We start from the raw sequence: 115,343 nt of genomic DNA, 5'->3' as shown, positions 1-115,343 counted from the left end.
TTTCAACAAAAAGCCCCGCATAAAGCGGGGCTTTTATAAAATCTATGAACTATTGCTTATTAAGCAACAATGCTCACAAATTTACGATTTTTTGGACCTTTCACTTCAAACTGAACTTTACCATCAGATAAAGCAAATAAAGTATGGTCTTTACCGATACCCATGTTGTCTCCAGCGTGGAATTTAGTACCACGTTGACGAACAATAATGTTACCAGCTAGAACTGATTCACCACCGTAACGCTTAACACCTAGGCGTTTACTTTCTGAATCACGGCCGTTGTTAGTACTACCACCAGCTTTTTTATGTGCCATTTGTAACTACTCCTATTAAGCGCTAATACCAGTGATTTTCACTTCTGTGAACCACTGACGATGACCCATTTGGGTACGTGAATGTTTACGACGACGGAACTTAACGATTTTAACTTTATCGCCACGTCCATGCGTTACAACTTCAGCTGTAACTTTGCTACCACTTACAAAAGGGGTACCAATTTTAATATCATCACCATTGCTAACCATTAAGATGTCATCAAATTCTATTGACTCACCTGGAGCCACTTCGATTTTTTCTAGGCGAAGGGTTTGACCTTCAGCCACACGGTGTTGTTTGCCACCACTTTGGAAAACCGCGTACATAATTAAACTCCGCACTGTGTCACTTGACACTTATATTCATAAAACAGGCGGCGGATTGTACGTGAACACATACCACCGATCAAGCACATTCCTGAATTAATTTGGTTAAATATCAAACGTTTTAGTTTCGTCCTAAATTTTTCGCTCTACAGGGCCAAAGTGACACTGGATACCCCCATAAATATCTGTAAAATCCACGTGCTGAACAACATCACATAACTGAATTCGATTTAGAAATAGGTAATCACGGCAGTATGAAATTAGAAACAATTAATCAACTAGCTCATGACGATATGCTGGCAGTTAACGGCCTCATTCAACAACAAGTTGATTCAGATGTATCCTTAATTAATCAATTAGGTTTTTATATTGTCAATAGTGGCGGCAAACGTTTAAGGCCTCTGTTAACTGTACTCGCAGCTAGAGCGCTTAACATTAAAACAACTCAGCATCATACTCTTGCCGCTATAATCGAATTTATTCATACCGCTACCCTACTCCATGACGATGTAGTTGACGAGTCAACTATGCGTCGCGGTAAAGAAACCGCCAACGCAGTATTTGGTAATCAAGCCAGCGTTTTGGTGGGTGACTTTCTTTACACACGTTCATTTCAAATGATGGTGAGTTTGCAACGCATGCGTGTCATGGAAATATTATCGAACGCGACTAATGTCATTGCTGAGGGTGAGGTTCTGCAATTAATGAACTGTAACGACCCTGATACCAGCGAAGAAAGTTATATGCAGGTAATTTATAGTAAAACTGCTCGCCTATTTGAAGCCGCCACTTTACTCGCGGCTGTGCTTACTGAACAAGATGAAAAAATTGAACTTGCCATGCAAGCCTATGGCAAATATTTAGGTACTGCATTTCAGTTAGTAGATGACATCCTCGACTACGCAGCGGACCCAGAAGAAATGGGAAAAAACGTTGGTGATGATTTAGCCGAAGGTAAACCCACGCTGCCACTACTGTATGCGATGTGGCGTGGCACTGAGCAGCAACAAGCGTTGATAAAAGAGGCAATAGAAACAGGAAATGGCTTAGAACACTTTACTGAGATAATGACGGCCATGGAACAAACCGGCGCACTAAATTACACCAAAAAACTTGCGATCGAAGCGTCAGAGAAAGCCATTAAGTCTTTAGGTGCTGTGCCAGACTCTGACTATAAAACTGCACTAATTGGGTTGGCACAAATTGCTGTTGAGCGTGCGGCTTAAATTATTTAATTCTAACACCCCGAACAATACTCATTGATTACGCTACAGTTCGAATTGGGATAAACCCAATTCGAACTGTATTCATAAAAGATTACTTTTTATCTAATTTTACTCTGCCACTTACAGTAGATACATTCACTTTAGCGCTACCACCATTCAAAGAAAACTTTAACCAACGATTCGGTCCATATTTAGCCTTTTGAATTTTGTCGTCAGATAAATTGTTAGTAATACGTCCACCTGCATGGCCTTCAATATCAAACCTTGCAGAAACATCGCGCTGTAGATACAAATAAATCGAACCACCCACAGACGAGGCTTCAATCTCGCCATTTTTAAGCAATTCAAGTTTTGCCTCTATCGAACCATTAACCGTATCCATATCTAACTGATTAACCTGTCCAAGATCCAACTCAATGTCACCGTTAACGGTTTCTACCTTAATATCTCCACTTTCGCTAGTTACTTCTATATCGCCATTTACAGACTCATAAGAGTCTTCTTTTCCTTTAGAACTTCGAGAATCGATCGCGCCGTTTACAGTGTTTATTTTAACATCCCCTTCTAAACTATCGGCAGAGATTCGACCATTGACTGATTCTAAACGGATGCGACCCGCTAACTTTTTCGCCTCTATTGCACCATTAACTGTCTCTACCACGGCGCCACCAAGCACTTCCTCTATTTCAACGTCGGCGTTAACCGCGCTGTAATACACTTTACTTTGACGGGGCACGAATATTTCTAATTCGTCACCATCATCTGCTCCCCAATTACCCCAACCTTTATTATTTTTAATTTTGACTTTAATAAGCACTTCGTTATCGTCTTGCTCAAAGATGAACTTCTCGGTTCTATCACTTAAAGTACCCTTAACTTTCACCTCGGATTTGTCCCAAGAAATCACTTTAGCAGAACCATTTACATGTTCGATTTGCACATAAGGTTTTGTTGACACCTCCAATGAACGGTCAATCTTTTCTTCAGCTAGTACAGCCCAACTCAAACCTAACAACCCAGCAAAAACCCATAACTTTTTCATTCTATTACTCCTAAAAATTCAGCACTTAAATTTGCGACATCTGTTGCCATTTCGGTGAATGCACGCGCTCAATTAAATTAATTTGTTGTTGATGTACACTTTGCAGCATCTTTAATAACGCCATGTTGTTTGGCTCATTTTCCAACGCCATTTTTATCGCTTCTGCCGCTGCATCTAATTCTGTGAGTTGTGTCTGCCAATTCTGAGTCAGTGCGGGTTGGTCTTGAAACCTAACCAAAAGTGCATTTTTTTGTTCTTGATGCTGCGCACTAAGTGACGCAACCAACTCGTTACCGGTTAACGAAACCTGCTGCTGATTAACTGATAACCAGCCAATTAAACCAAAAACTGCAACCGTTGCTGCAACCAAGTACATTTTTTTACCCACCACCACATGAGACGACTCTGATGCGTCACTCGACAGTGCCAACTCTATGCCAGGCCATAAGTCTCTATCCGGTTGTTGATCTTTTTCTAAGTCGGCTAGTTGCTCCGCTAGCGCCCTATCAAAATTAGCATCACTCATATCCCATCCACTCCTTCAACAACTGTTTGGCGCGGTGAAATTGCGCTTTACTCGATCCCACAGCCATATCCGTCATCGACGCAATTTCTTCATGTCGATATCCTTCAATTGCATGTAACACAAACACAATTCTCGCTCTTTCTGGCAGTCTTACGACATAACTCTCAATATCAACACTACTGCTTGACACTTCTGCCTCTGTATTCATGGCCACAGAGTCCTCAATATTAAACATCTTCTGTAACCAGCCTTTTTGCTTGCGTATGTAAGAAATAGTGATATTTGATGTCACCGTATGTAGCCAAGTTGAAAATTTACTGTCGCCTTTAAAATTACCGATTTTTCGCCACAACTGAATAAACACTTCCTGTGTTGCATCTTCTGCTAGCGTTTTTTCACCCGTTAGCCGAAAACAGAGTCCATACACTTGCCCTATATATTCTTGATACAATCGGTTATAAGCTTGTTTGTCTCCGCCCTGCACCGCTTTTATTAAGTCCCACTCACTTTGAGAGGCAAACTTATGTTGGGCAGCAACGACATTTCCTTGTGTAGTCAATCTAACGTCTTATTCTTGTTGTGTTAAAAGATTAGTCGCAGAGTAAATCACAAAGGTTTAAAGCACAAAAATAAAAAATATAATTAGTGAGAATAGTTATGAAGATCATTGGGTTATATGCAGGAAAATTAAATCACATAGGTGAAAAACGCAGTGCAACTGGTATTTACAAACAATCAGTTAACCAAGTAACTGTAGATGAATTAGGTATTCAAGGCGATATTCAGGCTGACAAGCGTTTTCATGGTGGGCCAGAGAAAGCGCTGCATCAATATGCCTTAAGAAGTTATGAAAAGATCATCAAACGATATCCACTTTTACATCGTAAAGCTAAACCTGGAATGATAGGCGAAAATATCAGTGCCCAAGATATGAATGAACACAACGTATGTATCGGCGATATCTACAACTTAGGCACAGCCATACTACAAGTGAGTTCACCGCGAATACCCTGTTGGAAAATAGACGCAAGATTCAATCAACCCGATTTAAACCGCTTTATCAGCGAACAAAGACTAAATGGCTGGTACTACCGAGTATTACAAGGTGGTGACATTGCCATCCAAGATGAATTCCAATTACAACAACGACCTAACCCACATATTACGGTAGATACTATGCTTAAAGTTATTCATGGGTTGGCTGATGACCCAACAATTGAATTGGCAACTCATGCAGTTGGACTTGACCCACAATGGCAAAGTCGACTACAAAACAAATACCATTTGGCTTAATAAAGAGAGACAAATAATGGAACAAAATTTACTAGAAAAAACCGGTAAAACACTCGAGCAATGGAAACAGTTACTGGCACAACAGACTTTTAGTAAACATGGTGAATATATGTCTTTTCTTAAAAAAGATCATGGCATTACCCATGGATTCGCAAATTTCATTACCTTGAAATTTCGTGAAGCCGATGCCGCGTCATTTGACGCGGATGATTTGGTTGTTAACCAATATAAAGGTAAAGAAAACCTTAAACCTATATTTGATAAGTTACTGGCAGCCATCACTCAATTGGGAGCAGATATCGAAGTCGCCCCGAAAAAATCGGCAGTAAGCTTGAGGGTTAAAAGGCAATTCGCACTAATTCAACCATCAACTAAAAAACGTATCGATTTAGGTTTGAAACTAAATGACACACCTTTTACCGATAAGCTTGAATCATCTGGTCCGTTTGGGACTATGTGCAGCCATAGAGTACAAATTACCGAAATAGATCAAATCGACGATGAATTGTTGCAGTGGCTGAAAGTTGCTTATGAACAAGCAAAGTAGCGAAATTACGATAACAACAGACATAAAAAAACACCGCTAAAATAGCGGTGTTTTTAAATTGATACTCAAAAGGCGATTAAGCTTCTTGAATGATAATCAACTTGATAGTGGTAGTCACTTCTGAGTGAATTTGCAAATCGATATCGAATTCGCCAGTTTCACGTAAAGTACCAACAGGTAATTTAACTTCAGATTTAGAAACTTCAACACCAGCAGCAGTAATTGCAGCAGCTATGTCGCGAGTACCGACAGAACCAAACAACTTACCTTCATCACCAGCTGGAGAAGCGATAGTCACTTCACCTAAACCAGCAATCTTATCTGCACGAGCCTGTGCTGCAGCTAGTTGGTCAGCAATTTTTGCTTCCAACTCAGCACGGCGCTGTTCAAATTTTTCAACGTTTACTTTAGTAGCGGGAACTGCTTTACCTTGTGGGAACAAGAAGTTACGCGCGTAACCTGATTTTACAGTGACTTTGTCACCCAAGCCGCCTAGGTTTGCGATCTTGTCTAATAGTATGATTTCCATCTTTGCTACCTATCGATTACTTGTGAGAATCAGTATATGGAAGCAACGCCAAGAAGCGCGCACGCTTAATTGCAGTTGACAACTGACGCTGATATTTCGCGCTAGTTCCAGTGATACGGCTAGGTACAATTTTACCACTTTCAGTGATGTAGTTTTTCAACATTGCGATGTCTTTGTAATCAATCTCAGCAACACCTTCAGCAGAAAAACGACAGAACTTACGACGTCTGAAAAAACGAGCCATTATTCGCCTCCTTCTTGTGCGTCTGCAGCTTCAGCTGGTGCTTCTGTAGCAGGAGCAGCGGCTGGCTTGTCATATGATTTTTCTTCACGTTTTTCACGACGTTCTTCTTTAGCCATTGGAGACTGTTCAGTCACAGCAGCTTTAGTACGCATAACTAGGTTACGCAAAACAACATCATTAAAACGGAAAGCAGTTTCTAGTTCTTCAACAGCGTCAGCAGTCGCTTCAGCGTTAATTAAAACATAGTGTGCTTTATGAAGTTTATCGATTGGGTAAGCCAATTGACGACGGCCCCAATCTTCCAAGCGGTGAATAACCCCGCCTTCTTGGGTAAGAATTCCAGTATAACGCTCGATCATACCTGGAACTTGTTCACTCTGGTCAGGGTGAACCATAAATACGATTTCATAATGACGCATATATGTTGCTCCTCACGGTTGTAGCCTCGACAGCACAGTCAAACTGTATAGAGACAAGGAACTAAAAGTAGTGACTGATTTAAGCGGCGCGGATTGTATATAAACTGGACTTTTTGTACAAGTTTTATTTAGCTTTTAGCCACTAAAAAGGCAATTTTTCAAGGATTTAAGCGTAATTTACTTGTGAGCCACGTAAAAACACAAGTTTCACAGAATAGATAATACTGCTAAAGCGTCACTATCTGTTGAAACATCACTATTGTCGAAGCCTCGTCATTTACAAAACGCCATACCATTTGCAAAACGTCATCCCATTTACAAAACGTCATTCCATTTACAAAACGTCATTCCGGCAGTCTTTCGAGCCGGAATCTGGTGGGTTTACCTCAAAAGAATTCATATATTGAACAAACCCAAAACTTGCGCAAACGCTTACCCGCCTCCATGCGATTTTTGACTCACCTACCCTTTGAACCAGTTACTTTTCTAGCGCAGTTCAGCAAAGACTTCCGGATGCTGCTCTGCAATTCTAAGAAATGCTATTACTGGACCTTGAGGGCTTCTGCGTCCTCGCTCCCAATCCTGAATTGTCTGTATGCTCACACCAAGCAACACAGCAAAAGCAGATTGTGATAATTTTAATTTTGACCTGATTATTTTAGGTTTAGATCGTTCAGACAATTCAGTTATTTTGACTTAGGCATCGCCATTTTTGAGTTGTTTAATCTCATTTAATCCTGCAAGAATTTCTAATCCAAAGTCACGATCATTCATGGCCGATTGCCTCCGCTATTTGTTTTAATACGTTAATAGAAATTATTGAATTCAGAACAATTATCAACCCCCCTTAATAATTTCTTAGTAACGAAGCCTTACTAAACTCTCTATCGGCAAAACCGATGCTTTTTTCCTGAGTGGTTTCGCCACCAGTCCCGCCTATAAAGTTGCAGCACAAAAGGGCTTATCTGAGCGAAAGTTGTAGGGAGCATTTGTAGCGACCCTAAAATAAGTCTTTTTGCGCGGTTAAGAACTTTAGTAGCGCCGGCATTTTCTGGATACTGTTTTTGCTGTTGTAAAAGAGTATCTGGCTCGAATGAATTCGAGTCAAAAACTGGCATGACGCCAGTAAGCGAGAGCGATTGCCTTTATTCCTAAGCCAAAGAGTTATTAATAAAGAACTATTTAGACACCCTTGATAATTTAGCGGCCAAAACCGATTGAAATTAGCAAAGCTAAACAGTTGTTAAATAAGGGGAATTGGTGCGCCCAGAGAGATTCGAACTCCCGACCAACTGGTTCGAAGCCAGTTACTCTATCCAGCTGAGCTATAGGCGCTACGCAGATGAGCGAAGGATATTAGCATAACTTTAGCCTTGTTCCAGCACTATTCCTTAATCAAAATAAAATTAAACAAATTCGTTAGTTTTTTAGACAAAACCATGGCAAACATTAGGTTATTACTTTTGGATGTTTTTTGAACTGCTGCTAATTATGAAATGTACTTCCGTGCTTTTGATCAGAAATAGCAGCCAATAACCATCCCATAGTTTGAACCAGATCTCTAAGCTAGAACCGCTGGCGAGTCCCCAGTTAGCATAAGCACATGCATTGAAACAACTGAGCGGCAGCGAGTTGCATTTGTTTACAATAGGTATCAAATCGCAGCAGAAATGCCGAGTTAGGGTGATTACTATCTGGGTCACTACTTTTTACCCAATAGGAAAACTAATGGCAAAACAATCTGTATTTTCTGCACTATCTGCATTAACCGCCGCATTTATGTGTGCAAGTTTAACTGGCTGTAACGACAACATATTTCTTCTGAACGGCGAACATCATGTGCTCGTATTTCAAGACGATCAAGCCATTAGCTGCGAAGATAACAGCGCAATCCCTGTAAAAACCCACGGAAAATTGCTGATTGATGAAAACATCGAATTGCACTGCGCCCAAAAAGGTAGTGATGGTATAAGCTATATTCAGTCGTGCGGGGCGCAAACGGGCTCTATAAATATCTTTACCATTCATTTTAAGGATTTATCCTCGGCAGAATCGCTAGGTTTTTCAAGATTATCTACACTGCCAGACGCGCAATTTGACGAGCATTGCGAATACAATGTGATTTCAGATTCGAGAAAAAATGGACTACTTAAGCAACTCGATGAACAATCGGCTATTTGGCAAGCTAATAAAACAGCAAGTTATCAATTTCGATTTCATATGAATTTTAGTGACTGCCCGACTTTTGTCCCAACTCCGACTGTTACTATTAAGGTAGTAGATGACGTAATCAATTCGGTATACGATTTAGATAACGAAACTTTTTTAAGCAACATTGCAGATTATCAAACCCTAGATGAACTGTTCGCTGACTTGCAGTTAAGGCTAAAACTCATGCCTATGGCAGCGGGCTTAAGTAGCAGCGAACCCACAAAATTACCAAGCTTCTATGCTACTGGAATGTTTCAACAATACTTTATAGACACCGCTACTAACGCATGTGATGCGGCAAACTATAGATTGAGTGATCTTGAGTTACTTTAAGACAAAGTAAATTTAACTCAAATTATTTAGAGTGAGGCATATTGAAAACCTTAATACGCCTCACCTTAGTTATCTACCCGACACCTTCTCTTCACTTTCTAACAATCTCCACACCAAACCAACCCCCACTGAATAAGTGTTTTTATCCAAAAATAGAGGACTATCTTCATTCGCGGCTCCCGTATGCATTGATGTACTGGCACCAACAAACATCCTAATGTTTTCTGTGGCATTGAAAGAGACACTGAGCAATAGACGAGTGCCTAAGTAGCCACCTTTTGCATCATAGGCTGGGCGTTGCTCTGTCGCAAACTCTTGGTCAACTTGATAAAAATAGTCATGTAATTTTTCGCTGGCCCAAGTAGGTGATAATCCAATAGATAACGCGGTTTTTTCGCTTAACCAGCCTTTTTGGCGATAAATAAACTCTGGCTGAAACACATAGCCTCTTTTATTAATGCTAGAAAAGTCAGTTGAAAACGCGGCTCGAGTTTGCAGATTAACAAATAACTCTCCACGACCATGCTCCGCAAATTCAAACTTGGACAGTCGCATTTTAAGCTGCGGCCCAAGTTCAAAAATAAAATCTAAATCTGGCATGCCGCTTCGCGCTACGTTTTCATCTGAGTCAGAGCCAAATGACGCAGACAATGATAAATCCAATTCATACCAACTTTTATCAACGGCCACAGCCCGAACAATAGAACCATCACCAATACGCAAGGTTTTACCTCGGTATACAAAATATGGAGAGGGAATCACGTTAGTTTGATTTTTATCCGCAGCCGGGTATTCTGGCGCATTGAACGCTGCAGCAAATATACCTGCTTCCCAAACAGGGCGCATATCATCTTCTAGAGAAATTTCCTGTTGTGCTTTGACATTGTCACTTAAAGTAACGATTAATAATACAAACCAATATTTCACTAAATAAAGTCGACCATGTTCTGCTACCAAAATTACCCCTTAAAATTAAGTTCTATGAATAGTAAACGGATAGGCTGTCTATCCTATGTCAAATTTATGCTAGAAAACATCGCATTTATTTCACTTTTTTATAAAAAAAGCCTTGAGATCACTTCTGCTAACCCCATCTCTGGACGCAGAACAAAGTTCTATTACAACAGAATTCTAAGCAGGCGATGAGTCTTCTGCTTAATTAGCGCCTTTAAATAGAAGGCATAAAATATCATTAACATTGGAATTTTCAGGAGATTTGAAAATGGCAATTCGTCCTTTAAACGATCGCGTTATCGTTAAGCGTCACGAACAAGAAAGCAAATCTGCAGGTGGCATAGTATTGACAGGCTCTGCAGCAGAAAAATCAACTCGCGGTGAAGTTATCGCTGTGGGTAATGGTCGTGTACTAGACAACGGCGACGTTAAAGCCGTCGACGTAAAAATTGGCGACATCGTAATCTTTAACGATGGATATGGCGTGAAAACTGAAAAGTTAGACGGCGAAGAAGTGCTTATCCTTAGCGAAAGCGACATTCTAGCAGTAGTTGAATAACTCCATCCATTAACAGAATTTTAGAGGAATAATTATCATGGCAGCTAAAGAAGTACGTTTTTCTGATGACGCTCGCGTAAAAATGCTAGCAGGCGTTAACGTTCTTGCTAACGCAGTAAAAGTAACCTTAGGTCCTAAAGGCCGTAACGTAGTATTAGACAAATCATTTGGTGCCCCAACTATCACTAAAGATGGTGTATCAGTAGCCAAAGAAATCGAATTAGAAGATAAATTCGAAAACATGGGTGCACAAATGGTTAAAGAAGTGGCGTCTAAAGCAAATGACGAAGCCGGTGACGGTACCACTACTGCAACTGTACTAGCTCAAGCCATTGTTGCTGAAGGTTTAAAATCAGTTGCTGCGGGCATGAACCCAATGGATCTTAAGCGCGGTATCGACAAAGCAGTTACTGTTGCAGTTGAAGAACTAAAAGCCCTTTCTGTACCTTGTGCCGACAGCAAAGCTATCGCTCAAGTAGGGACTATCTCTGCTAACTCTGATTCAGAAGTAGGCGACCTAATCGCTGAAGCAATGGACAAAGTAGGCAAAGAAGGTGTTATCACTGTTGAAGAAGGTCAATCTCTACAAAACGAATTAGACGTTGTAGAAGGTATGCAATTCGACCGTGGTTACTTATCACCGTACTTCATGAACAACCAAGAAAACGGTACGGTTGAACTAGACAACCCTTTCATGCTTTTAGTTGACAAAAAAGTCTCTAATATTCGTGAATTGTTGCCAACTCTTGAAGCGGTAGCAAAAGCCTCTAAGCCTTTGTTAATTATTGCTGAAGATGTTGAAGGCGAAGCCCTAGCAACACTAGTAGTAAACAACATGCGTGGCATTGTTAAAGTTGCTGCTGTTAAAGCCCCTGGTTTTGGTGACCGTCGTAAAGCGATGCTTCAAGACATTGCTACTCTAACCGGTGGTACTGTGATTTCTGAAGAAATCGGTCTAGAGCTTGAAAAAGTCACCCTAGAAGACCTAGGTACAGCTAAACGTGTTGTTATCAACAAAGACAACACTACTGTAGTTGACGGTGCTGGCGACGAAGACGCAATCAAAGGTCGCGTTGCACAAATTCGCGCTCAAATCGAAGAATCAACGTCTGACTACGACAAAGAAAAACTTCAAGAACGTTTGGCTAAACTAGCTGGCGGTGTAGCAGTAATTAAAGTAGGTGCTGCCACTGAAGTTGAAATGAAAGAGAAAAAAGACCGTGTTGAAGATGCGCTTCACGCAACTCGTGCTGCCGTTGAAGAAGGCGTAGTAGCAGGTGGTGGCGTAGCATTGGTTCGCGCCGCTGCTAAAGTTGGCGATCTAGAAGGTGACAACGAAGATCAAACTCATGGTATCAAATTAGCACTACGTGCGATGGAAGCACCGCTTCGTCAAATCGCAGCTAACGCTGGTGCAGAAGCATCTGTCGTGACTAACGCTGTTAAAAATGGCGAAGGTAACTTCGGTTACAATGCCGGTAACGACACTTACGGCGACATGTTAGAAATGGGTATTCTTGACCCAACTAAAGTGACTCGCTCTGCACTTCAGTTTGCCGCATCAATCGCAAGCTTGATGATCACCACTGAAGCTATGATTGCTGACGCACCTAAAGATGAAGCTGCAGCACCTGCAATGCCTGATATGGGCGGCATGGGTGGTATGGGCGGAATGGGCGGAATGATGTAATTTTACTGGTCTAAAATGTTGATCACGGCGTTGTTGTTTCGCTCACGTACAAACAAAACGTACGTTACGCTCATAACGCCTTGTACTAAACGTTTTATTCTGCGTAAAACATAACGCTTATTTAGCTATGTAAAAACGAAAGCCCGAATAGCAATATTCGGGCTATTTATTATTTTTATCTCGGGTCTTAACGAATATCTCCAAGCCCTACCGATTAAGTTTTAACTATTTAAACACCAAGGGATACCAACTTCCCAGTGTTATACCAAACAAACCAATTAAGAATATTGCCGTAAATAACAAGAGTAAACTAGTAGTGGTATAAATAAGCCAAGGCTGTTTACTCTTACGAGCATGCCTAATCAATTCAGCAAATAGCAAAGGGAATACGTAAGATAATATAGTTACAACCACAACTGTAGGCCCGGTAAAATCCTTGGTGTTTACACCTAATGGTCCAAATACCATAAACCATGCATATATCATTAATCGAAAAAACAACACGCCATTAGCCGCCAAAAATAAACGTATGGCCCAAATTTGATGTAAGGCTATGTTGCGACGGCGGGCAGCCAACACAGCAAAAGTACTACTCACTAACACCACAGCCCCACTGAAAACTGTTAGTGTGTGCATAAAGGCATTACCAACTGTACCTCTAACAAATATCAAATACATACCCGCTATAGAAATAGTACAAGCTAATAGGACAAAAAGTCGGCCATTGTAACGATGAAATGTCTTAAAGTGAGTTCGCTGGCCAGAAATCAATTGCAAGCTCCCCCCTAAAATCATAATGATTGCTAACAAAACATGTAAGGCATACATAGAATTACCCACTGAATCGCCAGTTACGTGTGCCGAGTTATTAAAACGATTCATTTCAGACAGCTCACCAGAAAAGCTTGTTATCCCGTAACCCAAGCTTAAATATGCAACAAAAACAACTTGTGCAAGAATTAAACTAATAAACCAGGCTTTTTGACTAAAGGCTAAAATTTTAAGTGATTGGGGTGTGCCTTGAAAAGTTGACATCCTCTTTCCTTTCTAACGAATAATGTGTTCAAGAATAGGGAAATGAATAATGGATTCTTATCAAATTCAGAATTTGAGCAATTAAAATTGCACGAAAGACACATTCTTTAACAAAGGCTTTTTGCCAAGTCTACATATTCTTCGTAGACTCAAAAACTAGGTTAATTTATACGTCCTGATGTGATGGTCTCCTCACTCCATACGCATCAATGTGTCATGATTGAATTTGGGAGGAGACCATCACATCAGGTTAAAAGGTTATGAGGACTTAAAGAATGCAAAGTGTTTTTCCTTACTACATTCTAGTCATTTGTTGTATTGGAATTGTCGTTAAGCATGCTTTGCAAAAAGAGAAACAACTCATCAATTATTTGTTTATTATTTTTTGCGCATCATTATGCATGGTAGGTGCACAAAATATAAGTGCACCTAGTTTAGGCGCATATCAATACTTAATTGGCTTAGCCACTTGTGCAACTTGTAACGTGGTTTGGTTAATTGCCAGAGTTTTATTTAGAAAAACCAACCCAATTAGCCGCAGGCATGTAGCCCTAGCTATGACAATCGCAGGCCTAATTGCACTTAATCAAATATGGCATTTACTTATTGCCATTGATATCCAACATATCTTGTCTACTGAAAGTATGCTGCGCATAAAAGCTGGGATGAACGAAATCACGACTCTGCTTTCTTCAAGTATCCTTGTTCTTTCGTTTTGGGAAGCATTACGGGGGTATAGTAGTAAAAATAACACGCAAAAAAATCAATCCATTATTTTTGCATCTGCTTTCATTATCGCTTTACTAAACTCCAGCGTATTGCCAAAATTTTTATTTATACAAGCAGAAATCGACCAGTATTATCCTTGGATAATGACATCGTCAGCTTTGTTAGTTGTTGCTGCAATCCAGTACGTTATTTACTTACAAACCAAAGTCCAACAAGCCACGCCTACCTCAGGCACTGGTACAAAAAAATCTGATGATAATCAAATTGACTCGTCATTAGTTAATGGCATTACTAGGCTCATCAATCACCAACAAATATATTTAAAACCCAATCTAAAAATAGCCGACTTCGCACAAGCCCTAGAAGAGCCAGAATATAAAATCAGTAAAGCTATACGCGTTTATTTTAAATCAGCTAACTTTAATCTTTTTGTGAATCAGTATCGGGTACAACACGCACAACAATTGCTGCTTAGCGAACATGCCAAACACTGGACAATTTTAGTGATTGCATTAGAAAGTGGGTTTTCTTCTTTAGCAACATTCAATCGGGTATTTAAAGCTATATCTGGAGATATGCCAAATGAATATCGAAAACAAGCTGGCGTTAACAATCTTGAACTGTCATCTGTAACCAAACCGCATAATGCACAACTAGCTCAGTTGGACACCATCAACTTGAACTGACATATAATCAAAGCCGGCCGCAGCGGGTTTTAATTATATGTTAGCAGGGCTATTTCATCTATCCAGCTAATGGAAATTTGCTAGTATAATTTTCTAGTTGTTGCAAATAGCCATTCTTTGTTTCGTCATCTAACCAAGCGACCTTGAAGGCGTTTTCTACCATTGTGGTAATCTGAGCCTGACTAAACTGACCTTCTTTTTGCAATTCGAGGAAGTTTTCGTTTAGGTATGCCCTAAAATAGGCTGGGTCATCTGAGTTGATCGTCACTAACATTTCTTTTTCAAGCATGCTGTGTATTTCATCAGAGGTGAGAGATTGCACCACAAATCGGTTTGAAACCGGACAAACGGTTAGCCCTAGCTTTTTTTCTTTTATTAGCTGACACAGCTCGTCACTTTCGAGCGAATTAATGCCATGATCAATGCGATCAACCTCAATAGTATTTAAACACTGCTCAATATGTGTCTGGGTATTGAGCTGATTAACATCACAATGCATGGTTAATTTTAAGCCCATTGTTTTGGCTTTAGCAAAAACCTCTGCAAATTTTATAGGAGGATGATTCCTCTCATCAGAATCAAGACCCACCCCCACTAACCAGTCTAAATAGGGTTCGGCTAACACGAGATGTTGCATCGCCGACTCTGCACTCATGTCCCGCAAAAAACACAAAATCAGCTGACTTTTAATGCCTAAGTTTTTTTCAGCAGCAAGTTGCGCTTTATGAATACCGGTAATTACGGTTTGAAAGTCAACGCCTCGGGTTGTATGGGCTTGAGGGTCAAAGAATAGTTCTGCATATACAATTTCTTGGCTACGGGCTTTACTTAAATAAGCATAAGTTAATTGGTAAAAATCATCCTCGTCCACCAGTACGCTCATACCCGCATAATAAATGGACAAAAACGAAGGTAAATCATGAAAATCGTAGGCTGCAACTAGCGCTTCGGGTGTATCGTAAGCTAACGCCACCCCATTTTTTTTAGCCAATGCAAAACTCAACTCTGGTTCAAGTGTCCCTTCAAGGTGAACGTGTAACTCTGCTTTGGGAATATTTTTAATAAAAGTTTGCATACTAACTCTCTGAGTTTTTATTTATGTTTTTTGTACAAAGCAAATTTGATACCCATTGCTCCCCCCTTGTTTTCCACTACCTGATGAGAGCCCTAAATACGTAGTGCACACATAACGCTAAATAATTGGCGACGATTGCACTAACTCTGTGCAGATAGCCTATCAAACGCGTAATTTCTCTATTGAAAAATGGTTATATCAGAATGTCAGATCGACCATTTATATTTCTGACTGAACCGTTATTTATATCTAACAAAGGCTTTACTGTATACCGTTGAATATTTCGTTGTAGCGGTCAATTAAAAGGCATTGTCTTCAAATTCATTTGTTTGTCAGCCCTTAATATTAAAGCGCTAGTCAGCTCAGGTGTCGTAAAGGTCACCCAATAAGTTGTATTTATGGGTTATTTTGGATTCTCGCTACTGCACATAAGTGGCTGTTGTATATATTAAATTTATAGTTTATTTTGTTTATAAATTAAGCGTTAACGTTGAAATAATTTTGAATAATGATAACTGGCCAACTATTGAGGAATACTTCCACAAAGCTCTGGAGTTGCCAGTCGATTCTAGATTTGAATTTATCACCCAAGAATTTGCAGACGAACCCGACATTCAACAAGCGATTATTAGCCTACTCAAACATACCCAAGAAACCCAAGCAATTAGCCATATAGTAGGCAAAGCCACCCATAGTATTTTTGACTCGCAGCAAGATTTGAGCGGCACTATGGCTGGAACTTACAAACTGATAAAGTGCATCCAAACTGGGGGAATGGGGGCTATTTATATTGGAGAAAGAGCAGACAAGCAATATGAAAAAAAGGTGGCTGTTAAGCTTATAAAGTCGATGAGCACCAGTGAGTACTTATTGGTCAGATTTAGGGAAGAGCGACAAATACTCGCTAATCTGGAACACAATAATATAACGCGCCTAATAGATGGCGGCACAACAGAAGGAGGGATCCCTTTTTTAGTTATGGAGTATGTCGAAGGCATACCTATTGACCAATATTGTGAAAAGCATCAACTGACTTTAAAGCAACGCCTAAATCTTTTCGTAAAGGTGTGTGACGCGATTCAATATGCCCATCAAAACTTGGTCGTACATTGTGATCTAAAGCCCGAAAACATATTAGTCAACCAGGACGGCGAACCAAAAGTCATGGACTTTGGTATTTCCCATTTATTAAACAAAACAGAATTAAGTTCTGATGCCCCCCGCTTACTCACAATACAATATGCTAGCCCCGAACAAATATCAGGAAGCACCATAAGTGTATCTTCAGATATATACTCCTTAGGCGCAGTTTTATATAAGATGCTAACAGGCAGTATTACCTTTCCTGTTGATGCAACAACTAAAGAAAAAGTGCTCGATTACATTTCACAGCAACAAGTTACACTCCCAAGTGAAAAGGCCGGCAATAACCCAGATTCGTATTATAAAAGTTCCGCACAATTAATTGATGCTGACCTTGACGCAATAGTTACAAAAGCCATAAAAGCTAAAAATAACGAAAGATACAGTTCGGCAGCTGATTTTGCAGAAGATATAACCCGTAAGTTAGAGCAACACCCTGTACTTGCTCGTACAACAAGTTGGCATCATCGCAGTTATCTATTTTTTAAAAGAAATGCATTGTCGTCAATTATGGGCTTAATACTTTGTCTGTCAGTAATCAGTGCAAGCGCTGCTATTTGGTATCAATCAACACAAGTAGAACTGCAACGAGATATTGCTCAGCAGGAGCGAGATACAGCGCTGACAGAGCAGCAAAAAGCCAAGGCCGTCACTAAATTTATTACGAACATGTTCGATAGTATCGATCCCGATAAAACACAAGGTAACGAAATAACGGTACTTAACGTGCTCGAGTCAGCCACCGAAAAGCTCAACGATCCTGAACAATCAGAACTGGCACAACAACCCATGGTGTTGGCTGAAATACGCCGAACGATTGGCAACATATATATGTATATTGGCAGGCTTCAGGCATCCCTAGAGCAATTAGAATTGGCTAACACCCTTTACGAAAAGTATCCAGAACAAGATATAGAAGCACATATCAGTACCCTAAATGCACTAAGTAATGCTTATAGCCGAGCAGACCGGCACAGTGATAGGCGCATTATATTAGAAACCATTGTTACACAAGCAAAAGAAATATTCGGAGAACAGGATGAACGCACTATTGGTTATACCCTCAACTTAGGAGGATATTATAATAATTCCGAACAACATCAAAAAGCCATTAATACCCATCTAAAAGTGCTTGAAAGCGCCAAAAAATACTTAGGCGAAAAAAGCCAGATGACGGTACTTGCACTGGCAAGTTTAGGTAATGATTATCTACAATTTGGTGATGTCGAATCGTCAATAAGCTACTTTAATCGAGCCTTGTCGTTGGCAAAAGAAACCTTAGGTAACAAGCATACATTAGTTATTTATATACTCGAAAGGTTAGTCACTATCCATCATGAACGCGATGAATTTGCTATGAGTAAACCTTTCACAGAAGAATTAGTGTCACTTACTGACTCAATGCTAGGACCAGATCACCAAGACAGCCATAGAGCTAGGTTTCTCTACGCTAAAATATTAAACTCAGAAAAACGTTATTCAGAATGTTTAGCAATCCTTAATCAATCACTGCAAAGCCTACCTGAAATAATTGGTAAAACTCATTTTCATGTCATTAATACAAAAACATTTAAAGCTAAGACATTATCAAAATTATCTTTGCACGATGAAGCCATTTTATTATTACTTGGCGTCATTGAAGATATAACCTCTAAATATGGCGAACTCGATGAGGATACGCTTGTTAAGTATCATATCTTAGGGAAGTTTTACAAAGCTTCTGGTGATTTAGATAAAGCTAAAGAAGTTTATACCTCAGTACTTCAAAAATGGCAGCGTTTTACAAAAAGTTCCCCGTCGGATATTAAAGACAAATCCCAATCACTGTACTTTTTGTATACAGAGTTATCGGATCTTGATTTAACCAGCAACCAGCCATTGAGTGCCATAAAATTTCTTAAACAGGCCATTGAAGTCACCGAAATAAACACCGAACAGGACTACCCTAACCTAGCCGAAAATATTCAATTACTGAAAAAATTGATGCAACAACATGCCCCGAATGACAGTATTTAGTCCAAATTTAAGTTGTTTCGGGGATATGACTTTTTGAACCTTGTTGTAAGTTATAATTTGCAAGGGTTGTGATTGTTAATAAAGTGACTACGCTGACTCTTCATGTGCCATTTCTCTATACACCCAGGCCTTAGAAAACTTCAAATCTCGTTCGATTGTTCTCACCGACACCTTATATAAATCAGCTATATGCTGAGTACTTAAGCCTGCAAAAGTCTCTAACTCCAAGATTTTAGCCTTACGATCGTCCAACTCGACTAAACGTTCCAATGCATTGTGTAGTGACAAAAACTGCGATAGGTCCATTGCTGAACCACTTAGTTCCGTGTGTAGAGTAATCTTTAATGCATTGGCTCCACGTTTCATTCGGCTAACACCACGGGCATGATCGACCAGGATACGCCGCATGGTTCTACTCGCTAAGGTATAAAAGTGCTGACGATCGACAAAACTCACATCGGCATCAAACAAGTTTAAAAACACTTCATTTACCAGAGCTGAGGTTTCTAAGGTATGACCCGCACGTTCTCGACTCATATGTACTCGTGCTCGTCTTTCTAATTCTGAATAAACGATATTACTAATACTCATCATTGCGGCTTTGTCGCCGTTCTGCCAATGACTCAATAATTCAGTAATATTTTCTTTGCAAATTTTTGCAGTCATTCAAAAAAGCCTATGAGTTGATTGTGTTTAACACGGCTAACTTATTACGTTTATTCGGTTTGTAATTAACGATTAAGTAAGAGTGTAGGTAATCTGACTAAATATACAGCCCAACCTCAGAATAAAGCAAATAACATAGTATTTACAAAGCACTCTAAAAGGTCATTTTAAATTATTTGTAATTTTGTTGTCGTTTTTACATCAAGCCGTCGCTTACTGATATAGCCCATATGAAAAAGCTTCTGAAAACACCGCGGGATGAGTTCAAGAAGCCTTTCGTTAGATTCATTATCATTGAAGGATTAACGTGATGACAACAACAATCGCTCCCAAATACGCTAACGCCCAAGTAGACAAAACCTATGCATTAAACGTATCGCAAAAGGTACAGAGAACGGCACTCAAGTTCTGTTGCAATGCCTTACCAACACTGGGCGTTAAGATTGCACTCTATCACTTTATGCACACTCGTAAGCGTCGGCCTTATCGGATCAATGAACTTCCACATGAGTTTCAAACTGCGAACTTGCCTTATCGAAACGGACATATCGTTACCCACATTTGGGGTAGTGGAGATAAAATTATTTATCTTGTTCATGGCTGGGAAAGTAACTCTATATGGATGAAAGGGTTTATTGCCCCCTTGCTTAAAGATGGATATAAGGTCATTGCCTTTGATATGCCCTCCCATGGCCGTTCTAGCAAACAGGCCACCCATTTAGGTGATTTTGCATCGGCCCTAGAGTTTGTTATATGCGTTTATGGAAAACCATTCGGTATTGTGGCGCACTCTTTTGGGGGTACCGCAACTGTACTGCTACTTAGCCAAAGCCGAGATTTTTTGCCTCAAAGGTTGTGCCTAATTGCCCCCATGAAGTCTCTCGACAGGCACTTTCAAGTATTTAATACAGTCACTGGGCTATCCGAATCTATTATGAATAAGCTCTTTTTAACACTCAAAAAGCGTTATTCCTTAGAAGCAAAAAAGACTGATATAACCCAATTAATCAAAGGCATAAACGTCTCCGGTTTGTTAATTCATGATGAAGACGATCGCTTGATACCCGTTGCTGATGGAAATCATTTGGCAGCTGCATGGAGTGGTGCCCGCTATTTAAAAACCCGTGAACTAGGGCATAGAAAGATTTTACAAGATCCCCAGGTAATTCGAGAAGCGACTAATTATATTCTGGGGCTTGCCTAAGGTCAGCGAGAGTGATTTTGCCACTTTTAGCACAATGCGTTTAAGTGGCCGTTTTTTTTGTTCAACATTTAATTACTCAACACTTTTGTAAATACCGACTTACTTATGATTTTCAATAATTCACAGCTCGCCAAGGAGTAACAATATGAGCAAAGATATGAGTACATACTCTTTTAAAACTCGCTATTTCAAGTGGATTATTCAACGACCTAAGAGGGTGACTTTGGTGTCGTTTATATTAGTTGTGCTATTAGGAATGGGAATAACCAAAGTACACAAAGAATCATCGGTAGATGCCTTTGTTCCACAAAATCACCCCGCCTCGGTAGCAAGAGAACAAGCTGCGAATATTTTTGGATTAGAAGATCCGATAATAGTTGGCCTAGTTGCGCCGAAAAACGAGTCCGTTTTTACACCAGCAAATATCAAAATATTACGCCGAATTGAAGAAAAAATAAGAGCCTTACCTAATGTAAAAAAACAAAACTTTATTAGCATTCTGAACGAAAGTGCTATTCGTGGTGAAAATGGCGATTTAGTTGTTGAGAAGATTGTACCTTCAGGGCCTATTTCCATGCTAGCTGCACAACAAGCATTAGAGCGAGTTAACAGCATGAGCATGATGAGAGGTTTATTGGCGTCACCAAGTGGTGATACATTAACCTTGATTATTCCCGTTGATGATGCCAATCACGCCACCGAAACCTATAGTAAAATATTAGCCATTGCGAATGCCGAGACTACACCTTATTTGACAGTCCATGTTACCGGTGTGGCGTCTATGAACGGTCGATTAGCCCAGATGATTACCCAAGACAGTCGCAAGTTTATCCCTGCCGCGGTATTTACTGCCCTAGTGATAATTTGGTTAGCGTTACGTAATGTGCGTGGCTTGATTGGTCCGTTTTTTATTATTGCTGGTTCAGGTGCAATGACCATCGGCTTAATGGGATGGTTAGGGGCTGAATATTACTTAATCACTACCGCTTTACCTGTCATTATAATGGCCATTGCTATCGCTGACAGTCTGCATATATCAAGCATATTTTTACATAAATGCCGCTCCCAAATGACAAAAACGCGGCAGCAAAATCTGCTCGATGCACTTGAACATACCGCATTACCCGTCACCTTAACTACAGTGACAACTGTCGCTGGATTCACAGGTTTAGCCTTAGGTTCTAGCATACAACCCATTGCTGAATTTGGTTGGTTTGCAGCCATAGGTTCATTCATGGCTTGGTTGCTTAGCTTAACGGCCCTTCCTGCTATTATTATTTTAAGTCAATTACAACCCAGCAATGTGCAATCTAAATCTGAGTTTGTCTTGGTCGACAAATTAATTAAAACAGTCACCCAAAGATCCTATAGCAAACCAGAACTCACCACTGGAATTGCCACTCTATTAATCATTGTTATGACTTATTTTGCGCTTCAAGCTCAATTTAATTATCAAAGACAAAGTTATTTTCAGACTGACGAGCAAGTGCGTATTGCCGACATAACAATGAATGAGCGCTTGCAAGGTCTAAACTTTCTGGATGTAGTGGTATCTGCAAAGCAAGAGGGGGGGTTAATGACCCCTGAAGCAATGGGAGAAATTGCTGCGTTGCAACGTAAACTCAGTTCGCAACCCTTTGTTGCTAAAACCACTTCAATTGTCGACTACATGACGTTAATGCATAGTGTATTAACTGATGAACCACAAGGCAGCCTCCCAACAGCGAATAATGCGCCCACACAATATATGTTTTTGTATGAGTCTTCAGGGGACCCTGGCGACTTTAACGAAGAAATTGATTTTAACTATCAGCACGCGCTAATACGTACCCAACTCATTACTGACAGATATAGCGACATTGAGGCCACTGTTTCTCACTTCAATGGTATTGCAGAAGAATGGTCCCTTGAAACTGGCCTAGAAGCTAAGGTTAGTGGAAGAGTGGCGGTGAATGTGGGCTGGATGAGCCTATTGGCCGAGTCCCACTTTCAAGGTTTAGGCTTAGCAGTATTATTTGTGTTTCTTGCCTCCTTATTAGTTTTTAGATCGGTATTGCAAGCCACTTTGAGTTTAGTGCCCATTGCCACTGGAGTCTTATTTACCTACGCATTTATGGGGCTGTTCAGTATTGACATTGCGCCTGCCACGTCAATGACAGCAGCTATTTCCACGGGGTTAGGTGTCGACTTTGCTATTCATCTCATTTGGAGTATTCAACAAGCTAAACGACAAGGCGCGAGCACTAAAAACGCTTTCTTTGGTGATTATTTAGTGACAGCTCGAGCCTGTGTATTTTCTGCATTGGCTTTAGCCGTAGCACTATGTGTTTTGTGCTTAAGCTCAGCGCCACCGCTGCAATGGTTTGGAGCACTAGTGGCCTCAGCCGCAATAGGTAGTTTGCTAGGCGCAATATTTATCATACCGGCTCTTTACTCTTTAGCTAAGACAGAGCCGTATTTAGTCAATATTAAAGGAACATGCTAATGAAATACGCTTACTTATGGATAAATATCAGCCTATTGTGTCTAATTTTATCAGTCGCAAAGGCTTCTGAATCTGCAACCAGCTTAAGCGCGTTGGATGTCGCCAAAAACATAGTCAACCGCTCAGCTAGTAAAGCGCGTGTAGGGTACATGCATTTTATTATGCGCAATAAATCTGGCTCCGAGCGTAAACGCTCGGCGCTACTAGTTCACTCTCAAGAACCTGCCAAAACTAAAATCGGCATTTACTTTACTAAGCCAGCTGGACTACAAGACACCAGTTTTTTAAGTCACGACAACAGCGATAGTCAGGATCAAAACTGGCTATACCTACCCGCGACTGACAGAGTACGTAAACTCCCCGCATCTAGCAGGGGCGATTACTTTATGGGTACCGACTTAAGTTACGGCGATATTAAAGATAATTTTAAGTTTGCTTTAGAAGACTGGAATTTTAGTTTAGGTGAACAACAAATTCAGAATGGCAAGCGCTACTATATTCTGCAAGGAACGCCCCAAAATGCAGACATTAAACAAGAACTTGGTTACGCAAGTTTCACCTCAAAAATTGACGCCGACACTTGGTTTCCAGTCAACATACGGTATACCGATATTGATAATGTCCCCTTAAAAGAAGTCTCAATTCTGGCGTTAGATAAGATTGCAGGCACTTGGATAGCCACTCATTTCTCTGTTTTCAACTCACAACTGTCACATCAAACCGAAATTGTACTTAGCGACATGCAATACCTAGCTAACTTACCTGGCAATTTACTCACTGCCGATGAGTTAGCTTACGGCGCGCCACTTATGCTGTTGAACGAAGGTGAATGACAATGCAGCTAACTTTGGCGACTATGCTTACAAAGAGAACCAATAAAAATCTACAACACGCAATATTAACAATGCTTTCTTTGTATCTTAGTTTTGCAAATTCAGTTTATGCTGCATCGAATGTGTCGACTATTTGGTCTATCGACTACAGATTTAGCACAAATCTGCGAGACAGTGATGTAGAATTTTCTCGGTTTAGTATCACCTCAGAAACACGGTTTAACTTGAGTCGCAACTGGCGAATCCAACTGGACGCAAGAGCCGAATTCTCCGATGATGATGTGGGGTTAGGTACAATCAATGGTTACTCACCACTCAGTCGTCCTTTAATTGATAACAAGCAAACCCGCCTTGAATTGGACAGAGCATTTATTCAATGGCGTAAACGTGCCCATAGCGTCACATTAGGTAAACAAGTCACTCCTTGGGGAGTGCTAGACGGCGTGCAGATTACCGACCGTTTTGATCCAGTGCGTAGGCGGGATTTTATATTTACTGACGTTAGACCCGAGCGCATCGCTAGGTGGGGTGCACGCTGGCGCAATAAAATTGGTAACTTTAAATTAGACACTTCATTTGCATTCGACGGCACAATCACTCAACAAGCACAACCCGGTGCATTGTTTTTCACTACCTCAACACGTTTTACTGGGGGAGTAGATGTCACCAATACACCAGTGAATTTAAACAGTCAAAACCGCAACAACAGCCTTGCACAATCCACCTTTGGAGCGCGTATTTCTCACCCATTAGGCCAAGGTGATATTTCGTTTTTAGGGTTTAGGGGCCCAGATACAGATCCTATACTCGGCCTAGCAGACCACCAACCTATTGATGAAGCTATAGTTGTACAAACGAACTATCAGCGCCGCACCCTGTATGGCGCTGCCTATGATGTCACTCTAGGTGAAACGGTGTTGCGCACAGAACTAGCCTTTATTCCTGATCAACCCATTAATATTCAATGGGAAACACCGCTGCAATCCGCAGATGTACGTCGCTTGTTAGTCGGCTTTGGCATTGACTGGAGCGCACCAGAGCAATGGTTTATTAACGCACAACTAGCGATTGATCATATCGATGCACAGGAATTCGATATATTACGCCCTGATACAGATACGATAATAACTCTGCGAGCCCAGCGTTTATTCATAAATGGCCGTTTGTTATTTAAAGCAGAATTGCTAGGGACCATCAATCAACGGGATGGTGTGTTACGCCCAGAACTGATTTATGAATACTCCGATAAACTAAAACTACGCAGCGGCATAGACTGGTTGTTTGGCGACAAAAACACCCAATTTGGCCAATTTAAGGACAATTCAAGATTATGGTTTGCAGCCACTTATACCTTTTGAACCATCTGAGTGTCAGCTGTAAGTCGGCTGTAAAAGGTGTAAAAAGATCGGGCGGTGTTTAATGTTAAGGGATAACATTGCGTTGTAAGAATCGAAAGTTTGAAGAACAATAAGTAAAGAGCTGAGTTAAACCGATTTATCAAGGACCCGTTTACTGGTTTGGTTTTCTGTTTGTATGCTCATGCTGATGTTTATTTTCTATATCAGATTGATTATCAGACAACTTCTGAATGGGTTGATTTCTAACACAACTTAGTTTTTCAGGCATGTGCTGACAAGTACCTATATACAAATTGTTATGCCCGCCTTCATAGCGGCACGACTGTGACTTTACTTTATCAACACAGGCTTGGAGCGCTAGTTTATTCAACGGTCCAGAATGGGCTGCGGCATAATCGAGAGAAAACAAACAACCAAAAATTAAGGCCGTTAACTTACACTTTGCTCGACTCATGTTAAAAGACTTAGTGCGCATCTTTACTTTTCGGAGCACCATCCGGACCACCTGGTGGAGGACCGTTTCTACCACCAGGGCCCCCGGGAGGCGGGCCATTTCTTCCATCTGGACCGCCAGAAGGTCGAACACTTTCACCGTGTAAGCAACCAATAAATAGGTTTTCGCTAGGGCTAGCCGCGTGGTAATGATAACCCCGAACATCATCTGTTTGACCCCGACATTCATCTAGACCTGTTGACTCATTACCCTTTGCGTCTTTCATGGCATAAATACCGTACCCGTCTGAGGCATAACCAATCAATGGCGCATGGCCATCGTCTGTGCTGGTAACTAAATCGGTGCAACCTGTGGTTGAATGATAGTGGTATCCTTGGTGCACATTAATATGCCCACCACAATCATCAAACGCAGCAATAGTATAAGCCCCAAGAATCGCATTAATAGGCGCTGGGCCAGATAACTCAGTACCATCTAAGGCAAGACCAACGGTGCGAACTCGGTCTGTTTCTTCAGCGGGGATAGGTGTGGTTGGAATGAGGTAGGTTAACGAAAAATCATCATCGAGATATTCCAATTTACACTCGATACAATTTTGCATGTACTGTTCTTCAACATCTGGTTTAGCCGCCCCTAAACACGCTTCTTTAGTGGCGGTATAACGTACCTTTTGAGTATCGGCATCGTATACCATCCATTTTTCATCACCGTAGTACTCACCAAGCTTTAAAATAAATTCACCGGTAATATCAACCAAATCACCAGAGCCACTTTTATCAAACCAAGCGCCACCTACATCAGCTCCGTCGGTAATAGTTCTTGGGCAAAATGGTCCCGGCTCGCGTCCAGCTGGCGCGCCAGATGTGGTAAACTGATAACAGCTAGTTTGAGTGCCTTGTGCGGTTTCACAATCAACAATTTCGGGTGGGGTTATAAATGCGCCTTCAACAAACTGACTAATATCTATGCCTTGTTGGGTGTTTTTGGAAGCTCTTTTTGTTTCAGACGAACCACCGCAACCAACGAGTGTTAACGCTGTCACTATACTCATTGCCAACATTTTAAAATGAACTAAGCTCATGTTTTTGTCCTTGATTTTCTGTATATGCGTTTTGCACTAATGCATGCTGCATAGAGCGTAGAACTCTTTTATGAACTTAGTGTACTCCATAAATGTGCAAAAATAATGACCCTCAAAAAGTCTCTTTCAGTAAACCCAACATATCCTCAACCGACAACTTAGTAGCGGCTTCGTTGCCTGATAATAGTTTGTCTGCTAAGTCTCGTTTATGTTGATGCAGCGCCACTATTTTTTCTTCAATAGTATTTTGAGTAATCAATCGATAAATGGTCACTGGCCGTTTTTGCCCCATACGGTGGGCACGATCCGAGGCTTGTTCTTCTACAGCAGGGTTCCACCAAGGGTCCATGTGGATCACATAATCAGCCGCAGTGAGGTTTAAACCAGAACCACCAGCTTTTAAGCTAATCAAGAAGATATCCCCCTCGCCACTTTGAAAAGCGTTCACACGTTTTTGCCGCTCTTTTTGTGGAGTAGAACCATCTAAATATTGATAACTAAAACCTTGGCTTTCTAGGTGTTGTTTGATGATTTGTAAATGGCCAACAAATTGGCTAAAAATAAGGGCTTTATGACTGTTGACTTTAAGCTCTTCTAATAGCTCATCAAGGGCAGCGAGTTTGGCGCTGGGTAATGTGCTTTCTGTCATGACTAACTTGGGGTGACAACAAGCCTGGCGCAGTTTCACTAGCTCAGCCAGCATTCTAATACGTTGTTCACCAGCATTGCCTTGTAGACCACTGTGGCTGATATTGTCTATGGCGTTCAATCGTAACGCTTCATAAAAGTCACGCTCTTTGGCGCTCATTTCTACTTGAATATTAATCTCAGTACGGGGCGGTAACTCGGTTAACACTTGGTTTTTCATACGCCGTAAAATAAACGGCTGGATCAGGGATTTTAAGCCTTGTCTGGCTTTGTGGGCCGCAAGTTGGTCTTCTTTGGCATTTTCAATGGGTAGCGAATAGCGTTCATTAAAACGTTTAATGTTGCCTAGCAACCCCGGATTAATAAACCGAAATAAACTCCATAATTCTGTTAGATCGTTTTCTATGGGTGTACCTGTGGTGATCATTTTAAAATCACCTTTTAAGGCATAGGCTGCTTTTGTGCGTTTGGTTAACGGATTTTTAAGCGCCTGCGCTTCATCGGCAACGATTGTGTGCCAGTGGACATTTTTAAGTAGTTCACTTTCTCGCTGCAATAAACCATAACTGATGATCACGCAATCGAAAGGATTTAACTCATTCAACAAATCTTGGCGCTGCAAGGTGCCGCTCGAGTCGGCAAATAATTTGATATTCAGTGTAGGGGTAAATTTTAACGCTTCTTGTTGCCAGTTGAAACATACGGAGGTAGGGGCAACCACTAAACTCGGGCCACCATTGGCTCTTGCTAGCAACACTGCCAGTGCTTGTAAGGTTTTACCTAAGCCCATATCGTCAGCTAAGCACGCGCCTGCGCTCCAATGAGCCAAACGTGATGCCCAGTCAAAACCCACCAGTTGGTAGTCACGTAATTGTGCCTGAAAGGTAGAGGGAATTTTCGGCTCTAAGGCATTGGCTTGGTGCATTCTTTGTGTTTGTTCGTCCCACGCATGAATGGTTTTCATCCGCATGCCTGTGGTGGCTTCTTCTAGCTGTAAACTGGCTAAGGGGTGAAATTTACCGTCGTCTGTGACTTGGTTAATTTGCTCTAGCTTGTGGCGTAAATCTTCAGACAAGGCAAGTATTTGTTCGTTGTCTAATTGAATAAATCGACCATTACTGGTTTTAACCAGTTCCAGTAACTTACGTAGCTCTATTACTTGCTCGTTGTCTACTTGCAAGTCACCGCTAATATCAAACCATTCGCTCTTTTTACCCATTTTCAGTTGTAAATGTTGGCTTTCTAAGGTTTTACTTAAGGTGACTTTTTTGCCTTTTGGCCAGCGCAGTATTAGCTCAAACTTTGCATCGATAACAGCCGCCTCTAATTGCTCTAAAGCCTCCAATGCAACTTGTATATCATCAAGTATTAGGCTGTTATCTGCCATGTTTAAAAACGCAGGACAAGCTTTGTCGAGCTCGTCTAATAAAGTTTCTTCTCGTACTAAATCTCGTTGAGTTGCCACTCGCTTGCCATTTATATCGCTAGTTAAACTGGCATTGCCAATACCCGGCTTAAACGCTGCGCCTTGTTCACCGAAGGGCATCACCACACAGGTAAAGGCCAATCCAGCTTGCACTGGTTCAATGTTAACCACTAAGTTATGGTCACACTCTAAAGTGTCGAGGCCGGTATCAAGCTCTGACATATCAGACTGAATATTTAACAATGGGGCGATTGCGGCGATGCCATCCAGCGCTTTTTGTTTAGCACTAACAGGAATTAACAAACCACTTTCACCAATAATTTGCGCGACTTTAATATGCTCTGGTGAAAACTCAGTGAGTTGCAGTTTAGAGTCAGAAATAGCTCGTAGGTCGTAAACACTTTGCCCTTCAACATCCTCATCAATTTGACCTGACAAGTTAGCAATGCTTAGGCAAAGTTGATCACCTTGCTCACTGACTAATAATTCTGGTTCACACTTAATTAGCTCAATGGATTGGTTTAAGTCGTGGGAGTAATACAAGTTGTCTATGCCTACCGCGGCATTTAGTGCCGGTAAACCTTGCAGCACATATTCAGTTTTTCCGTAGTAGCCCCAAGATTGATAAACTTCTATCGTTTGACAAAGTATTTTGTCGCTGTCAGTTAAATAATCGAAGGTATCGGTTTCTTCTTTTAAGCGTTTTAGTGCAATAGTGCGACCTTTGCCCCAGCCAGTTTTAGTTAGTTTTTGTTCTCGCGCCTTTAAAAAATCGTCGTAGCCTTGTTCAAGCTCCCAAACTAGACGCACTGTCTTCATTACTGCAGGTTTTAGCTCTGTCGTGCTATTTGCTGTTTTTGGGTTTAGGGCAATGAGTTTATCAAGAGCCACATCCCACTGCTCTTTGCTGGTAACCAGAGAACAGATGTCGATTAGCTTTGTGGCGCCAATCTTTTGGCCAGAAGTGAAAGTTTGCTTACCCATTCTGGTTGCTATCTGCCCACATAATTCAGCAAATAAAACATAACCAAGTTCAGTAAAATGAGACTGGTATGTTGTAGCTAAGTCTACAAAATTTTGCTCTTTGGATTGATTACACCACACTTGACCAAGTAAATAAGTGAGATAACAGAGTTGGTGACAAAAGCTGTCAATTCCTCTGTCAACTGCATCGTACTCAATTTGGGCAGTGTATGGTAAGCCCGAGGATAAACTGTGAATAGGCCTTAGCAAAACACGGCCAAGTATATAAAAATCACTGTTTACTTTTCGATCGCTTTCTTCAAAATCTACTTGCTCAGTCGCAGTGGCAAAATAACTGGTATTTTGTCGATTGGCTTCGACCATTAATGCCAACTTGTAGAAGTAACCCAATACTTCGTTCAAATATTGTTTTTTGCGTTTGGTTAGTTTGTTTTTAGCTTTGAGGGCTTGTTCAAAATAGCTCAACGCTTGTTTATTTTCCCCTATCAAAAAATGATAGCTTCCCCACAATTGCAAACCATAACTACTGGTATCTTGTGGATTATGCGAAGCTAGAAAATCGTTAAAACGCAGTTGATATAAGTATTGTTCTGCCAATAAATGTTGGCATTGAATGTTGTACACAGAACTAGTTGGTTCGCGATGCGCCTGACAAACCTGTTCTAACAACTCAATGGGGTAAACACAGCTTTGACCTTCTCTTTGGCACTGCCTAATCAGAGTCGCAAAGGCTTGATATTGAATCATCTTCGGTAGTGTTAAAAACTGCTTAAGGTGAAAGGGTATAAAAAACAGTTCAACTAAAATAAGGTTCTTTTGATGATCGATAATTTGCGGGTTTTTATTAAAGGTTAAACCTTGGTCTATCTCATTGGCAGAATATAAATAATAAAGATCACGAATCACCCGTCGTTCATCGGCTTGTTTATTTTGCCAACTATAAGCATTCACCACAGGCACCACTTCTTCCGCTGCCATGATGATTTCTAATAACTTATCTTTGTCTGATACTGCATTAACCGTAGATAGTTGACCTATTTGCACAACTAATTGGTTAGCCAGCAACCTATTTAGCAGCAAACCTTCCTTGCTCACGTGCAATAGGGACTGCTGCATTATTTGGTCTTTGTTTTGAAGTACCAAGCGATAGTTTTTTTTACTTAAAGGTAAAAAACCTCTATCCACTAATATATCGATTAACAGCCCTAATTTCGTGACGCCAATAGGTTTGTAAATGACAGCCAAAATAATCAGTACACTTTGCTCTGCCTCTTCAAGACTCAAAAAAGTGTGATATAGAGATTCAATTTGTTGTTCGGTTTGTGGATGGACCAGTGAGACACACTTCATTACAGCTAAACTAACAACCATTTATTTTATGTGCACGGAAACTAACAAAATTACGCGTTGTAAACAATTTATAACCACCTTAACCCTGTCTTAACCATGGTGCTGTTAACCTTTACTCAATAGTACGCTTTTACTCTTTAAGTTTTTGTGTCGTCTTTTTGTGTCGTCTACATCAAAAAGGTATTGGCTCGATCTTTTTATCACAGTTTTTAACGAGGAATGTTTTAACATGAAACCTTCAAAATATATCGCAAGCTTACTAGTTACAGCTATTTTACTAAGTAGTTGTCAACCAGATAGTGACCCAGTACAAAGCAAACGCGCCACGGCGGTTTCATATATTGAAGTAGCCTCCAGCGAGCATAATATAGATACACAAATGCAAGGACGAGTTGTTGCGTCACTCAGTGCTGAAGTGCGTCCTCAAGTGGGCGGTATAGTACAAAAACGTTTATTTACTGAAGGCCATTCTGTCGAGCAAGGTGAGTTGCTTTATCAAATTGACCCTGCCACTTATCAAGCTGCATATAATGAAGCGAAAGCCAATTTAAATAGCGCCAAAGCGTCGGTAGCAACGGCTAGATTAAAAGATCAACGCTACGCCGAATTACTGAAATTTGAAGGGGTATCGCAACAAGATGCAGATGACGCCCACGCTGCTTATCTTGAAGCCAAAGCAAATATCGAAAAGTATCAGGCGGCATTAGCTTCTGCTGAAATTAACTTAGAGTACACTGAAATCAAGGCGCCTATCTCTGGACACATTGGTATTTCTAGTATTACTCCAGGCGCCCTAGTGACCGCGCAACAAGCCAGTGCTTTAGCCACAATACGTACTTTAGATCCAATTTACGTCGATATGCAAAAGAGCAGTAAAGAACTATTAAAACTACGTAATTTAATGAGCCAAAATGGCATTTCACGAGGTGATACCCAAGTCACTTTGACCTTGGAAGATGGCACTGAATATAACCACAAAGGCAAGTTAAAAATGCAGGAAGTAGCGGTAGATGCAGCAACAGGCTCGGTAACTTTACGAGCAGAGTTTCCAAATCCAGACGGTATATTGTTGCCCGGTATGTTTGTGCGTACTGAAGTGAACGAAGCGGTCAACAGACACGCAATTTTAGTGCCGCAACAAGGTATTTTTCATTCTGCTACAGGCGAAGCTTACGCCTATATAATCAACGATAACAATCTCGTTGAAAAACGCCAAGTGCAGACAGTTGAACCCTTTGAGGATAAGTGGGTCATCGCTAACGGATTGTCAGTCAATGATAAATTGTTAGTGGAAGGATCAGCAAAAGTGCGCCCTGGCGCCGAAGTTAACCCAGTCGAAGTTGAGATGAATAACAAAGGTTTGATGGTTACGGTCACCAACCCAGAACAAAATTCGTTATCGTCACAAGGGGGCGTGTAATTTATGTTTGCTCGATTCTTTATCGACCGCCCAGTTTTTGCTTGGGTTATCTCAATTATTATTATGCTAACGGGATTAGCGTCGATCTTATCACTACCCATAGCTCAATATCCAAGTATTGCACCACCTGTTATTAGTATTAGCACGACCTATACGGGTGCCGATGCTCAAACTGTTGAAAACAGCGTAACGCAAATACTGGAACAACAATTAACAGGGCTCGATGGACTTTTATACTTTTCGTCTTCTAGTACCTCTGACGGTGGTGCATCAGTTAGCGTGACCTTTGAAGAAGGAACTGATCCAGATTACGCACAAGTACAGGTGCAAAATAAGGTACAACAAGTTAACTCTCGTTTTCCTGAATCAGTACAAGATCAGGGCGTTACCGTAAAAAAATCAAACTCTGACTTTTTATTGGTAACCGCTGTATACGACAGTACCGACCAAGCTACCGCTTATGATATATCTGACTATATTGCGTCTAATATGGAAGACGCCTTAGCTCGAATCGAAGGTGTGGGTGATGTACGTGTATTTGGTTCACAATATGCGATGCGAATTTGGTTAGACCCAACCAAACTTGCCGCTTATGACCTGATGCCTTCTGACATCAGCAGCGCACTTCAAGCACAAAACATCCAAGTGCCTGCAGGTAAAATTGGTGCGCTTCCAGCCATAGATACTCAAGAACTTAATGCGACTGTTACCGCGCAGTCGATGATGTCTACACCAGATGAATTTCGAAACATCATCATAAAATACGATGCCAATGGAGCCAACGTACTACTTGGAGACGTGGCTAAGGTAGAAATTGGCAGTGAAAGTTATGATTCTATCGCGCGCTTAAATGGTCACCCTGCCTCGGGTATTGCCGTTATGCTGTCACCAGGAGCGAACGCACTTGATACAGCGACTAGAGTAAAAGATCGCGTTGCGGAACTGGCACAAAATTTACCTGACGGTTATGAAGTGACTTTCCCTCGAGATAGCACCGACTTTATTAAAATATCCATCAGCGAGGTGGTGAAAACCTTGGTTGAAGCCGTGGTCTTGGTGGTACTGGTGATGTGGTTATTTTTACAAAACTGGCGTGCTACGCTGATCCCCGCTATCGCGGTGCCTATAGTATTATTGGGTACCTTCGGAGTGTTGTCCTTTTTTGGTTTTTCAATTAATACCTTAACTATGTTTGGCATAGTGCTATCCATAGGCCTTTTGGTAGATGATGCCATAGTGGTAGTCGAAAACGTCGAGCGACTAATGCGCGAGAAAAATCTATCTCCTCGTGACGCCACCATAGAATCCATGAACGAAATCAGTACAGCATTAGTCGGTATTGCCGTGGTGTTGTCGGCGGTATTTTTACCTATGGCATTTTTTGGCGGTTCAACTGGGGTAATTTATCAGCAATTCTCAATTGCGATTGTATCTTCTATGACCCTATCAGTGATTGTAGCCTTAACCCTGAGCCCAACCCTCTGCGCCAGTATATTAACTAAAACCGAACATAACGAAACAGGCAAAGGCTTTTTTGCCCGCTTTAACCGTGGTTTTGACAGAATGACCCACTCTTATAGTGGCAAAGTACAAAGTGTTATCAGCCGTAAAGTAAGATGGATATTGGTGTATGGCGTTATTGTGGTTGTGTTAGGTGTATTGATCACCCGTTTGCCCAGTAGTTTCTTACCGCAAGAAGATCAAGGCAGCACTATGTTTCAAATTAGTTTGCCTGAAGGGGCTTCTATCAAACGTACCAGAGCAGTAGCAGAACAAGTCGAGAAATATTTAACCGAAGAAGAGTCAGAAACAGTCGTTCGCAAATTTACTATTTCTGGCTTCAACTTTTCTGGTAGCGGTCAAAATGCCGGAATGGGTTTTGTTTCTTTAAAACCTTGGGATGAGCGCCTAGAAGAAGACCAAAGCGCGGACGCCTTGATAGCTCGCATGAACCAAAACTTAGCCGGAATACGCGACGCCAGCATATTTGCTATGTCGCAACCAGTAATACAAGGTTTAGGGCAAAGCAATGGCTTCACATTTGAACTGCAAGCAGCTTCAGGCACTAGCCGTGCAGAACTCACAGCGCTGAAAAACGAGTTAGTTAGCCGGGCTCAACAAAGTGATGCCTTAGTAGGTATTCGCGAAGGGGCATTAAGCGAAACCCCACAATTAAAAATCAATATTGATAATGGTAAAGCCACGGCACTGGGTTTATCACTGCAAGATGTAGCGAACACATTAACCTATGCTTGGGCAGGATCTTACATCAACGACTTTATTGATGATGGACTAGTGAAAAAAGTGTATATGTCCAGTGATGCAGAATATCGCTCAAAACCAGAAAACTTAGAGGATTGGCATATTAGAGGGCAAAACGCTCAGGGTGAAACTACCATGACCCCATTTTCAGCCTTTAGCACCACATCTTGGTCGAGTGCTCCTCAAAGTTTGTCTCGCTTCAATGGTATAGCTTCATTCCAAATTCAAGGAGCCGGTGCCAATGGAGTCAGCTCTGGTGAGGCAATGGCAGAAATGGAACGTTTAACCGAAGAAGTAGGCCAAGGCAAACTTACCTACTCTTGGAGCGGCTTGTCGTACCAAGAAAAAATATCCAGTGGCCAGTCAACCGCCCTGTATGCCATTTCGATTTTGGTGGTATTTCTCGCGTTAGCGGCATTGTACGAGAGCTGGTCGGTACCTTTGTCGGTTATTACTGTGATTCCTCTGGGTATTATTGGTGCTGCAATGGCCACCACTTTACGAGGACTAGAAAATGATATTTATTTTCAAGTGGCTTTGTTAACCACCATAGGATTAGCGTCTAAGAATGCCATATTGATTGTTGAGTTTGCCGAGGCATCTTATCAACGAGGCATGTCGTTGCTTGACTCAGCCGTGAACGCCGCTAAATTACGTTTACGCCCAATTATCATGACGTCCCTAGCCTTTATGTTTGGCATATTGCCACTTGCCTTGTCTTCTGGAGCTGGCGCCAATAGCCGTATATCCATTGGCACAGGTATTGTTGGCGGCACCCTAACCGCAACAATTCTAGGTATCTTCTTTGTGCCTATGTTCTTCGTGATTATTCGCAGTATATTCCCGAATAAAAAACGATTGGAGAATAGCCATGATTAATATCTCTACTAAAAAAATCCTGGGCGCTAGGTTAGCGCCCATTGTTGGGGCTTTAATATTAGCGGGATGTAGCACCTTAGCTCCTGACTATTCTCGTTCTGAAATAGACATAGTGAATTCCTTAGATAATTCATCTGAAGTACAAAGCCAAGGGTTATCCAACCAGTATGCTAATCAAGTACCTTGGAAAAGTTTTATTCAAGACTCACGTTTGACTCAGATCATAGAGCTGGCGTTAAACAGTAACCGTAGTTTGCGTCAAACCCTGGCCGACGTTGAATCAGCAAGGGCCACTTATCGCATTCAAAAAGCTGATTTATATCCAAAAATTGATGTTGGTTTAAGTGGAAACCGCTCTAAAGCTACTTCGTCAGAGATCACTACTAGCTATCAGGCACAAGCAGGGTTAACCAACTATGAAATTGATTTATTCGGTAAAACTCGTAGCTTGAACACTGTACAAATGGAGGCCTATTTAGCCAGTGAAGAAGCAGCTAAAGCCGCTCAAATTTCACTAATTGGTGAAATAGCCAATGCTTGGTTAACCTTAGCCGCGGATAAAAACCAATTGAGCTTGGCTAAAGAGACCGCTGTTAACGCTGGAAAAGCTATGGCGATTACTAACAAACGTTTGCAACTTGGGGTAGATTCGAGAATAGATGTGGCCAGTGCTGAAACCATCTACCACAGCGCTAGCTCAGATATTGCCAATTTTACGACTCAAGTAGCACAAGACCTTAATGCATTGCAGCTTCTTGTGGGTGAACCCATCCCTGACGACTTATTGCCGCAAGATTTACCTAATAGTGAAAGCTTACTTAGCGATGTGCCTGCTGGATTATCTTCATCGGTATTATTGCAACGCCCCGATGTGCTGGCTGCAGAACATACACTTAAATCTGCCAACGCGAATATTGGTGTAGCGAGAGCGGCATTTTTTCCAAGCTTGTCACTCACTGCGACAGGAGGATTAGCCAGCAATGTGTTAGCCGATATATTCAGTGGTGGTGCAAGTTCAATTTGGACCTTAGCGCCTAGTTTAACCCTGCCCATATTTGATGGCGGCGCTAATGACGCCAATTTAGCGTATAGCGAAGCGCAACAAACGAAATACCTCGCAGCCTACGAATATGCCATTCAAAGTGCATTTTCAGAGGTCGCCGATGCCTTAGCTCGTAGAGCCACTATTCAAGATCAACTCAACGCTGAACAAGCTTTAGTGACAGCGGCTAGCCGCAGTTATGATTTATCTATTGCCCGTTATGAGGGCGGAGTGGATAGTTTTCAAAATGCACTAGAAGCGCAGCGCATTATGTATCAAGCCAAACAGTCTCTTATTTTGACTAAGCAAGCTGACCTCAATAATCGTATTACTCTGTATCGTGTATTAGGAGGAGGCTTGGCCCAGCAAGATTCCAATGCAGTGGGCGGTTAACTCTGTATGTGGCTCGTGCCCTATGTTAGCTTAGATAAGTCGTTATCAAATCCCTTAAATTCAGCATTTAAGGCAGATTTAACACAATAAAATATTTAGGAAAATTGTCTAAATGATGAATGTACTGTTGGTTGAAGATGATATTGATTTGGCAACCACAATAGTTGATTACCTAGAGATTGAGTCAATTGAATGTGACCATGCTAGCAACGGTTTATTGGGCTTAAACTTAATCGAAAATAATCAATACCAAATGATGATACTAGATATCAATATGCCCAAAATGGATGGATTAACGCTCTGCAATACCCTACGAGAACGGGGCATGGACATTCCCATTCTGATGCTCACTGCGCGCGATAGTTTGGAAAATAAATTACAAGGATTTGAAGCCGGTAGTGATGATTATCTAGTGAAACCCTTTGCCATGAAAGAATTAGTCGCCCGAGTGCAAGTACTCGCTAAACGCCGCAGTGGAGAGGCGAAACGTTTAGTACTGGGGGAATTATCAATAGATCTAACGCAAAAAATGGCCGTTATCGGTCAAAGCCCATTAAAACTTTCACCCATTACATTTAAGTTGTTAGAAACCTTAGTAAGAGCCGCACCACAAGCGGTATCAAGGCAAAAAATTATGCAATTAGTTTGGGGCGAAGAACAGCCTGACAGTAACAGCCTAAAAGTACATATTTATCATTTGCGAAAACAACTAGAAGTGGTAGCAACTGATATCGACTTAGTCACAGTTGCAGGTGTAGGTTTTGCCATAAAACAACAAGAAAAAGGAAGCTAATAATGAAAATTATGCCAAGTCTAAGACTTTACTTTTTTATCAGTGTGGTTTTGCTTGGCTCGGCGATGGCAATTGGATTTTCTTTTCTAAGCGCGAATTATTATATTGATGGCTTAGATCGTGGCATAAACAGCACTATGTTTGAATTAGCTAAAAACACCCAGCTAATTCATGGTCAATCCAAAGATTTCGCTAGCTTTAATATTGCCAGCAGTTGGCAAGACACCCCAGACATTATTCAGCAACGTTTTAAAACCCCACCTATGGAAGAAGGACGATTACATAAAATCAAAGACCAAGGTTTGTTTTTCACTATCCCCAAAAATATATTTTTTGTGGTTTTGCATAGAACCGCTGAAGGCGAGCAGAGATTTGTTTCAAAAGTCATACTTGAAAAAGACATCATTGAAATTGCTGAAACTAACCGCCCAACAAATCCATTAATTTGGGCGCTATTAATAGCGATTTTTGCCGTCGCAGTGTTTTCTATTTTTCTGTTCATGATCATGCAAAAAGTTACAAAGCCGGTCGAGTCGTTAAAGGACTGGGCCAAATCTTTAAACCAGGAAACCCTAAAAAACGCCCCTCCCGACTTTAACTACAACGAATTAAATATATTAGCGACTTTAATACAAGACAGTTTACTTTCCGCTCATCAAAGTTTAGAACGAGAACAACGTTTTTTGAGTTATGCTAGCCATGAAATACGCACCCCTATTGCAGTGATTCGCAGCAATGTAGATTTACTACAGCGTCTCAACGAAAAACAACCTGCCAACGATAAACAGCAACTAACGTTACAACGAATTCAACGGGCGGGACTCAACTTAAGCAATTTAACTGACACTTTATTGTGGCTTAGTCGCAATGAAGATATAGCCATTGCCCCTGAACCAGTTGACCTGAGTAAAATAATTCATCAAGCCTGTAACGATTTAGGTTATTTACTGGATGGTAAAAACGTTGATGTAGAAATTGAAGCTGAACAATCCAGTGTCAACGTAGTATCTGTGGCCTGTCAAATAGTGATAAACAATCTCATTCGAAATGCATATCAGCATACCCAAGAAGGATATGTGACTATTAAACAACTTGGCAGCTGCATAACCATAATAAACACTAACGTAACTGAAGATAACGACCAATTTAGCGGGAAATCAGTTAAAAGCCCCATCGCCTTTGGCCATGGCTATGGTTTAGGTTTGCAACTAAGTGAAAAAATTATAACGCATCATAACTGGCAATATTCCAAGCACAGTTCACAAGGCAGCTATCGAGCGACCATCGATTTTGAAAATCGCTGAATCTAGACTTTTAATACACACAAGATAATTACCAGATAACTGTAGACTTTAATGACCAATCATAATCTCAAATGAGCAACAATAATTTTCTACGTTTTGCTAAAGAAATTGCTTATGGTCATCACGAAAAATGGGATGGTAGTGGCTATCCTCAAGGCTTGTCTGGTGATGACATTCCTGTGTCTGCAAGACTAATGGCACTAGCCGATGTGTATGATGCTTTAATTAGTAAAAGGGTATACAAACCTGCCTTCCCTCACGAAAAAGCAGTGGCGATTATTGAGCAAGGAAAAGGCAGCCACTTTGATCCAGAAATGGTTGAAGCTTTTTTACGCATACAAGAATCTTGTTATGCTACCGCGCAAAAATATGCTGACGACTAATAGAGACTTCTTCAAATTAGTGGAAATCAAATTAGAAGTGTCAGAGTTTCAGCCAACTATACATTTTAAGTCTACAACTAAAAAAGCTCGTAGGTTTATATACCTGCGAGCTTTTTTCTAAAATTGAAAGTGAATCTATATCAAGTTATTCACAGCCCATAAAACATCCAATAGGCTGAAGCTGCAAAAAAAATATATAAAACACTATCCACTCACTCTTGTGAATCACAATATTCTTTTAGCTTAGCGTCGGCTTGCTCTGCGAACAGGATTTCGCAGGCTTCTATAATACCTTTTGTGTTGACTATATCTTGTTTTCTTAACACCATTTCTATTTTCGAACGTCTGCGTAAAAAATCCTCTAGTTTGGTTATCATCTCTCGTTTCGCTGCGTAATGTAACTCTGCTCGGATGTATTCTGCGTTTTCAAGCAGTTGTTCGGCTTGACTTGGATCTCTTTGAATTTCATCTAAAATCTGCAACGCGTGCATGTCATATCTGCGCCATAATCTGGTACTTAGCTTTTCAGAAGAATATGCCGGAGTTAGGGTGTCTAAATCCATCAAGTCAGCTCGATGTTCAAATTCTGCTTTCACTTTATTATCGGACTCCCCGTACCAAATACTTGAACGATGCGGTAATGCGATACCCAGATTTTCAATAATCTCGCAAATTTCCTCCCCAACGTTCAAACAATCGGTTAATTTGCCCCCAAATATACTTAAGTATTTATCATCAGTATTAGTATCAATCGCATGTTTACGAGATAACGCGACCCAATCTGGATTGCCACTACTGTCTTTAACCGCCAGCGGTCGTACTCCGCAACGTTCTGAAATAATATCCTCGGCAGTCAGCGGAGTGTCTAAATCAAGCAAAGCGTTGACGTTACTAAGAATAAACTCACGATCCGCAGATGTGACAGTACAATCAGGTTCATCGACTTTCTCATCTGTCGTTCCTATACAAGTTTTTTGTCCCATAGGGATCACAAAGAACAAACGGCCATCGGAGGCGAAAAACGCCAGAACTTTGTCCACTTTAGTAAGCTTATTAACTATTAGATGAATTCCTTTCGAAAACACATGCTGGTGCTGTGTTGTTTGCTGGACTTTATGATTCAGCTCATCCACATAGGGTCCGCAAGCATTAATAATTGCCTTTGAGCGAATAGTAAATGTCTTACCTGTGATGTTGTCTTTCGCTTCAACTAACCAAGAACTTCCTTGCCTTACACAATTTGTGGCCGACACGTAGTTAGCGACATAAGCATTATTATCCATGGCTGTGCGCAAGAAATTGAAAACGAATCGTGCATCATTGTCATGCAAGTAAGCATCTGAGTATTCAAATCCTCCCTGAGCGTTAGCTATGTTAATCGCTGGCTCGGAAACTTTGATTTGCTTGGAGGTCAAAAAAGTAGGGGCCTTTGTGAATAACCGCCCCATAAACCAATAAACCAAAGTACCGATAAATACGAACCAAGCAGGAAAACGAAAGCCCTGTTGAAGAGTGGTTAAAAATCGAATCTCTTGAACAGTAGAAGGATAACTTCGCATCAAATGATTACGACTTTTACACAGCTTATTTACGAGTAAATATTCGTGATTCTCTAAATATTTAATACCTCCCCAAGCAAGATTAGAGGAATTAGATGACGTTTTCCCAGCAAAATCCCCGGCATCAACCAATCCTACTTTTGCTCCTTTTCGTGACAATGCTGCGGCTGAAACGGCGCCATTTATACCACCACCGATGATTAACACATCCAGCTCTCGCTGAGTTAGCTTTTTGAGATTGCTTTGACGAAGATGCACCTTAACCCCACCTTTATTTATCATATAAATACTATAGAATATGAATCTAAACTCTTCAATGACTATTATTTATTCGATTAACAGTAAATGGTTAAACGCCATACCGCCATGAGTATTTAGCTTACTTACAAGCTTAATATTTGAACAAACTGAAAACAAAAATCATCGACAAACACTTTAAATCAGTCTATTTACCGGTTTTTTCCTAGCGAAACCAAACATAGTTATTCGGAAGACCCACCCCATTTACCCATAGAAGACAGTCACTTTGATAAATCACATTATTCACAAGCAGATAAATACTACGATAGTAGTATTTATCATACAATATTAACAACGAAATCAAAAAAGTTAAAAACCCAAACAAACACAGAAATAACTCACTATTTATCATACACTTAAAACAACACCCGTATAACATCTTTGCAACTTAGAACACAAAACAATGTAATATCCAGTCTTTTTTGTTAAATTTTTGTTTGTTTTAGGTTGATCATTTTACTATTTTAAATCTATTATATGATAAATAGGCTTAATACCCTATTTATGAAAAATGACTCGGCGCATAAACACATGCTGCAAATAAATAGTTAATTATTTAATTTGTAAAACTTGAATCGCGCCTGTACACACACGAGAGGGCAAGACATGAGCACACATTCCTTTAAAAAAATAGGCAAATATACAGCAGTGGCTTCAGCCGTGATGGGCGCGTTAATTTCGTCTCATTCGGTTGTAGCGCAACAAGCCGGCGCAAATGAAGATAATATCGAGGTGATTTCAGTAAGTGGTTATCGCAGTAGTTTAAAAGCTTCAATGGACGATAAGAAAAACGCGAGCGTAGTGTCAGACGGCATTAAAGCTGAAGACATAGGGAAGTTTCCAGACTTAAATGTTGCAGAGTCGTTGCAACGTATTACCGGTGTATCTATAGATCGTAATGGCGGTGAAGGACAAGCAGTAACTATTCGAGGGTTTGGTCCTCAGTTCAATACTGTTTTGGTTAATGGACGTCAAATGTCTTCAGAAACGGGAGGCCGCGAGTTTGCGTTTGATTCAGTGTCAGCTAACCAAATCGTCGGTGCCGACGTATATAAAACCACAACGTCTAGCATGCAAGAAGGCGGTATAGGCGGCACGATTAATCTAATCACCGCTCGCCCATTTGATTATGATGGCTTTACCGCGTCAGTTTCAGCAAAGGGAATGTATGAAAGTCTCTCAGAAGAAACCTCGCCTTCCATTTCAGGTTTAGTATCCAACACTTTCAATGATGGCACCATGGGTGTGTTATTTTCGGTTAGCCATGAAAAACGAGATGTTCAAATAAATAGCATACAAACAGCAGGATGGAGACCAGGTCAAACAATCTCTAACTCACGTGATGGTGTGTTATTTACCAACGCTTATATCCCACGAAATTGGGATCAAGTAATAGACAACCAAGAACGAACTAGAACAAACGCGAATCTAGTTCTGCAATATGCGCCGTCAGAAGATATTACTATTACCCTAGATGGCATGGTATCAAAGTTTGAAGTTGACTCTTTGGTTACCGATTTAGCATCTTGGTTTGAGCCTGACCGTGTCGGTTCTGCCACTATCGACCAAGCAACAGGGACACTAACAAGCTTTTCCCAAGATGTCGGGTTATTTGTCAGTTCTGGTAACCCAGCAACTGACTTGGTTTCTCACACCCGTAACTCTCGTGATATTAACAATAGTGCCTTCGGCCTTAACGTTGATTGGTTAATCAATGATGCTCTTTCAGTTGAATTTGACGCCTCTCGTTCGACCGCAGAAAACGACCGTGCCGGTAAAGACCGTTTTAATGTAATTGGTATCATCAACAATTATACCTTCGATGGCACTGGTGCAACACCAACAGTGCAGCACGATGGATTCCAAAACGGTAACTTGCCAGATGCTAATCTAGCTAGGCTGCACTACAACGAAAAAGGTAATCAACCAAGTTTTGAAGATACCATCACTGAATTGAAAGCCGACTTTACCTATGAATCCGGAGGTGATGTTTTCACTGGCGCTAATTTTGGTGTTTACTATCAAGATCGCGAAAAGAAAAACTTCCAAATTTTTGCCAGTCAATGTGCTTTTTGTGGTTACAACGACGCTGCGCCATTGGATCGTGTTGATTTTCGTCCGTACACGGCAAACAATTTCTTTACCGGTTTGATTGACACTTTTTATACCTATGATGGCGACGCATACATAGACTATTTGGCAGAAACGGGCAACCCCATTACTCCAGAACTTTTGAACAATCGTTATACTATTAATGAAGAAATTTCGTCTCTGTACCTTAGCTTTGACTTTAACAGCGACATAGATGACATGCCGGTTTACATCAATATTGGAGCGCGCTATTCAACCACTAATGTTGACGTAGAAGCCGTTCAAAGCTTTATCGCTGATGTTGTACCAACAAGCGACCAAACCTTGTTTTCTAACGTTTTTGGACCTGCAACAGATATTGTGGAAGGCGGTTCATATTCGAGTTTGCTACCTAATATAAATATCAAATTGGAAATACAAGATGACATGGTTCTTCGTTTTGCGGCCTACGATTCTTTAACTCGTCCAACTATGAGCGACTTGTCGCCAGCAACAAATTTTGGTGAACCGCGACGTCAAAACCTAACTGCAAGCGGTGGCAATCCAGCACTTAAACCATTTAGGTCAACCAATTGGGATATCTCATACGAGTGGTATTACGCCGACACTAGCTTATTTTCGTTCGCGCTATTTAGTAAAGAAGTGGAAAATTTCATTACCACTTTGACAGGAGAAGAAACCTTTACCCTAGAAAATCGTGCCGACCAGCCTGACTTTTTGTGCGCCGATCAAGCATGTTCAAATTTAGACGTAAATGCCCCTATCACGGCGCAAGAGTTATACGGATTACAAGAAGTGTATTTGGTGAGCCGTCCGCAAAATGGTGAATCTGCTCGCGTTACAGGTTTCGAAGTAGCACTTACCCACGTATTCGAAAATGGCTTCGGTATAACAGCCAATGCAACTGTGGTAGACAGTTCGGTTGAATTAGGTAGCGATACCTCAACTGCATTTGCGTTAGAAGGCCTGGGAGATTCCCAAAACTTGGTATTATTTTATGAACAAGACAATTGGCAGGCTCGGGTGGCCTACAATAATCGAGAAAGCTTCCTACGTAATATAGATAACGGTTTCAATGGAGAGCCCGTTAATACCGAGACTTTCGGTCAAATCGACATAAGTGCAAGTTATGACATTAGCGAAACAATGACGGTGTTTTTTGAAGGTATTAACATTACTGAAGAAGAGCTAGTGCAAACTGGACGTTTTGCTAATCAGATATATTCTATTGAAGATAATGGTTCACGCTATGCGGTTGGCATACGTGCAACCTTTTAAGTAAAGAGTGTCCTGTTAAAGTGATGGTGGTTTGCTTACACCATCACTTTTTTTACTTTAACGAGCAACCTAAATTGTTTTAGCGAATATATATTATGAGTAAAAACCAATTTGTATCTTTGAAATCGACCTAAGGTAAGGCTAATTATGACTGAGCACGTAAGGAAAATAGCCATAGTTGGCGGTGGAACGGCTGGATGGTTAGCTGCAGCTATCATTGCTTCAAAACACAAAAAAGCAATCATCGCAGGACAAATACAAATTAGCTTAGTGGAAGCATCAGATATACCCACTGTTGGTGTAGGTGAAGGGACTTGGCCTACGATGAAAAATACACTTAAAGACATCGGGATTAAAGAAAGCGACTTCTTTGCTCATTGCAATGCCACATTTAAACAAGGTGGTAAATTTGTCAATTGGGTAAAACAACAAGATGATTTTTACTATCACCCTTTTACAGTGCCACTTGGTTACGGACGTATCGATCTTGCACCTTACGTTGACCGCATCGAAGATTTCGCGATAGAGGCGAATTATCAACATCACCTGTGCGAAGCAAACTTAGCACCGAGAAGCATAAGCGAAGGAGAATATTCGGGCCAGTGTAACTATGCGTATCACTTTGATGCTGGCGCATTCGCGGATTTGCTGAAGCATCATTGTCGCAACACTTTAGGTGTTAAACACATTATTGGCACAGTTAAACAAGTCAAATTAAATGAAAACCAAGATATTAGCAGTATTATCTTGGAGGACCAGCAAGAGCTAGCAGCAGATTTATTCATTGACTGTACTGGGTTTAGTTCATTATTGCTGGGACAAGCTCTAGGAGTCGACTTTATAAGTAAAGAAGAATACTTATTTAACGACACAGCTCTTGCATTACACGTACCTTACCCTAGTGAAGATGCCCCTATCCCATCACACACCATTGCAACTGGTCAAAATGCGGGGTGGATTTGGGATATTGGTTTAGTCACTCGGCGAGGGGTGGGTCATGTTTATGCTAGTCAGTTTTTATCTGATGATGAAGCACTACATAATTTGAAAACCTATCTGGGTCCGCAAGCGAAAAACATTGAGCCGAGAAAAATTTCGTTTAAATGTGGACATAGAGCAAAATTTTGGCACCGTAACTGCGTTGCTATAGGTATGTCAGCTGGGTTTGTAGAGCCTCTCGAAGCCACTGCAATTATGCTAATTGAAATTTCATCGCGGTTTGTGGCTCAAAATTTACCACCACAACGTAAAAACATGACGACTATTGCCAAGCGTTTTAATCAACAAATGGACTACAAATGGTCAAGAATCATCGACTTTTTGAAATTACATTATACCTTAACAAAACGGCCTGAGCCTTATTGGCAGGCTCATACTACGAGTGAAACTATACCTGAGTCTCTAAAAGAAGATTTGTCGGTGTGGGCCTATCGTGGCCCAATACATGCTGATTTTGAAAGTGCGATCGAACTATTTCCAGCAGCCAGTTATCAATACGTAATCTATGGCATGGGTTTTAAACCTGATTTCACCCAGCAACACTACCTATATGACCAAGGCCAACAGGCACTAGTAATCAAGCAGCGAAACCAACAACTCACTCAACAAATGTTGCAGTCTTTACCAGACCATCGAACATTTATTAATACATGGTTAAATACCACGAGCGCAGGTCAACATCTACCCCAAGGAATATAGCAGCATGCCACTATTAACTGAGCTTAGCAGTCAAAATCACCACAATTTAAAAATAATTCCCAGTGGCATAATTGAGCACGCAGCAAAGCAGCACCTTCTTCAGTTGCGAGCCTCTGAAATTGCCAACGCTGCCTGCTCGTTTCCGGTATTTTTAAGTCGTAACAATGTTAACGGCGCTTGGGCGTTTTCAGCCATGTGTGGAATTGAACTTCAACACAACTTATTTGTAATAGATGGACATTGGCAATCAGTGTTCCAACCTTTGAGTGCACAAACCTACCCCTTCTATCTAATGCAATTAGAAAATCAAGAAAAACAATATGGGGTTGGCTTTGATGCACAAAGCGCTGCTTTATCGGAGCAACAAGGTGAAGCTTTATTTAACGCAGACAAACAAGCTAGCCCGCATTTATCTAAGGTAACTCAAGCGTTAGACAGCGAAATAAACAGTCTGTCGCAAACCCATCAATTAACCCAAACACTTGAACAGCTTAGTCTGATCAAAGCCTTAGATTTACATATTGTTTATGGCGACGGTCAAACCAACAGAATTACAGGACTTCATACTATTGACGAAGACCGCTTGAGAAGTCTCCCGGGCGATACTTTAGTAAATTTGAATGACGCAGGTTACCTGACGCCTATTCACGCTATGTTGATGTCTATTTATCAGCTCAACTCTCTGATAAATAGGCATAATGCGCTGCCTGGCAAGGCCTCAATTAGCACAATAAAAATGGAAGTCAGCAAGTCCAACACTCTTGCATAACTTACCTAAAACCTTGATAAGTAGAACAATATGAACGCAGACTTTATACAAATATCGATCTTTTTATTGGTTACAGCCGCAATAGGTTTTTTGACCTATTTGCAATGCAAAGGCAAAGGACACACCAAAACCGATCAAACCAAAGAATACTTCTTAGCAGGTGGAGGATTGGCTTGGTATTACGTTGCGGGTTCCATTACCTTAACGAATTTAAGTACTGACCAACTTGTTGGTATGAACGGTAATCAAATGGCCTTATTGGCGCTATGGGAATTTTCTGCCGTTATTGGATTGTTTATATTGGCCAAAGTATTTTTGCCTATTTACTACCAATACGATTGTACCACCACAACTGAATTACTCGAAAAACGTTACCACAATAAACACATACGCGCGGTAATTAGCCTTCTGTTTTTTCTCGGTTCAGCCTTGATATTTTGTCCCGCGGTTATCTATAGCGGCTCTTTATTTATGCAAAACATGTTTAACATAGATATCCCAATAATGTATATCGCTAGTGTATTCGCCATAGTAGGCGCTTTGTACGCGATTTTTGGTGGGTTACGAGCGGTCGCGGTTTCAGATACTTATTCTGGAGTGATTCTTCTTATCATGGCGGTAGTGGTGGTATTTTTAGCATTAAACGCAATTGACTATAACTTTGAGGGGATCCCCAAAGAGCGTCTCACTTTAATTGGTGACAATGATTCACCCATCCCATGGCATACCCTTTTTACCGGCATGATTTTTATACAAATGTTTTATTGGGGTACCAATCAAGTTATTACACAACGAGCCATGGCGGCACCCAATATAAAAGAAGCGCAAAAGGGTGTCTTTGCCGCTGCTGGAATAAGACTATTAATTGTCCCTACTATTATAGTGGTTCCAGGTATTGTGTCTTTCAAATTATATGGCGATATCGGTGATGCAGCCTATGGGACTATTGTGGGCGATTTGTTACCCAATTACTTAAGTGGTGTATTTGCTGCTGCTATGGCAGCCGCGGTGTTGACAACATTCAACAGTAATCTAAATTCAGCCACTGCCCTGTATGTTTGCGATATCCACGAGGCGTATTTTAATAAAAAACCTAACGTGCAGAAACTATCGGGTTTTGTGACAATTTTGATCACTTTGTTGTCGTTAGCTTTAGTATTAGTTTACCGAGAAGCCGATAGCATCATCAATCTCATTCAGCAACTTTACGGACTTTTGAGTATGCCAATTTTATCGGTGTTTATTTTAGGCCTGGTATTTAAAAATGTGCATGCAGGTGCCGGCCTATTTTCGGTCATTTTTGGTGTAACTTTATACGCTCTGCTTTCATTCGAATTTTCTCCCTTTTTTGCCCCCTTTGATTTGCATTACATCCATTTGATGTTTGTGACTCTGCTTAGCTGCATTGTTTTGTCTTTATTGCTCAACTGGGCGGTTTATAAGCAAAAACCTCAGTTCCAATGGGTTAATAGCTGAGTATCAATAACACTAATGTCTATTGAGGCGGGCTGTGTAGCATCAGCCAACAGCGCGCCTCATTGATTAACAAGTGTTGAATTTATTTGATGAAAATTAGCGCTTTAATATGTCTCTAATAATGGTAATTCTAAAATATATCTCGCAATAAATTACAGAAGATTGACCTGTTCAAGTGACGTGAATGATCGCTCAACTGTAAAGTATGACTCCTTTTAAAGCACACTCTAGCAGCTGGATAAATCGTATTATTGCAACGGATATTCACCGCAATCTTGTATTTAACATATTTATATGATTTATTTACATTCATCGGTATTCAAACTAAAATACCTATAGTTTATTAACACAGTACAGGGCCTCACAGCATGAGCCAAGCGGCGGATTTTATAGATTTACATTCAGATTACATGAGCCTTATTTTCGATTGCCGTCGAGGTACGCCTTGTATCCTTTATTTCGGTAAACGTCTCAACCAGCAAAGTAATCACCGCATGCTAGAAGTTTTGTCTACACGACAAGAACCGAAATGTGCACTGGCTGAAGAAGTACCTATTAGTCTGTCTCCCTGTTTGGGGAACGGTTTTACCGGCTCTCCAGGTATCACTTTAAACAATACCGCCAATGCTTGGTCTGTTGGAGCGAGTCTTGTTGATATTAAACAAACTGCACCGAACGAAGTATGTTTTATTTCTGAGGATAGAGTTCGAGGAATTGAGGTAAATCATCAAATAACTCTCGACCTATCTAGTCATGTAGTCATTGCGAATACTCTAGTTCGCAACCTATCACAACAGCCCCTTACGGTTACCGATTGCGCGGCACCAACATTTGCTATTCCTGATCACGTTACTAAAGTGCTTTCCTTTGAGGGTCGCTGGGCACTTGAGTTTCAGCAAAGCACTATTGACTTATTTTTGGGTGCTTATGTCCGTGAAAATCGTAAAGGAAAGACCTCACACGATAATTTTCCAGGTGTGTTAGTGCATGATGAATTTGCAAATGAAAGCCAAGGCGAATGTTATGGATTTCATCTTGGCTGGAGCGGAAATCATCGCACTCGGGTAGAGCTTTTACCCGAACAGCGCACTTATGTGCAAATGGGAGAGTTACTAGGGGGAGAAGAAATTCAGCTTAAGCAAGGGGAAAGTTACCAGTCTCCAAATCTTTATGTCAGTTATTCGGCAAATGGCTTTGGTGAATTATCCCATCATTTCCATACCTATGTGCGCCAAAACCTTCGCCGCTCTGAATATACAACTAATTCGCGTCCCGTTTTCTACAATACGTGGGAGGGCATTTATTTCGACCACAATTTAGAGACCATGAAACAGTTAGCCGATATCACAGCATCGGTAGGCGCTCAGCGCTTTGTACTTGACGATGGTTGGTTTAAAGGGCGCAACAGTGATACCACTAGTTTGGGAGATTGGACGGTAGATGAAAAAGTTTATCCCCAAGGGCTGAGTCCTATTATTGACTACGTGAAATTACAAGGGATGGAGTTTGGGATTTGGTTTGAACCAGAAATGGTCAACCCTGATAGTGATTTGTATCGAGCGCACCCAGAATGGGTGTTGTCGAGTGAAGGTAATCCACAAATCATGTTTAGAAACCAACTGGTACTCGATTTAACACGCCAAGAGGTAAGCGATTATTTATTTTCAAAAATCAGTGCCGTTTTGAGTGCTTATCCGGATATTGTCTTTATTAAATGGGATATGAACCGCGATATTAATCACACTGGCAATGCTAACGGAAAAAGTGCGATTCACCTGCAAACAAAAGCTGTTTACGCGTTAATTGCCCGAGTTAAAAGCGCACACCCTCATGTTGAGATTGAAAGTTGCTCATCGGGAGGCGGCCGCATCGACTATGGCATATTGGCACATACCGACCGTGTATGGACATCTGACTCAAATGATGCGCTCGACCGTCTAAGTATTCAACGCGGCGCTTCATTTTTCTTTCCTCTTGAACTTTTAGGATCACACGTTGGTCCTCGCGATTGTCATATTACCGGCAGACGGATTAGCATGGACACCCGCATAGCTGTTGCGCTATTTGCTAGTATGGGTATGGAAATGGACCCTCGAGAATTAACATCAGAAGACAAAGATAAATTAAAAGCTGGGGTGGAGCTATACAAAGCGCATAGAGGCTTAATTCATAGTGGTAGACACCATAGGTTAGATTCAAACGAAAATTCAATAGATTATGGCGTGGTCTCTCACTGTAAAACACAAGCATTATTTGCCTATAATCATGTGCTTGAAAGCAGAAGAACCCAGCCTAAACGTTATAGGTTTGTTGGTTTAGTCAAAAACTACGAATACCGCTTCAACTTAGTCTGGCCAACCTCGCTCAAAGAGTATTCACCCTCTATTTTGAGCAAAATAGAAAACCAGACTTTTAGTGGAGAGGTGCTAATGCAGTATGGCATGCAACTGCCAATCACCTTCGTGCAAACTAGTCTCATTTTCAAGCTACACAAGGTGTAGAATTTACCGTACACTGATCGATTGAAGCCGTTTATATGTTATATGCGGCTTAGTATTTTTGAATGGAATTAGTATGTCTCAAAACCGTAATTTAACCCAACAGCTTACTCATACTCTAGGTGTATCAATCGTAAATGGTAAGTATCCCGTCGGCGAGGGCATGCCTTCTGAAGCAATTCTCTGTAAGCAATTCGAGGTCAGTAGAAGCTCCACCCGAGAGGCTGTGAAAATGCTCTCAGCAAAGGGACTTATTTCATCAAGACCCAAAAAAGGTATTAGAGTATTACCTGAAACGGAATGGAATTTGTTCGATAGCGATGTGCTTTCTTGGATATTACAAAGTAAACCTTCTTTGAGTTTATTGAGAGAATTCACACAAGTCAGAGCGGCAATAGAACCCAACGCAATGAAACTTGCGGCACGAAACGCAACGCCCAAACAGCTAAAACAAATTGAAGAAGCTCTGTTTAGAATAGCAGAAGCCGAAGAAGGTTTGGACGATCAACTAGATGCGCATATCTGTTTTCTTAACGCAATTTTACAAGCCAGTGGAAATAGGTTTTTCATTCAATTTACTCAGTTTGTCAAAGCAGCATTAAAAGTAAGTATTCGCTATAACAACCAAACTCTAGGTGTTAAAAACACTGACGTCTCATTTCATGCTGATGTGTTTGATGCAATAAAATCAGGCGATGAAAAACGAGCCTATCAACTAGTCGAAGATATCCTTGCTGATGCTTTAGCCTTGATTGAGTCGCGAATATAAAGCGATACTATTTTTCTATTTTGTAACTCTTGATAAAGCTTGGTGTCAGAATTTTGTTCGCTATTCTATGCATTGCTTTCTTTGAGAATTACGTTGCCTGTACCGGCAGCCAATCTATTTGACTAAAAACGTCTTTCAACTTTACAAGCGACCCAATGCGCAACCCACTGAAAGGCTCGGAGTTTTAAATTAGTGTGATTACCAAGGGGCTCTTTCGCTTTCATTACCGAGCGACTTTGTCGTAAAGAGCATATCATTCAGCAGTCAGTATTGATAACTCAAAAGCAACCCATTCAAGGGCTGTCGCCAACTGATTTAGAATGAAATTTCATTAAAGTAACTCTGACCTCTTTTATTTCGGATTTATATAAAACGACACCTGAATTCTTTGATAGCACTAGGGTAATAAAATCAATCGACTAAAAGAAAATGTCGAGGTGAGCATTGAGTACGATCCTGATTTTGGTTTTCCACCGTGAATTGATTACAACAGGCCAGACTACGCGGAAGCTCATAGCCGAGTTGTTATTTATAAGTTTTATGCTAAATAAACCTAACAAGGAAATTGAAGCCAACATTAGCAAGAACGGTCAACGCCGCTTAATTTGGTGTTAGGCAAATAAAGTAAAAATCAAAGGAGACCCTATCAATGACACTTAAATCTACTTTTTATGAGCTTGTAAAGATCAGGTCAATGAATAGTTGGAAATTGAATACTAAAAATAAACTAGTCAAAGTGGTTACATCTTCTAGTAATGTCGGAAATCGAGTAGGGTATGTAACTCAGGAAAAATACATTGTAGGCTTAACTGCATTGCAAATTGAAAGAGATTTGGGTTTAAAACCAAAGATGCTGGCCGGTGGCGCAAAGATATATGAATTGCTCAAACTTCCTGAATTAGGTGAATTCGAATGTAAGTTAAGCACTTGTTTTCCAGGAGGCAGTGTTTTCGAGTGGAAAGATGTTTCTGATCTGGAATTTGAATCAAGAGATTTCTGGCCACCAGGAAAAGGGTTCCCACAGTGGGACATCACCGTTAGTATTCCTACCCGTCTAATTCGTACATTATTAGCACATGAGCCTTACTAAAACTGCATGCTTAACAAAGCAACTTTGTGGATATCGGCTTTAGGTCGTTTCCCATCCATTAAAACTGATAATCAATATCCGTAATCGGCAAATTGATGACGGCTAGCAAAGCTGCTTGGTGATAATCCTGAGTCTTGAACTAGTCGCTTTCAGTTAAAACATATTTATGTTGTGGCGTAATTAAATTGAGGGTTGTTTTGCCCTCTAACTCTCCAACAATAAACTCCACACCCGAGGTTGCACCATCAGTGATAACTAGGGATATAGTGCCATCTGGGTTAGTTTTAGAACCTAAGGGACCACGCCACACACCAGAGTCGAGAATCACAGAGTCGCCTTCGTTGCGGATTTCCACAGACCCCAATTTAGGACTCGTATAAGTTTTAGCAAGACTCTTGATGATTGTTGCATCGGCTGGAATTGTCAGCTCAGCGCGCTCCTTAGCGAGGTATTGATTCGCACCATCGACTGCTACCGCAACTTGAGCCTCTGCTTTGGGTTCAGCGTCATAAAGTAACTCGACCAGTTTACGTCCGAAAGGAGCTAGAAGTGCGCCTCCCCTATCTGAATTAGTTAAGATGACTGCGCCAATATTTGCCTCTGGAATGATCACCATTTGTGACAAATAACCCGCCATTGAACCACCATGCTCTACTATGGCAATGCCATCAATGTCTTTATTTGACAATCCCATACCGTATGTAGACTCGGCCCCCGTTTCTACAAATGGGGCTCTGCGCTCTAATAATGGGGTTTCAGCAAACAGGCGTTTTCCGTCAGGTGCAATTCCTCCAGACAATTCATTGTAAATATATTTCAGCATATCGGTTGGTGTTGACCAAGCGCCACCAGCTGGGCGGTAAGCTATAACGGTATGATTAAAACCATCACTTGGTGTTTGTTTTATTGCGGTTATTTCGCCATCAAAATTAACTGTATAGGGTTTGGCGATATTGCCACTTAACGCCGTTTTGAAGTCGAAAGTGGTATGACTCATATCTAATCTGTCAAAAATATATTCTTGCATAGCACGATCATAGGCTGCGCCTAGTTCCATATCAGGATAGAGTTTATAAGCGGCGACGTATCCCGCGGCTGCGGCCATCTGATTATTATATTGATAGAGTTCACCAAAGCCACTTGTTGGCTGGGTAGCGGCCAATTCGTCAAACACAGATTGAGCAGGAGTATCTGGACCATTATTAAAAACCCATTCGAAGTCTTTACGGGGTAACCCCGTACAGGCGCATACTAAATGACGTATTAATACACTTTTTGTGGTTTCTTCATCGCCCAATCGGAAATTTGGGTAGTGGCTAATCACTGTATCGTCCCACCCAATCAGGCCCTGCTCCACAAGTTTAGCCAATAACAACGTAGTCATACTTTTGGTGTTAGAGGCAATGATAAATCGCGTGTCTCCGTCAATGGCTTCAGCCGTTTCTATATCTTTGACTCCCACACCACCAGAATAAACCACTTCACCGTTTTGAATTATTCCCACGCCAGCGCCAGGAATTTTAAGCGCTTGAGTAGAGTTTTTTAGAAACTCTAGAAGTTCTGCAACTATTTCTGGCGTAATTGTTTTAGCAGTTTTCCCCTTGAGATCAATTGATTGGTATCCTGCACGAGTCAAACTTTGATACATTTTGCGAACCGCTGCACCGCGCTTTCCCAGCGTACCTAAATTAGCGTCAATTAAAAAAACCGACCACTGATTTTGGTAGTAGTGTGGATAGGCATACACCACTCGTTCTTCTGCGGGAGAGGTTTGATATTCAATTTCTACAATTGCATCCCACCCCCGTGTCGGCGCATTTTCATTTTCGAGTTTTAGCACTCGATTAAAGTTAGGATCTACCTTGCCCCAAGCCAATTTTGCAGCACTTTGCGCATCCGTAGCTTGGGCAATAGAGACTAACATCACTCTCGCATTACCCTCAGGCGCAGTGTAAGTGATTGCTTCCTTACTTTCTGAGCGCAGCCAATCTTTAGGTTCTGAAAACGTTGGCGTGTAAACACTCTGTTTTTTCGCATTATTAGCTGAGGGGGTTACCGTTTCGTTCGAAGAACAGCCCAAAAATAAAACACTGATTACAAAACACAGATGTAGCGAACGTAGAAAAAATTTCATTTGAAGGACCTAGAAAGTTTGTAGACACAAGAAAGCCTAGAACATAGTTTGCTGCAATACAATAGTTCAAAAAACAAACAAAAAGGTTATTTACAAAAATGACCTTATATACATATGAGCACTCGCTAGATTGAAGTTTTCAGGAATTGCTGTTGGTAATTGGATTGCGTTCTTCAATCAAGTTTATTCTTGAAAAAGAAGACTAACTGCAACACAGTAACAAAACGGAAGGGATTTTAGACTGTGTTTTTTGACAACTCTGTAATAAAAGGGGTCACTCTGAACCCATTGATCTTGTTTGAACTTTTTCATCAGTTGGTTTTCTTTATTTTTGAACACTTTACTCAGTCGATATGCTTGATAAGCGTTCACACCTAACTGTACCAGCGCATCGTGTCCGATGTTGATGGTCGAACCAGAAGTTTCGCGATGCGGCTTAAACGTGACCGCAGCACTAAAGTAGTAGTATTCCAATCCGCCAATCCAGAAATTTGGGTCTGTCATTTCGATACTGAATTACTCAAAGACATGTCTACGGTCGCCGTGTCTCGCGACGATGCGCAGCTATTCGACTTACAAGAAGTCTGTGAACGGATCAGCAAAGTACCACAAGCAACTATCGCCAAACTTGAAGGTTTTGCCCGTGGCGGTGGTCACGAACTTGCACTGGCCCTTGATATGCGTTTTGCAGCCCGTGGTAAATATAAATTTATGCAGATGGAAGTTGCCATGGGCATTTTACCTTATGGTGGCGGTGCCTCACGTATGGCTCGACAAACTGGATTAGGAAAAGCCTTAGAAATAATTCTAAGTGCCCGTGATTTTGACGCTGATGAAGCTGAGCAACTCGGCACCATCAACAAAGCACTGGATCCTGAAGAAATCGGAGAATACGTGGATACTCTTGCTAAAAGAATCTCACAGTTCCCAGCTGAGTCTATCAACGCCTGTAAACAAGCCGTTTATGAGTCAATCGACAAACCGATTACAGACGCGTTAAAAGCTGAAGCTTACTGGTTATATCAAGCCACCAGCAAAACGCCTGCAATCAAACGATTCACTCTTGCAGATGAGCAACGCTTGGAAGACGACATTGAAACTCAGCGCAATTGGAATGATGTGGTTATGCAAGTCCAAGATATTAACTAATCATTATATACAAAATCTAAATTCTGATTCCTTATGTTAGAAGTTTATCTACAAGTTAATATGTAATAAATTGCTGTTTTAGGGTGTCACTACAAACACACTCAACTTGAGTGGAGGTAAATTATGTCAATTAATCAATTACAACAGGCCCGTGAGTTAGCTTTACCTTCACGTGAGGCAATGTTGCACCGTGCGCCTTCGGTGCAACAATTTTGGAATGATAATCAACAGTTATTAAGTAATGCTTGGCAAGAGTGGGAGGAAAACGAAAATATTCTTATTCCTTCTCTAGATATTGCGTTGCTTGATGAGCGTTTACGTAATGCAGTAACACAAGCATGGCAAGATCCCAGCAAAGAAAGCGCAGTACAAGATCTGTGGCAAGAAGTAGCGCCTAACGTATTTGAATGCCAATTTTTTAATCCTGAGCGTCTTGCTGAACTACGCGCTTATTTAGAAAACGTATGGGATGCACAAATTCCGCTACGCCCACCTTATGGCATAGTGTTAAATCGTCGTGGCGCGATGCTTGATAGACGTTCCGAAGGTTTTCTTGCGGCGCCGAGTTTTCAGGCGTTTTATCAGGAGCTTATTGATACATATATGCGCCCTATTGCGCGTATGCTATTTCCAGAGATCACCGGTTATGACACTCAAAGTTTTGGGTTTTCTATTCATTATCAACCCTCTACAGATACTTCAATTCGTCCGCATACCGATGCTTCGGCTGTGACTTTAAACATTAACTTAAACTCACCAGAAGAGTCTTATGCGGGTTCAGCATTGAATTTTTATGACCCACAGCACGGATTAACTAGTGAACTAACCTTTAAACCCGGTACCGCCGTGATCCATAGGGGTAATGTTCCCCATGCCGCTCAGTCAATTACCAGTGGTACACGTTCCAATTTTGTACTTTGGCTATTTGGTAACAATGGAGTCATGCCACCACGTGAAGCGAATCAGGTGAGTTTTGATGCAACGCAACGTTGGACCGTTCCTTCAACTAAACAAGATGATTTTGCACCATTTTAGCCTACGCTTAGGTAGGCATTAATCACAACAAGAGGATATGAAATATGTTAGGTGAAAACCACTCTCTGAAAAGCGATTTTCCAGATTTTATTGAACAGATAAAAACTCTGACTGCGAACGACCAAAATTTCGCGACTCAAACCCAAGAGTACGATGCACTAGACAAAGAAATTCGTGGGTTAGAGTTACAAGATTCGCCAATTGACGATGAAACTATGCATGCTAAAAAGTTACGCCGTGCGGCCTTAAAAGACCAGTTGTACCAACAATTGTTGCAAGCTAACAGCTAGCACAGGTTTTAGCTAAAACACTACAAGCCAAAGGGATTTTCAATACTTTGGCTTGGCTGGGTAAACCAACGTGGGCCTTGGTCTGTCATATAGAAATGGTCTTCTAAGCGAATCCCAAACTCATCGGGTATCACTAACATGGGTTCATTACTAAAACACATGCCTGTGGCAAGAGGGGTTTGATTTCCGCCGACTAAATAAGGCCATTCGTGTATGTCTAAACCTATACCATGACCAGTGCGATGCGGGCAGCCAGGGGTTTGATACTCTGGTCCCAAACCTTGTGTAGATAAGTATTGTCGAGCCGCCGCATCTACGGCCTCACAAGGCTCTCCTATTTGAGCGGCATTAAAAGCTGCAAGTTGTGCCGCTTTTTCATTATTCCAAAACTGCTTTTGTCTTGCGGTTGGCTCACCAAACACATAAGTGCGAGTAATATCAGATAAATAGTCGTGCACCTTACAACCTGTATCAATTAATACCATATCACCTGGCCTTAAGGTTTGTGGATCTTTGACGCCATGTGGGAAAGAAGTGGCAACACCAAAGAGAACAATACAAAAATAGCTACCTGGTGCCCCTACTTTTTGGTGTGCCTGTTTAATAAATTCTTCGACCTGTGTGGTGGTTATGCCTGCATACAGCATACTCGCTGTGGCTTGATGCACGGCTAAAGTCATGTCCATTGCGGCTTGCATTAACGCTAGTTCGTTAGCCGATTTATGCATTCTGCATTGGGCGGTCACTGCTTGTGCATTGATTAGTGTCAAGCCAGTTTGTGCCTTATTGATACCATCAAAAATAAAAAACTGAGCACTTTCGTCAATACCAATAGTGGCGGTATCCGCTATCCCCAATTGCTTTAATACCTCAACAAACAAAATGTAGGGATTTTGATGCTCTTGCCAGCCATGTATCGGGCCATCTATGATTTTAAAACCATTTAAACTGCCAATCTCAAAAAATGGCGCTATGTATTGAACCTTCCCTTTTGCCGGTAATATTGCGCCCACCATTCGCTCACTGGCATACCATTTCATACCTGTAAAATAAGTGAGGTTGGTACCAGCATTGAGATAGATTGCATCTATGTTATTAGCTTGCATATAAGACTGCGCCTTAGCAATACGTGCTAACAATTCCTGTGGTTGTATGGGGGTAAGCGTTGTGGTCATATCATTTAATGAGGCTAATGCTTGTTCTGCCGTCTGAGTACCCACACCAATGGTTGTCATATTGTTTCCTTGTTTGATACCCCAAAGTACACTCTGGGAATCACTTTAATTCGATAATAATAGCGATCATATCACCCAGATTCGCAAGATTGTTAATGATACTGTTTAAGTGACCTTATATTCATCATGCTGCTATGATTTAATTCAACAAACACTCAACAATCGCGGAAAATAAGAATGCATAGGCACTTTTACAAACATATCAAACCCTATATTGAACAGGAATTAAGCTTAGCGAAACGCGCCAGAAAACATGGCCATGTTAGAGTGGAATTTACCCATTTAGAAAACGCTCATGTGCTGGGGCAGGCATCAACTTTATTACATACTAAAGTACATGTTTTAATGCTGATTTGGGCAGTGAGGCAAGTCAATGTTAAAGAGGGAGTAGGTCAAGTATTACGTATAGTTGGAGCGGCAACAAAAACGGCAATGGGTTTTATTCCAATCGGCAATACGGGAGGAACCAGCGTAAGCCCTTTTCAAGTATTACCTGTCGATCCTAAACTTGCAGCTATTATTGCTAAGGCCAATAGCAGCAAACCTAATTAACTTAGGGCCAACCATAAACCCACGCCTATCAATAAAGCGCCAGAAATACCGTTCATCCAACGGATATTATTACCTTTGTTAAGTAGCGTTTTTAAACCTTTGCCACCCGTTGCGTAAATCAACAAACAGATAAATTCACTCAACATAATAATGCCTACTAAGACCAACAGTTGAAAGGTAATTTCTCTAGATGCATCAATAAAAGGCGGCAATATAGACAACATAAATGCCCATCCCTTTGGATTGGCGATGGCAGTTACAAAACCCTGTGATATCAAGGCACCACGGCTGATGACTAAAGAGTCGTCAGATCCGAAAGACACCCGCCTGCTGGCCCAAAACATTTTGCAGCCTAGATACATCAAATACAGCCCACCTATCCATTTAAACCACATAAATAAAGTGGGATAGTTCAACATGATGGTTGCGGCTCCCATTACTGATAACACTGCAACTAACGCCACGCCAAATACCTCACCAAGCATCATCCACAAGGTACGACGAAGCCCCACTTTTAACCCCAATGTCATGGCTAGCGTCATACACATACCAGGGGTAATTGATATAAAAAACATGGTAGGAATAAACACGGCTATTGTGGCAAGAGTAGGCATAATTTCAGAGCTTCAACTTAGATTTAAACGGTTTTATTTTTGGATTCAAATTTAAAGGTAGTAAAAGAGAATAAGGTTCGAGACTTATTCGACTAACCGCTTAAGTACTCATCCCATTCTAATGAATGGGGATCAAATGCCTTTATTAGGCTAGGTTTAACTATTTTAAAATAGGGAGACATATCAAAGTCCCTCGGCACATATAAACTGTGATGACGGATTTGTAACACTTCATCGCAATATGCCTTACTTTGTGGTTGTTTAGCTTTTTCGAAAAAAATATTCGGCAGTATCGGATAACGAATTGATTGAAATGTCTGTGCTATGAACGAACTACAAATGGCTCTAGTGGGATCACCGCTACCAAGAACAATCATTTTTCTACGCCAGCGATTAGGTACCGGCGGTGTTTGAACTAAGTAGCGCATCAAGTCAAACACGTTTTTCATATCATACTGATGGCCAATTTTTCCAGTGGCGAAGGAAATGACATTTTCTAGATCTTCGGGATTCAATCCTACAGGCCTACAAATCCTTGTATGTAAGTGCTCATAATGACTCAGAGGTATGGTTCTAATTCCATCCAGTACATCGGCTTCAACTAAAGTCACCTTGCTACAACTAGGCTCAATACTTTCGCTGTCATCGGCAATACATAAAGCAGCATGAGACCAGGTTGATTGAGTGAGGTATTTGATAGCAGTACTGATCCGGCTAGAGCCATCTACCAACAACACATCACCCACTCTAATAGTTGCAGCCAACAACTCTGGTGTGCAGGTTGAAGGCTGAATGCTGCCACTGGGTTTTTCTAGATACGCAGCTAACCAGCGGCCAATTTTATTCATCAAACTCATTCAACACTCAACCCTATGAAAGTCACCACCCGCATTTAACATCAAGTCATTTCTTCAAGAAAACGACTTTAATTGTTAAATACTCACTCGTTTGTAAGGTCGATATTCCGGCATCCAAAAATTTCGTTCAATACGTTCTTGTAATATCTCATCAGATACTTCTAAGGCAAGATTTTGTTGCATCGCTATTTTAGCTACATCAAAAGCAATTTTTTTACTCAGTTGTGCAATTTCGCCCAACGATGGAAGTAAATTGCCTTCTCCTGTTGCTGCAAGTGGTGAGGCTTCTGCCAAAGCTAAACTTGTCGCCATTAACATTTCGTCGCTGATCAAACTGGCTTTGGCTGCAATGACACCTAAACCAATACCAGGAAATATATAACTGTTATTACACTGCGCTATGGGATAAGTCTTGCCTTGATACTCAACGGGTTTGAACGGGCTGCCCGTAGCAATAATAACTTTCCCTTCGGTCCATTCGATAACCTGCTGTGGGGTAGCTTCGACTTGACGAGAAGGATTACTCAACGGAAAAATAATCGGTAGTTCGCAGTGTTTTTTCATATTACGAATAACCTGTTCAGTGAATAATCCTGCTTGCCCTGATACACCAATTAAAATATCAGGTTGAGCGCAATTAATGACGTCAAGCAATGAAGGATATTCGCTGCTAAATGACCACTCTTGGATTGCATCACTTGTTTGCACAAGACGCTGCTGGAAATCTCGAAGATCTTGCATGCCTTGGGTGAGTAAACCGAAGCGATCTACCATAAATACTTGACTGCGGGCTTGGGCATCAGAAATACCTTCTAAGCACATTTGTTGAATAATTTGTTCGGCTATGCCACAACCCGCAGATCCTGCACCGACAAAGGCCACTTTTTGTTGTGACAATTTAACGTTCTTACTTTTACAAGCCGCTAAAATAGTCCCTACCGCAACCGCAGCCGTACCTTGAATATCGTCATTAAAACAGCAAATTTTATCTCTGTAACGTTCCAGCAATGGCATAGCGTTAGGCTGTGCAAAATCTTCGAACTGCAACATCACTTCAGGCCAACGTCTGTATATAGCTTTGATAAACATATCAACAAACTCGTTGTATTCTTCCTGACCAATACGTTTGTGACGCGCGCCCATGTACATAGGATCCGCTAGCAGCTTTTCGTTGTTAGTACCAACATCTAACATTACGGGTAAGGTATAGGCTGGGCTAATTCCACCACAGGCTGTGTATAAAGATAACTTGCCAATTGGAATACCCATGCCACCAATACCTTGGTCACCTAATCCTAAAATGCGCTCTCCGTCAGTAACAACTATGACCTTAACTTTACGCTTAGTGGCGTTTCGTAAAATATCGTCCATTTGATGACGCTCAGAATAAGAAATAAACAATCCTCGAGAACTACGGTAAATATCTGAAAATTGCTCACATGCGTCCCCCACTGTTGGGGTATAGATTATCGGCATCATCTCGTCGATATGTTCTTTAACCAAGCGGTAATACAAAGTTTCATTGTTATCTTGAATGGCCCGCAAGTAGATGTGTTTGTTAATAGGTTCGTCAAAACTGGAATACTGCATATAAGCACGATCGACTTGCTCTTTTATGGTTTCGTAGCGCGGCGGAATAAGGCCAGTTAAATTAAACGTAATACGTTCATCTGAACTAAATGCACTGCCTTTGTTTAACAAAGGGGTTTCTAATAAGGAGGGACCAGAATGAGGAATGTAGAGAGCATTCTTTGTAGCTGGGTTGGCCATTAACGTTTGTCCTGTGGTTTTATATAATTATTTAGTTTTTACTGGCCACTTAGGCCAGTAAAACAGTAAGGTTTTAAAATATGTCTTCTATCTGTTTTTGACTTTGTTCACTTTGGTCGGCAGCCTCAATAATTTGTGCATCTGCAACAAAAGTTTGCGGCTCTGTACCCTGAGTAAAGTATTCAAACATAGATGTTTTGTCGGTTCTATTAGTAAGTTTACCGGTACCTTTATCAATACGTACAGTAAGTAAATCTGTAGGCATGGGAAGCATATGTTCTGGTTTATCGGCCAATGCATATTGCATAAACCTTATCCACGCAGGTTGCGCAGCATGCGCACCTGATTCGCTGCCAACTAGTGCGTTACCGATGTAATTAAATTTTTGCGGATTTTTGTTAACCAAATTTTGATTGCGAGTAGTGCGTCCCAAGCGACGATTGTTGTCATCAAACCCTACCCAAGCGGTGGCGACTAAGTCTGGTGTAAAGCCACTAAACCAAGTATCTCGCACGTCATTGGTGGTACCTGTTTTACCCGCAACATCGCTACGGCGGTTCATCAATAACGCGGTACGCCATCCTGTACCTCGATTATCCCATGAACCATTAATTTGCACCGCTGAACGCATCATTTCTGCGACTAAAAAGGCATTTTCAGCACTGATAACCCGAGGCGCAGATAGAATATCGTTAACCGGTTCTTCCACTTGTTGTGTCAAACCGAATTCGGCGGCTAACAGCGCCTCAATATCTTCAGGGTCGGTTTCAGCTTGTCCAGTTTGACTGGGTGATCCACAAGGATCGCATGCTTGTTTAGGGTTCGCTTCCCATAATATGTCACCCATTTCATTCTCTATACGTTGAATAAAATGAGGTTGAATTAAGAAACCACCATTGGCAATGACCGCCATGGCAGTTGCCACTTCTAGTGGTGTATGAGAGCCAGAGCCCAGCGATAGCGTTTCATCTAAGGGAATGTCATCTTTGTTAAAACCAAAACGAGTCAGGTATTCTGCGACATTATCTAACCCAACAGCTCGCAATAAACGCACCGATACCACATTTTTTGATTTACTTAATGCTACGCGCATACGTATGGGACCATCATATTCAGCAGGAGAGTTCTCTGGACGCCACGCATTACCTGAACCAGATTGCCACTGAGTAATAGGCGCATCATTTATGATACTTGCCAAAGTGTAACCATTTTCAAGAGCGGCTGAATAAATAAAGGGTTTAATATTCGAACCCACTTGCCTTTTGGCTTGAGTCGCGCGATTAAATTGACTTTGGTAGAAACTGTAACCACCTACCACAGCTTGAACTGCACCATTTTTAGGATCCAGTGCTACAAAAGCACCACTAGCTTGTGGGTATTGCGCCAGTTGCCAGTGCTGGTCGTCTTCTCTTTGGCGCGTCAATATCAGCGCACCTTCTTGCAAGATATCTGAAGCAGTTTTGGGATCTGGCCCTTGTTTTGAGTCATTAATATAAGGTCTGGCCCAATCTAATCCGTCCCAATCAATAATATTGTACTTACCTTGCTGGTTATAAATAATGACGTCTTTTTCATTCACTTTGACAACAATAGCAGGATGCATTGATTCAAATGTTTGCACATCTTGTAGGTAAGTTAACATTTGTTCTTCAGACCATGGGGCAGAAGAATCTGGTTGTGATTCTCCTGTCGAAGTGCTCTGGGTATTCTTGTCATCGGTTTTATCTGTCGACCATAACTGTTCGACTGGGCCGTGATAACCATGACGTTCATCGTAGTCGTGTAAATTTCTACGTACTGCATGTTGCGCTGCAGCTTGCATGTCAGACGAAACCGTTGCATAGATTTGATAGCCCCCAGTTTCGGCTTCGTCTTTTCCGTAAAGCTCAATCATCTCACTGTAAATAATGTCTGCTAGGTAAGGGGCATCTAAATTAATTTCAGCGCCATACTTTTTAGCAGTGACAGGAGCGTTTACAGCTTGCTCAAATTGCGCCTGATCAATATATTCTTCGTCTAACATTCGCATTAACACAATGCGTCGTCTGGCCAAAGAACGTGCTGGGCTGCTTATTGGATTGAGTGCAGATGGCGCTTGCGGTAATCCTGCAATAGTAGCAATTTGAGCCAATGTGAGTTCGTCAAGGGACTTACCATAATAAACTTGTGCAGCAGCACCAAAACCGAATGCTCGATGTCCTAATTCTACCTTGTTTAGATACAACTCCAGAATTTCTTGTTTGCTAAGTAGTTGTTCCATATGCCAAGCTAGGATTATTTCCCGTATTTTACGAATGTATTTTTTCTCACGAGTGAGGAAAAAATCTCTCGCCATTTGCATAGTCAGAGTACTACCGCCCTGACCTTTCTCGCCAGTGACGACTAAATTAATAAAAGCGCGCATCATGCCGATAGGATCTATACCAGGATGATCATAAAAGCGACTGTCTTCAGTGGCTATTACAGCTTGTTTTAGTTGTTCTGGAATTTGCTCAAGGGTAAGCGGTATGCGGCGTTTTACTCCATACTGGGAGATTAACTTGCCATCTTGAGTAAAAATGCGCATAGGGGTTTGTAATCGAACATCTTTAAGGACATCGACACTGGGTAGGTCAGATTTGATATAAAAATAGGTACCTAAAAGGATTACAATACCAACAACAAACGTGACAGAGATGGTTATTAATGCGGGTTTAAGTAACTTCACGGATAGATAATACCAAGGCAACTTCTAATAAATGATCTACATTTTATACCTATGTACAGTTATTAGAACCATAAAACACAAAAAATTACGTAATAATGCTGGCGTGGAAATTTTCTCATTCATTTGGATGTCTAACAATTGAAAAATTTATTTGGCCCTAAAGTACAAAAAATGATTGGCCTAGATATAGGAACTCGGTTTATTAAAGCCGTGGTGCTAGAAAAATCAGGTGAAAAATATAGCGTGCAGGCATACGCCTGCGAGCCTATTCAGGGTAATGCTTTTGCAGAGCGAGAGATCAAAGATTTCGAAGCGGTGAGTCATGCACTAAAGAAAGTGAAGCTTGCGTTAAAAAGTAAAAACAAGCTCGTTGCTATAGCCGTGTCGGGCTCTACTGTTTTGAACAAAATTGTATATATGGATCCCGGACAAACAGACCACGAACTTGAAAGCCAAATTGAATTGGAAGCAGATAGTTTAATTCCCTACCCTTTGAACGAGGTGTACATAGATTTTGAAGAGATAGGGAACAGCCAAACCACTAATAACAAAGTTGAAGTGCTTCTAAGTGCAGTTCATAAAGAGCTAGTCGACCGCAGAATCACCCTACTAGGTGAAGTAGGTTATGAGGCTAAAATAGTGGACGTTGAAAGTTACGCTTTAGGCGCAGCGGTAGCAAACTTTTACCCTCAAACAGAAGAAGAAACTGTGTGCTGCATTAATATTGGCGCGAGCCACTTACAAATGTGCGCCGTAAAAAATGGAAACGTCATTTATACGAAAGATCATAACTTTGGTATGGATGCCTTGATTCAAGACCTAACCATGTTATATAGCCAAGAACGCTCTCAAATTGAACAGCAGTTGACTGATGGCACCTTGCCAGAAACATGGAAGCAAGACTCTTATCCAATGTTTTTGGCTAACCTACAACAGAATATAAACCGAGCCTTACAATTATTTATTAGTGCAACAGGTGAGACCCGCCCCAGCTCTTTGCTGATATGTGGAAGTGGAAATCATCTCAAATCTTTACCTGAAGACTTAAGCGCTGATTTAGGCATTGAAGTAGTATGCTTCTCCCCATTTACCGATATGACGATAGCAGACACCGTTAACCAAGGAGATTTTGAACAAGTCTCCGGTCAACTTGTTATTGCTACAGGTTTGGCCAGCAGGAGTTTTCAACCATGGCACATATAAATTTATTGCCTTGGCGCGAAAGTCGCAGAGCTGAGCAAAAGAAGAATTACCTAACCTTACTTGGCGGGCTTGCATTCGCAGCCTTTGGCCTAATGTTTGCCGCCGGAAATGTATTGGATAAGATGATAGATAACCAAAATTATCGCAATAGTTTTATCGAGCAACAAACCGCTATATTAGATCAACAAATTGAAAAAATTAAGAATATCAAAAAAGACAAAGAAGCAATTGAGCAAAGAATGGCTTTGATTGAACAATTAGAGTCCAGCAGAAATGCGGTTCCTATAGTGTTGGATGAGTTAGTGCGATTGGTTCCCCATGGCTTATCGTTCCGTAGTTTTTCTCGTCAAGGCAATTTAATCGAAATATTAGGAGTCAGTGAATCCAATAACAGGTTGGCTGATTTCATGCGACAGTTGCAAGACTCAACCGTCTTTAGTAGCGGAGAACTCTCTTCAATTAAGGCCGACACTTCAGCCCTAGAAGCAGTCAGTGATTTTAAGCTCACATTTACTATTAATCCTAGCGTTGCACCGGATTTCTCAGTGATTACCGAGGAGCCAAGTAAATGAAGTTTGATGTTAACAAGTTAAAAGAGATCAACGATTTAGACTTCGAACAAATTGCCACTTGGCCCTTTGAAGTAAAGTCTTTGGTGGCTTTGTTTGTAGTAGTATTTGGTCTGTTGGGTGGTTATTATTTTTTATTGAAAGATAAATTACCTGTTCTCGAAGAAGCGCAGAATAAAGAGGTAACGTTAAAACAAACGTATCAAGGTAAATATCGTATTGCCGTCAACTTAGCCGCTTATGAAGAACAATTAAGTCAGTTACAAAGTGACTTTTCTTCGATGTTGAAATCGCTGCCAACCAGTAATGAAACCCCAGGGTTATTAGATGACATCACCTTGGTTGGCACCTCAGCGGGACTCACATTTAGGCTACTAAATTGGCAAAGAGAAATTCCAAAAGAGTTTTATTCCGAATTACCTATCGAAATGGAGGTATACGGTGGATATCACAATTTTGGGCAATTTGCCTCGGAAATTGCAGGACTACCACGTATTGTTACTGTGCATGATTTTGAAGTGACTCAAGAGAGCAATACCCTTAAACTCAAAGTCCAAGCGAAAACCTATAGAACCTCCAATGAGCAGGAAACTGCGGCTAAGGGGCAAACACAATGAAACATTTTAAAATAGTGTTTGCGGTTTTGATTTTGAGTGGCTGTGAAGCCAAAGTTGATGATTTGCAGTTATTTATTACCGAAGTAAAACAAACCACTTCAGTTAATATTGAGCCTTATCCGGAATTTGAAAGCAAACCTACTTTTATCTATTCGGCCGACACTTTACGTAGTCCTTTTCAGCGCCCAAGAAATACTGGAGCCGAAGTTGAGCTTACAATCGCTGCACAGCCAAATTGTGCGCAACCAGACTTTAATCGTAGCAAACAGCCATTGGAGAAATTTGGTATCGATGCGTTATCTGTTACTGGAGTATTTCAATCTAACGGTAAAAAATGGGCACTTATTCAGTCCAATACAGGCAGTTTATTTAAAGCTACAATTGGCGATTACCTAGGATTGTTTTTTGGGAAAATCGATTCTATTCAAAATGGCACAGTTTCTTTTACTGAAATGCTGCCCGATGGTGCTGGCTGCTGGCAGAAAAAGCAAGCCACACTCACCATGCTTTCGAAGGCAGGAGAAAACAATGTCTGAGCGTTTTATTTTTAACAAGAAACTTAACCGAACGAATCCTACTTGGTATTGGATATTAGCCGTCGTTTTTGGCCTGTTTACATTTGAATCATTAAGCCAAGAAAAAGCGGCAGTATTGATTGATCCACAACCTAAGTTAGACAACGTATTTCGTTCCGAATTGAAAGACGTTGAGTTTTCACGTTTACCTAGTGGTGGCGCAGAAGTGTTAATGACCTTCAGCAATAAAAATTTCCAGTTACAGTTGAGTGAAAAAGGCAAATCTTTAAGCTTGGTATTGCCTCGAACAAAACTAGGTGACGAACAATTATTTAAGTTAGACGTGGTAGATTTCGCAACACCAGTAAATAACATTGAAACCTTTCAAGAAGAAGAACAATCCAAAGTGGTGTTTGCTCTGCAAGACAGAATCACCTTCAGTCATCAAAAAAGTGCCAATAGTCTAAGCATTAAAATTGAAAAACGTTTGAAGGATGCGCCAGAAGAAGACCCAAAAAGTAACTTTGCTGGCGAACCTATATCCCTCGATTTCCAAGATGTACCTGTACGCCAAGTGTTACAAATCATTGCCCAAGTTAACGGCTTTAACCTAGTTACAACAGATACAGTAACAGGCAATGTGACTATCAGTTTGTCAGGCGTTCCTTGGGATCAGGCGTTAGATATGATTCTAAAAATTAAAGGATTGGACAAAAGACTAGAAGGCAATATCTTGCTGATAGCCCCAACTGAAGAACTCACAGCACGTGAAACCCAGCAGTTACAGTCTAAACAGCAAGTCGCGGAACTGGCTCCTTTAGTTTCCACTAACGTACAAATCAATTATGCCAAAGCACAAGACCTTGCAGCCATCCTTAAAGGTACCGAAAACAGTATATTAACTCCTAGAGGAAGTGTTGCAGTTGATGAAAGAACCAACACACTTTTGCTAAGAGATACACAAACGTCAATCGACGAGGCCAAATTATTAGTTAAGGCGTTAGATATCCCAATTAAACAAGTACTAATTGAGTCACGTATGGTGACTGTTAGAGACAACGCCAGTGAATCGCTTGGAGTACAATGGGGATTAAGCGACACAATTAATAACGGTGCAGTTTCAGGTTCATTGACCGGCGCAGACTCTATTGCGAGCGGCGTAGTACCTTCTATATCGGATCGACTTAATGTGTCATTACCTGTAAGTGAACCGGCTGGTAGTATAGGTATTCAAATTGCGCGATTGCTCGATGGAACCATTATTGATTTAGAACTATCTGCCCTGGAGTCTGAAAATAAAGGTGAAGTAATTGCCAGTCCACGCATTACCGTTGCAAATCAGCACGAAGCCTATATCGAGCAAGGTACGGAAATTCCTTATGTAGAAGCCACCTCAAGTGGTGCTACTTCAGTTGAATTCAAAAAAGCGGTATTAAGTTTAAAAGTCACCCCACATATTACTCCGGATAGTCGGATAATCATGGATTTAGTGGTCACTCAAGATACTCGAGGGGATACTGTCACCACCTCAACAGGTGATGCGGTAGCCATAGATACCCAAGAAATTAGTACCCAAGTATTAGTTGAAAATGGCGAAACCATAGTCTTAGGGGGTATTTTTCAACAAAGTAGTTCCGACGATGTGCGAAAAGTCCCGCTTTTGGGTGATTTACCTTTTGTTGGTTATTTGTTTAAGAACACCTCAGAAATACTAGAAAAACGTGAGTTATTAATTTTTGTTACCCCAAAAATCTTAACTGATGAACTACGAAGTAATTAATATTTACCCAACTAACCACTTTAGTTCCGTAAAAAACAGTCTAATCCGTTGATTAGGCTGTTTTTTTATAATTCCTTCCGCATAATCTTTACAAAGCTTGCAAAATTCACTGTAAAACTGAGATAATCCCGCATCGAAATTTTCGACGAGGTCTGGTTAATCCATAAAAGGGTAGCCGCACGAACTTTCTACCCCTTAAACATAGTTGTGAAATAAGCAAAAATGGCTGAAAAACGTAATATATTCCTTATAGGCCCAATGGGTGCTGGTAAAAGCACTATTGGTAGGCACCTTGCAGACGAACTTCATTTAGAATTCTTTGACTCTGATCAAGAGATCGAGAGACGTTCAGGCGCAGATATCGCTTGGATATTTGATCTTGAAGGGGAAGAAGGTTTTCGTCTACGTGAAGAAAACATCATTAACGACTTAACTGATAAACAAGGCATCGTTTTGGCGACAGGCGGCGGTTCTGTAGTCAGTAAGAACGTTAGAAACAGGTTATCAGCGCGAGGCATAGTAGTATATTTACAAACTACTATCGATAAACAAGTCGCTAGGACTCAGCGTGATAAACGACGTCCACTATTGCAGAAAGATGATCCGGAAACCGTATTGCGTAATCTAGCTGAAGAACGCAATCCATTATATGAAGATGCTGCCGATTACATTGTTGATACCGACGACCAAAGTGCTCGCGCCGTAGCTAACCAGATCATAGCAAAAATAGGTCTATAACTCCTCTTTCTTATATAGCAATAATAGGGCTAGCTACTTATGGCAACACTTACAGTTGAGTTGGGTGAGCGTAGCTACCCTATATTGATTCAAGCTAATCTGCTTGATGATCCTCAGGTTTTAACTTCACATCTGCTCACCAAAAAAGTAGTAGTGGTGACAAATGACTTAGTTGAACCACTTTATTTTCCCATTGTCAGTCGAGCTCTAGCTGGATATGAAGTCAGCAAAATTGTGGTACCCGATGGTGAGCAACATAAAAACCTAGAAAGCTTTGAGATGGTAATCTCGAAATTGTTAGAAATGTCGGCAGGCCGTGATACCACCTTAATCGCATTAGGTGGCGGAGTGATAGGTGACCTAACAGGTTTTGTAGCTGCCAGTTTTCAGCGTGGGATGCCGTTTATTCAGGTTCCAACCACTTTATTGTCTCAAGTTGATTCTTCAGTAGGGGGAAAAACCGCAGTTAATCATCCCTTAGGTAAAAATATGATTGGTGCGTTTTATCAGCCTAAGGCGGTTTTAATAGACACCAACAGCTTGAGTACCTTACCCAAACGTGAATTTGCGGCAGGAATGGCTGAAGTGATCAAGTACGGTGTGATTTATGATCCCGAGTTTTTTGTATGGTTAGAAGACAATCAACAAGACATTAAGCAGCAAAAACTATCAGCACTGCAATACATGATTGCCAGATGTTGTGAAATCAAAGCCGAAATTGTGGCCATTGATGAAAGAGAGTCAGGTTTAAGAGCCATACTCAATTTAGGCCATACTTTTGGCCATGCTATTGAAGCAGAACAAGGCTACGGTAACTGGCTACATGGCGAAGCTGTCGCAGCAGGCATTGTTCTTGCTTCTGCAGTAGCAACTAAGATGAATTGGCTCGAAGCGTCAGAATTAAGTCGCATCGAATCTTTGCTGCAAGCATTTGATTTACCAACGATTGCACCTAGTGATATGACTTACGACGACTTCGTTCGACATATGCGTCACGATAAAAAAGTGCAAGCTGGTCAACTATTTTTTGTCATTCCAAAGGGAATTGGCAAAGCAGTTGTTACAAATGAAATTTCAGACGAGGTGTTACGCGCCATTCTTGCTTAGGACTTAATTTTGATTGTTATAATTATGGGGTTTGCATCCTAGTAACAATCTTTTCTACCTAGGTACATACAATGGCAGCGTCAGAATTCAACAATCGCTTAGACTATCTAATTAGTTACTCTTCTCAACTTGTGTTTGTGTGTAGTGATAAAATACGCCAGCAATCACAAGTTGTAGAAAGTTTTTTAGCCCATCAAAATGAACAAGCTGATCTAGCTTTATTAACAGCCAACGAACTCACCCCATTAGTGGTCTATCGAGAGAAGTTGTTTCGCCAACTTATTAGCCAAAATCAAAAAGCGGACTTTAATCGACCTCTGAATCAATTATTGGCGCCTCTAAATAATCATAGTGGTCCCATTTTGGTCAGTGTATTTCACGCCGAAAGACTCCCAGACAAGTTGGTTAAAGAGTTGTGGGATTTAGTATTACAAAGTCGTTTTGCCAACAATAAACAGCACCTCAATGTGCTGTTGATGGGTTTATCTAATTGGGCTGAAACAGCCAAGGCTAGTTTAGGAACCCGTTCCAAAGAACAGCCCATCATGTTAAACAGTCAAACTCAAATTCAGCAGGCTGAAACCGACGAATTTTCTGATTTAGAAACCTTTATTCAAGATAAACGGAAAAAGTTTGCTCAGCGTATTGAAGAGCGTCAATTTCACGATTACGAGTCTAAACCAATTTATAAAAAATGGGGAATGGCCACCTTATTTGGTATGGCTTTTTTGGTTGTTTTTTCAGGAATATTAGGCTGGCAATACCCTGAAAAAGTAGCAGGCATTTTGGCTTATTTTAGCGGACAACAAACACTCGTAGCTGAACCATTAAAAACGTCTACTCTCCCCAACAAAGTCGAACCTTTAACAGCAGAGGTATCTCAGGCACCTCTACAAATAACGGCTGAATTAGTAGCCCCTATCGAGCAGCCAATTGTTAAGGAAACCCTCACCAAAGATAAATTGATCACCGATTGGACGTCAGCTAGCGCCAAACTTAAACAACAATCAAACAAAATACTTCTACAAACCAATAGTACCGAAGACGTAGTAGATGTACCTGATGTTGTTGATGACCATACGACACCATTAACTGAGACTTTACCACAGCAAAAAATGACTGAAGTAACCGAGGCTACCAACAGGGTTAACGATTACAAGGTTGAAGATATAGCTGAATTAGGTTCAATCCTTGATCAACAAAAGCTTAGTGTGGAAGCCGTTGATAGCTTAAATCTCGCTGCCACGGTCGATTCCCCAGATAAAACGCAACAAAAGCCAATATCAAGAGTGTTAACCGCCACCCCAGAATTAGTGCTATCACTGCCCAGCAACCACTATGTGATTCAAATAGCAGCAATGGCTAACATCAGCATTTTGCAAGAATACGTTTCTGACAATCAGCTCAGCCAAGAACTGTGGTTATACAAGACCCAACGTTATGGAGGTGATTGGTATGTATTGTTGAAGAATCAAGATTTTGGTTCAATAGAAGCGGCCAGAGCAGAAATAGCCACTTTATCAGACGCTATGTTAATGAATACGCCTTTTGTTAAGCGCATGACTCAAGTAAAACAAGAAATTACTAGCCCTAGGCGTTAAGCTATTTGTTGTTTTAGCTCAGTGCCGTTACAATTCGGCCTGATAAATTAGCGGCTCTGACTTGGTTAAAAAATTGGCAGTAACAAAAGATAAAAAAAACAGAGCCTTTTTGAAGTGGGCCGGAGGCAAATACAGCCTAATCGAAGACATAAACGCTAAACTTCCGGAGGCGAAAAAGCTCATTGAACCATTTGTTGGAGCGGGTTCGGTATTTCTCAACACCAATTATTCTAAATACTTACTCAACGATATTAATCCTGATTTAATCAACTTATACAATATCGTGAAAAATCGCTCTGCTGACTACATCACAGACAGCTCTGAATTTTTTACGCCAATCTATAACGAAGAAAAACGCTATTATTTGATGCGTCAAAAATTTAATGATAGTAACGATATCTACGAACGCGCTGTATATTTCCTGTACCTAAACAGACATGGCTACAACGGATTGTGCCGTTATAACAATAGCGGCAAATTTAACGTGCCTTTTGGTAGATACAAAGCCCCTTATTTTCCCGAAAAAGAACTCTGGTACTTTGCTGAGAAATCTCAACTTGCTACCTTTACTTGCGATTCCTTTGAAAAAGTATTCGCTAGAGCCAGAAAAGGCTCAGTCATATATTGTGATCCTCCTTATGCCCCCATCAGCAAAACCGCTATGTTTAATAGTTATGCTAAGGGTGGGTTTACCCTGGACAACCAATTAAAGCTGGCGTCTTTGGCGCGTCGCACAGGTCACACTCGCAACATTCCCGTATTGCTAAGTAATCACGATACAGAATTTACTAGAGACATTTATCAAGGCGCTGACATGACACAACTTCAGGTGAGTCGTTTTATTAGTCAAAATGGAAGTACTAGATTAAAGGTGGCAGAACTCTTGGCTCTCTATCAAACTAAATAACTGTAATAAGTTATGTATCAACAGCGAATTGGGAGTCATTTCACTTTGATGGCATAAAAATTTAAGCTTCTTTATTTCCAAAGCGTGATAATAGCTCAAGTAAATCAATGAAATGGAACTGATAAGAACTTGAACGGCCAGTAAACCATTCAGACCAACTTACTCCTTGCTGCTGTTCGTTTGCACATCTATTTATGGGGTGACTAACAGGTAGCTCATGATCCAAAACAGCATTTTCTAGGCTTCCACAAAACGCACTTCTATCATTTAAAGAAAGCTGAGAAAAATTCAATATAGCAACAACGGCTAAACCCGTTAAGGTCATTCCAGTTAGGGTAAATAACGATTTTGAATACCTTTTCACAGTGTTATCCGCGATCCGCGTTGAAATATTTGGTGACATTATACCTGTGATGGAATTATCAACAACTGTGCTTTATCTGAATAGTTAGGTCATTCACCGCTTGTTACAATAACCTAACACAATATTTAGTACTCAAAACGAAAAAGGAGTGCCTAAGCACTCCCTCTAACTAAACAACAGTTGTAGCGATACTAGAAACTAGTACCCCAACTAACTGCAAAGTTGGTGTCGTCGCTTCCAGACTCTTTGTCTGCTTTTGAGATAGTTAAGGTAAAATCGCCTTTTCCTAAATCAAGTTGGAAGTGACCATAATCGACATCAATACTGGGTGTATCAAAGTCATAGTAACCATAAGTAAGACCTAAGGTATAATCGTTACTCAACTCAAAACCGTAACTAACGTTATAGTACAAATCGCCAGTACCAAAAGGTACATCGTCATCTGCATCACTGTTAATAGTGTATGCTACACCGAAACCTAAATCACCAAAACTACCGTTTAAGTAGATTTCGCCAAAATTACTGTCTTCGTACCCCGTTGCTGGATAATAGTAATAGATATAGCCAACATCGTAACCAAAATCACCTGCTTCCCCACCAAATCCTGCATAGAAATCAACTTCTGCACCTTTGTCATCAGAAGTTTCATCAGACCAATCAATTGTGCCAATCCATGTACCTGCATAGAAACCGCTTTCGTTTGAGTAATCTAAACCACCAGATAATGAAGGTGCGTTTCCACTTTGGGTGACGCCACGCCATAAGTAGTTACTTGTCGCACCAAAATTAGACTCGACGTCAGCTAGTGCAACTTGACTAAAACTAGATGTTGCTAAAACAGCGGCGGCGATAGAAGTAATTTTTAAAGTTTTCATGTGTGTACTCCGTTAGTATTTTTATATTTTTCAGTAATGAACGTTGGCTTTCTGTCATATTATTTTTATTTATTAACTCCATAACGCAAATCTGATGCCTAATTGCGGGCAACTAAAAAGCCCCCTTACATCTAGTCCTAACGCGCTGTTTTTATTGATTAATTTTGATAAAAACAAAGTGATAATAAATATTTTATGTATTTTTTAGAAAAGAGAAGTGCACCATAAATGAACAATATTTCACTAATGGTGCAGATAGGGAGCTTTTGTCTATTTGGATTTTTCTGTAAAGTATCGGCTTTTATCGCCAAGGAAAATAATGAAACCTTATTTGATCGCCCCCTCTATTTTATCCGCTGATTTTAGCAAGTTAGGTGAAGAGGTAGACAAGGTCTTGGCCGCGGGAGCTGATATAGTGCATTTTGATGTGATGGATAATCATTATGTACCCAATCTAACAATCGGTCCTTTGGTGTGTAAGGCATTACGTAAATATGGCATAACTGCAGATATCGATGTTCATCTCATGGTAAAGCCAGTTGATGACATGATTAAACAGTTTGCCGACGCCGGAGCGAGTTATATTAGTTTTCATCCGGAAGCATCACAGCATGTGGATAGAAGTCTGCAACTGATTATAGATTCAGGATGTAAACCAGGTTTAGTATTTAATCCTGCCACTCCTTTACAACATCTAGATCATGTAATGCATAAACTACATCATATTTTGTTAATGTCTGTTAATCCTGGTTTTGGAGGTCAATCTTTTATTCCACAGACTTTAGAAAAACTATTACAAACCCGAGCATTAATTGATCAATCAGGGTTTGATATTCGATTAGAAATTGACGGCGGCGTAAAAGTCGATAATATTCGCGCCATCGCAGAAGCGGGAGCCGATATGTTTGTAGCTGGCTCTGCCATTTTTGACCAAGCAGACTATCAACTAGTCATTGAGCAAATGCGCTCTGAACTTGCTTTGGTCAATTAGCTTTTCTTTTAACGCTATTTTTTTAACATTATATAAGTAGAACAAATTATCATGACAAAACCAATTGTACTCAGCGGCTGCCAACCTTCAGGTCAACTCACCATTGGCAATTATATGGGTGCACTACGTCAGTGGGTCGCAATGCAAGATGACCATGACTGTTTATATATGTTGGTTGACTTACACGCTATCACCGTAAGACAAGATCCTAAAGCCTTGCATCAAGCCTGCTTAGACGGATTAGCTCTTTATATTGCTTGTGGAATCGATCCGGCCAAAAGCACGATTTTTATGCAATCTCATGTACCTGAACATGCGCAATTGGCTTGGTTGATGAATTGTTATACACAAATGGGTGAACTGAATCGTATGACTCAGTTTAAGGACAAGTCTGCAAAAAATGTCTCAAACATTAACGCTGGGTTGTTTTCGTATCCTGTATTAATGGCTGCGGATATATTGTTATATCAAGCGAATCAAGTGCCAGTAGGCGATGACCAAAAACAACATCTTGAACTAGCAAGAGACATTGCCACGCGTTTTAATAATGTATATGGCGAAACATTTAGCATACCGGATCCGTACATCCCTGAATTTGGTGCACGAGTGATGAGTTTGCAAGATCCGACTAAAAAGATGTCGAAGTCAGACGACAACGTCAACAACTTTGTTGGCCTTCTAGAAGATCCCAAAAAGATAGCCAAGAAAATAAAACGCGCTGTAACGGATTCAGACGACCAAGCACGTATTTACTTTGATGTAGCCGAGAAACCCGGTGTCTCGAATTTACTGAGCCTTTTGTCATGCGCCACCAACACCCCCGTAGAGGCCTTGGTTCCAGGCTATGAAGATAAAATGTACGGTCACCTAAAGTCAGATGTTGCAGACGCTGTGGTGGCATTAATCGAACCTATTCAGCAAAACTTTAAGGCGCTACGGGACGATCAAAGCGAACTAAACAGAATCATGCGTCAGGGTTCTGAAAAAGCTAGCCAACGGGCAGCGGTTACACTAGCAAAAGCGTATGAAGCGGTAGGTTTTGTTAAACGCCCTTAAATTACGCGGTGATTAAGCGCTACTATGCTGCTGTTGATAGACAACTATGATTCCTTTACCCACAATTTAGCTCGCTACTTTGAAGAGTTAAAACAAGAGGTATTGGTGGTTCGCAACGATGAAATAAGTTGCCAACAAATAGCAGCGTTAGCACCCGAATATTTAGTATTTTCACCCGGCCCCGGCACGCCACATTCAGCCGGGGTGACACTTGAAGCCATCAAAACTTTTTCTGGTAAGATCCCAATTTTAGGTGTGTGTTTAGGACATCAAGCAATAGGGCTCGCTTTTGGTGCAAACCTAGTTAACGCACAACAAATTAAACACGGCAAAACCTCTCAAATCCAACACCAGCAGTCCGTTTTGTTTAATGGTATTCAGCATCCTTTTACGGCCACCCGCTACCATTCACTGGTATTAGAAACAACTAGCATCCCAGAAGAATTCGAAATAACCGCTTGGTGCTTCAATAATCAAACTGAAAATATTGAGTTAGAACATATATCTAAACAAGCTGAAGTGATGGCGATTGAGCATAAAACCCTAGCAATCTATGGTGTACAATTTCATCCAGAATCTCTATTAACTGAATTTGGACATCACATACTAAACAACTTCATTTACAGCAAAATTTCGACTAAAGCACTATAGTCTCAGTGTAGAAATTCCAAAGTATTAATGTAACATTGCCCGTGAATTTTGATGGACAAACTATACGGAATATTTCGACTCAAAATTCAGCAACCGCATTCAAAGCATTTTCAAAAGAAACAACTATTAATGACTACAGTTACACAGGCCGAAAAATTAGTTAAACAACGCTTTGAGGCGTTATTTTTAGATGCAAAATCAGCACAACAAACCCTTAGCGGTGAGGGCAAACCAGCACAAAACGTAGTTGAACTTGAACAAAGTAAAACGGCTCGGTCACTGCTGCGTGTCGAAAAACAGGCCATTCGCGAAAAAGACCTCAACACTAAGTCCGATCTTAGTTTCCTAGAAAATATATCTGAACAAATAGATACCGAAGTAGCAAAGCGCCTTGAAGAAAGTGTAAAAGACACCGAGCACCTGTATTCGAAAATCATAGGAATTGACCCAGCGCTACCTAAGTTACTCGATTTAGTGGGTGTTAAAGCCGCTACCATTTCAAAAATCGAACCACTTGCTGGCGAATTGCCTTGGTTTTTTAATGATTTGATGAGGTTTGTGAATCAACCTAAATATCGACGTTTTGATAATAATGGCAAAGCTATAATCGTAGAAACCATGCGAGTCGGATTGAGTTTTTTTGGCTTAGAAAATCTCATTATCATACTCACTTCCCTAGCTTTCAAACGTTCGCTGCCGCAAATAACCGACCCCTATCCACAGATAAAACTGCGAATTTGGGAAGAAGCCCTGGCAACGGCCATTTCCTGCAAACAAATAGCATCGTTAGTGGGAGTCAATCAAAACCATGCTTTTTGCCTTGGCATGTTACAAACCATGGGCAAAATAGTCGTCTCAAAATTGTATTTTAGGTTGTTCGAAAACGTGCTCCGTGAAGCGCTAAGAGAAACACAACTCGCACAAAAGCATGAAGAACACTCAGCATTGACAAGGATTACCCCATCTGGCCCGTTTCTTAACCAGTTAATCGATAAACATGCACTCACTGTTAGCGCTAATCTGATCGAGAAAATGGCCATGCAACGCGTGTTTATCGCCAACGCTATGTTTGAAATAGCCAATAATGAATCTCAGGTAGAGTTGTCACCCTTGGCATTAGTATTAAAACAGGGTAAAGCCTATGCTCAGTATCGTATGTTAAAAGGACATAGACTTATTGACCTACAACAGTCTAAGGACTTTTTACGCACAATACGGATGCCTAAAGGCTCACTCGAGTTGCTTAAAATAACTGATATGCGTTCTCTTGATGCAATAATGAGAAACGATTAATTTTTTAAGCATATTCATGCAAGTTCTTTTCAATTATTAAAAAGGCCAATAGTGGTTTACAGTATTGGCCTCATCTGACACAACCAATAACAATAACTTTACCCTTGAATAGATAGTTATTCACAAATCATGCAAAACTAGGTGAACCCCTTTAAAAATGCTGCTTTGCATTTAATATCCCTGAAGACAAGCGCTAAACCTTCTGCCATACTATCGCTCTTTTTTAAGCCAAAATTTGACACTTGAAAGGCAATAGTATGAATGTAACTCGCGACTTGTTTAATGACGTAATGGTTCCAAACTACAATCCAGCAGCAATTATTCCAGTAAAGGGATTGGGCTCGCGCTTATGGGATCAAGCAGGTACCGAATACATAGATTTTGCTGGAGGCATTGCGGTTAATGTATTAGGGCATTGCCATCCAGAACTTGTTTCAACTTTAACAGAACAAGGGCAAAAACTTTGGCACTTAAGCAACGTGCTTACAAATGAACCTGCGCTTCGCCTAGCCAAAAAGTTAACTGATGCCACCTTTGCTGATAAAGTATATTTTGCTAATTCAGGAGCAGAAGCCAATGAAGCGGCGCTAAAACTTGCGCGCCGTTTTGCACTAGACAACAGTGGTGAACAAAAAGATCAAATTATATCTTTTAAACAAGGTTTTCATGGACGCACCTTTTTTACAGTAACAGTGGGTGGGCAAACCGCTTATTCAGACGGATTCGGCCCTAAACCCGGCGCCATTGAGCATGCAGACTATAATGACTTAGCAAGTTTAGAAACATTGATATCCGACAAAACCTGTGCGGTTATGATGGAACCTTTGCAAGGCGAAGGCGGTATCATCAGTCCTAACCTAGATTTTATTAAAGGTGTGCGAGCCTTGTGTGATAAACACAACGCACTACTTATTTTTGACGAAGTGCAATCAGGTGTAGGCCGTACCGGCGACTTATATGCCTATATGGGACTTGGCGTCACTCCAGACATACTCACCACGGCTAAAGCTTTAGGTGGCGGTTTCCCAATTGGCGCGATGTTAACAACCACAGAGATTGCTAAACATCTGAAAATAGGTACTCACGGAAGTACATATGGCGGCAATCCTCTTGCATGTGCAGTAGCCGAAAAGGTGTTGGATATAGTTAACACTTCAGAAGTATTAGATGGCGTAAAACGAAAAGAACAACTTTTCCGCAAAGGTTTAGAAGCGATCAATGCTAAGTACCAATGTTTCTCAGAAATCCGTGGGCAAGGCCTATTATTAGGCGCTGCACTTAATGAAAAATTCGCAGGTAGAGCCAGAGAGTTTTTAGTCGCTTCAGCAGATGAACAATTAATGTGTTTGATTGCAGGCGCTAATGTAGTGCGCTTTGCTCCATCATTGATTATCCCAGACGAAGATATTCAAGAAGGCCTAGTACGTTTTGAACGTGCTGTTGAAAAAGTAGTTGGCGCTGACGTCTCCTCTAAGTGAGTATGCGAAAATGAAAATCATTCGCCCGATCCACAGTGACGATTATTCGTCACTGTATGCCATTTCCCAAGAATCTGGGGTGGGTTTTACGTCTTTGCCAGTCAATGAGGTATTGCTTAGAAGTAAAATAGACAAATCTGTTCAAGCGTTTGCAAAAGAGGTAACCAAACCTTCAGATGAGAGTTATCTGTTTGTCATGGAAGACCAAGACTCCCATGAAGTTGTAGGTACCAGTGGGATAGTGGCAGGTGTGGGTTTAGACGATGCATTTTATCATTATCACTTGAGTAAAGTGGTGCATGCATCCCGTGAACTGAAAATTTATAATGATGTTGATATCCTTACGCTGTGTAACGATTACACTGGTGTCTCTGAAATTTGCACCTTGTTTTTGCGTCAAAATGCCAGAGAAGGCTTAAATGGTAGGCTACTATCCAAGTTCCGTTTTTTATTTATGATGGAACATAAGCAACGTTTCGCAGACATCATTATCGCAGAAATGCGTGGCATTAATGATGAAAATGGCGAATCTCCTTTTTGGCAATGGTTAGAAGAACATTTCTTTTCAATGGACTTTCCTACTGTTGATTATCTTACAGGTATAGGTCAGAAACAGTTTATCGCTGAATTGATGCCTAAATATCCCATTTATGTGAGCTTGCTCAGTAAACAAGCTCAAGCAGTAATCGGGCAAGTACATGAAAAAACCAAACCGGCATTGCAGCTTCTAGAGCAAGAAGGTTTTAGCTGTAGAGGTTATGTGGATATTTTCGATGCAGGTCCAACTGTTGAAGCAAACTTAAAAAATATTCGAACTGCCCAAGCCAGTAGAAAAATGCAAGTTAAAGTGACTGATAACGTGACAGACAGTCATTCATCCTTTTTTGTTATCAATACTAAAGTGCAAGACTTCCGCGGAGTGTGCACTTTACTTGATATCAATCTGGACACCGAACTTGCCACTATTGGTCAAGAAGCTGCCGATGCGCTCGGCATTAGTGACGGCGATGACATTCGCTTTGCTCCTACTCATTTCAGGACATAAATATGAATCAACATACACATTTTATCGCCGGTAATTGGCACGCTGGCGAAGGTCATGATATCCACTCTATTGACCCTGCAAAAAAAAACATTATATGGCAGGCTAAATCCGCCTCTCAAAAACAAGTCGACGTAGCGGTTGAAGCAGCGCGTTCTGCTTTTGTGTCTTGGAGTAACCTTACTTTTGATGCGCGTTTAGCCTATGTGAAAAAGTTTGCTGAACTACTCGGCGAAAACAAACAAGTACTGGCTTTAAGTATCGCTCAAGAAACCGGTAAACCGCTTTGGGAAACCGCCACCGAAGTAGGTGCAATGATAGGCAAAATAGCTTTATCTGAAAAAGCCTATCATGAACGTACTGGCACAGTAGAAAACGCCATGCCTTTAGGCAAAGCCTTTATTCGTCACAAACCTCATGGTGTAGTGGCGGTATTTGGTCCCTATAATTTCCCTGGTCATTTACCAAACGGACATATAGTCCCCGCATTGCTAGCGGGAAATACCATTGTTTTTAAACCAAGTGATCTGACCCCAGTTGTGGCAGAAAAAACCATAGAGTTATGGCAACAAGCCGGTTTGCCAGCTGGTGTTTTAAATATGGTGCAAGGTGAAGTAGAAACCGGAAAAGTGCTTGCTGCACATAACGGCTTAGACGGCTTGTTTTTTACTGGAAGCTCTCGCACAGGCAAGTTATTGCATGAACAATTTGCTGGCCATCCAGGGAAAATACTCGCTTTGGAAATGGGCGGAAATAATCCTCTCATAGTTAAAGATGCCGCTGATATCAAAGCTGTAGTACATGACATTATTCAATCTGCTTTTGTTACTTCCGGACAACGCTGTACTTGTGCTCGTCGTTTGTTTATTCAACAGGGTGAAGCCGGTGATGCAATACTTAAGAAATTAGTCGAAGCGACCAACAATATTCAAGTAGGCATGTATGACGCCGAAACACAACCATTTATGGGTGCAATGGTTTCAAAGCACGCCGCATCTTTGATGGTTCTGGCTCAGCAACAGTTACTTGAGCTCGGCGCTACTTCTCTAGTTGAACTTAAACATTTAGACACCGAGTCTGGTTTTGTAAGTCCAGGTATTGTGGATGTCACTAATATTCTCAAAGATATGCCTGACGAAGAGCATTTTGGTCCACTACTGAAAGTGATCCGTTATAGTGATTTTGACCAAGCCATAGATGAAGCTAACAACACCAGCTTTGGATTATCTGCCGGTTTGCTAGCTGATAATCAGGCAGACTATGAACATTTTTACCAACGTATTCGTGCTGGAATTGTCAACTGGAACAGGCCAATTACTGGCGCCAGTGGAGCCGCTCCTTTTGGTGGAATAGGCGATAGTGGCAACCATAGAGCAAGTGCTTACTACGCGGCTGATTATTGCGCATTCCCAGTTGCATCTGTCGAATTGGAAAAAACAACACTACCTGGGACGTTAAGTCCAGGCTTAAGTATTTAAATTATAGGAATTGAGTTTTAATACCATGCACAACAAAATAGACACTTTGTTTAGCCACTTATGGCAAGACTACTTAAGCATTACACCTTCAGCAAAAAAAGTACACGACCTATTGGAAGGCCATGAATTTGAGCATTCTGGTAAAAATACCCAACTAGGCAATGACCATATTGCATTACGCACTTTTAATATTGAAAAAATTAATCTAGAAAAACTTGCCGCGCATTTTTTGGCCTTAGGTTACACAGAACAAGGGCAATATGACTTTGTAGAAAAAAAGTTACGTGCCAAACATTTTGAACACCCAGACGAGACTCAACCTAAAGTTTTTATCAGTGAATTAATTGTTGAAAAAATGCCGCATGAGGTTCAGCAAATCATTCACAAGATGACAGCTAACATTGCGGAAAATGCAGCGCAGCAAGATAACTTTTTGTATTCAGGTACACACTGGCAAATCAGTACCCAAGAATATGATGTTTTGGTGGCACACTCTGAATACGCAGCTTGGATGTCAGCATGGGGATTTAGAGCCAATCATTTTACTGTGAGTTTAAACCACATGGGGCACTTCCAATCTCTGGCAGACCTCAATACTTTATTAAAAGATTCAGGTTTTGTTTTGAACAGTTCTGGTGGTGAAATCAAAGGTGGACCTGAAGTATTATTGGCGCAATCTTCTATCATGGCAGATAAAATTGAAGTGCAGTTCAGCAATGGTAAAAAACTCGTTCCTAGCTGTTTTTACGAGTTTGCACAACGATACAACACACCAACAGGAAAATTGTACCAAGGCTTTGTCGCCGCTTCTGCTGACAAAATATTTGAAAGTACCAATACCTAGAATGTTTAGTCATAATAGGATGTGTAAAAAAGTCAGCTAGTAGCTGGCTTTTTAAATTTAAAGACATGATTGTAGCGGGTTTACACAGTAAACGAAGCCCCACAGCCGCAAGTAGTGGTTGCGTTAGGATTAATTACTAAAAAACGTGAGCCTTCTAGCCCTTCGGTGTAATCCACCTCACCACCCACTAGATATTGTAAGCTCATAGGATCAACTACCAGGGTCACTTCATTTTTGTCAATGGTGGTGTCCCCTTCATTCACTTTTTCATCGAAAGTGAAACCATATTGGAAACCCGAACAACCACCACCAGTGACATACACTCGTAATTTTAGGTTGGGATTCTCTTCTTCTTCCACCAATGTTTTTACTTTTCTAGCTGCGGCATCAGAAAATTCAATAGGTAAAGCAACTTGCACTGTCATAACTTGCCTCGGCAAAATTCGGTATAACTCTTTATTATGTGGATTATCCAGTACCTGACTAATATGGTCAAGTATTCACTAAGACTAATTAATTACTATCCAGTCCTGCATATTCTAGTAGACCTAATGCCGAGCCTCTTCAAAAATTCAACCTAAGCAAAAATTATGCGCTACGCCAATGAGTTGCTTAGAAATACAATCAAAAGGGCAAATCATTACATTAAGCTAGTTAGAGTTTATGTCCCAATTAAATACTGTAGTCAACTCACCTTTTTTGCGTTTAAACTGAAAAATATTGGCATGCACCGATACTTGTTCTGGCTGAAAACCTTCCGGCAATCTTATTTCGCCAGCGATTACCTGAAAGTACTTAAAACTAAAAGTCAGGCTTTTTTGCTCTTGGTCAGATAACATCGAATCAATGGAATATTGCTTAGCTTTACCCTCTTCACTGCCAATTAGCGTAACTTGTAAAGTCCCCTTTAGTGTATTTTTGGCTTTATTTTGCTGCATTAAAACGAGTTCAAATCTAAACGAATTATCACTTAGAGCGGGTTCTATATTAAAACCGTCAATCAAAAACCCTTGTTCGTTTAGCTCAGGCGCCATCACTTGTTGATAAAAAGCGAGTTGCGTACGTAGGTCTTTTTCGACATCGATACTTTTTCCGATTTCAATAAATTGCTGCTGCTGTGTAAGCCTTGCGACTTCCAGTTCAACTCCTAATACATTGAGTTTTTTGGTTAGGTCTTCATTTTCTAGTTTCAGATTTTGAATACTTTTTTCATGTGTAGAAATGATCGTTTGTTGCTGTGAATAATGGGCGTTTCCCCAAATAAAACCTAAATATAGGGTCGCTGCAATTAGTGCAATTAATATGAAATAAAACTGGAAGGCTCCCAGCTTGGTTTTGAGATCAGAAATAATCAATTTATACCCTTTTATAAAGCCACTGCGCTTTTCTACATTGTCAGAATATTATCATTTAGTGATTTGCAATGGTTGATTGATTTATTAAAAACCTAACCTTTCTGTTTTTGTAGTTTAACTCTATAAAATACAAGGACTTGTGATAAGCTCCTAATTATCTGAGCAATAAATACCTATATTTATGAATCTCAACGCCTTCAGAAAAGAACTCGCCACACCACGCACCTCAATTCAATTGTGTGCCACCGCTATTGTGGCTGGTGTTTGTTCTGCAGCGTTGATCATTGCATTTCGTTTATTTATTGAGTGGTTACAGTTATTGTTTTTGCCTGAAGTGAATAATTACAGTGCGTTACCAGCCAATACTCGGTTATTTGTGCCTATGGTAGGGGCATTATTAATTGTCATTATTGCTTATTTAACTGGTTTTAAGCATTACCGTATGGGCATACCTTTTGTGATCCACAGGGTTAAACACTACTTTGGACACATCCCTTTTCGAACCACAATTAATCAATTTTTAGGAGGCGCAATAGCCCTAGCGTCTGGTTTTTCGGTAGGTCGAGAAGGACCGTCGGTTCACCTTGGTGCTTTCGGTAGCAGTTTTATTGGGCAGTGGTTAAAGTTACCCGACAACAGTATTCGAATTTTATCTGGCTGTGGTATTGCAGCAGCTATATCGGCATCTTTTAACACTCCATTTGCCGCCGTCCTATTTGTGATGGAAGTGGTAATACGCGAATACAAGATCCACATTTTCATTCCAATCATGCTTGCCGCGGCATGTGGTAGTGTAATGACACGCGCTGTATTTGGGGAAATCCAAGAATTAGCCTTTATCCAATTTAACGACTTTAATCACTGGATATACCTGTATTTAGTAATATTTGGAATAGTACTTGGTGCATTAGCCACTTTTTTCAACAACAGTTTGATGGCTATTATTCGTGGTTTTCGACGGTTTAATATGGTGCGCCGCTTACTTTTTGCTGGTGTTATAACTGGTGTGGTGGGTTTTGTACTTCCCGAAGCGCTGGGCACTCATTTTAATTCAGCACACGCGTTATTTTCTGAAAATTATGACATTCAATTATTGGTATGGGTGCTTTGCGCCAAGTTTATTTTGACCATTGTAGCCTTGGGACTCGGAGTGCCAGGAGGAATAATAGGCCCAGTATTTGTAATTGGCATGTTCAGCGGGGTGTTGTTGGCCAGCCCTCTGGAATTTTTTGTTTCTGATGTAAGCGAAATTCATGGCAGTTTTTCATTATTGGGTATGGCTGGTCTGATGGCAGCTGTAGTGCATGCCCCCTTGGCCGCACTATCAGCAGTTATGGAATTGTCCTACAGCCCAGAACTTGTTTTGCCCGCTATTCTGGTAATAGTTCCAGCATACGTCACTGCCACTCAATTTCTTGGCAATCGTTCTATCTTTATACGCCAACTGGATTATCAGAAATTACCGTATACGATTTCTTCTGTGATGGAGTATTTACAAAGAACTGGCGTGCTGGCAATAATGAATACAGAGTTGACTTTGGCTAAACAAGACAAAGAGCATTTAGTGTCTGAATTAGCCATCGCTGAACAAAAGGCGTTAGTGTATAAGTCTTGTGTTGATGACCAAACAGAGTACGCCTTGGTAAGTTACGATAACGGGCAAGATGGTGATGCTGTACGAATGACCCTCACACCGATGAAACCGGTCAGGTTCCAAGCGACTTTGGCAGAAGTATATGCCATTTTGTCACCCAAAAGAGCTGGTGCTATTTACATCTATGCTAATAGCACTGATGATATAGTCGGCATTATTTCTTGGGAAACCTTACGCCATTATTTGCATAAAGCTAACTATTAGGAAGCCTACCCTCCGATGACAATATTGTGGATTAAAGCCTTACACATATTTTTTATGGTTGCTTGGATGTCTGGCTTATTTTACTTGCCAAGACTTATGGTCTATCACGCACAAACTGATGTTCAAGCGGTTAAAGACCAATTTAAAATTATGGAAAGGCGACTATGGTATTTTGTCACCCCTTTTGCGTTACTGACGTTAGTATTTGGAGTGTGGTTAATAAGTTTATATGGCAAAGAATGGTTTGTTGCTGCCAAATGGTTACATCTTAAACTCACCTTAGTCACTGTGTTATATGTCTACCATTTTTACTTACTGGTGTTAGTAAAAGATTTCGCGAAAGACCAAAATAAACACTCACCTCGTTTCTTTCGTTTTTTAAATGAAGCACCTGTTTTGTTTGTTTTGGCTATTATTATTTTAGCGATTGTAAAGTTTCTTTAAAATTTTTAATGAACACTATACTCTTAGTAAAAGATCAGGAGAATCGATATGGATGTCAACCAGCAACGCTTAAAATCCCTACTTGACCAAACCGACTCAGCATTTGAAGAGTACAAACAACATCCCGCATCTGAAGATTATGCACAAGCCTATGAAGAAGCCAAAACAGCTCTCGACCATTACATGCTAGAAATTCGCCTATCAATGCAACAAAAAGGTAGAAAATCTTAAACAACTAGCTGCTCATAACTCTATTCCAGTTTTCCGCTTGTTTATGCAGATTGGCGTAACACATTAATTTGACTGTAGTATTTAATCCTATCCACAGAAAATGTTACTATTAGATAATCTAATTATGGGTTATTCCCGTATTACCTACACATATTTCATTCATATTACTCATCGAAGAGCCAAATTACATGTCAGATAAATTAGCCGGCCACTACTCAGATATTCTTTCACTTTTAGGGGAAGACGTCAGTCGTGGAGGGTTGTTAGATACACCCAATCGCGCAGCCAAAGCAATGCAGTTTTTAACCGACGGTTATCAAAAAGAGTTAGAAGAAGTAGTCAATGGAGCTATTTTCGAGGCAGACACAGACGAAATGGTGATCGTACAAGACATCGAATTTTACTCTCTATGCGAACACCATATTTTACCTTTTATCGGACGCTGCCATATCTCCTATTTACCTAATGGTAAAGTATTAGGTTTATCTAAATTTGCTCGCATTGTAGACATGTACTCACGACGCTTACAAATCCAAGAAGGTTTAACTAAACAAATTGCCGACGCTGTTCAGCAGGTAACCGGTGCCACTGGTGTAGGTGTAGTGATGGAGGGCAAGCACATGTGCATGATGATGCGTGGAGTACAAAAGCAAAACTCCTCTATGATCACGTCAGTAATGTTAGGCTCTATGCGCACATCTGATGCAACCCGAAATGAATTTTTACGTTTGATTGGTAAATAGTATTAATAGAGTAATGTCTATTTATCTATTAAATTCACTATTATTGTTTGCTGGGTATTAACCTATTCGATTCGTCGCGAGCTCAATTAGATCCTGTAACCAAAATATGCCTGGCTTTTTCTTTAAACGTGTCTTGTTTGTTTTTGCCCAATCAAGACAATTCACCAAAAGCATCCAACCCGATGATTTTTCCCCAAAAAGATCTTGGCTCTGGGTGCGTAATACCGGTGTTAATCTTAGCTTAGAATCAAGATGTGTCATCTCTTGTGGATTAAGTTCAACACAATGTTTGGGGTCTGATGTCACTACAAACTCGCGGCATTCTAACGGGCGATCCGAATAAATACTGCAACGCTTATCTTCAAGAAATGGGCAATCAAGCTTCAAGGAATAATACTTTACTCCTAGCGCGTTGCGGCTTTTCTTATCAAGCTTGGCGATCTCTTGCATGGGCTGAGTCAGTCCAGCAGCGGCGATTGCCGCTTGAGAGTCGGCAAAGCGCTGTCGAATTCGTTTCTGCCTGTGCTCGGGCATACGATTAACAACCTTTGCAAGGTGTAATGCTTCTAATTCAGAAACTGGAACGGCCTGAGTACAACATGCACTGCATCCAGCTTTACAACTGATATTTTTGCCCGCTTTGGCACTTTGCACAATAGAATGGGAAACGATGTCATTAGCAAGTAACTGATAAACGGGTATCAACTCACAAGCAGTGACTTTTTGATCAGGCACGGTGGCACTCAAAGAAGCAACGTCATCTCCAATTTTTAAATCAAAGTTAGCGATAAGCTTTGCCTTAGACTTAGTTTTCATTAAGTGTTGACTCCCTTTATTGCACTATTGACTATACAAGGCTTTACAATCAATGTTTAGTTATTCCAAATATGAATATTGGCACAAAATTTCTATGTTTTATCTACACACTTTAAAAGCTCTCTAAGCTGGTGCATTCAGATTAAAAGTGAACCATTTAGTCCGTTTTTATCATTTACCTTGCACTTTTAAGGGGCATTCACCAATGAAACTATCGAGAACATCATTATGTTAAAAAAGTTTAGCAGCCATCTTTTTTTAGTTTTTAGCTTGTTGCTAATAATTAACCATACTTTTGCGAAAGACAGCCACACTTATGGACCAAAGGAATTTACAGAAAAAAACAAATGGACTGCGATTGTGGCCGCCTACGCTCCAGAAATTAAAGCCATAGATCAAGCCTTCAGTGAATTACCTGAAGCTCAAATCAATCAAACCCTGACTATCAGAGGTGTCAAATACCAATTGGGAACCTATAAAAGCGAACCTGTGGTGATATTTACAACAGGTGTAAGTGTACCTAACGCGGCGATGACAATGCAGATGGCACTGGACTACTTCCCTATTGACCGCGTAGTAATGATGGGCATTGCAGGTGCCGTCAACCCTGATTTTAGACCAGGAGATATTTCTGTACCCGAGCGTTGGTATTTCCACGACGAATCGGTTTATGTTAATCCTGATCCCAAAAAAGCAGGCAGTTTTGTGTTACCGGATTATTATGAAAGTGCCCAAAAGAGCTATCAAGAAAGACGTAAGCAAGACCCTCATTCTCCAGCTTATGAGAACTTTGGATACATTCACCCAGAAGAAATGGCAGTCATCAAACAAGGCTGGGACCAGCCTAAACAAATGCCCTATTTTAGCGCTACAACACAATTAGTCGAATTAGCGAAGAAAGCAGTGAAGTCGGTAAGCCCAATAAAAATGCCTTCTGGTAACCCTATCAAAATAAAGGTAGGTGGTAACGGAGTGACAGGTTCAGTGTTCCTTGATAATGCTGAATATCGTAATTGGTTACAGCGTGTATACAACGCAGAAGTCACTGAAATGGAATCTGCTGCCGTTGGACAAGTGTGTTTTATTAATAACGTCGACTGGGTAATTATTCGTTCGATCAGTGATTTAGCCGGTGCACAACACGGCAAAAACGTTGAAAACGTATTTGATGGTATAGCATCTGGCACGGGTACCAAATTAATGATTGGTTTGCTAGACCAGATTGTTGCTTTGGAATAATCTAACCTAAAACGCCAAAATAAAAAGCCCACTTTGAAAAGTGGGCTTTAGCTAGCGAAAAAACATCTTATTTACTGGGAACAATTAGCGCTCAACAACAGCATTGTGATACACGTGTTGTACATCATCACAATCTTCTAGCATGTCCATAAATTTATCAAAAGTTGCCACATCATCTCCGCTAACCGTCGATTCTGTTTGTGGAATAAAAGTGATTTCTTCTGCATCAAATTCTATTTCTGCGTTGTCTTCGGTCAATGCGGTGCGGGTATTATTGAATTCTGTGTGCGGGGCATAAACAGTTACCACGCCGTCTTCGCACTCGACTTCTGTGACATCAACATCGGCTTCCATTAATATTTCCAAAACGGCATCTTCATCTTCGCCTTTAAAAGCAAATACAGCTTGGTGATCAAACATATGACCCACAGTGCCTTCTACCCCTAACTTTGAGCCTGTCTTAGTAAAACAATTGCGCACATCAGTAATTGTACGGTTGTTGTTGTCGGTCAAACAGTCAACAATTACCATACAGCCGCCTGGACCAAAACCCTCGTAACGCGCTGGTACATAGTCTTCTCCGGCGCCACCTTCTGCTTTATCAATTGCTTTTTCGATTACATGACTTGGTACCTGATCTTTTTTGGCTTTTTCGATCAGTCTACGTAGAGCTAAGTTAGCTTGAGGATCAGTGCCACCATTTTTGGCTACAACGTAGATTTCTTTGCCATATTTAGAATAAACCTTGGTCTTAGCTCCAGCGGTTTTGGCCATGGAGATTTTGCGTACTTCGAACTTTCTTCCCATTTTTTTGCTCTTCTAATAATGTCGAGTTTTTAGCTCGTTTAGATTTAATATTCTGGATTTTACCGATTTTCGAGGTAGATAACAAAACCCATTTAACACTCGAATTCGCCACACTGATTGGGCTTCACTTTTGTCCGCTAGGGAATATGTTGAGAGGCTAGGTAATCATGTGACTGCATTTCTTTTAGCCTACTTAGACATCGCTTAAACTCAAAGTCTAATTGCCCGTTTAAATAAAGGGTTTCCATCGAGACTTCTGCCGACATGATTAATTTTACATTGCGTTCATAAAACTCATCGACCATAGCGATAAAACGCCTCGCAATATCATCTATGGATTGCCCCATTTGCTCAACGTTAGCAATCAAAACAGTGTGGTAAAGCCGGCTTATTTCCATGTAGTCTGTTTGGCTACGAGGCCCATCACATATGGCGCGAAATTCAAACATGACTACGCCGTCAGCATAATGCAAGGTGGGTATCATACGGCCTTCCACTTCTATTGTTTGATTTTCAGTACCAAATTCAGGGGCCAACTGCATAAAGTATTTATGCAAGTTTTGATTGGCTTGTTGGTCTAGAGGAAAATGAAAAATCTCAGCTTGTTCTAGAGTTCGTAAACGATAATCCACTCCACTGTCTACATTTACAATGCGTGTATTTTGATTAATTAATTCTATCGCAGGTAAAAACCTAGCCCGCTGCAAACCATTTCGATATAACTCGTCGGGCACGATATTTGAAGTAGCAACTAACACGATACCGTGGCCAAAAAGCTCTTCCATTAAAGTGCCCAAGATCATCGCGTCAGTAATATCCGACACAAAAAATTCGTCAAAACAAATCACTTTGGTTTCTTTGGCGAGCTTTTTCGCTATGGTTTTTAGTGGGTCAGAGTGGCCTTGCAATTGTTTTAATTCTTGATGCACTCGGTGCATAAAACGGTGAAAGTGAATCCGCAATTTACTTTCAAAGGGCAAACATTCGTAAAAAGTATCGACTAAGTATGTTTTGCCGCGCCCCACGCCCCCCCAAAAATAGATTCCTTGAATACTAGGCTTGCGCATTCCTTTACCAAATTTACTCTGCCACTTTATTCGCCAAGTTATCTTTTTCTCGGGGTGAGTTAATTCGTCATACAACCTCTGCAATTCTTTTACTGCATTTTCTTGGGCGGCATCGTATTGAAACTCAGGATCTTGTAAATCTTTTTGATATTTTTGCCATGGCGTAAACTCAATCATTTTTCGGCGTTTTTCCTTTCACTTCTGAGTGTATTTAACACTTGAATACAAATAAAATGACCGCATTAAAAATGCTGAGCGTATAATAACTTATATTGCAGGCACGCTCATGGTCAATACGCTATAAATTATTATTTAATTGCGAACCAGTTGAGCAAAAATACGTAGAGAAATAGGAGTGGTTATGGATTGGTTGGTAGGGGTATTGTTATTACTTGTTGGCGGAATTATTGGTTTTTTTGTTGCAAAATTTTTCAACAACAAACCAAATAATGAGTCTGACGAGGCTGCAGGTAAACAAACGATTCAAGAATTAATGCATCAACAAGCTGCTATGCATATTCAAGAAACCAAACAAATTGCTGACAAATTAGTCACGCAATCAACCGAATTACAGCGACAAATTGACAACTATGAAAATCTTCTGATTAGCCAACAGGCGGGGCCTGAAGGTAATTCATTAAATTATTTTGGTGAGCACACTACGGCTTATTTGCGCAATAAAAACACTCAACCGACTCGTGAAAGAGCAACGGCAGATGTACAACCTTTAGATTTTTCTTCGGAGAGTTCTGGGTTGTTTTCTGGCCAAGAAGAAACACCCACAAAAGAAACCAAATAATGAACTTTCTAACGTACTAGATACTCTTTGTGTTTTAAGTAGTCCTAAGTATTGTAATTAAATTTTGATGTTGGAGATAACAATCGATGAATAGAAAAGTACTAAATCGTTTTTTTGTAGCTTGTTGCATTGTGACGGCAAGCATGTCGCTCAGTTTAGTGTCTCATGCCGCTCTGCCCTTTTTCTCGAAGGATAAAGACGAGGTACCTAGTCTAGCTCCAATGTTAGATAAGGCCACACCGGCTATTGTCAGCATTTCCGTCGAAGGCACGCAAGTGTCTCGTCAAAGGGTGCCAGAAATGTTTAAGCATTTTTTTGGCGGCACCGATGAACAAGTGCAAGAGCGTCCCTTTAAAGGGTTAGGTTCGGGCGTGATTATCGATGCAAACAAAGGTTATGTGGTCACAAACAATCACGTGGTAGATAATGCCGATGAAATTATTGTTAAGCTTACCGATGGCCGTGAATTTACAGCTAAAAAGCTTGGCGCTGATGAGCAGAGTGATATTGCACTATTAAAAATTGAACCCGATGCATTGTCTGCTATGCCACTGGCTGATTCAGACGAGTTGCGAGTAGGTGACTTTGTTGTTGCTATTGGCAACCCTTTTGGACTAAACCAAACTGTTACTTCGGGCATTGTCAGCGCGCTAGGACGTTCTGGTTTGAACATAGGTGGATACGAAAACTTTATTCAAACAGATGCTGCGATTAACCGCGGCAACTCAGGTGGTGCTTTAGTCAGTCTTCGTGGCGAACTAGTCGGTATTAACACCGCAATTTTTGGACCTAACGGCGGAAATGTCGGTATTGGTTTCGCAATTCCCAGCAATATGATGAAAAATTTAGTCGATCAGATTATAGAATTCGGTGAAGTCCGTCGTGGCTTATTAGGAATAATCGGGCAAGACATCGATTCTGGCTTAGCGGATGCAATGAACTTAGATGTTAACCAAGGCGCATTTGTAAGTGAAGTTGCACCAGAGTCTGCAGCCGATAAAGGCGGCATTCAAGCTGGAGATATCATTACAGAAATTAATGGACGTGCTGTGGTGAGCTTCCAAGAATTAAGAGCTAAGGTCGCGAGTAGAGGAGCCGGGGCTGAGCTTGAATTAACAGTGATGCGCAAAGGCAAAAGCCAAAAAATCAATGTGGTTTTAGGTGACGCTACTCAAAATGAAGTGATTGCCAAAGAAATACACCCTGCGTTAGAAGGGGCAACCTTGACTAACGGTAAAACCAAACAAGGTGATAACGGCATTGTTATTTCTGAGATTGTAGCGCGTTCACCCGCCTCTCGTATCGGCTTACAAGATGGTGACGTTATTATTGGCGTAAATCGTAAGAAGGTAGATACGGTTGTGCAACTACGCACCGAGCTAGAAGATGCAAAAGGTGTCATTGCACTTAGTGTAAAACGTGGTATGACCTCTTTATATTTGGTTATTCGCCAATAAAAACTCTGTAAGGATAGCGGTACTACCCCTTAGTACCGCTATCAACTCATTGACTTCAATGTTATTATTGTGAGCATCTGACGTAAAACACATTTAATGTTGCTCGTGCTAAAAACCTTATCTTTCTTTCTAAAATCCATCCTTATTGGCGTGATCATTTCTTCGGTCATTTTACTACTTGTACCTGATCTAAGAGAGGGTAGCGGGATGCCACTGACATTATTCACGGAACAAGAAAGCTCGAAAAAACTCAGCTTTAATTCAGCGGTCAATGCTGCAGGCCCAGCAGTGGTCAATATCTACAGTCAAAGTATTGAAAGAAGTGGCTATCAACGTAGACAGGCTGTCGAACGCACTAATCTTGGTTCTGGCGTAATTATGACCTCAAACGGTTACATTTTAACTTGTTATCACGTTATCGCTAATGCCAAGTTAATATTAGTGGGTTTACAAGATGGGCGTTTAGAAGAAGCGCAGATTGTGGGTTTTGACTCAATAACAGATTTGGCAGTGCTCAGCGTATCAGCAGAAAACTTGCACCCTATCCCACAATTAGAGGACCCAAAAACCCTAGTAGGCGACGTAGTGTTAGCTTTAGGTAACCCTTACAATCTTGGACAAACCGTAACCCAAGGCATTGTTAGTAGAATTAATAATAATGGTTTGAACAACTTCTTCGACTACATTCAAACTGATGCGGTGCTCAACCAAGGTAATTCTGGTGGAGCATTAGTCGACAGTGAAGGGGTTTTAATTGGCATTAACAATGCAAACTTTAAAACACGCATTAGTCCAAATCGTGTTGAATCCGTGGATGGTGTGTCTTTTGCCTTGCCTTACAGCTTAGCTAAAAAAGTCATGAGTGAAATAATAGCGACTGGCAAGGTTACTCGTGGGGCTTTAGGTTTTGAAGGACAACAAGGTGGACTGACAAGTACTGGAATTATAGTGACAGACGTCATTGAAGGTACGCCTGCCGAATTAGGTGGCTTACAGGTTAAAGATCTTATCCTGTCTGTGAACGATATTCCGGCCATTAGTGTTCGAGATACTCTGGATTATATTGCCGATACAACCCCAGGCAGTACTATCGTTCTTGAAGTAAATAGAGATGGTACTATTTTGAAATTAGACATGGTAGTTGGAGAGCTACAGTAATCTAATAAGTTAAGTGAGTAGCTAACCTTTGCTATTAGCTTACTCGCTTAATGTTGGCACCTAATCCATTTAACTTTCGCTCAATATGTTCGTAGCCACGGTCTAAGTGGTAGATGCGATCCACTGTGGTTTGCCCTTCTGCTACCAGCCCGGCAATCACTAAACTCGCCGAAGCTCGCAGATCAGTCGCCATCACTTGCGCACCTTTTAACGAAGACTTTCCATCACACACCGCACTATTGGCTTGTAGCGAGATATTCGCGCCCATTCGCTGTAATTCAGGAACGTGCATAAATCGATTCTCAAATATATTCTCAGTTACCACCCCAGTACCTTCTGCCAAACAATTCAGTGCGACAAATTGCGCTTGCATATCAGTTGGGAATCCAGGGTGCGGAGCTGTTTTAATATCAACACTTTTAAGTTGTCTATTGGTCATATCCAACTCAATCCAATCATCCCCAATAGTTAATTTCGCGCCGGCCTTAGATAATTTGTCTAAAACCGCTTCAAGGGTTTTGGGTGCGGCATGCTCGCAACGAACCTTTCCACCTGTAACCGCTGCAGCAATTAAAAACGTCCCTGTTTCTATTCGGTCTGGTAATACTCGATATCGACATCCAGATAACGACTCAACTCCCTGAATAGTAATTTTATCCGTTCCGGCATTCATCACCTTAGCGCCCATTGCATTTAAACAGTTCGCAAGGTCGACAATCTCCGGCTCTTTCGCCGAATTTTCTAATATGGTTTCACCTTGCGCTAGGCTGGCTGCCATCATTAGGTTTTCTGTGGCGCCAACACTCACAACATCCATAAATATCCGAGCGCCTTGTAATTTGCCATCTACTGTCGCTCTTATATAGCCACTATCAACATCGATTTTGGCACCCATTTGCTCCAACCCTTGCAAATGCAAATTAACCGGACGGGCTCCTATTGCACAGCCACCTGGTAAGGATACGTTCGCCTGACCAAACTTTGCTAACAGTGGTCCAAGCACTAATATAGAGGCGCGCATGGTTTTAACTAATTCGTAGGAAGCGTTAAAATTATTAATCGAACTTGGGTCAATGACCACAGATTGACCATCTTGACGGTAAGCCTTAGCACCTAATTCACTCAACAAGGATAAACTAGTATGAATATCCCTAAGCTCTGGCACATTATCAAAATAACAAGTGGAGTCTGCCAAGATACTGGACATCAAAATAGGTAAAGCTGCATTTTTAGCCCCTGAAATGTCGACGCTACCTTTCAAAGGCGGGCTAGCCTCAATAATTAATTTGTCCATGACTGCACTCTATTAGATGTGATTAATAAGAAATTTTTAGGGATATTACTGGGGAAGATTAAACATCTTCTCGCGTTTCCACTGACTTTCGGTAAAGGTTTTAATGGAAACGGCATGCATACTGCCTTCAGCAATTTTTTCGGCTAAAGGTGCATACACAAACTGCTGTTTCTTAACTCTGCTCATTTCTGCAAATTGATCGCTTACAGCTATGACTTGAAAATGTGAGCCGTCACCATTCACATGGGCTTCGGCTAAGCCTAATGTTTCTAGTAACAGGGCTTCGATTTGTTGATTATCCATGACGAGTCCAAGTAAAAAAATAGTCGACTATTGTACCGATAAAAAACTGTCAACGTCGCTAATTTTTGCAAGCTTTATTAAGCTTTCTGGGATATTTTTAAGTTCAACACTTACATTCTGTGATTGGTTGTATTTAAGAAAGTTCATTAGCCAAGCTAAACCCGCAGTGTCAGAGTGGCTGACCCCCGACATATCTAAAGTTGCAACAGAGCCTTTGGCACTATTTTGAGTGTTCTTATCAAGAATTCCCAACGCAGCGGACTTAGCTATAGTATTGCGGTTCAATTCGCCTTCTAAAGTAAAATACCCTTTGGGAGTCTCTGTCACTTGCAAATTAGGCACCTAACTTTCCTTTTCTTCTAAATCAATATTGATAGGTTTACTGATAGTGTTTTTCATTAAATCAATGACTTTCTGTATCCCATCTTTACGTAAAATCGTTTGAAATTCACTTTGCTTACTAGATAAAAGACTAATACCTTCCGCCACCATATCGTAGGCTTTCCACTCATTAGTTTTACTATTTTTACGTAATTTAAATGCCAAATTAATATCCGGTCTACCCGGTTCTTTTACTACAGCTCTAACAGTTACAGTTTTTTCGCCTGTTACTTCACGAACAGGCTGAAACTCGACATCTTGGCCGTCATAATAAGCCATGGCCAAGGCATAAGTAGTAATTAGATATGAACGGAATACACTAATATATTCAGGTATTTTTTCTCTCGGTACTTTTTTATAGTACTTCCCTAATACCTTTAAAGCAGAAAAGCTGTAATCCACATGAGGAATAAGCTCTTCTTCCATCACGGTTCGCAAAAGTTCAGGGTCGACTTCTATAAGTTGACGCTCTTTTTTGATTCTTTTGAAAGTTTTAGTCGCTACATCTTCCAACATTACATAAGGGTTTTGGCTTTCAGCCTGAGCAATACTTGAAAAAAATATCACTACCCCACTCAATAACAAAAGTGTCCATTTGTTTATCACGTTACATTCTCCAAACGACTAGTTCGCTTAGCCGTCGTTGCTACTAAATAAAAATTGACCGATAAGATCTTCTAACACTAACGCAGATTTAGTGTCCTCGATGTAGTCCCCCTGCCCCAAGCTTTCAATGCCTTCCATCGCAAAACCTGGCTGAAATCCAATATATTGTTCGCCTAATAAACCAGAGGTAAGTATAGATACCGAACTAGTTTCCGGAAATTGATCAAATTCTGACAGGATACTCATTGTCACTATTGGTGTGAAATCCGTGCTGCCAAGCGAAATGTTGTCAACTCTGCCTACGGTCACTCCCCCCACCTTCACTGCTGAACGGACTTTCAATCCACCAATATTGTCAAACTTAGCGTACAAGGTATAAGTATCATCACTGCCCGACATACTATTATTAGCCACATTAAGTGCCAACATCAGACCTGCTGCAATAGTTAAGACTACAAATACACCTACTAGTAATTCCGCTTTCTTAGATTTCATTGCCATTTCCTCTACTCAATTCCGAACATTAATGCGGTTAATATAAAATCTAGCCCAAGTACCGCTAACGAAGAAAACACCACGGTTTCTGTTGTTGCCTTACTTATCCCTTCAGAGGTGGGGATAGAATCGTATCCTTTGAAAGTGGCGATCCAGGTGATCACAAAAGCAAACACAATGCTTTTTATGATGCCGTTCACCACGTCTTTATTCCAATCAACTGTCGCTTGCATGATAGACCAGTAACTGCCTGAATCGACTCCTAACCAATCAACACCGACTAAGTGCCCACCTAATATACCTACCGCACTAAAGATAAGTGCGAGCATGGGCATAGAAATAATGCCAGCCCATAAACGCGGTGCGATGACTCGACGTAAAGGATCAACAGCCATCATTTCTAAACTGCTTAGTTGTTCTGTTGCTTTCATCAGACCTATTTCAGCGGTGAGTGCCGAACCTGCTCGTCCAGCAAACAACAATGCGGTAACCACTGGGCCTAACTCTCTCAATAAGGACAAGGCCACCATAGGCCCAAGACTTCCCTCAGCGCCATAACTGACTAAAATGGTGTATCCCTGCAATGACATCACCATGCCAATAAATAAACCCGACACCACTATTATTAGCAATGACTGCACGCCTACTACGTGAATCTGCTTGATTGTCAGTGGTATCAATTTTAAAGGTTGAGGTTTGGCAACAACCGCTCCAAAAAGCATAAGAGTGGCACGACCGAACATTTCTAATCGATTAAGGGTGCTAGCTCCTAAATTTATTAACCAATTCATGATGCACGACCCAAAAATTCCTGAGCAATATCGCTAGCTGGATAATGAAAAGGTACTGGACCATCTGCCTGACCTTGCAAAAACTGCTGTACCAAGGGTGAATCACTGTTTTTTATTTGTTCTGGAGTACCGCTGCCAATCACTTTTTTCTCTGCCAGAATATAAATGTAATCTGCAATAGTTAACACCTCAGTCACATCATGCGTAACAACAACACTGGTTAGTTGTAATGCATCATTTAGGGCTTTAATCAACTTAACTAATACTCCCATTGATATGGGGTCCTGACCTGCGAAAGGTTCGTCATACATGATTAATTCAGGATCTAAAGCAATTGCCCTTGCCAGAGCGGCTCGTCGGGCCATACCACCAGAAAGTTCCGCTGGCATTAAATCTGCTGCGCCACGCAAACCAACAGCCTGTAATTTCAGCATAACTACTGTATAAATAGTGGATTCAGATAACTTAGTATGTTCTCTAAGCGGAAACGCAATATTATCAAACACCGACATATCGGTAAATAATGCGCCACTTTGGAACAACATACTCATTTGTCGACGCACTTCAAATAATCGATTGCGGCGCATGTTAGGGATCGATTCCCCCTTAAATTTGATATCACCTTTATCAGGCAATAATTGGCCCCCCATCAGACGCAACATAGTTGTTTTGCCAATTCCGCTTGGGCCCATTATTGCGGTAGTTTTACCTTTTTTAATCTGAAGTGAAATATCATCGTATATAATTCGACCACTTCTACTAAAGGTTAGATTATTAATTTCAATCAAATTTTCCATTACGATAGGAACATTCCACTTTGGCTAATTGCGACTAGGTCAAAAAACAACCCGACTGTAAGAGCGACTATTGTATTAGTTTTCTGCATGAAATAACAAAGACAAAAAGTAACAAGGTATATAGATTTAATACAATTGTTACTGAATATCAGCTTAACACTAATCTATTGGGTAAAAATGGCTTGAAATCACCTAAGGGTCTAGCGCCATTGTATCCTAAATCAAATATACTTTACCTACTTGGTTTCTTGCTTGTAGATGCATATATCCAATTAAGTTTTATTTACGTTGTTTCTAGACCTCTTAAACAGCCATAATATTACCAAACTAATTTATTTTAACATTCATATGCAAAGCCTTGGCTTTTTGCGACAATTGAAAGTAACTCAACTAGAAGTGAAATTTTGTGATTTTAGAAGCTTGTTATTTCCTGATTTGGCTTATCGTTTTAAGTTGGGGCGCAGATAGATTTGTTTTTGGCGCCTCGGTACTCGCGAAAAATATTGGCGTTTCGCCTATGATTATTGGCCTCACTATAGTCGCAATGGGTTCGTCAGCACCAGAAATTATGGTAGCCGCTACGTCATCTTTTAATGGCAATACCAATACTGCAGTTGGCAACGCTTTAGGCTCCAATATAACCAACATTGCCTTAGTATTGGGATTTACTGCGCTACTTAAACCCCTATCAATTGCGTCAAGTACCTTAAAAAAAGAAATGCCTGTGTTATTGCTAGTAACTTTACTAGCTGTGTATTTCCTTTCAGACTTTCTATTGCTCAAAATTGAAGGGTTAGTTTTGATCATCTTGTTTTTTGTTGTCATAGGAGGCCTAACTTGGGTGTCTTTTAATATGGAAAAAGGCGATCTATTACAACCCGAAACAGAAAGTGAAATTCCTTCTGGCGTACCTACGTCTAAAGCAATCATTTGGCTAGTTGTGGGAATGATTCTTTTGCCTTTAAGTGCCCACTACATGGTGAATTCAGCGGAGATAATCGCTCGATATTTTGGTTTAAGTGAATTAGTGATTGGACTGACTATTATTGCCATTGGTACCAGTTTGCCAGAATTAGCTGCCTGCGTAGCCGGTGTCCTCAAAAGTGAAGACGACTTAGTATTAGGCAACATAATCGGCTCAAATATCTTTAATATTTTGGCTGTATTGGCTATGCCAGGACTTATAGCACCAGGCGTAATAGACGAAAACGCCGCGGTCCGTGACAGTTATGTGATGCTTGGATTAACCATATTATTACTGATATTTAGTTTTAACTTAAAAGGAAGTAGGTGTATAAATCGCGTCGAAGGCATTTGCTTAGTATCATGCTTCTTAGGCTATCAATATTTGTTATTTAGTTAATATAGCGACGTTTGAATCACACTATGATTAAACAATCTGCACTGAGAGTATTGGAAATTGAACAACGGGCAATTGCGCAGATGGAGCAATATATTGACGACGCTTTTGTGCAAGCTTGTCAACTAATCTTAACTTGCAAAGGTAAAGTTATTGTTTGTGGGATGGGTAAATCGGGTCACATTGGCCACAAAATTTCGGCCACACTAGCGAGTACCGGTACACCTGCTTTTTTCATGCATCCCGCGGAAGCCAATCATGGTGACTTAGGTATGCTCAGCGACCAAGATATTTTATTGGCGATTTCTAATTCAGGCGAAACTGGCGAACTTTTAGCTTTAATCCCGGTAGTAAAACGCATGGGTGTCCCTATTATTGCGATGACATCAAATTCTTCCAGCTCCCTAGGAAAATACGCCGACATTAACCTATGTATCAAAGTCGAGCAGGAGGCTTGTTCACTTGGCCTTGCCCCTACCTCTAGTACCACCGCCACTTTAGTTATGGGTGATGCCTTGGCTGTTGCCTTACTTGATGCTAGGGGCTTTACATCGGAAGACTTTGCTTTGTCTCACCCCGGAGGCTCACTAGGCAGGAAACTGTTACTTAAATTAGAAGACGTAATGGTCAAAGAGTCGGCTTTACCTTTAGTAACAAGAGAGCAAACCTTAAGTGAAGTTTTATTGGTTATTTCCCAGAAAGCTTTAGGCATGGCTGGGGTAATAGATGAAAATGGAAAACTGATAGGTATCTTCACAGATGGCGATTTACGTCGGGTGCTTGACGATAGAATCGATATCCATAAAACCCAAATTCAGCAAATAATGACACCTAACAGTGTAACCGCCAAACCTGAAATGCTTGCAGCAGAAGTACTGTCTTTAATGCAAAAACATAAGATAAGTTCGCTGTTTGTTACCCATTCAACAGGCAAACCTATAGGCGCAATCAATATGCAGCTACTACTTCAAGCGGGGATAATTTAATGTCAGCGTTAGATACGCCCTATGGGCCGATTGATAAAACATTCATCATGCAACTAAGGCAAATAAAACTCTTAGCCTGTGATGTCGACGGAGTGTTTTCAGACGGTCGGATATACATGGGTCAAGATGGTGAAGAGCTTAAAGCATTTCATACAAGGGATGGATACGGGATCAAGGCGTTACAAAAAATAGGTGTGCAAGTTGCAGTTATTACGGGACGCAGCTCAAATATGGTAGAAAAGCGTATGTCCGCTTTAGGTGTGCAACATATTTACCAAGGCTGCGAAGATAAACAACCCACCTTACGCGCCTTACAAAAGAAACTCAGTATTGCCATGAGTGAAACCGCTGCAATTGGTGATGATATGCCAGATATGGGCATGTTTCACGTATCTCACTGTAATATTTGTGTACAGGATGGACACCCTGTTTTAGCCGCGCATGCTCATTATAACACTATTACAAAAGGAGGGTTTGGGGCGGTTCGTGAATTATGCGACTTAATTCTTCTTGCCCATGGACAATTAGATACTATTCACGGCGCGAGTATATGAATCGCGTTACCTTATGTATCGCAATATTATTTATTTTAGCTTTAGCCTTGAGTTTGCCTGGATGGCTTTCTGATGAGGAAGTATTAATTGACTCGCAAACAGAAGAAGCTTGGGTTCCGAATTACCAAGCAAGTAAAATGCGCAGTACACTGTATGATAAACTAGGCCAAATAAACCATCAGGTGTTTGCGCAAAAAATGGAACATTTTGATTTACTTGGGTTCACTTTGTTTAAGCAACCTAATTATTTATTGTTCGCACAGTCACTGCACCCATGGAAAGTAGAAGCACAAGAAGGTACTTTGTATGAAGATCAACGCATTCAGTTTGAAACCAACGTTGAAATTACCAGCCTTGATAAACAGGGCTATATACAAGTGATTCGTACCAATTTTGTCGAAGTTAATTTGGAAGACAAAACCATACATTCTGATCAAGCGGTCGAGATTGTTGGCCCCAATTACGTGATAAAAAGTAATGGCTTTACCGCTAGCCTAGAAACCCAAAGATATGAGTTATTAGACCATGTTAAAACTGTTTACCAACCGTCTATACAGCGCTAGTTTTGTAGCGACCTTATTATTTTCAGCTAACATTCATGCTGGAAAAGACGATTTTACTAAGAAAATTGAGCTAGCCTCCTTGTACCAAAATGCTGATGGCATTGCCAAAAGGGCTTCGTACCAAGGTAATGTTGTGATTCAACAAGGGTCATTAAAAATTAGTGCCGATGAATTACAGATCGATGCCAGCAAAGGTGAAGGCAACGAAATTTTTATTGCGACAGGCAAACCAGCCAAATACTCTCAACAACAAGAAGATGGCAGTATAGTTACTGCACAAGCAGACAAAATTGAATACCACCGCCAAACTCGTTCACTTTCTTTAGACGGAAGTGCACAAATAAAACAAAATTCCAGTAGTGTGAAAGGTGAATCGATTAAATTTAATATGGAACTTGAGCAAATCATAGCCCAAGGCAGCGATCAAGATAGTGGCCGTGTTATCACAACTTTCCAGCCAGTATCAAAACCCAAAGAAGTCGAAACAAAACCACAGGATAAGCAACCTTAATGGCCGTTTTAAAAGCCACACATTTAGCCAAGTCTTACAAATCAAGACAAGTTGTACGGGATGTCAGTATTGAGGTGACAACTGGCCAAATTGTAGGTTTATTAGGGCCAAATGGCGCAGGGAAAACCACTACTTTTTATATGATTGTTGGCCTGGTCCCTTTAGATAAAGGCGACATTTATATTGATCAACAATCACTCACTTTACAACCTATGCATGTTCGGGCCAGGCAAGGGATAGGTTACTTACCTCAAGAAGCGTCAATATTTAGAAAGTTAACCGTGTATCAAAATCTGATGGCTATATTGCAAACTCGCAAAGAACTTTCTAAGGAACAGCGGGAACAGCAAGCTGACGCATTATTAGACGAATTTAATATCAACCATATTCGTAATAGTTTAGGGATGAGTTTATCTGGCGGTGAACGCAGAAGAGTAGAAATCGCCCGAGCGTTAGCTGCCGACCCAGAGTTTATATTATTAGACGAACCTTTTGCGGGTGTAGACCCTATTTCGGTCAACGACATTAAAAAAATAATTCAACAATTAAGGGATAGAGGGCTAGGGGTACTAATTACCGATCATAACGTCCGAGAAACTCTAGATGTATGTGAAAAAGCATATATAGTTAGCCATGGTGAATTAATAGCATCTGGCACTGCGGAAGAAGTTTTGAGTGATCAACGTGTAAGAGATGTATACCTAGGTGAACAATTCAGGCTATAGTTAAGCTCAAGATTATTTCAAGGTATTGAAATTTCGGCACAGCTAAAAAGTAGACTTGCTTGGCAATTATTGTATTTCTAAATAATTGAAGTGAGACTACTTAGACAACAAAGCTGTAATTTCTAAAATGAAGAGTTTAACTCGGCTGATAACAACAACAGATTAGACATAAGAAGTAAATGAAACCCTCTTTACAGTTAAGATTTAGCCAACAACTTACAATGACACCACAACTGCAGCAAGCAATTAAGCTGTTGCAGCTATCTACTTTGGACTTACAAACTGAGATCCAAGAAGCGTTAGATTCCAATCCTTTATTAGAGGTAGAAGAGCAAAACGATACTTCTAACGGTGAAAAAGCACTTGAAACCAATCACAGCGCTGACAGCAATGATACTGCAAGCGAACAAGTAGAAGTTAATGTAGATAGTGTCGAAAGCGGTGATGCGCTGCAAAATAATGACATCCCAGAAGACTTACCTTTAGACAGCACTTGGGATGAATACTTGAGTACTTCATCGGCCCCCGCGTCTATGAGTAGTGCCGGTTCAGCAGGTGATGACGACCAAGTTTTTCAAGGTGAAACCACCGATAACATCCAAGATCATTTGTTGTGGCAAATGCGTTTAACGCATTTTAGCGACACTGATATTGCAATAGCCATTGCGATTATCGACTCCATCGATGAAGCAGGTTATTTGACAATCAGCATCGAAGAAGTGCTCGCCAGTATGGATGATGAAGATATTGAACTGGACGAAGTGGCAGTAGTACTAAAACGTATTCAGATGTTTGACCCAGTTGGTTCAGGAGCACGCAGTGCGCAAGAATGTTTACTGATACAACTACAACAATTTGGCCCCGATACGCCTTGGTTAGAAGAAGCCAAAATGTTAATTACTGATTACTGCGATCTTATAGGAAGTAAAGATTACCGCACCCTTATGCGTAAAACCCGTCTTAAGGAAGAAGAGTTGCGGGAAGCGATGCGTTTATTGCAAACACTTAATCCTAGGCCCGGCACCGCTATAGTAACGGGAGAATCCGAATACGTGATCCCAGATGTCTCTGTGGCTAAGAAAAACGGTCGTTGGACAGTAGAACTCAATCCTGACAGTTTGCCTAAACTTAATGTAAACCAGCAATATGCAGCAATGAGCAAAAGTGTTAAGAGCTCTTCAGATAGCCAATTTATTCGTTCACATTTACAAGAAGCTAAGTGGTTTATTAAAAGTGTCGAAAGTCGCAACGAAACCCTACTAAAGGTGTCTAATTGTATAGTCCAGCAACAAATGGGCTTTTTCGAACATGGTCCTGAAATGATGAGACCTATGGTACTAAACGATGTAGCAGAAATGGTAGATATGCACGAGTCCACTATTTCAAGAGTTACCACTCAAAAATATATGCATACTCCGAGAGGTATTTTTGAACTGAAATACTTTTTCTCGAGTCACGTAGCCACAGATGTTGGCGGAGAATGTTCATCAACTGCTATTAGAGCATTGATTAAGAAGTTAGTGGCAGCAGAAAAACCCAGTAAACCTTTGAGTGACAGCAAGATTGCACAATTGTTGGCCGACCAAGGTATTATGGTGGCGCGGCGAACAATAGCAAAATACCGGGAATCATTAATGATCCCACCGTCAAACCAACGTAAGAGCCTACTTTAGGCTAATTGAAGAAGGAATAGGCGATATGCAAATTAACCTTACCGGTCATCATGTAGATATTACAGATTCTTTAAGAGACTACGTCGACAACAAATTTACCAAACTAGAAAGACATTATGATCATATAAACAACGTATATGTGATCCTAAACGTGGAGAAGCTAAACCAAAAAGCTGAAGCCACATTGCACCTCAGTGGAACGGAGGTGTTTGCAACGTCTGAGCATTCAGATATGTACGCAGCAATAGATGCTTTAATCGATAAACTTGACCGACAAGTGATTAAGCACAAGGAAAAAATTAAGCGCCATTAATCGCAGTAACGGTTAACTACAATTAGAATCCATAATGGAAATTAAAAATATTCTACACCCTGACTGCACTTTGTGTGCAGTTCAGGGAAGCAGCAAAAAGCGAGTTCTTGAACTCATCAGCCAAATTGCTAATCAATATTTAATAGATATTGATCAAGCGACTATATTGTCTAGCCTGACTTGTAGAGAAAAAATGGGCAGTACAGGCATAGGTAATGGCATTGCGTTACCACATGGTCGCCTAAAAGATCTAGAAAATGTCATTGCTATTGTAGTCACTACCGAAAAACCAATCGATTATGACGCCATAGATAATGCGCCAGTTGACGTGTTTTTTGCTATTTTAGTACCCGAAAATAAAGCCTCCGAACATTTAGGCACTTTGGCAGCCATAGCAACAAAACTGAATAATAAAGAAACATTAGGTCGTATGCGTCATGCTAAAACCAATGAAGAATTATTTGAGGCGCTGGACTAAATGAAACTCATCATAATTAGTGGACGTTCCGGCTCAGGTAAATCAATTGTGCTGCGTTCCCTTGAAGATCTTGGTTATTATTGTGTTGATAACATCCCCGTCAATCTTTTACCTACATTAACTCACACTGTTGTCGATGAATACGATCAAGTTGCGGTGAGTATCGACGTACGTAATTTACCCAAAAACCCCAATGAGTTAGTAGAAATATTGGACTACCTGCCGTCAACGTGGGACATGACTATACTTTATTTAGATGCAAGTGATGATGTATTAATCAAACGATTTAGCGAGACTAGGCGCTTACATCCTTTATCAAAACAAAATAAATCTTTAGCTGGAGCAATTCGTTCAGAAAGTGAATTACTGGCACCTATTGCAGAACGAGCTGACCTCTACTTAGATACGGATCAACTATCAGTTCACCAACTAGCAGAATTAGTTCGCGAACGTATTCTAGGTAAAAAGAGCTCAAGGTTAGTATTGGTATTCGAATCTTTTGGATTTAAACATGGCATTCCCAAAGATGCAGACTATGTTTTTGATGGTCGATTTTTGCCTAACCCTCACTGGGAACCTGACCTCAAACACTTAACGGGTTTAGACGCACCTGTGCAGATATTCTTAGGCTCACAACCCATAGTGACAAAGTTTATTTGGCAAATTCAAAACCTGATTTCTACTTGGCTGCCCCATTTAGAACGTAATAACCGCAGTTATGTGACTGTGGCTATAGGTTGCACAGGTGGCCAACATCGCTCTGTTTATGTGACAGAAACACTAGCGAAAACCTTCACCGATTCACACCCTGATGTGCAAATTCGGCATCGTGAGTTAAACCGCTAACTAAACCGTTATTAAGAGTATAGAAATCTTATGCCTAGTTTCGAAAGAACAGTTGTGATTGTTAACAAGTTAGGTTTACACGCGCGGGCGGCGACTCAACTTGTACAGTTAACCAATAAGTTTGAAGCCGAAATTACTTTACATCAAGGTGATAAACAAGCGTCAGCAAATAGTGTTCTGGGATTAATGATGCTTGAGAGTCATCAAGGTAAAGAAGTCCGAATAGTCTGTGCAGGTAAAGATGCAAAGGCGGCATTAGATGCAGTAGAAACATTGATTGCGACTAAGTTTAACGAAGAAGAATAGTGATTTTATTTAACTGCTTAAAGTGAATTTTTGTTTCTATATTGGCTTACACGGCTACCTATTTTATCTTGAATGTTCGGATTAACTTTTTCACTTTGATTGCCAAGTATATTTCCCACTCTAAAGTGAAATATGTGCTGATCAACTAGTAAGCATAGATTAAACTACCATCCTAATAAAAATATCTAACAACACCCTATCTTATTCAAATGAGTAATTTTATCTAAATCATGCCACATACCTTCGAAGCCAAAAGCAGTCACAACCAACTTCATGATATCAATGAAGCCTTAGGTAGTGGTCAAACAGAGCTTGCCAAAGATATGCTGCATCAGTTGCAACCTGGTGATCTTGCTTTGCTTTTGGAATCGAGCCGCAGCCGCAATCGCTTGGATATTTGGCAACTGATTCCACCTGATCTATACAGTGATGTGCTTGAAGAACTGTCTGATGATGTACGTAATGGCATTATCAGAACAATGCTACCTGATAAGGTTGCTGATGCGTTAGAAGAAATGGACACCGATAACCTTGTTGATACTCTTCATGGTTTACCACAAGAGGTGTCACAAGATTTATTAGCTGCCATGGACGAGCAAGATAGAGTACGGGCTGAGCTAGGATTATCTTACGGTGATGAAACCGCAGGTTTTATCATGAATACCGATGCCATTACACTTCGACCGGGTATTAATGTAGATGTAATTTTGAGATATCTGCGTCTTAAAGGCGATATGCCAGAGCATACAGATACCTTATATGTGGTAGATCGTGATGACAAACTAATGGGTGGTGTAGCACTCACTCGGCTGATTACTGCGGCCGCGGACACCCCTATCGAGTCACTAATTAAGAGTTCTGAAGCCATTCCCGCAGCCATGATGGATAATGAAGTCGCGAGTTTATTTGAACGTTACAACTGGCTATCAGCACCGGTAGTAGATGAAAACAACAAATTATTAGGTCGTATCACCATTGATGATGTGGTGGATATTATTCGCGAAGATGCCGAACACTCTATGATGAGCATGGCTGGCTTGGACGATGAAGAAGACACTTTCGCACCAGTAGTCAAAAGTACCCAACGTCGTTCGATATGGTTGGGAGTGAATCTAGTAACAGCCCTTATGGCAGCAGCCGTCAGTGACTTATTCGAAGCAACCTTAAGTCAGCTAGCAGTGTTGGCTATTCTCAATACCATAGTACCTAGCATGGGTGGCGTAGCAGGTAATCAAACCCTTACCCTAGTTATACGTGGGATGGCATTGGGCCACGTTAATTCGGCAAACGCTAGATGGTTGGTTAGTAAAGAACTTGCCATTGGGTTTTTAAATGGACTGATATGGTCGATACTGATTGCATCTGTCATTGCCTTGTGGAAACAAGACTTGATGTTAGGCGCGGTGATTGCGTTTGCCATGATGATCAACATGGTCGCTGCGGGGCTAGCCGGAGCAAGTTTACCTCTCATAATGAAAAAATTAAAAATTGATCCTGCCCTTGCCGGTAGTGTTATTTTAACAACCATCACCGACGTTGTGGGAATATTTGCATTTTTGGGCTCGGCTACTTGGTTGTTAATGTAGTATGAGTCCAATCCGCATTATGGTCCTAACCCTCTTAGCTTTGCTTGCCTTTGCAGCCAATTCTGTATTATGCCGTTTGGCATTAAATGCAGAGCAAGTTAACCCTGCAGATTTCACCGCAATTCGCTTACTCAGTGCCTCACTAATTTTAGCAATCATTATTATTGTCAGAGACAAATCAGTCATTCGCAAAATGAACCACCATGGTAGCCACGCTGGGGCTTTGTTTTTATTTATTTACGCTGCGGGCTTTTCTTATGCGTATATCTCTCTAAGCACTGCAACTGGAGCGCTAATATTATTCGCTGCAGTTCAATTCACCATGCTCTTTAAGGGCTGGTTAGCAGGTAATAAAATGGGGGTGCAAGAAACTATTGGTATATTACTCTCACTAGTTGGATTTGTTTATTTTGTATTTCCAGAACTTGAAAAGCCAAGCATGATGGGTTGTTTGTTAATGATTTTGTCAGGCATTGCTTGGGGTTTGTATAGCTTAATAGGGGCAAGGTCAACTAAGCCATTATACGATACCGCTAGTAACTTTATTCGGCTGACTCCCATATCCATTGTTGGTTTGATCTACTCCTATTTTTATTTTGATATGAATATTAGTACCCAGGGACTGCTTTACACTATTGCATCAGGCGCCTTAGCCTCTGGAGTGGGCTACACCCTTTGGTATCAAGTTTTACCTAAATTAAAACCCAGTATTGCCGCAGTATCCCAACTATCAGTACCAATTTGGGCTGCTTTAGGAGGAATAGTCTTAGTAAATGAACCTATTGATTTGCATCTAGCAATATCCGCAATCGTCATTCTAGGTGGCATATTGCTGGTGATTCTTGCTAAAAATAACCGCGCAATAAAAAAAAGTTCCTTTAGCCAATAGTCAGTCACTATCTAGAGCAATTTGGATAAATAGTAAAATTTACAAAATAGCTTTGTATGAAAAGTGATGATAGTTTATCGTTCTAGTTTAAATGGGTTGAAATTCAAACATGATGATTGATTATGTCCAGAATGATAGTCAGGTTTCTTAAGGAGAGGCAATCGTGATTAAACGATCATCAAAGGTGGTAGCGTTTCTTCTGACCTTAATTGCCGGTATTCTTATTTTAAATACTGCAAATGCATGGAGCTTTGATATGTTTTCCTTTTTTTCTAAAGACAAAGCTACAGCTACTGTTGTGCATGCTTCTTTAGACTCCAAATTAACTGAATTAACTAGCCTGCCTTTTGACTCCAATCAAACCGGAAGTCAAACCACAAGTGCCATAAAAGCAAAGGTACAAGGGGAAGCGTCAATCACTCTCACCAAGAGTGAAGGTTACATAGAAACGGCGCAAGCTGCCTTTATATGTGAATCATCCTCTCCTGTAGCGCTGGTCAACGATCAAAAAAGCGCCCGTTTCGATGTTTGGGAGCTCGATTCAATGCACTCCCTTAAGCCCATTAGAAAAGTCACCACCAACCAACTCAGCACTGCTTCTAACAACTGGATAAACTACAGCGTGGTGGATTTAACGTGTTTACCACAACAGCAATTACTTGTAGCGGTCAATTATTACGACCCTCGTTCAAAAATAGCGCTTTATCTATATGACGTGGGGAATAAACAATTTAGTCTTTTTTCAGAAGCAGAATCAAATGCCCAAAATTTAGATAAATACTTTGAAAAGAAAGACCTAAAAAGTGGCGAGTCAATTCTACTTTACTACAGCGAGACAAAACGAAAGTCTGCTGAGATTTATCACAATTATTTTAACAATATTGTCCTGTTCTCGGATCACTACCCTCAAGGCATCGAAGTTCTCAAACTTAGTATAAATGACGGTAATATCGAACAGTGGCAAGTTGTTGATAAAAAGTTACTTTTACACACAATAGACAATCGTAATAACAAAGATCCAAAGACATTTTATTGGTCATTAGATCTGTCAAAGGTTTTAATCAATTAACGCAGCGACGTAAAGTTATTGCTTACTCGCTCAAACGGAGTTTGAAATGCCCATTGCTGACACCCTTACCCCCAAAGAAGCGGCACATATTGCGACAAATAGCTACTTCACCTTAAAAGACTGGATAAACAATGAACCCACTGCAGGAGTGGAATCCAGAGCAAACATCCACAACCGAGTGATTGGTTCTGGGAACGCTGGAACAGGAGGCCATGCTAATACGTCATTGCAATCTACCGCGATGGCGTCTTCAAAATTAGGCAATGTGCATACTGCGACTACTGGTTTTGGTACCAGTTCGGGTTTTGGTTACACCTTAACCTACCAAGCAGCCGGTAAAAAACACCTTGTAATAGCCAGTCGTGGCACCCGCCCTGAGATGAGTGGAGCGCCAGACATTATCACTGATTTGCGCGCAGCCGCGGCGCCTTTTGGCAGTTTTGGTGCAGTGCATAAAGGGTTTAAACGCACGTTTGATAGTATACAAACTAGTCTTAAAAGAGACACCACTTTAATTTCGCAAGCAGACGTAGTGCACTGCGTCGGCCATAGTTTAGGCGGAGCAGTAGCTACTTTAATAGCGGCTGATATTGCGTCTTCCAGAAAAGACGTAAAACTCTATACCTTTGGTAGTCCCAGAGTAGGTTGCTTAAATACCTATTCGTCCATAGAAAAGGCGATTGGAGTAGACAACATATATAGAGTCAGTCATGACCTTGATCCAATCTCGTTGATTGCACCTTACCCTTATATACATTTGCAACCAAGACCTAACGATCCCAACAATATGACGATGTTGTCACCCACCGGAAAGCTATTAAGTACCGCAAATCATGATATGCGAGAATACATTAATTCTGTGGGGCTGTTAGGCTGGGATCAGGTGCGTAGAGCCTCGAACGCAGTAGATCATGATAACGCGCTTATTTCGCGATGGTTATTACATGATACTAATGATGCAGGCTGGGTGGCTTATGCTTCAGCAAAAACCTTATCGATATTGTTTAAACTGTTTAGTCATGTGTTAAAAAGTATCAGTTCAGTACTAATATTAGGACTAACAGCTGTTGATTTGTTGGCTGAAATATTACTAAAGGGACTCAATAAATTAAAAGTATTGGGTCAAAAAATCTTTACTTTACTTAAACATGCGGCTGTTTGGGCGGGCATTAAAGCCGTAGAAGGTTCTGACTTTACTGCTGGTATTATAAAAAGAATTTTGTCAAAAATGTTGTCTACACTGCGCACTTTAGCGGCAAATTCACTCGCCTTTATTAGCCGAAATATTACTCCGATGACCATAGGTTTAGGAACGGCATGGGCATTATCAGCGGCGTCAAATTTGTAGTCAATGAACATATAAGCGCAAAATAATGATTGCTAAACAAACATTTCACTATTTGTACGTCAATGCGAATTGCCTCACTGAGTTGGCACTTCGCAGTTTACCCGCTGATTTGGATTCTTTACTCGATGATTTGCAGCCTATCGATGACACTGAGCTTGCAAACGAACTAGAACTCGATACTAATTTAGAGGATCTAAATTTTGCGGCGATGGAAGGATTAGACTTTTACGATTCTGATGTTGAAAGTCCTATCATTGAACCAGAAGCTCCTACTGTGGAGTCAAACAGAGATGCTGAGGCTCAAACAGCCCCCCCCCAAGAGGAGTTTAACATTGAAACTTACATGGCAAATGTTTATGGGCTTGAAGACCAGCTAGCTGAACGTATTGACGCGGCATACGCGCAAATTGATCACGATGAATTTCAAACATTGCTAAATTTACTACCCGCTGAACTCCCTGCCATAGATAAAAAATTAACTGGCGAAGAGATGACGCTATGGCAACAACAATATGCCAATGATGTTGAAGCCATTAATAACTTGCTTATCGCCATAAGACAGTTAGATTTTACTTAACCTTAAATTACTGACAGCATAAGCCGGAATAACCAGTAGTGCTGTTTTTAATTTGCCTAGCTTCTAGCTTCTAGC

General features: G+C 40.8%; 106 protein-coding genes, 1 tRNA gene and 1 pseudogene. 70 read left to right on the top strand and 38 right to left on the bottom strand.

The window, feature by feature from the left end:
• Nucleotides 1-59: 59 nt before the first annotated feature.
• A complete protein-coding gene (gene rpmA, locus KO534_RS03145) occupies nucleotides 60-314 on the bottom strand; it encodes a 50S ribosomal protein L27 (protein WP_215927159.1) in 255 nt (84 codons plus the stop codon).
• Nucleotides 315-329: 15 nt separating this feature from the next.
• Nucleotides 330-641: a 50S ribosomal protein L21 gene (gene rplU / locus KO534_RS03140; RefSeq protein WP_215927157.1), complete on the bottom strand. Its 312-nt coding sequence runs from the start codon at nucleotides 639-641 to the stop codon at nucleotides 330-332.
• 254 nt (nucleotides 642-895) lie between these two features.
• Here rplU and ispB point away from each other — a divergent pair, with 254 nt between their 5' ends.
• Nucleotides 896-1,867, top strand: a complete 972-nt coding sequence (gene ispB / locus KO534_RS03135; RefSeq protein ID WP_215927155.1) for an octaprenyl diphosphate synthase — start codon at nucleotides 896-898, stop codon at nucleotides 1,865-1,867.
• Between the two features lie 91 nt (nucleotides 1,868-1,958).
• On the opposite strand, the gene KO534_RS03130 is transcribed toward ispB, so the two are convergent.
• From KO534_RS03130 to KO534_RS03120, 3 genes are read right to left on the bottom strand one after another with little or no spacing between them, the layout of a single operon-like run.
• A complete protein-coding gene (locus KO534_RS03130) occupies nucleotides 1,959-2,909 on the bottom strand; it encodes a DUF4097 family beta strand repeat-containing protein (protein ID WP_215927152.1) in 951 nt (316 codons plus the stop codon).
• Nucleotides 2,910-2,934: 25 nt separating this feature from the next.
• Nucleotides 2,935-3,435 carry a hypothetical protein gene (locus KO534_RS03125; protein WP_215927150.1) on the bottom strand — a complete coding sequence of 167 codons (501 nt, stop codon included), beginning with the start codon at nucleotides 3,433-3,435 and terminating at the stop codon, nucleotides 2,935-2,937.
• Entirely contained in the window at nucleotides 3,428-3,994 is a 567-nt protein-coding gene (locus KO534_RS03120) for an RNA polymerase sigma factor (RefSeq protein WP_215927148.1), read from the bottom strand. Before KO534_RS03120 ends, KO534_RS03125 begins: the two co-directional genes overlap by 8 nt.
• Nucleotides 3,995-4,092: 98 nt before the next feature.
• Here KO534_RS03120 and KO534_RS03115 point away from each other — a divergent pair, with 98 nt between their 5' ends.
• Complete coding sequence (locus KO534_RS03115) at nucleotides 4,093-4,728, top strand: MOSC domain-containing protein (protein ID WP_215927146.1); 636 nt, start codon at nucleotides 4,093-4,095, stop codon at nucleotides 4,726-4,728.
• A gap of 16 nt (nucleotides 4,729-4,744) precedes the next feature.
• Complete coding sequence (locus tag KO534_RS03110) at nucleotides 4,745-5,275, top strand: DUF5655 domain-containing protein (protein ID WP_215927144.1); 531 nt, start codon at nucleotides 4,745-4,747, stop codon at nucleotides 5,273-5,275.
• 76 nt (nucleotides 5,276-5,351) lie between these two features.
• Here the strand turns inward: KO534_RS03110 and rplI are convergent, their stop codons facing one another.
• The 5 genes from rplI to KO534_RS03085 form a co-directional block, all read right to left on the bottom strand.
• A complete protein-coding gene (gene rplI / locus KO534_RS03105; protein WP_215927142.1) occupies nucleotides 5,352-5,804 on the bottom strand; it encodes a 50S ribosomal protein L9 in 453 nt (150 codons plus the stop codon).
• Nucleotides 5,805-5,820: 16 nt separating this feature from the next.
• On the bottom strand, nucleotides 5,821-6,048 hold the full coding sequence (rpsR, locus tag KO534_RS03100) for a 30S ribosomal protein S18 (RefSeq protein ID WP_215927140.1): 228 nt from the start codon (nucleotides 6,046-6,048) through the stop codon (nucleotides 5,821-5,823).
• Complete coding sequence (gene rpsF / locus KO534_RS03095) at nucleotides 6,048-6,467, bottom strand: 30S ribosomal protein S6 (protein ID WP_215927138.1); 420 nt, start codon at nucleotides 6,465-6,467, stop codon at nucleotides 6,048-6,050. Before rpsF ends, rpsR begins: the two co-directional genes overlap by 1 nt.
• Before the next feature lie 486 nt (nucleotides 6,468-6,953).
• On the bottom strand, nucleotides 6,954-7,148 hold the full coding sequence (locus tag KO534_RS23590; protein WP_289848634.1) for a helix-turn-helix domain-containing protein: 195 nt from the start codon (nucleotides 7,146-7,148) through the stop codon (nucleotides 6,954-6,956).
• Nucleotides 7,149-7,725: 577 nt separating this feature from the next.
• A tRNA-Arg gene (locus tag KO534_RS03085) sits at nucleotides 7,726-7,802 on the bottom strand.
• Nucleotides 7,803-8,195: 393 nt separating this feature from the next.
• On the opposite strand from KO534_RS03085, the gene KO534_RS03080 reads away from it, so the two are divergent.
• Complete coding sequence (locus KO534_RS03080) at nucleotides 8,196-9,011, top strand: hypothetical protein (RefSeq protein ID WP_215927130.1); 816 nt, start codon at nucleotides 8,196-8,198, stop codon at nucleotides 9,009-9,011.
• A 69-nt stretch (nucleotides 9,012-9,080) separates the two neighbouring features.
• Here KO534_RS03080 and KO534_RS03075 read toward each other — a convergent pair whose 3' ends face one another.
• The gene (locus KO534_RS03075) at nucleotides 9,081-9,968 is read right to left on the bottom strand and encodes a MipA/OmpV family protein (RefSeq protein WP_252731925.1); all 888 of its coding nucleotides are present in this window, start codon (nucleotides 9,966-9,968) and stop codon (nucleotides 9,081-9,083) included.
• A 265-nt stretch (nucleotides 9,969-10,233) separates the two neighbouring features.
• Here KO534_RS03075 and KO534_RS03070 point away from each other — a divergent pair, with 265 nt between their 5' ends.
• The gene (locus tag KO534_RS03070) at nucleotides 10,234-10,524 is read left to right on the top strand and encodes a co-chaperone GroES (RefSeq protein WP_007622844.1); all 291 of its coding nucleotides are present in this window, start codon (nucleotides 10,234-10,236) and stop codon (nucleotides 10,522-10,524) included.
• Nucleotides 10,525-10,561: 37 nt separating this feature from the next.
• Complete coding sequence (gene groL / locus KO534_RS03065) at nucleotides 10,562-12,214, top strand: chaperonin GroEL (protein ID WP_215927128.1); 1,653 nt, start codon at nucleotides 10,562-10,564, stop codon at nucleotides 12,212-12,214.
• Nucleotides 12,215-12,439: 225 nt separating this feature from the next.
• Here the strand turns inward: groL and KO534_RS03060 are convergent, their stop codons facing one another.
• Nucleotides 12,440-13,249, bottom strand: a complete 810-nt coding sequence (locus KO534_RS03060) for a DUF2306 domain-containing protein (protein ID WP_215927126.1) — start codon at nucleotides 13,247-13,249, stop codon at nucleotides 12,440-12,442.
• Nucleotides 13,250-13,524: 275 nt separating this feature from the next.
• Here KO534_RS03060 and KO534_RS03055 point away from each other — a divergent pair, with 275 nt between their 5' ends.
• Nucleotides 13,525-14,664 (top strand): helix-turn-helix domain-containing protein, encoded by a 1,140-nt coding sequence (locus KO534_RS03055; protein ID WP_215927116.1) that lies wholly within the window; start codon nucleotides 13,525-13,527, stop codon nucleotides 14,662-14,664.
• A 58-nt stretch (nucleotides 14,665-14,722) separates the two neighbouring features.
• On the opposite strand, the gene add is transcribed toward KO534_RS03055, so the two are convergent.
• Nucleotides 14,723-15,739, bottom strand: coding sequence for an adenosine deaminase (gene add, locus KO534_RS03050; protein ID WP_215927104.1), 1,017 nt, complete (start codon nucleotides 15,737-15,739; stop codon nucleotides 14,723-14,725).
• A 501-nt stretch (nucleotides 15,740-16,240) separates the two neighbouring features.
• Here add and KO534_RS03045 point away from each other — a divergent pair.
• Nucleotides 16,241-18,898, top strand: coding sequence for a serine/threonine-protein kinase (locus tag KO534_RS03045; protein WP_215927102.1), 2,658 nt, complete (start codon nucleotides 16,241-16,243; stop codon nucleotides 18,896-18,898).
• An 87-nt stretch (nucleotides 18,899-18,985) separates the two neighbouring features.
• Here KO534_RS03045 and KO534_RS03040 read toward each other — a convergent pair whose 3' ends face one another.
• Nucleotides 18,986-19,564 carry an ECF-type sigma factor gene (locus KO534_RS03040; RefSeq protein WP_215927100.1) on the bottom strand — a complete coding sequence of 193 codons (579 nt, stop codon included), beginning with the start codon at nucleotides 19,562-19,564 and terminating at the stop codon, nucleotides 18,986-18,988.
• 310 nt (nucleotides 19,565-19,874) lie between these two features.
• On the opposite strand from KO534_RS03040, the gene KO534_RS03035 reads away from it, so the two are divergent.
• The 4 genes from KO534_RS03035 to KO534_RS03020 all read left to right on the top strand — a co-directional run bounded on the left by KO534_RS03035 (nucleotide 19,875) and on the right by KO534_RS03020 (nucleotide 25,444).
• The gene (locus KO534_RS03035) at nucleotides 19,875-20,768 is read left to right on the top strand and encodes an alpha/beta hydrolase (RefSeq protein ID WP_215927098.1); all 894 of its coding nucleotides are present in this window, start codon (nucleotides 19,875-19,877) and stop codon (nucleotides 20,766-20,768) included.
• A 145-nt stretch (nucleotides 20,769-20,913) separates the two neighbouring features.
• Entirely contained in the window at nucleotides 20,914-23,253 is a 2,340-nt protein-coding gene (locus tag KO534_RS03030; protein ID WP_215927096.1) for an efflux RND transporter permease subunit, read from the top strand.
• A complete protein-coding gene (locus KO534_RS03025; protein ID WP_215927094.1) occupies nucleotides 23,253-24,086 on the top strand; it encodes an outer membrane lipoprotein-sorting protein in 834 nt (277 codons plus the stop codon). Before KO534_RS03030 ends, KO534_RS03025 begins: the two co-directional genes overlap by 1 nt.
• Before the next feature lie 2 nt (nucleotides 24,087-24,088).
• Nucleotides 24,089-25,444, top strand: coding sequence for a DUF1302 family protein (locus KO534_RS03020; protein WP_252731924.1), 1,356 nt, complete (start codon nucleotides 24,089-24,091; stop codon nucleotides 25,442-25,444).
• A 151-nt stretch (nucleotides 25,445-25,595) separates the two neighbouring features.
• On the opposite strand, the gene KO534_RS03015 is transcribed toward KO534_RS03020, so the two are convergent.
• The 3 genes from KO534_RS03015 to KO534_RS03005 form a co-directional block, all read right to left on the bottom strand.
• A complete protein-coding gene (locus tag KO534_RS03015) occupies nucleotides 25,596-25,898 on the bottom strand; it encodes a hypothetical protein (RefSeq protein WP_215927083.1) in 303 nt (100 codons plus the stop codon).
• Between the two features lie 10 nt (nucleotides 25,899-25,908).
• Nucleotides 25,909-26,979, bottom strand: coding sequence for a YHYH protein (locus tag KO534_RS03010; RefSeq protein ID WP_252731923.1), 1,071 nt, complete (start codon nucleotides 26,977-26,979; stop codon nucleotides 25,909-25,911).
• A 112-nt stretch (nucleotides 26,980-27,091) separates the two neighbouring features.
• A complete protein-coding gene (locus tag KO534_RS03005) occupies nucleotides 27,092-31,387 on the bottom strand; it encodes a DEAD/DEAH box helicase (RefSeq protein ID WP_215927082.1) in 4,296 nt (1,431 codons plus the stop codon).
• A gap of 229 nt (nucleotides 31,388-31,616) precedes the next feature.
• On the opposite strand from KO534_RS03005, the gene KO534_RS03000 reads away from it, so the two are divergent.
• The 6 genes from KO534_RS03000 to KO534_RS02975 all read left to right on the top strand — a co-directional run bounded on the left by KO534_RS03000 (nucleotide 31,617) and on the right by KO534_RS02975 (nucleotide 39,863).
• A complete protein-coding gene (locus tag KO534_RS03000) occupies nucleotides 31,617-32,807 on the top strand; it encodes an efflux RND transporter periplasmic adaptor subunit (protein ID WP_215927080.1) in 1,191 nt (396 codons plus the stop codon).
• A gap of 3 nt (nucleotides 32,808-32,810) precedes the next feature.
• On the top strand, nucleotides 32,811-35,948 hold the full coding sequence (locus KO534_RS02995; RefSeq protein ID WP_215927079.1) for an efflux RND transporter permease subunit: 3,138 nt from the start codon (nucleotides 32,811-32,813) through the stop codon (nucleotides 35,946-35,948).
• Nucleotides 35,941-37,383 (top strand): efflux transporter outer membrane subunit, encoded by a 1,443-nt coding sequence (locus KO534_RS02990; protein WP_215927077.1) that lies wholly within the window; start codon nucleotides 35,941-35,943, stop codon nucleotides 37,381-37,383. The genes KO534_RS02995 and KO534_RS02990 overlap by 8 nt, the downstream gene beginning before the upstream one ends.
• Nucleotides 37,384-37,495: 112 nt before the next feature.
• Nucleotides 37,496-38,176 (top strand): response regulator transcription factor, encoded by a 681-nt coding sequence (locus KO534_RS02985; RefSeq protein ID WP_215927075.1) that lies wholly within the window; start codon nucleotides 37,496-37,498, stop codon nucleotides 38,174-38,176.
• A gap of 2 nt (nucleotides 38,177-38,178) precedes the next feature.
• Entirely contained in the window at nucleotides 38,179-39,480 is a 1,302-nt protein-coding gene (locus tag KO534_RS02980) for a sensor histidine kinase (RefSeq protein WP_215927073.1), read from the top strand.
• Nucleotides 39,481-39,551: 71 nt separating this feature from the next.
• Nucleotides 39,552-39,863, top strand: a complete 312-nt coding sequence (locus tag KO534_RS02975) for an HD domain-containing phosphohydrolase (protein ID WP_215927071.1) — start codon at nucleotides 39,552-39,554, stop codon at nucleotides 39,861-39,863.
• 212 nt (nucleotides 39,864-40,075) lie between these two features.
• Here KO534_RS02975 and KO534_RS02970 read toward each other — a convergent pair whose 3' ends face one another.
• Entirely contained in the window at nucleotides 40,076-41,704 is a 1,629-nt protein-coding gene (locus KO534_RS02970; protein ID WP_215927069.1) for a glycerol-3-phosphate dehydrogenase/oxidase, read from the bottom strand.
• 681 nt (nucleotides 41,705-42,385) lie between these two features.
• Here KO534_RS02970 and KO534_RS02965 point away from each other — a divergent pair.
• The 7 genes from KO534_RS02965 to KO534_RS02935 all read left to right on the top strand — a co-directional run bounded on the left by KO534_RS02965 (nucleotide 42,386) and on the right by KO534_RS02935 (nucleotide 53,391).
• Entirely contained in the window at nucleotides 42,386-45,091 is a 2,706-nt protein-coding gene (locus KO534_RS02965; RefSeq protein ID WP_436836571.1) for a TonB-dependent receptor, read from the top strand.
• Nucleotides 45,092-45,238: 147 nt separating this feature from the next.
• Nucleotides 45,239-46,789, top strand: coding sequence for a tryptophan halogenase family protein (locus tag KO534_RS02960; protein ID WP_215927064.1), 1,551 nt, complete (start codon nucleotides 45,239-45,241; stop codon nucleotides 46,787-46,789).
• A 4-nt stretch (nucleotides 46,790-46,793) separates the two neighbouring features.
• Nucleotides 46,794-47,558: a SapC family protein gene (locus KO534_RS02955; protein WP_215927062.1), complete on the top strand. Its 765-nt coding sequence runs from the start codon at nucleotides 46,794-46,796 to the stop codon at nucleotides 47,556-47,558.
• A gap of 30 nt (nucleotides 47,559-47,588) precedes the next feature.
• Nucleotides 47,589-49,034: an SLC5 family protein gene (locus KO534_RS02950; protein WP_215927060.1), complete on the top strand. Its 1,446-nt coding sequence runs from the start codon at nucleotides 47,589-47,591 to the stop codon at nucleotides 49,032-49,034.
• A 368-nt stretch (nucleotides 49,035-49,402) separates the two neighbouring features.
• Nucleotides 49,403-51,535 (top strand): alpha-galactosidase, encoded by a 2,133-nt coding sequence (locus KO534_RS02945; protein ID WP_215927058.1) that lies wholly within the window; start codon nucleotides 49,403-49,405, stop codon nucleotides 51,533-51,535.
• Nucleotides 51,536-51,602: 67 nt separating this feature from the next.
• Nucleotides 51,603-52,301, top strand: a complete 699-nt coding sequence (locus KO534_RS02940; protein ID WP_436836570.1) for a FadR/GntR family transcriptional regulator — start codon at nucleotides 51,603-51,605, stop codon at nucleotides 52,299-52,301.
• Between the two features lie 649 nt (nucleotides 52,302-52,950).
• Nucleotides 52,951-53,391, top strand: a complete 441-nt coding sequence (locus KO534_RS02935) for a hypothetical protein (protein ID WP_215927054.1) — start codon at nucleotides 52,951-52,953, stop codon at nucleotides 53,389-53,391.
• Nucleotides 53,392-53,530: 139 nt separating this feature from the next.
• Here the strand turns inward: KO534_RS02935 and KO534_RS02930 are convergent, their stop codons facing one another.
• On the bottom strand, nucleotides 53,531-55,525 hold the full coding sequence (locus KO534_RS02930; RefSeq protein WP_215927051.1) for a serine hydrolase domain-containing protein: 1,995 nt from the start codon (nucleotides 55,523-55,525) through the stop codon (nucleotides 53,531-53,533).
• Nucleotides 55,526-55,951: 426 nt separating this feature from the next.
• Here KO534_RS02930 and KO534_RS02925 point away from each other — a divergent pair.
• From KO534_RS02925 to KO534_RS02915, 3 genes and pseudogenes are all read left to right on the top strand, one after another.
• Nucleotides 55,952-56,674 (top strand): annotated as a pseudogene (locus KO534_RS02925) (enoyl-CoA hydratase/isomerase family protein); the annotation flags it as partial.
• 123 nt (nucleotides 56,675-56,797) lie between these two features.
• Nucleotides 56,798-57,709, top strand: a complete 912-nt coding sequence (locus tag KO534_RS02920) for a 2OG-Fe(II) oxygenase (protein WP_215927047.1) — start codon at nucleotides 56,798-56,800, stop codon at nucleotides 57,707-57,709.
• 44 nt (nucleotides 57,710-57,753) lie between these two features.
• The gene (locus KO534_RS02915; protein WP_215927045.1) at nucleotides 57,754-57,999 is read left to right on the top strand and encodes a YdcH family protein; all 246 of its coding nucleotides are present in this window, start codon (nucleotides 57,754-57,756) and stop codon (nucleotides 57,997-57,999) included.
• Between the two features lie 20 nt (nucleotides 58,000-58,019).
• Here the strand turns inward: KO534_RS02915 and KO534_RS02910 are convergent, their stop codons facing one another.
• Nucleotides 58,020-59,234: a M24 family metallopeptidase gene (locus KO534_RS02910; protein ID WP_215927043.1), complete on the bottom strand. Its 1,215-nt coding sequence runs from the start codon at nucleotides 59,232-59,234 to the stop codon at nucleotides 58,020-58,022.
• A 177-nt stretch (nucleotides 59,235-59,411) separates the two neighbouring features.
• On the opposite strand from KO534_RS02910, the gene KO534_RS02905 reads away from it, so the two are divergent.
• On the top strand, nucleotides 59,412-59,786 hold the full coding sequence (locus KO534_RS02905; RefSeq protein ID WP_215927041.1) for a DUF3703 domain-containing protein: 375 nt from the start codon (nucleotides 59,412-59,414) through the stop codon (nucleotides 59,784-59,786).
• Here KO534_RS02905 and KO534_RS02900 read toward each other — a convergent pair.
• From KO534_RS02900 to KO534_RS02885, 4 genes are all read right to left on the bottom strand, one after another.
• The gene (locus tag KO534_RS02900) at nucleotides 59,783-60,400 is read right to left on the bottom strand and encodes a LysE family translocator (protein ID WP_215927039.1); all 618 of its coding nucleotides are present in this window, start codon (nucleotides 60,398-60,400) and stop codon (nucleotides 59,783-59,785) included. The genes KO534_RS02905 and KO534_RS02900 overlap by 4 nt on opposite strands.
• Before the next feature lie 92 nt (nucleotides 60,401-60,492).
• A complete protein-coding gene (locus tag KO534_RS02895) occupies nucleotides 60,493-61,248 on the bottom strand; it encodes a YiiX/YebB-like N1pC/P60 family cysteine hydrolase (protein WP_252731922.1) in 756 nt (251 codons plus the stop codon).
• Nucleotides 61,249-61,332: 84 nt separating this feature from the next.
• Nucleotides 61,333-63,027: an NAD-dependent malic enzyme gene (locus KO534_RS02890; protein WP_215927035.1), complete on the bottom strand. Its 1,695-nt coding sequence runs from the start codon at nucleotides 63,025-63,027 to the stop codon at nucleotides 61,333-61,335.
• 73 nt (nucleotides 63,028-63,100) lie between these two features.
• A complete protein-coding gene (locus KO534_RS02885; RefSeq protein ID WP_215927033.1) occupies nucleotides 63,101-65,734 on the bottom strand; it encodes a penicillin-binding protein 1A in 2,634 nt (877 codons plus the stop codon).
• Between the two features lie 138 nt (nucleotides 65,735-65,872).
• Here KO534_RS02885 and pilM point away from each other — a divergent pair, with 138 nt between their 5' ends.
• The 9 genes from pilM to KO534_RS02840 all read left to right on the top strand — a co-directional run bounded on the left by pilM (nucleotide 65,873) and on the right by KO534_RS02840 (nucleotide 74,771).
• Nucleotides 65,873-66,937, top strand: a complete 1,065-nt coding sequence (gene pilM / locus KO534_RS02880; RefSeq protein ID WP_215927031.1) for a type IV pilus biogenesis protein PilM — start codon at nucleotides 65,873-65,875, stop codon at nucleotides 66,935-66,937.
• Complete coding sequence (locus tag KO534_RS02875; RefSeq protein WP_215927029.1) at nucleotides 66,925-67,509, top strand: PilN domain-containing protein; 585 nt, start codon at nucleotides 66,925-66,927, stop codon at nucleotides 67,507-67,509. The genes pilM and KO534_RS02875 overlap by 13 nt, the downstream gene beginning before the upstream one ends.
• Nucleotides 67,506-68,123, top strand: a complete 618-nt coding sequence (locus KO534_RS02870; RefSeq protein WP_215927027.1) for a type 4a pilus biogenesis protein PilO — start codon at nucleotides 67,506-67,508, stop codon at nucleotides 68,121-68,123. Before KO534_RS02875 ends, KO534_RS02870 begins: the two co-directional genes overlap by 4 nt.
• Nucleotides 68,120-68,659 (top strand): pilus assembly protein PilP, encoded by a 540-nt coding sequence (locus KO534_RS02865; RefSeq protein ID WP_215927025.1) that lies wholly within the window; start codon nucleotides 68,120-68,122, stop codon nucleotides 68,657-68,659. The genes KO534_RS02870 and KO534_RS02865 overlap by 4 nt, the downstream gene beginning before the upstream one ends.
• Nucleotides 68,652-70,418, top strand: a complete 1,767-nt coding sequence (locus KO534_RS02860) for a type IV pilus secretin PilQ (RefSeq protein WP_215927023.1) — start codon at nucleotides 68,652-68,654, stop codon at nucleotides 70,416-70,418. Before KO534_RS02865 ends, KO534_RS02860 begins: the two co-directional genes overlap by 8 nt.
• 222 nt (nucleotides 70,419-70,640) lie before the next feature.
• Entirely contained in the window at nucleotides 70,641-71,156 is a 516-nt protein-coding gene (gene aroK / locus KO534_RS02855; RefSeq protein WP_215927021.1) for a shikimate kinase AroK, read from the top strand.
• 39 nt (nucleotides 71,157-71,195) lie between these two features.
• Nucleotides 71,196-72,263 carry a 3-dehydroquinate synthase gene (gene aroB / locus KO534_RS02850; RefSeq protein ID WP_215927019.1) on the top strand — a complete coding sequence of 356 codons (1,068 nt, stop codon included), beginning with the start codon at nucleotides 71,196-71,198 and terminating at the stop codon, nucleotides 72,261-72,263.
• Between the two features lie 71 nt (nucleotides 72,264-72,334).
• Complete coding sequence (locus KO534_RS02845) at nucleotides 72,335-73,864, top strand: SPOR domain-containing protein (protein ID WP_215927017.1); 1,530 nt, start codon at nucleotides 72,335-72,337, stop codon at nucleotides 73,862-73,864.
• A 73-nt stretch (nucleotides 73,865-73,937) separates the two neighbouring features.
• The gene (locus KO534_RS02840; protein WP_252731920.1) at nucleotides 73,938-74,771 is read left to right on the top strand and encodes a Dam family site-specific DNA-(adenine-N6)-methyltransferase; all 834 of its coding nucleotides are present in this window, start codon (nucleotides 73,938-73,940) and stop codon (nucleotides 74,769-74,771) included.
• Nucleotides 74,772-74,832: 61 nt separating this feature from the next.
• Here KO534_RS02840 and KO534_RS02835 read toward each other — a convergent pair whose 3' ends face one another.
• Both KO534_RS02835 and KO534_RS02830 read right to left on the bottom strand, forming a co-directional pair.
• Nucleotides 74,833-75,135, bottom strand: a complete 303-nt coding sequence (locus KO534_RS02835) for a hypothetical protein (RefSeq protein ID WP_354667898.1) — start codon at nucleotides 75,133-75,135, stop codon at nucleotides 74,833-74,835.
• A gap of 191 nt (nucleotides 75,136-75,326) precedes the next feature.
• Complete coding sequence (locus tag KO534_RS02830; protein ID WP_215927013.1) at nucleotides 75,327-76,010, bottom strand: TorF family putative porin; 684 nt, start codon at nucleotides 76,008-76,010, stop codon at nucleotides 75,327-75,329.
• A 319-nt stretch (nucleotides 76,011-76,329) separates the two neighbouring features.
• On the opposite strand from KO534_RS02830, the gene rpe reads away from it, so the two are divergent.
• The 8 genes from rpe to KO534_RS02790 all read left to right on the top strand — a co-directional run bounded on the left by rpe (nucleotide 76,330) and on the right by KO534_RS02790 (nucleotide 84,843).
• Nucleotides 76,330-77,001 carry a ribulose-phosphate 3-epimerase gene (rpe, locus tag KO534_RS02825; RefSeq protein WP_215927011.1) on the top strand — a complete coding sequence of 224 codons (672 nt, stop codon included), beginning with the start codon at nucleotides 76,330-76,332 and terminating at the stop codon, nucleotides 76,999-77,001.
• 51 nt (nucleotides 77,002-77,052) lie between these two features.
• Complete coding sequence (trpS, locus tag KO534_RS02820; protein WP_215927009.1) at nucleotides 77,053-78,057, top strand: tryptophan--tRNA ligase; 1,005 nt, start codon at nucleotides 77,053-77,055, stop codon at nucleotides 78,055-78,057.
• Between the two features lie 24 nt (nucleotides 78,058-78,081).
• A complete protein-coding gene (locus tag KO534_RS02815; RefSeq protein ID WP_215927007.1) occupies nucleotides 78,082-78,708 on the top strand; it encodes an anthranilate synthase component II in 627 nt (208 codons plus the stop codon).
• Nucleotides 78,709-78,837: 129 nt separating this feature from the next.
• Nucleotides 78,838-80,001: an HDOD domain-containing protein gene (locus tag KO534_RS02810; RefSeq protein WP_215927005.1), complete on the top strand. Its 1,164-nt coding sequence runs from the start codon at nucleotides 78,838-78,840 to the stop codon at nucleotides 79,999-80,001.
• A 257-nt stretch (nucleotides 80,002-80,258) separates the two neighbouring features.
• Entirely contained in the window at nucleotides 80,259-81,479 is a 1,221-nt protein-coding gene (locus KO534_RS02805; RefSeq protein WP_215927003.1) for an aspartate aminotransferase family protein, read from the top strand.
• 10 nt (nucleotides 81,480-81,489) lie between these two features.
• A complete protein-coding gene (astA, locus tag KO534_RS02800; RefSeq protein WP_215927001.1) occupies nucleotides 81,490-82,524 on the top strand; it encodes an arginine N-succinyltransferase in 1,035 nt (344 codons plus the stop codon).
• A 2-nt stretch (nucleotides 82,525-82,526) separates the two neighbouring features.
• On the top strand, nucleotides 82,527-83,999 hold the full coding sequence (astD, locus tag KO534_RS02795; RefSeq protein ID WP_215926999.1) for a succinylglutamate-semialdehyde dehydrogenase: 1,473 nt from the start codon (nucleotides 82,527-82,529) through the stop codon (nucleotides 83,997-83,999).
• A 25-nt stretch (nucleotides 84,000-84,024) separates the two neighbouring features.
• On the top strand, nucleotides 84,025-84,843 hold the full coding sequence (locus KO534_RS02790) for a DUF1338 domain-containing protein (RefSeq protein ID WP_215926997.1): 819 nt from the start codon (nucleotides 84,025-84,027) through the stop codon (nucleotides 84,841-84,843).
• Between the two features lie 80 nt (nucleotides 84,844-84,923).
• Here KO534_RS02790 and erpA read toward each other — a convergent pair whose 3' ends face one another.
• Together erpA and KO534_RS02780 are read right to left on the bottom strand one after the other, a co-directional pair.
• On the bottom strand, nucleotides 84,924-85,268 hold the full coding sequence (gene erpA / locus KO534_RS02785) for an iron-sulfur cluster insertion protein ErpA (RefSeq protein ID WP_215926995.1): 345 nt from the start codon (nucleotides 85,266-85,268) through the stop codon (nucleotides 84,924-84,926).
• Nucleotides 85,269-85,493: 225 nt separating this feature from the next.
• Nucleotides 85,494-86,198 carry a DUF6776 family protein gene (locus KO534_RS02780; protein WP_215926993.1) on the bottom strand — a complete coding sequence of 235 codons (705 nt, stop codon included), beginning with the start codon at nucleotides 86,196-86,198 and terminating at the stop codon, nucleotides 85,494-85,496.
• 181 nt (nucleotides 86,199-86,379) lie between these two features.
• Between KO534_RS02780 and KO534_RS02775 the strand changes: the two genes are divergently transcribed.
• From KO534_RS02775 to folE, 4 genes are all read left to right on the top strand, one after another.
• Complete coding sequence (locus tag KO534_RS02775) at nucleotides 86,380-88,056, top strand: chloride channel protein (RefSeq protein WP_215926991.1); 1,677 nt, start codon at nucleotides 86,380-86,382, stop codon at nucleotides 88,054-88,056.
• 15 nt (nucleotides 88,057-88,071) lie between these two features.
• Nucleotides 88,072-88,500 carry a CopD family protein gene (locus tag KO534_RS02770; RefSeq protein WP_215926989.1) on the top strand — a complete coding sequence of 143 codons (429 nt, stop codon included), beginning with the start codon at nucleotides 88,072-88,074 and terminating at the stop codon, nucleotides 88,498-88,500.
• A 48-nt stretch (nucleotides 88,501-88,548) separates the two neighbouring features.
• On the top strand, nucleotides 88,549-88,731 hold the full coding sequence (locus KO534_RS02765; RefSeq protein ID WP_215926986.1) for a hypothetical protein: 183 nt from the start codon (nucleotides 88,549-88,551) through the stop codon (nucleotides 88,729-88,731).
• Between the two features lie 188 nt (nucleotides 88,732-88,919).
• On the top strand, nucleotides 88,920-89,474 hold the full coding sequence (gene folE, locus KO534_RS02760; RefSeq protein ID WP_215926984.1) for a GTP cyclohydrolase I FolE: 555 nt from the start codon (nucleotides 88,920-88,922) through the stop codon (nucleotides 89,472-89,474).
• Between the two features lie 57 nt (nucleotides 89,475-89,531).
• Here the strand turns inward: folE and KO534_RS02755 are convergent, their stop codons facing one another.
• On the bottom strand, nucleotides 89,532-90,290 hold the full coding sequence (locus tag KO534_RS02755; RefSeq protein WP_215926982.1) for a YkgJ family cysteine cluster protein: 759 nt from the start codon (nucleotides 90,288-90,290) through the stop codon (nucleotides 89,532-89,534).
• 228 nt (nucleotides 90,291-90,518) lie between these two features.
• Between KO534_RS02755 and KO534_RS02750 the strand changes: the two genes are divergently transcribed.
• Nucleotides 90,519-91,529 (top strand): phosphorylase family protein, encoded by a 1,011-nt coding sequence (locus tag KO534_RS02750; protein ID WP_215926980.1) that lies wholly within the window; start codon nucleotides 90,519-90,521, stop codon nucleotides 91,527-91,529.
• Nucleotides 91,530-91,613: 84 nt separating this feature from the next.
• On the opposite strand, the gene KO534_RS02745 is transcribed toward KO534_RS02750, so the two are convergent.
• A complete protein-coding gene (locus KO534_RS02745) occupies nucleotides 91,614-92,336 on the bottom strand; it encodes a YebC/PmpR family DNA-binding transcriptional regulator (RefSeq protein WP_215926978.1) in 723 nt (240 codons plus the stop codon).
• A 137-nt stretch (nucleotides 92,337-92,473) separates the two neighbouring features.
• Nucleotides 92,474-93,580, bottom strand: coding sequence for a cell division protein ZapE (gene zapE / locus KO534_RS02740; RefSeq protein ID WP_215926976.1), 1,107 nt, complete (start codon nucleotides 93,578-93,580; stop codon nucleotides 92,474-92,476).
• Between the two features lie 184 nt (nucleotides 93,581-93,764).
• Between zapE and KO534_RS02735 the strand changes: the two genes are divergently transcribed.
• The 3 genes from KO534_RS02735 to KO534_RS02725 all read left to right on the top strand — a co-directional run bounded on the left by KO534_RS02735 (nucleotide 93,765) and on the right by KO534_RS02725 (nucleotide 96,817).
• A complete protein-coding gene (locus tag KO534_RS02735; RefSeq protein ID WP_215926974.1) occupies nucleotides 93,765-94,202 on the top strand; it encodes a ZapG family protein in 438 nt (145 codons plus the stop codon).
• A 143-nt stretch (nucleotides 94,203-94,345) separates the two neighbouring features.
• Nucleotides 94,346-95,659, top strand: a complete 1,314-nt coding sequence (locus KO534_RS02730; protein WP_436836569.1) for a DegQ family serine endoprotease — start codon at nucleotides 94,346-94,348, stop codon at nucleotides 95,657-95,659.
• A 96-nt stretch (nucleotides 95,660-95,755) separates the two neighbouring features.
• Nucleotides 95,756-96,817: a trypsin-like peptidase domain-containing protein gene (locus tag KO534_RS02725; RefSeq protein WP_215926970.1), complete on the top strand. Its 1,062-nt coding sequence runs from the start codon at nucleotides 95,756-95,758 to the stop codon at nucleotides 96,815-96,817.
• Between the two features lie 34 nt (nucleotides 96,818-96,851).
• On the opposite strand, the gene murA is transcribed toward KO534_RS02725, so the two are convergent.
• The 7 genes from murA to KO534_RS02690 are packed head-to-tail and all read right to left on the bottom strand — an operon-like array spanning nucleotide 96,852 to nucleotide 101,484.
• On the bottom strand, nucleotides 96,852-98,111 hold the full coding sequence (gene murA, locus KO534_RS02720; RefSeq protein WP_215926968.1) for a UDP-N-acetylglucosamine 1-carboxyvinyltransferase: 1,260 nt from the start codon (nucleotides 98,109-98,111) through the stop codon (nucleotides 96,852-96,854).
• Nucleotides 98,112-98,156: 45 nt separating this feature from the next.
• On the bottom strand, nucleotides 98,157-98,414 hold the full coding sequence (locus tag KO534_RS02715; protein WP_215926966.1) for a BolA family protein: 258 nt from the start codon (nucleotides 98,412-98,414) through the stop codon (nucleotides 98,157-98,159).
• Nucleotides 98,415-98,441: 27 nt separating this feature from the next.
• The gene (locus KO534_RS02710) at nucleotides 98,442-98,756 is read right to left on the bottom strand and encodes an STAS domain-containing protein (protein ID WP_215926964.1); all 315 of its coding nucleotides are present in this window, start codon (nucleotides 98,754-98,756) and stop codon (nucleotides 98,442-98,444) included.
• The gene (locus KO534_RS02705) at nucleotides 98,757-99,401 is read right to left on the bottom strand and encodes an MlaC/ttg2D family ABC transporter substrate-binding protein (RefSeq protein ID WP_354667897.1); all 645 of its coding nucleotides are present in this window, start codon (nucleotides 99,399-99,401) and stop codon (nucleotides 98,757-98,759) included. It abuts the gene before it with no gap.
• Between the two features lie 27 nt (nucleotides 99,402-99,428).
• Entirely contained in the window at nucleotides 99,429-99,896 is a 468-nt protein-coding gene (gene mlaD / locus KO534_RS02700) for an outer membrane lipid asymmetry maintenance protein MlaD (protein WP_215926962.1), read from the bottom strand.
• Between the two features lie 11 nt (nucleotides 99,897-99,907).
• Nucleotides 99,908-100,687, bottom strand: coding sequence for a lipid asymmetry maintenance ABC transporter permease subunit MlaE (gene mlaE / locus KO534_RS02695; protein WP_215926959.1), 780 nt, complete (start codon nucleotides 100,685-100,687; stop codon nucleotides 99,908-99,910).
• Nucleotides 100,684-101,484, bottom strand: coding sequence for an ATP-binding cassette domain-containing protein (locus KO534_RS02690; protein ID WP_215926957.1), 801 nt, complete (start codon nucleotides 101,482-101,484; stop codon nucleotides 100,684-100,686). The genes mlaE and KO534_RS02690 overlap by 4 nt, the downstream gene beginning before the upstream one ends.
• Before the next feature lie 406 nt (nucleotides 101,485-101,890).
• Here KO534_RS02690 and KO534_RS02685 point away from each other — a divergent pair, with 406 nt between their 5' ends.
• The 16 genes from KO534_RS02685 (at nucleotide 101,891) to KO534_RS02610 (ending at nucleotide 115,268) form a co-directional block, all read left to right on the top strand.
• Nucleotides 101,891-102,847 (top strand): calcium/sodium antiporter, encoded by a 957-nt coding sequence (locus tag KO534_RS02685; protein ID WP_215926955.1) that lies wholly within the window; start codon nucleotides 101,891-101,893, stop codon nucleotides 102,845-102,847.
• Nucleotides 102,848-102,870: 23 nt separating this feature from the next.
• Entirely contained in the window at nucleotides 102,871-103,830 is a 960-nt protein-coding gene (locus KO534_RS02680; protein ID WP_215926953.1) for a KpsF/GutQ family sugar-phosphate isomerase, read from the top strand.
• Nucleotides 103,830-104,384: a 3-deoxy-manno-octulosonate-8-phosphatase KdsC gene (gene kdsC / locus KO534_RS02675; protein WP_215926951.1), complete on the top strand. Its 555-nt coding sequence runs from the start codon at nucleotides 103,830-103,832 to the stop codon at nucleotides 104,382-104,384. The genes KO534_RS02680 and kdsC overlap by 1 nt, the downstream gene beginning before the upstream one ends.
• A complete protein-coding gene (lptC, locus tag KO534_RS02670) occupies nucleotides 104,381-104,947 on the top strand; it encodes an LPS export ABC transporter periplasmic protein LptC (RefSeq protein WP_215926948.1) in 567 nt (188 codons plus the stop codon). The genes kdsC and lptC overlap by 4 nt, the downstream gene beginning before the upstream one ends.
• Nucleotides 104,910-105,458 (top strand): lipopolysaccharide transport periplasmic protein LptA, encoded by a 549-nt coding sequence (lptA, locus tag KO534_RS02665; protein WP_215926946.1) that lies wholly within the window; start codon nucleotides 104,910-104,912, stop codon nucleotides 105,456-105,458. Before lptC ends, lptA begins: the two co-directional genes overlap by 38 nt.
• Nucleotides 105,458-106,183, top strand: a complete 726-nt coding sequence (gene lptB, locus KO534_RS02660) for an LPS export ABC transporter ATP-binding protein (protein ID WP_215926944.1) — start codon at nucleotides 105,458-105,460, stop codon at nucleotides 106,181-106,183. The genes lptA and lptB overlap by 1 nt, the downstream gene beginning before the upstream one ends.
• Nucleotides 106,184-106,362: 179 nt before the next feature.
• Nucleotides 106,363-107,856 (top strand): RNA polymerase factor sigma-54, encoded by a 1,494-nt coding sequence (locus tag KO534_RS02655; protein ID WP_215926942.1) that lies wholly within the window; start codon nucleotides 106,363-106,365, stop codon nucleotides 107,854-107,856.
• Nucleotides 107,857-107,881: 25 nt separating this feature from the next.
• Entirely contained in the window at nucleotides 107,882-108,169 is a 288-nt protein-coding gene (gene hpf, locus KO534_RS02650) for a ribosome hibernation promoting factor (RefSeq protein ID WP_215926940.1), read from the top strand.
• A 34-nt stretch (nucleotides 108,170-108,203) separates the two neighbouring features.
• On the top strand, nucleotides 108,204-108,647 hold the full coding sequence (ptsN, locus tag KO534_RS02645) for a PTS IIA-like nitrogen regulatory protein PtsN (RefSeq protein WP_215926938.1): 444 nt from the start codon (nucleotides 108,204-108,206) through the stop codon (nucleotides 108,645-108,647).
• A complete protein-coding gene (rapZ, locus tag KO534_RS02640) occupies nucleotides 108,648-109,493 on the top strand; it encodes an RNase adapter RapZ (RefSeq protein WP_215926936.1) in 846 nt (281 codons plus the stop codon).
• Between the two features lie 30 nt (nucleotides 109,494-109,523).
• Nucleotides 109,524-109,799 (top strand): HPr family phosphocarrier protein, encoded by a 276-nt coding sequence (locus KO534_RS02635; protein ID WP_215926934.1) that lies wholly within the window; start codon nucleotides 109,524-109,526, stop codon nucleotides 109,797-109,799.
• Nucleotides 109,800-110,029: 230 nt separating this feature from the next.
• Nucleotides 110,030-111,385: a magnesium transporter gene (mgtE, locus tag KO534_RS02630; protein WP_215926932.1), complete on the top strand. Its 1,356-nt coding sequence runs from the start codon at nucleotides 110,030-110,032 to the stop codon at nucleotides 111,383-111,385.
• Nucleotide 111,386: 1 nt separating this feature from the next.
• Entirely contained in the window at nucleotides 111,387-112,274 is an 888-nt protein-coding gene (locus KO534_RS02625; RefSeq protein WP_215926930.1) for a DMT family transporter, read from the top strand.
• Nucleotides 112,275-112,437: 163 nt separating this feature from the next.
• Nucleotides 112,438-113,343 (top strand): hypothetical protein, encoded by a 906-nt coding sequence (locus tag KO534_RS02620; protein WP_215926928.1) that lies wholly within the window; start codon nucleotides 112,438-112,440, stop codon nucleotides 113,341-113,343.
• Nucleotides 113,344-113,389: 46 nt separating this feature from the next.
• A complete protein-coding gene (locus tag KO534_RS02615; RefSeq protein ID WP_215926926.1) occupies nucleotides 113,390-114,691 on the top strand; it encodes a lipase family protein in 1,302 nt (433 codons plus the stop codon).
• 25 nt (nucleotides 114,692-114,716) lie between these two features.
• Nucleotides 114,717-115,268, top strand: coding sequence for a hypothetical protein (locus KO534_RS02610; protein ID WP_215926924.1), 552 nt, complete (start codon nucleotides 114,717-114,719; stop codon nucleotides 115,266-115,268).
• Nucleotides 115,269-115,343: the final 75 nt, after the last annotated feature.

Source organism: Paraglaciecola arctica (assembly GCF_018861065.1).
Taxonomy (GTDB): Bacteria; Pseudomonadota; Gammaproteobacteria; order Enterobacterales; family Alteromonadaceae; genus Paraglaciecola; species Paraglaciecola arctica_B.
The sequence above is the reverse complement of the archived record's forward strand: the minus strand, read 5'-3'. Positions and strand labels throughout refer to the sequence as shown.

Bases quoted from the DNA above. Each gene is read 5' to 3' on its own strand.
- rpmA (WP_215927159.1), bottom strand. From the start codon at position 314: ATGGCACATAAAAAAGCTGGTGGTAGTACTAACAACGGCCGTGATTCA.
- rplU (WP_215927157.1), bottom strand. From the start codon at position 641: ATGTACGCGGTTTTCCAAAGTGGTGGCAAACAACACCGTGTGGCTGAA.
- ispB (WP_215927155.1), top strand. From the start codon at position 896: ATGAAATTAGAAACAATTAATCAACTAGCTCATGACGATATGCTGGCA.
- KO534_RS03130 (WP_215927152.1), bottom strand. From the start codon at position 2,909: ATGAAAAAGTTATGGGTTTTTGCTGGGTTGTTAGGTTTGAGTTGGGCT.
- KO534_RS03125 (WP_215927150.1), bottom strand. From the start codon at position 3,435: ATGAGTGATGCTAATTTTGATAGGGCGCTAGCGGAGCAACTAGCCGAC.
- KO534_RS03115 (WP_215927146.1), top strand. From the start codon at position 4,093: ATGAAGATCATTGGGTTATATGCAGGAAAATTAAATCACATAGGTGAA.
- KO534_RS03110 (WP_215927144.1), top strand. From the start codon at position 4,745: ATGGAACAAAATTTACTAGAAAAAACCGGTAAAACACTCGAGCAATGG.
- rplI (WP_215927142.1), bottom strand. From the start codon at position 5,804: ATGGAAATCATACTATTAGACAAGATCGCAAACCTAGGCGGCTTGGGT.
- rpsR (WP_215927140.1), bottom strand. From the start codon at position 6,048: ATGGCTCGTTTTTTCAGACGTCGTAAGTTCTGTCGTTTTTCTGCTGAA.
- rpsF (WP_215927138.1), bottom strand. From the start codon at position 6,467: ATGCGTCATTATGAAATCGTATTTATGGTTCACCCTGACCAGAGTGAA.
- KO534_RS03080 (WP_215927130.1), top strand. From the start codon at position 8,196: ATGGCAAAACAATCTGTATTTTCTGCACTATCTGCATTAACCGCCGCA.
- KO534_RS03070 (WP_007622844.1), top strand. From the start codon at position 10,234: ATGGCAATTCGTCCTTTAAACGATCGCGTTATCGTTAAGCGTCACGAA.
- groL (WP_215927128.1), top strand. From the start codon at position 10,562: ATGGCAGCTAAAGAAGTACGTTTTTCTGATGACGCTCGCGTAAAAATG.
- KO534_RS03060 (WP_215927126.1), bottom strand. From the start codon at position 13,249: ATGTCAACTTTTCAAGGCACACCCCAATCACTTAAAATTTTAGCCTTT.
- KO534_RS03055 (WP_215927116.1), top strand. From the start codon at position 13,525: ATGCAAAGTGTTTTTCCTTACTACATTCTAGTCATTTGTTGTATTGGA.
- add (WP_215927104.1), bottom strand. From the start codon at position 15,739: ATGCAAACTTTTATTAAAAATATTCCCAAAGCAGAGTTACACGTTCAC.
- KO534_RS03040 (WP_215927100.1), bottom strand. From the start codon at position 19,564: ATGACTGCAAAAATTTGCAAAGAAAATATTACTGAATTATTGAGTCAT.
- KO534_RS03035 (WP_215927098.1), top strand. From the start codon at position 19,875: ATGACAACAACAATCGCTCCCAAATACGCTAACGCCCAAGTAGACAAA.
- KO534_RS03030 (WP_215927096.1), top strand. From the start codon at position 20,914: ATGAGCAAAGATATGAGTACATACTCTTTTAAAACTCGCTATTTCAAG.
- KO534_RS03025 (WP_215927094.1), top strand. From the start codon at position 23,253: ATGAAATACGCTTACTTATGGATAAATATCAGCCTATTGTGTCTAATT.
- KO534_RS03020 (WP_252731924.1), top strand. From the start codon at position 24,089: ATGCAGCTAACTTTGGCGACTATGCTTACAAAGAGAACCAATAAAAAT.
- KO534_RS03015 (WP_215927083.1), bottom strand. From the start codon at position 25,898: ATGAGTCGAGCAAAGTGTAAGTTAACGGCCTTAATTTTTGGTTGTTTG.
- KO534_RS03010 (WP_252731923.1), bottom strand. From the start codon at position 26,979: ATGAGCTTAGTTCATTTTAAAATGTTGGCAATGAGTATAGTGACAGCG.
- KO534_RS03005 (WP_215927082.1), bottom strand. From the start codon at position 31,387: ATGAAGTGTGTCTCACTGGTCCATCCACAAACCGAACAACAAATTGAA.
- KO534_RS03000 (WP_215927080.1), top strand. From the start codon at position 31,617: ATGAAACCTTCAAAATATATCGCAAGCTTACTAGTTACAGCTATTTTA.
- KO534_RS02995 (WP_215927079.1), top strand. From the start codon at position 32,811: ATGTTTGCTCGATTCTTTATCGACCGCCCAGTTTTTGCTTGGGTTATC.
- KO534_RS02990 (WP_215927077.1), top strand. From the start codon at position 35,941: ATGATTAATATCTCTACTAAAAAAATCCTGGGCGCTAGGTTAGCGCCC.
- KO534_RS02985 (WP_215927075.1), top strand. From the start codon at position 37,496: ATGATGAATGTACTGTTGGTTGAAGATGATATTGATTTGGCAACCACA.
- KO534_RS02980 (WP_215927073.1), top strand. From the start codon at position 38,179: ATGAAAATTATGCCAAGTCTAAGACTTTACTTTTTTATCAGTGTGGTT.
- KO534_RS02975 (WP_215927071.1), top strand. From the start codon at position 39,552: ATGAGCAACAATAATTTTCTACGTTTTGCTAAAGAAATTGCTTATGGT.
- KO534_RS02970 (WP_215927069.1), bottom strand. From the start codon at position 41,704: ATGATAAATAAAGGTGGGGTTAAGGTGCATCTTCGTCAAAGCAATCTC.
- KO534_RS02965 (WP_436836571.1), top strand. From the start codon at position 42,386: ATGGGCGCGTTAATTTCGTCTCATTCGGTTGTAGCGCAACAAGCCGGC.
- KO534_RS02960 (WP_215927064.1), top strand. From the start codon at position 45,239: ATGACTGAGCACGTAAGGAAAATAGCCATAGTTGGCGGTGGAACGGCT.
- KO534_RS02955 (WP_215927062.1), top strand. From the start codon at position 46,794: ATGCCACTATTAACTGAGCTTAGCAGTCAAAATCACCACAATTTAAAA.
- KO534_RS02950 (WP_215927060.1), top strand. From the start codon at position 47,589: ATGAACGCAGACTTTATACAAATATCGATCTTTTTATTGGTTACAGCC.
- KO534_RS02945 (WP_215927058.1), top strand. From the start codon at position 49,403: ATGAGCCAAGCGGCGGATTTTATAGATTTACATTCAGATTACATGAGC.
- KO534_RS02935 (WP_215927054.1), top strand. From the start codon at position 52,951: ATGACACTTAAATCTACTTTTTATGAGCTTGTAAAGATCAGGTCAATG.
- KO534_RS02930 (WP_215927051.1), bottom strand. From the start codon at position 55,525: ATGAAATTTTTTCTACGTTCGCTACATCTGTGTTTTGTAATCAGTGTT.
- KO534_RS02920 (WP_215927047.1), top strand. From the start codon at position 56,798: ATGTCAATTAATCAATTACAACAGGCCCGTGAGTTAGCTTTACCTTCA.
- KO534_RS02915 (WP_215927045.1), top strand. From the start codon at position 57,754: ATGTTAGGTGAAAACCACTCTCTGAAAAGCGATTTTCCAGATTTTATT.
- KO534_RS02910 (WP_215927043.1), bottom strand. From the start codon at position 59,234: ATGACAACCATTGGTGTGGGTACTCAGACGGCAGAACAAGCATTAGCC.
- KO534_RS02905 (WP_215927041.1), top strand. From the start codon at position 59,412: ATGCATAGGCACTTTTACAAACATATCAAACCCTATATTGAACAGGAA.
- KO534_RS02900 (WP_215927039.1), bottom strand. From the start codon at position 60,400: ATGCCTACTCTTGCCACAATAGCCGTGTTTATTCCTACCATGTTTTTT.
- KO534_RS02895 (WP_252731922.1), bottom strand. From the start codon at position 61,248: ATGAATAAAATTGGCCGCTGGTTAGCTGCGTATCTAGAAAAACCCAGT.
- KO534_RS02890 (WP_215927035.1), bottom strand. From the start codon at position 63,027: ATGGCCAACCCAGCTACAAAGAATGCTCTCTACATTCCTCATTCTGGT.
- KO534_RS02875 (WP_215927029.1), top strand. From the start codon at position 66,925: ATGGCACATATAAATTTATTGCCTTGGCGCGAAAGTCGCAGAGCTGAG.
- KO534_RS02870 (WP_215927027.1), top strand. From the start codon at position 67,506: ATGAAGTTTGATGTTAACAAGTTAAAAGAGATCAACGATTTAGACTTC.
- KO534_RS02865 (WP_215927025.1), top strand. From the start codon at position 68,120: ATGAAACATTTTAAAATAGTGTTTGCGGTTTTGATTTTGAGTGGCTGT.
- KO534_RS02860 (WP_215927023.1), top strand. From the start codon at position 68,652: ATGTCTGAGCGTTTTATTTTTAACAAGAAACTTAACCGAACGAATCCT.
- aroK (WP_215927021.1), top strand. From the start codon at position 70,641: ATGGCTGAAAAACGTAATATATTCCTTATAGGCCCAATGGGTGCTGGT.
- aroB (WP_215927019.1), top strand. From the start codon at position 71,196: ATGGCAACACTTACAGTTGAGTTGGGTGAGCGTAGCTACCCTATATTG.
- KO534_RS02845 (WP_215927017.1), top strand. From the start codon at position 72,335: ATGGCAGCGTCAGAATTCAACAATCGCTTAGACTATCTAATTAGTTAC.
- KO534_RS02830 (WP_215927013.1), bottom strand. From the start codon at position 76,010: ATGAAAACTTTAAAAATTACTTCTATCGCCGCCGCTGTTTTAGCAACA.
- rpe (WP_215927011.1), top strand. From the start codon at position 76,330: ATGAAACCTTATTTGATCGCCCCCTCTATTTTATCCGCTGATTTTAGC.
- trpS (WP_215927009.1), top strand. From the start codon at position 77,053: ATGACAAAACCAATTGTACTCAGCGGCTGCCAACCTTCAGGTCAACTC.
- KO534_RS02815 (WP_215927007.1), top strand. From the start codon at position 78,082: ATGCTGCTGTTGATAGACAACTATGATTCCTTTACCCACAATTTAGCT.
- KO534_RS02810 (WP_215927005.1), top strand. From the start codon at position 78,838: ATGACTACAGTTACACAGGCCGAAAAATTAGTTAAACAACGCTTTGAG.
- KO534_RS02805 (WP_215927003.1), top strand. From the start codon at position 80,259: ATGAATGTAACTCGCGACTTGTTTAATGACGTAATGGTTCCAAACTAC.
- astA (WP_215927001.1), top strand. From the start codon at position 81,490: ATGAAAATCATTCGCCCGATCCACAGTGACGATTATTCGTCACTGTAT.
- astD (WP_215926999.1), top strand. From the start codon at position 82,527: ATGAATCAACATACACATTTTATCGCCGGTAATTGGCACGCTGGCGAA.
- KO534_RS02790 (WP_215926997.1), top strand. From the start codon at position 84,025: ATGCACAACAAAATAGACACTTTGTTTAGCCACTTATGGCAAGACTAC.
- erpA (WP_215926995.1), bottom strand. From the start codon at position 85,268: ATGACAGTGCAAGTTGCTTTACCTATTGAATTTTCTGATGCCGCAGCT.
- KO534_RS02775 (WP_215926991.1), top strand. From the start codon at position 86,380: ATGAATCTCAACGCCTTCAGAAAAGAACTCGCCACACCACGCACCTCA.
- KO534_RS02770 (WP_215926989.1), top strand. From the start codon at position 88,072: ATGACAATATTGTGGATTAAAGCCTTACACATATTTTTTATGGTTGCT.
- KO534_RS02765 (WP_215926986.1), top strand. From the start codon at position 88,549: ATGGATGTCAACCAGCAACGCTTAAAATCCCTACTTGACCAAACCGAC.
- folE (WP_215926984.1), top strand. From the start codon at position 88,920: ATGTCAGATAAATTAGCCGGCCACTACTCAGATATTCTTTCACTTTTA.
- KO534_RS02755 (WP_215926982.1), bottom strand. From the start codon at position 90,290: ATGAAAACTAAGTCTAAGGCAAAGCTTATCGCTAACTTTGATTTAAAA.
- KO534_RS02750 (WP_215926980.1), top strand. From the start codon at position 90,519: ATGTTAAAAAAGTTTAGCAGCCATCTTTTTTTAGTTTTTAGCTTGTTG.
- KO534_RS02745 (WP_215926978.1), bottom strand. From the start codon at position 92,336: ATGGGAAGAAAGTTCGAAGTACGCAAAATCTCCATGGCCAAAACCGCT.
- zapE (WP_215926976.1), bottom strand. From the start codon at position 93,580: ATGATTGAGTTTACGCCATGGCAAAAATATCAAAAAGATTTACAAGAT.
- KO534_RS02735 (WP_215926974.1), top strand. From the start codon at position 93,765: ATGGATTGGTTGGTAGGGGTATTGTTATTACTTGTTGGCGGAATTATT.
- KO534_RS02730 (WP_436836569.1), top strand. From the start codon at position 94,346: ATGTCGCTCAGTTTAGTGTCTCATGCCGCTCTGCCCTTTTTCTCGAAG.
- KO534_RS02725 (WP_215926970.1), top strand. From the start codon at position 95,756: ATGTTGCTCGTGCTAAAAACCTTATCTTTCTTTCTAAAATCCATCCTT.
- murA (WP_215926968.1), bottom strand. From the start codon at position 98,111: ATGGACAAATTAATTATTGAGGCTAGCCCGCCTTTGAAAGGTAGCGTC.
- KO534_RS02715 (WP_215926966.1), bottom strand. From the start codon at position 98,414: ATGGATAATCAACAAATCGAAGCCCTGTTACTAGAAACATTAGGCTTA.
- mlaD (WP_215926962.1), bottom strand. From the start codon at position 99,896: ATGAAATCTAAGAAAGCGGAATTACTAGTAGGTGTATTTGTAGTCTTA.
- mlaE (WP_215926959.1), bottom strand. From the start codon at position 100,687: ATGAATTGGTTAATAAATTTAGGAGCTAGCACCCTTAATCGATTAGAA.
- KO534_RS02690 (WP_215926957.1), bottom strand. From the start codon at position 101,484: ATGGAAAATTTGATTGAAATTAATAATCTAACCTTTAGTAGAAGTGGT.
- KO534_RS02680 (WP_215926953.1), top strand. From the start codon at position 102,871: ATGATTAAACAATCTGCACTGAGAGTATTGGAAATTGAACAACGGGCA.
- kdsC (WP_215926951.1), top strand. From the start codon at position 103,830: ATGTCAGCGTTAGATACGCCCTATGGGCCGATTGATAAAACATTCATC.
- lptC (WP_215926948.1), top strand. From the start codon at position 104,381: ATGAATCGCGTTACCTTATGTATCGCAATATTATTTATTTTAGCTTTA.
- lptA (WP_215926946.1), top strand. From the start codon at position 104,910: ATGTTAAAACTGTTTACCAACCGTCTATACAGCGCTAGTTTTGTAGCG.
- lptB (WP_215926944.1), top strand. From the start codon at position 105,458: ATGGCCGTTTTAAAAGCCACACATTTAGCCAAGTCTTACAAATCAAGA.
- KO534_RS02655 (WP_215926942.1), top strand. From the start codon at position 106,363: ATGAAACCCTCTTTACAGTTAAGATTTAGCCAACAACTTACAATGACA.
- hpf (WP_215926940.1), top strand. From the start codon at position 107,882: ATGCAAATTAACCTTACCGGTCATCATGTAGATATTACAGATTCTTTA.
- ptsN (WP_215926938.1), top strand. From the start codon at position 108,204: ATGGAAATTAAAAATATTCTACACCCTGACTGCACTTTGTGTGCAGTT.
- rapZ (WP_215926936.1), top strand. From the start codon at position 108,648: ATGAAACTCATCATAATTAGTGGACGTTCCGGCTCAGGTAAATCAATT.
- KO534_RS02635 (WP_215926934.1), top strand. From the start codon at position 109,524: ATGCCTAGTTTCGAAAGAACAGTTGTGATTGTTAACAAGTTAGGTTTA.
- mgtE (WP_215926932.1), top strand. From the start codon at position 110,030: ATGCCACATACCTTCGAAGCCAAAAGCAGTCACAACCAACTTCATGAT.
- KO534_RS02625 (WP_215926930.1), top strand. From the start codon at position 111,387: ATGAGTCCAATCCGCATTATGGTCCTAACCCTCTTAGCTTTGCTTGCC.
- KO534_RS02615 (WP_215926926.1), top strand. From the start codon at position 113,390: ATGCCCATTGCTGACACCCTTACCCCCAAAGAAGCGGCACATATTGCG.
- KO534_RS02610 (WP_215926924.1), top strand. From the start codon at position 114,717: ATGATTGCTAAACAAACATTTCACTATTTGTACGTCAATGCGAATTGC.